Raw genomic sequence first — 113164 nt, 5'->3', positions numbered from 1 at the left:
AGCCGGCGCCGTTCTCGATCTTCTCCTATGGCGACGTCAACAAGGGCCACAACAAGGTCGCCATCGAGGTCCCCGGCGCGCTGTCCTTCCTGGCCAAGAACGACCTCGACGCCGAGCTGCCCGGGATCAACGACCTCCAGGAACAGTCGGTGGTCAAGTTCGGTCCCGGCGACTACCGGCCCAACATCTTCGTCACCTACTGGTCGTTCCGGCTGATGATCGGCGTCGGCATGGTCACCGCGGGCATCGGCCTGGTCGGCCTGTGGTTGACCCGGCGCAAGCGCGAGCTGCCGACCAACCCGTGGGTGTACCGGATCGGCCTGTGGACCATCGCGTTCCCGTTCGCGGCCAACTCGTTCGGCTGGATCTTCACCGAGATGGGCCGCCAGCCGTGGCTGGTGTTCGGCGTGCTCAAGACCGAGGCCGGGGTGTCGCCGAGTGTGTCCACCGGTGAGGTGCTGACCTCGCTGATCGTGTTCACGCTGCTGTACGGCGCGCTCGCGGTGGTCGAACTGGGCCTGATCCGGCGCTACGTCAAGGCCGGTCCCGAGCCGATCAAGGCGCCCGTGAGCAAGGACCCCGACGATCCGTCGGACGAGGGCGAGGACGCCGACCGTCCGCTCGCCTTCGCGTACTGAGGGGAGAGTGTCATGGGACTCAACGAATTCTGGTTCCTGCTGATCGCCGTCCTGTGGATCGGCTACTTCTTCCTCGAAGGCTTCGACTTCGGTGTCGGCATCCTGACCAGGGTGCTGGCCCGGAACGAGACCGAGCGCCGGGTGCTGATCAACACCATCGGCCCGGTGTGGGACGGCAACGAGGTCTGGCTGATCACCGCGGGCGGGGCCACCTTCGCCGCCTTTCCCGAGTGGTACGCCACCTTGTTCAGCGGCTTCTACCTGCCGCTGCTGCTGATCCTGGTGGCGCTGATCCTGCGCGGGGTCGCGTTCGAGTACCGGGCCAAGCGCGACGAGGACCGCTGGAAGCGCGGCTGGGAGCAGGCGATCTTCTGGGGCTCGCTGGTACCCGCCTTCATGTGGGGCGTCGCGTTCGCGAACATCACGCGCGGGGTGAAGATCGACGCGGACAAGGAGTACGTCGGCAACCTGCTCGACCTGCTCAACCCGTACGCGCTGCTCGGCGGCGTGGTCACCACGGTGCTCTTCACCTTCCACGGTGCGGTGTTCGTCGCGCTCAAGACCAACGGCGACATCCGGGTCCGGGCCAACGCGCTGGCCGGGAAGCTCGGCCTGGCCACCGCCGTGCTCGCGGCGGCGTTCCTGATCTGGACCCAGGCGCAACACGGCAACGGCCGCACCCTGGTCGCGCTGATCGTTGCGGTGGTGGCCCTGGTGGCCGCGCTGGCGATGAACCGGATCGGCCGCGAGGGCTGGGCGTTCGCCCTGTCCGGCGTGACAGTGATCGCCGCGGTGGCGATGCTGTTCCTGTCGCTGTTCCCGAACGTGATGCCCTCCAGCCTGGACTCGGCGTGGAACCTGACCATCCACAACGCGTCCTCGACGCCGTACACGCTCAAGATCATGACCTGGGTCGCCGGCTTCATGACCCCGATCGTGTTGTGCTACCAGGCCTGGACGTACTGGGTGTTCCGCAAGCGGATCAGCACCAAGAGCATCCCGGCCAAGCCGGCCTTCGGTGCCGCCGCGGCCGACCTGGTCGGCAAGTAGCGGACCCGGTGCCGACCCGGCGACGTTCACCCCGTCGCGGCGCCCGGCACCGGTCGCCGCGGAGGACCGCACCGACGACGCACCGACGAAAGAGCGGCTCGTGAAGCCTGTAGACCCGCGCCTGCTGACCCACGCCCGTGCCACCCGGGGCTTTCTGGCCCTGACCGTGGTGCTGGGCACGGCGGGCGCGGGTCTCGTGCTCGTCCAGGCGGGCCTGCTCGCCCGGGTGATCGTGGCGGCCTTCGAGGAGGGGGCCGCGGTCGGCGATCTGTGGCCGGAGCTCGGCCTGCTCGCCGCCGTGATCGCGGCCCGCTCGGCGATCTCCTGGCTCACCGAGGTGATCGCGCACCGCACCTCGGCGGCGGTGAAGTCGCAACTGCGGTCGCGACTGCTCGCACACGTGGTCCGGCTCGGCCCGGCCTGGTTGAACCACGAGCGCTCCGGCGAGCTGACCACGCTGGCCACCCGCGGCGTGGACGCGCTCGACGGCTACTTCGCCCGCTACCTGCCGCAGTTGATCCTGTCCGTCACCGTGCCGGTCGCGGTGCTCGCGCGCGTGGTGTTCGGCGACTGGATCTCGGCGGTGACGATCGTGGTCACGCTGCCGCTGATCCCGCTGTTCATGGCGCTGATCGGGATGGCCACACAGAAGTACATGGACCGGCAGTGGACGGTGCTCAACCGGCTGGCCGGGCACTTCCTGGACGTGGTCGCCGGACTGCCCACCCTCAAGGTGTTCGGCCGGGCCAAGGCACAGGCGACGTCGATCCGCACGATCACCGACGACTACCGCCGGGCCACACTCAAGACCTTGCGGATCGCGTTCCTGTCCTCGTTCGCGCTCGAACTGCTCGCCACCATCTCGGTCGCGCTGGTCGCGGTCGGCGTCGGCCTGCGCCTGGTCGACGGCGAGCTGAGCCTGGAGACCGCGCTCGTGGTGCTGATCCTGGCACCCGAGGCATATCTGCCGCTGCGTCAGGTCGGTGCCGAGTATCACGCCAGCGTCGAGGGGGTGAGCGCCGCGGACCGGGTCTTCGCCGTCCTGGAGACCACCCCGGACGCACCCGCCGGCACCGCGCCGGTGCCCGACCCGCGCTCGGCCGAGCTGGTGCTGACCGGCCTGACCGTGCGGCACGAGGGTCGGGCCGCCGCGGCGCCCGCCGAGCTGGACCTGACCGTACGACCGGGCGAGACGATCGCGCTGACCGGGCCCAGCGGGTGCGGCAAGTCCACCGTGCTCGCGGTATTGCTCGGCTTCACCCGGCCGACGGAGGGTCGGGTCACCGTGGGCGGCGTGGACCTGGCCGAGCTGGACCCCGACGCGTGGCGGGCCCGGATCGCGTGGGTCCCGCAGCGGCCCTACCTGTTCGCGGGCACCATCGGCGCCAACGTGCGCCTGGCCCGTCCGGACGCCGGCGACGCCGAGGTGCACGACGCGCTGGTCGCGGCCGGTGCGGCGGACTTCGTGGCGGCCGCGGGGGGCATGGATGCGCCGCTCGGTGAGGACGGCGCCGGCCTGTCCGCCGGACAGCGGCAACGCCTCGCGCTGGCCCGGGCGTTCCTGGCCGACCGGCCGATCCTGCTGCTGGACGAGCCGACCTCGAACCTGGACGGCGACGCCGAGGCGACCATTGTCGAGGCGGTCCGCCGGCTGGCGGTCGGCCGTACGGTCGTGCTGGTCGCACACCGGCCCGCGCTGCTGCCGTTGGCCGACCGGGTGGTGGCCGTGGGCGCGGGGTCGTCGGCGTCGGACCCGGCGGGCGCACACCCGGCGAGCGCGGTCCAGGCACCCGCACCGGAGGTCGAGGCCGCGCGGGCGGCGGACGACGTCCCGGCCGTGGAGCGGCCCTTCGAACAGCCCGTGGAGCAACCCTTCGAGCGTGCCCTCGCGGACCCGCCGGTCCTCGCCGGGGCCGGGCCCGGCCGCCGACTGCTCGCGCTGGCCCGGCCGTTGCGCGCCCGGCTCGCGCTCGCGGTGTTGTGCGGGGCGCTCGCGCTGGGCAGCTCGGTCGGCCTGATGGCCACCTCGGCGTGGCTGATCTCGCGTGCGTCCGAGCATCCGCCGGTACTGACCCTGATGGTCGCGGTCACCGGCGTGCGGGCCTTCGGCGTCTCCCGCGCGGTGTTCCGCTATGCAGAGCGGCTGATCGGGCACGACGCGGCGTTTCGGATCCTGGCCCGGTTGCGGGTGCGGGTGTACGAACGCCTGGAGCGGCTGGCGCCGGCCGGACTGCCCGCCTTCCGACGCGGTGACCTGCTCTCCCGGCTGGTCGCCGACGTGGACGCGGTACAGGACTTCTTCCTGCGCGCGCTGCTGCCCGCGTGTGTGGCGGCCGTGGTCGGCGCGGGCGCGGTGCTCACCGTCGCCCTGGTGCTGCCCGAGGCCGGCGCGGTCTTGCTGCTCGGTCTGCTCGCCGCCGGCGTGCTGGTGCCGTGGCTGGCCGGCCGGGTCGCCCGGCGGGCCGAACGCCGGGTCGCCGCGGTCCGCGGCGAACTCGCCGGTGCCGTGGTCGACCTGTTGCGCGGCACGCCCGAACTGATCGCGGCGGGCCGCGCGCCCGCCCGGCTGGCCGAGGTGGACGCGGTGGACGCGCGGTTGCGCGCGACCGAGGCGGGGCAGGCCCGGGGCGCGGGTGTCGGGGCCGGGCTGGCCGCACTGGTGTCCGGCGCGACGGTATGGGCGTCCGCCCTGGTGGGCGTCGCGGCGGTGCACGCCGACCGGTTGAGCGGTGTGCTGCTCGCGCTGGTGGTGCTCACCCCGCTCGCCGCATTCGAGGCCACCGTCGTGCTGCCCGCCGCCGGCCGGCACCTGGAGAGCTCGCGCCGGGCCGCGGCCCGGGTGTTCGAGGTGATCGACGCGCCCGAGCCGGTCCACGAGCCGGCCCCGCCGCGCGCCCTGCCCGCCGCACCGCGACCGTTGCTGGTGCGCGACCTGCACGCGCGCTGGACCCCGGACGGTCCGCCCGCCCTCGCCGGCGTCGACCTCGAACTCACCCCGGGCAAGCGGCTCGCGGTGGTCGGGGCGAGCGGGTCGGGCAAGACCACGCTGGCCAACGTGCTGCTGCGCTTCCTGGACCCGGCGGCGGGCGCGGTGACCCTGGCCGGCGTACCGATCACCGACCTCGCCGGGGACGACGTGCGGCGCGTGATCGGGCTGTGTGCGCAGGACGCGCACGTCTTCGACAGCTCGCTGCGGGAGAACCTGCGACTGGCCCGCCCGGGCTGCGACGAGGACGCGATGCGCGCGGCGCTGGCCCGGGCCCGGCTGCTGGACTGGGTGGACACGCTGCCCCAGGGGCTGGACACGATGGTCGGCGAACACGGCGCACGGCTGTCCGGCGGCCAGCGGCAACGGCTCGCGCTGGCCCGCGCGCTGCTCGCCGACTTCGAGATCCTGCTGCTCGACGAGCCCGCCGAACACCTCGATCTGCCCACGGCCGACGCGCTGACGGCCGACCTGCTGGACGCGACCCGGGGGCGGACCACGCTGCTGGTCACCCATCGGCTCACCGGATTGCATGCGGTGGACGAGATCGTCGTGCTGGCCGAGGGGCGGGTGCTGCAACGCGGGACGTGGGGGCGGTTGAGTACCGAGGCCGGGGCGTTTCGGGCGCTGCTCGACCGGGAGTCCGCAGTGGGGGCGGTCGCGGCGGGGGCGTGAGGCGGGCGCGCGGATCCGTACCGGTTTGCCCGGACGCGGGTCCGGGCGCTTCGGGTGCTTCGGGTGCGTGCCGTTCGGATGGGCGTACGGGGGCTCCGGGCACGCGCGGTCGGATGCGCGTGCATCCGCGTGTGCGGACCGGTACCCGTGATTCGTGGGCGGGGATCCGCATGCGTGTCCGGGATGTTTTGCCGCTTTCATCAGTATTTGCCCACGTAGGCTGCATCCATGGTGAACGCGACCGGCAGCAGTGCCGACGGCGCCGACGAGCCCGACGGGACGGATCGGTCCGACCGCACGCCCGAAGCGGCCGTGGCGGCCCGGGCCTCGCTCGGTCTGGAGGACCTGATGGCCGAGGTGGTCGAGCGGCTCGGCTCGGCGGCGGCGGCCGGGGATCGTCTCCAGGGCCTTCTCGAAGCGGTGATCGCGGTCGGCGCCGACCTGGACCTGCACACCACGCTGCGCCGGATCGTCGAGGCCGCCGCCGACCTGGTGGACGCGCGCTACGCCGCGCTCGGGGTGATCGGCACCGAGCACAACCTGTCCGACTTCATCACCGTCGGCATCGCCGAGGAGGACCGCGAGCGGATCGGCGAACTCCCGCACGGGCGGGGGATCCTGGGTCTGCTGATCGACCACCCCGAGCCGCTGCGGCTGGACGATCTGAGCCGGCACCCCGCGTCCTACGGCTTCCCGCCGAACCACCCCGCGATGCACTCGTTCCTGGGCGTGCCGATCCGGGTGCGCGACGAGGTGTTCGGCAATCTGTACCTGACCGAGAAGCGCGGCAGGCCGGACTTCAGCGTCGAGGACAAGCAGGTGGTCCGGGCGCTCGCGGCGGCGGCCGGGGTGGCCATCGAGAACGCGCGCCTGTTCGAGAGCGCGGCCCGCCGGGAGAAATGGATCATGGGCTCGGCGGACGTCACCACGGCGCTGCTGACCACGCAGGACCCGGACGAGGCACTCGCCGTGGTGGCCGAGCACGCCCGCAGCCTGGCCGAGGCGGACTTCGCCGCGATGTACCTGCCCCAGCCGGACGGCTCCTACCTGGTCGAGGTCACCTCCGGCGAGGACCTCGCGGGGCTGGGCGGCACGGTGGTCGCGCAGGGCAGCCCGATCGCGGAGGCGATCAACACCGGTCGCAGCATCTTCATCGCGGACATGAGCACCGATCCGAACGTGATGCTGGACCAGTCCCGCTGCTTCGGGCCGGGCCTGTTCGTGCCGCTGATCGCCAGCGACCGGATCCTGGGCGCGCTCGAGTTGGACAAGCGCATCGGCGCGGTCCCGTTCAACCGGACCGAGCGCTCGATGGCCCAGGCGTTCGGCGGTCAGGCGGCGATCGCATTGATGCTGGCGAGCGCACAGCGCGACCGGGAACGGCTGGCCGTGTTCGAGGACCGCGACCGGATCGCCCGGGACCTGCACGACCTGGTCATCCAGCGGCTGTTCGCGACCGGGATGATGCTCCAGGGCGCGGCCCGGTTGGCGCGGGTGCCGGCCGTGACCGTCCGGATCAACCAGGCCGTGGACGAACTCGACGCGACGATCCGCGAAGTGCGCAGCACCATCTTCGCGTTGCAGAATCCGCCGCGCGAGGGGCCGGTCGGGGTCCGCGGCCGGGTGCTGCGCGAGGCGAGCGCGTCGGCCGCCACGCTCGGCTTCGAGCCGACGGTCACCTTCGCGGGTCCGGTCGACGCGACCGTGCCGGACGAGATCGCCGAGCAACTCCTCGCCGCACTGCGCGAGGTCCTCTCCAACGCCGCGCGCCATGCGCACGCGTCCCGGGTCGAGGTGAACCTGGCGGTGGCCGGCGGCATGGTCGACCTGACGGTCACCGACGACGGCGTGGGCATCCCGCCCGGCGGTCGACGCAGCGGCCTGGCCAACCTGGCCGGTCGCGCCACGGAGTTGGGCGGCCGGGCGGAGTTCGGACCCGGTCCGCAGGGCCGCGGGACGACGGTGACCTGGTCGGTACCGCTCTGACCGGAGGTTCGTGCATCGATGCTTGACATGCTAATGGTACGCACTTACGTTAGAAGGCATAACAAACGCAATCACATGGAGTCGTGATGAATGCCATCGCCACCGAGACCGCCACCGACTCGGTCACCGAGATCGTGCTGCCGGGCATCGTCGAGCCCTCCGGCCTGGAAGTCCGGGTGCGCCCGGCGCCGGAGCCGGCGATCGGGGAGGTCCTGCTCGCGGTCGAGGCGTCGGGGGTTTCCTTCGCCGAGCAGCAGATGCGTCGCGGCAAGTACTACGACCAGCCGGCCTTCCCGTTCGTGCCCGGCTACGACCTGGTCGGCACGGTCCTGCGGGTCGGGCCCGGTGGCGATGCCGCGCTGGTCGGCCGCCGGTTCGCCGCGCTGACCAAGGTGGGCGGGTGGGCGAGCCTGACGGTGCTCCCGGCCGCCGACCTGGTCGAGGTGCCCGAGGGCATCGACCCGGCCGAGGCCGAGACGGTGGTCGTCAACGGGATCACCGCGTGGCAAATGTTGCACCGCCGGGCCGGAATCCGCCGGGGACAGACCATCCTGGTGCACGGCGCCAACGGCGGCGTGGGATCGACCCTGGTCCAGTTGGCCACGCAGGCCGGCGTCCGGGTCATCGGCACCGCCTCGCCGCGCCACCACGACGCGGTCCGTGCGCTGGGCGCGATCCCGCTGGACTACCGGGCCGCCGACCTGCCCGCGCAGGTCCGCGCGCACGCCCCGCACGGTGTCGACGCCGTCTTCGACCACGTCGGCGGCAAGGGGATCGTCGACTCGTTCGGGCTGCTCGCCCGCGGCGGCACCCTCGTCTCGTACGGGACGGCCGCCACCAAGAACGAGCCCGGCTCGTCCCGGCTGCCCGTGCTCAAGCTGATCGCCCGTCTCCTGTGGTGGCACCTGCTGCCCAACGGCCGGCGCACGCACTTCTACAACATCTGGGCCGGCAAGCGCCGCCCGGCGACCTTCCGGGCCCGCCTGCGCGCCGACCTGACCGAGGTCTTCGCCCTGCTCGGCGCCGGCACCATCACCGCCCAGGTCGCGGCCCGCATCCCGCTGAGCCGAGCCGCCGACGCACTCGCACTGGCCGAATCCGGCACGGTCACCGGCAAGGTGGTGCTGGTCCCGGACGCGGGCTGACGCACCACCATCCGACGCCGCGACCGCTCAAAGGACCCCGCCATGCACCTGAACCGCTCCCTCACCAACCCGTCGCACTGGGCAAGTACCGCCCTGATGACCGCCCTTGCCCTGGGCTCACCGGCACGCCCCACGCCCCGACCGCCCCGGCCGGCGACCCCCACACACCTGCCCCGAGCCGCCGGCACGACATCGACACGACCCCGACGGCACCCGTGACCACTCGGGATGGCACCCAGGGGCGTTGTCTCCCTGCCCGTGTCAGAGCCGTACGGAGAGCAAGCCTGGCTGCCGAGGTCGGTGGGCGACTTTCGACCAGGCTCAGTGCCCCTACCGCCGCTTCTCCGCCTTCTGCCGGGCCACATACGCAGCCGCCTGGGTGCGGCGTTCCATGCCCAGCTTCGCGAGCAGGCTGGAGACGTAGTTCTTGACCGTCTTCTCCGCCAGGTGCATCTCGGTGCCGATCTGGCGGTTCGTCATGCCCTCGCCGATCAGGTCGAGGATGCGGCGCTCCTGGTCGCTCAGGGCCGTCAGGCGCTCGTCGCCGTGGGTGCCGCCGCGCAGGCGTTCCAGGACGCGGGCGGTGGCGGCCGGGTCGAGCAGGGATTTGCCGGCGGCCACGTCGCGGACCGCGCCGACCAGGTCGGAGCCGCGGATGTCCTTCAGTACGTAGCCGGAGGCGCCCGCCATGATCGCGTCGAACAGCGCCTCGTCGTCGGAGAAGGACGTGAGCATCAGGCAGCGCACGTCGGGCAGTCGGGCCCGGATCTCGCGACACACCTCGACCCCGCTGCCGTCCGGCAGCCGCACGTCGAGCACCGCGACCTGCGGTCGGGTCGCCGCGATGCGCACCAGCGCCTCGGCGGCGGTGCCCGCCTCGCCGACCACGTCGATGTCGTCCTCGATCGACAACAACTCGTGGACGCCGCGACGGACCACCTCGTGGTCATCGAGGAGAAATACCCGGATACTTCCCTGATCGCTCACTTGTCCAGGTTCGCATGTACACCGTCCGGGTGCCCGGTTGGTGCCTCCGGAAGGGGCGGGGCGGGTCCGACACGCGGCCGTTTGTCGAGGAACGACAAACAGTGCCGCCACGTTCGGGCCGGTCGCCACTACGTGCCGGCGCGACTGGTGGGTAACGTTGCGGTGTGCGGTTTCCGAACCGCATGCCTGTGCGCAGGTGCCTCCCGGATTCACCCGGGAATTCCTAGGAAATCCTAGGAAGTACAGCCACCAATCGCCGTGTCTGCACTTCAAGGTAGCCGCGCACACCCCGCGCGGAACCGGGCCCGGCGATCCGGACCCGGTCCACGGCGACCCCGCGGACCGGACAGACGGAGGAGAGAACGTGGCAGTGGACAGTACGGACGGAACATTGTTTCCGCCCGATTCCGGAGCCGGTCCAGAACTGATCCAGTTGCTCACCCCCGAGGGCGAGCGGGTCGAGCATCCCGATTACTCGATCGACCTGTCCGATGACGAATACCTGAGTCTGTACCGCGACCTGGTTCTGGTGCGTCGCTTCGATGCCGAGGCCACCGCGCTGCAACGGCAGGGCGAACTGGGCCTGTGGGCCTCGCTGCTCGGCCAGGAAGCCGCGCAGATCGGGTCCGGACGGGCACTGAGTCCGGACGACTATGTGTTTCCCACCTATCGTGAACACGGCGTCGCCTGGTGTCGCGGCGTGGACCCGTTGAATCTGCTCGGGATGTTCCGCGGCGTCAACCACGGCGGTTGGGATCCGCGCGAGAACAATTTCCAGCTCTACACGATCGTCATCGGCGCCCAGACCCTGCACGGCGTCGGATACGCGATGGGCGTGCAACGCGACGGCGGCGACGGCGCGGTCGTCACGTATTTCGGTGACGGCGCCTCCAGCCAGGGCGATGTCAACGAGGCATTCACCTTCGCGGCGGTGTTCAACGCGCCCGTGGTGTTCTTCTGCCAGAACAATCAATGGGCCATCTCCGAACCCACCGAACGGCAGACGAAGGTGCCGCTGTATCGGCGCGCCGCCGGATTCGGCTTTCCCGGGGTTCGGGTGGACGGAAACGACGTGCTCGCGTGTCTCGCGGTGACCAGGGCGGCTTTGGCCCGGGCCCGGCGCGGCGAGGGCCCGATGCTGATCGAGGCGTTCACCTACCGAATGGGCGCGCACACCACTTCCGACGACCCGACCCGCTATCGGTTGAACGCGGAATTGGAGGAGTGGCGGCTCAAGGACCCGATCGAGCGGCTCAAGGCATACCTGCACAAGCAGGGCATCGGTACCCCCGAGTTCTTCGCGGCCCTGGAGGTCGAGAGCGAGGAATTGGGCAAGCGCGTACGCAACGGTGTGCGCACGATGCCGGACCCCGATCCGGTGTCGATGTTCGCGCACGTGTACGCCGATTCGCACACTCTCGTGGACCGGGAACGGGCCGAGTTCGAGGCTTACCACGCGTCCTTCGTCGACGCCGGGGAGGACGGGCACTGATGGCTGCCGCACAGGCGACGGGCACGACCCGTCCGATGTCGATGGTGCAGGCGCTCAACACGGGGCTGCGCAAGTCCCTGGAGAGCGACCCCAAGGTCTTGATCATGGGCGAGGACATCGGCAAGCTCGGCGGTGTCTTCCGGGTCACCGACGGTTTGCAGAAGGACTTCGGCGAGGACCGGGTGGTGGACACCCCGCTGGCCGAGTCCGGCATCGTCGGCACCGCGATCGGCCTGGCCCTCGCGGGCTACCGACCGGTCGTGGAGATCCAGTTCGACGGCTTCGTCTTCCCCGCCTTCGACCAGATCGTCACCCAACTGGCCAAGATGCACGCCCGTTCGCTCGGCTACGTCCGACTGCCGATCGTCATCCGCATTCCGTTCGGCGGCGGGATCGGCGCGGTCGAGCACCACAGCGAGTCGCCCGAGGCGTACTTCGCGCACACCGCCGGCCTGCGGGTGGTGTCGTGCTCGAACCCGGTGGACGCCTACTGGATGATCCAGCAGGCGATCGCCTCCGACGACCCGGTGATCTTCCTGGAGCCCAAGCGGCGCTACTGGACCAAGGCCGAGGTGGACACCGCCGCGACGCCGGGCCCGCTGTACGGCTCCCGCGTGGTGCGTCCGGGCGACGCCTGCACGCTGGTCGCCTACGGGCCGATGGTGGCGACCTGCCTGGAGGCCGCCGCGGCGGCGGCCGAGGAGGGGCGCGAGCTGGAGGTGATCGACCTGCGCTCGTTGTCCCCGCTGGACCTGGACGCGGTCGAGGAGTCGGTCGAGCGCACGGGTCACCTCGTCGTCGTGCACGAGGCCCCGTCGTTCCTGGGCATCGGCGCGGAGGTCTCGGCGACGATCACCGAGCGCTGCTTCTACCACCTGGAGGCGCCGGTGCTCCGGGTCGGCGGCTATCACACGCCGTATCCGCCGTCCCGGGTCGAGGAGGACTACCTCCCCGATCTGGACCGTGTGCTCGATGCCGTCGACCGTTCCCTGGCCTGGTGAGGAATCCCGTGTCCGACGTGAAGAAGTTCCTGATGCCCGACGTCGGCGAGGGGCTCGAAGAGGCCGACATCGTCGTATGGCACGTCAAGGTCGGCGACGAGGTGAGCGATGGCCAGGTCATGGTCGAGGTGGAGACGGCCAAGGCCCTGGTCGAGCTGCCGTGTCCGTTCGACGGGGTGGTGACCGAACTCCTGGCCGGCGAGGGCGACACGGTCGCGGTCGGCACTCCGATCATCGCGGTGGCGCCGAGTGGCACGCAGGTGCCCGCCGCCGCGGCCGAACCGGCCGACACCCGGGAAGAGGCCCTCGCCGCGGACCTCGTGCCCGAACCCGAGGCGCCCGAACCCGTCCCGGCCGCCGAGCCGGAGAAGAAGGACACCCGGACGGCGGTGCTGGTCGGGTACGGCGTGCGCACCACGTCCGGCCGGCGGCGGGCCCGCAAGACGGACACCGCCGCGCCCGCCCCGGTGGTCCGCGCGGCCAACGGCTCGGCGCACCCGGGTCCGTCGACGTCGGGCTCGCCCGCGGCCGGCTCGATCGCGCTCGCCAAGCCGCCGGTCCGCAAGCTGGCCCGGGACCTGGGCGTGGACCTCGCGTCGGTGCTCCCCTCGGGCCCCGGCGGAACGGTCACCCGCGAGGACGTACACGCGGCCGCCCGCCCCGCGCCGGCCGCCGCCCCGCCCGCCTTCGCGGCGACCGGACCCGGCGAGAGCATCGCGGGCGAGCGGCGCATCCCGGTCAAGGGGGTGCGCAAGGCGACCGCGCAGGCCATGGTGGCGAGCGCGTTCTCCGCGCCGCACGTCACCGAGTGGGTGACGGTGGACGTGACCCGCACGGTCAAACTCGTGCGCAAGCTGCGCGAGTTGCCCGATTTCGCGGACATCAAGGTGAGTCCGCTGCTCCTGGTCGCCCGGGCGCTGCTCGTGGCGATCGCCCGGCACCCGGAGATCAACGCGTCCTGGGACGAGCCGAACCAGGAGATCGTCGTCCACGATCGCATCAACCTGGGCATCGCCGCGGCGACGCCGCGCGGGTTGATCGTGCCGAACATCAAGGACGCGGGCGGCAAGAGCCTGACCGCGTTGGCCGGCGCACTCACCGAGCTGGTGGCCACCGCTCGGGACGGGCGCACCTCGCCCGCCGACATGGCCGGCGGCACGGTGACCATCACCAACGTGGGCGTGTTCGGGGTGGACGGCGGCACACCGATCCTCAACCCGGGCGAGGCCGCGATCCTGGCGGTGGGCGCGATCCGTGAGCAGCCGTGGGTGCACAGGGGCAAGGTCAAGCCCCGGCAGGTGACCACCCTCTCGCTGTCCTTCGACCACCGGATGGTGGACGGCGAGTTGGGCTCGCGGGTGCTGGCCGACGTGGCCCAGATGCTGGAGCGGCCGAAGTTGTTGTTCGTCCGCGGCTGACGCGTCCGGCGCGGGTCGCCCGCGCACGGCGGGTCGCCCACGGGCGTACGGCCGGGTCCCTTTTCGGGGCCCGGCCGTACGTATGTCCGAGGGCGTCCCCTAATGTGTATGTACTGTGAAACCATCTGCGGACACAGCCCCCTCCCGGCCCGGCGGCGGCATCGCGTGGATCATGTGGGCGGTCGCGGCTTCGGTATACGTCGTCGCGGTGTTCCACCGCAGCAGTCTCGGCGTGGCCGGGATCGACGCGCAGGAGCGGTTCGGCGTCTCCGCTTCGCAGCTCTCGCTGTTCCCGATGCTGCAACTGCTCGTCTACGCGGGCCTGCAGATACCCGTCGGCGCGCTGACCGACCGGCTCGGCGCCAAACGGGTGCTCAGCTGCGGGCTGGTGCTGATGACGGCGGGTCAGTTCACCTTCGCGTTCGCGCACGGCTTCACCGGCGCCGTACTCGCCCGGGTGCTGGTCGGCATGGGCGACGCGATGACGTTCGTCAGTGTGCTGCGGGTGGTGTCGGTGTGGTTCCCGGCGAACCGGGTCGCCGTGTTGACCCAGTTGACCGCACTGCTGGGGATGGCCGGCAACCTCGCCGGTGCCACGCCGCTGGCCGGCGCGCTGCACGCGTTCGGTTGGAGCCGGACCTTCGCGGTCTCCGCCGGGGTGGGGGTGGCGGTCCTGGTCGTGGTGCTGCTCGTGCTGCGTGACAACCCCGGTGCGAGAAGGCGGGTGCGGCCGGCCGGCGGCCCGGGCATGTGGTCCCAGGTGCGCGCGGCGTGGGCCGAACCCGGCACCCGGCTCGGCCTGTGGGCGCACTGGGCGTGCGGCTGCCTGCCGCAGGTCTTCCTGATGTTGTGGGGTTTTCCGTTCCTGGTCGAGGGCCAGGGCCTGGCCAAGGGCACCGCAAGCGCGCTGTTGACCGTGGCGATCGTGATCAACATGTTCGCGTGCCTGGTGGTCGGCCCGCTGGTGACCCGCCGGCCGGGCAGCAGGCTGATGTTGTGTGTGGGGCAGCCGATCCTGGCCCTGGTGTTGTGGGCCGCCGTGCTGATCCCGGCCGAGCCCTCGCCGCTGTGGCTGCTGGTCGTGCTCGCGCTGGTGATCGGCCCGGGCGGGGCGCTGTCCCTGGTCGGCATGGAGTTCGCCCGGGACGGCAATCCGGCGCAGCGCCTGGGCACGGTGTCGGGCATCGTCAACGTCGGCGGGTTCGCCGCCGCGACCCTGTGTCTGTTCGCGATCGGCCTGGTCCTGGACCTGGTCGAGCCGGGCGGCGGCGCGCACGGGCTGAATGCGTACCGCGTCGCGATGGCCGTCCAGGCCGTACCGCTGCTGCTCGGCGTCGTCCAGGTGCTGCGCTACGCCCGCAAGGTCGCGGGGCGGGGCCGCCGGGCCGAGCCGGTATGTGTGGTGGCGGCGGGGCGCGCATCGGAGCGGGAGAGCGTTCCCGACGCCGGCTGACGCCCCGCCGTCGGCGGCGTCAGGGCGTGACGGCCATGTTGTCCAGGATCCGCCGGGCGAGATCGGGGTCGCCCTCGACCTTGACGTCGGCCCGGGTGGCGGCGACCCGGCCGCACATCAGCCGGACGAACGTCTCCCAGTCGGTGGAGATCAGCACGAGCGGGCCCAGTGGAACCCGCCCGTCCAGCCGACCCCGGCCGTTCTCATCGACGGTGACCGTGCGCATGAACTCCACCGGCCCGTTCACGTCGAACACCACCGATGCACCGGCGGGCGCCTTGGCGTCCTTGGCCACCACCCGGGCCAGCCCGGTGAGCAGGAAGTCGCGGGTGATCAGCGCGGCGGGCGAGTCCAGGTTGCCGGGCACCCCGATCGCGCGCCGCACGTCCTGTTCGTGCACCCACACGTCGAACACCCGCTGGGTGAGCAGGAACCGGTACGGGACGCTGCGGCCCATGATGCCGCGCACCTCGTCGTCCGGCCCCCGATCGCTCTCGTCGAGCATCCGGCGCCGACGCAGGATCACGTACTCCAATTCGCCGGTCATCTCCGGCGACGTGTGGCAGCGCCGCACGTCCACGGGTATCTCGGTGTAGCGGCTGAATTCGTCGTGCACGTGTCGCAGATCACGCGGCAGCGTGTGGATCGGCCGCGGATCGCCGAGCAGTTCCAGCTCGATCCCGATCACGTGCGACACGATGTCGCGGACCGACCAGCCCGGACATTCGGTCGCGCTGCTCCACCGACCCTCGGTCAGGGTGGAGACCAGATCTTTGAGGGAGCGAATCGAGTGCTCCCAGGCGTCGGCGTGCGTTTTCAGGTCGTTGGTCACGAACTACCTCTTGTCGCTGCGTCACCGGTCGGGTGGGGGGGTGCGACCGTTGCTTTGACGTGGTCCCGGATCCTGGCAGGCACGTTACGCTGCAAAAGATCCTGCGGTCAGCCCGTTCGCGGGAAGCAAGCGGTGTAGGTGAGGGGAAAGTGCGCGTTTCGCTCGTACAACTCGACGTCGACCCGGCAGTGCCCGCCCGGGAGCGCCTGGCCGAGGTCTCCGCCCTGGTGCGCGGCCGGCGCGGCGACCACCTGGTGGTCCTGCCCGAGCTGTGGTTGCACACCGGTTGGGTCTACGACGGCTGGGAGTCGGATGCCGAGACCGTACGCGGACCGGTCGCCCAGACCATGGCCCGCGCGGCTCGCGACGCCGGGGTCTGGCTGCACGCCGGCAGCATCATCGAGCGCGGTGCGGATCAAAACCTCTACAACACCTCGCTGGTCTTCGACCCGGACGGCGCGCTGCGCGGCACCTACCGCAAGATCCACCGCTTCGGCTTCACCGGCGGCGAGGCCGCGCTGATCTCGCGCGGCACCGAGCTTGCCCAGGTGCGCATGCCGTGGGCCGCGGTGGGCCTGGCGACCTGCTACGACCTGCGCTTCCCGGAACTGTTCCGGCGGATCCTGGACGCGGGCGCGGAGGTGCTGGTGCTGCCCGCCGCGTGGCCGGCGCGACGGGTCGAGCACTGGCGGGTGTTGTCCCGCGCCCGCGCGATCGAGAACCAGATGTTCGTGCTCGCGTGCAACGCCACCGGCACTCAGGGCGGCGAGGCGATGGGTGGGCACAGCATGGTGATCGACCCGTGGGGCGAGATCGTCGCCGAGGCCGGCACCGAACAGACCGTGCTCACCGCCGAGATCGACCCGGCGCTGGTGGCCAAGACCCGCGAGGACTTCCCGGTCCTGCAGAACCGGGTTCTGTGAGCGCGCTCGGCCGGCCTACTGCTGGAACTGCTTGCGCGCCCGACCCTGGGCGTCGAACGCCGTGAGGGTGTAGGCGGGTACGGCCGAGCGGGCCACCACCACCAGCGCGTAGACGCGCGTGGTGGGGTCGATCTGCACGGGATGGATGATCACCGGCTTCGCCGCGCCCCTCCAGGTGACCTCCAGATGATCGATATTGGGAGACACCTCGGCCGTGAAGATCGCGGCGTACAAATCCTTGCTGCCCTCCACCTTGCCCAGCGATCCGCCACCGCGGAAGCGATCCTTCTCCGCGGCCTTGGCCGCGGCGGTGCGTCCCGGGATGACGCTGCATGCGTCGGGCTCGCTCGGCGGGCGGTCTCCCTTCTCGACGTCGCGGAAGCAGGTCCGCTCCGGGCCGTCGCTCCACGCCCGGTACTTCCAGGGCTTGCCGTTCAGCACGCCCGCACCGATGATGTCCGGGCTCGCCCCGGGCGGTCGGGTACCCGCGGTCACTTGCACGATGTCCGTGGAGTTGCCCTCCCCGTCCAGTACCGAGTCGGCGATCACCACGCCGCCCCCGCCGAGCGCCAGCGCGCCCGCCAGGACGGATGCCACGGTCGCCCCACGCCATCGGCGTTTGCGCGCTCGCTCGATCGCCGCGTCCGCCGTCGGCGCGGTCAGACCGGCCGCCTCGATCTCTGCCATGAAGGCCTCCCTCAGTGCGGTGCCGTCGTCGGCCATGGCCGCACCTCCGTGTCCGAAGTAGAGGGGGTGTCCGTCTGACGTGGGATCAGATCGGCCAGTTGAGGGTCCTTGCGGAGTTGGGCGAGTCCCCGGAACGTCTGACTGCGCACCGTACCGACCGTGCAGCCGAGGATCTGCGCGACCTCGGACTCCGACCGGTCCTCCCAGTAACGCAGCACCACCGCAGCCCGCCGCCCCGCCGGCAACCGTGCCAACGCGGCCATCAGCACGCTGCGTTCGGCCAGCACGCCGGTCGAATCGGGCCCGGCGCGGTCCGGCAGCCGGTCGGTGAGAAAGTGCGTCACCCGCCGGCGGCGTACCCGGGACAGATTGGTGTTCACCAGAATGCGGCGCACGTAGGCGTCCGGATTCTGCACTGCGGCCACGCGTGCCCAGGACGTGTACGTCTTGGTCAGCGTGGCCTGGGCCAGGTCCTCGGCCTCGTCGCGATCGCCGCACAGCAGGTACGCGGTGCGCACCAGGGCTGTTCGGCGGTTCTCGACGAAGGCCCGGAACTCGTCTTCCCCATGGGATCTCAACCGTGCCCCCTTCCACCCGAACAGACGTGTGGAAGGAGGTCGTTCTATGCCGCGCCGCGGCGATCGCCGACGGATCGGCGGCCGTTCAGTCGTCGTCCTCGCTCAACCGGTCCACGCACACCGCGATCGCGATGATCAGCGCATGATCCCACCCGGGTGCGATGTCGACGCCGTAGGTGTCGCGCACCCGCAGCCACTTGCGGGTGATCTGCGCGACCGGCCCGTTCGGCCCGGTGATGCCGTACTCGTGGTTGAACATGTCGCCGCGCACCGAGAGTTCGACGCCGACCGCGAGATCGACCTCGAATGCCTCGTGCAGCGGCGTGAACATCTTCTTGCGCACCGTGGCGACCGTCTCGCCGGTCGCGTCCTCGATCTTCATCGAGTGGTGGATGCTCATGATCTTCTTCTTCACGGTGGCCAACACCGTGCCGGCCGCGTCCTTGAGCTCCAGCCGGTCGTGCAGCGTCAGCGCCTTGCCGTCGACCAGATAGACCTTCTCGCCGGATTCGGTCGTGACCCAGAAGTCGTCGCCGATCGCGAACATCTTCTCGCGCACGAGATAGCGGCCGGGAGCGACTCCCGGATAGAGCTGCGCTCCGTCGTACTCGTCCCCGAACACTGCTGCCTCCACGATGACTACGCCTTGTCGGGCAGACTGCCCGAAATGCCGGCGTTCAGTCGTGCGGGCGCACGTGTGTGCGGCGCGCGGATACACCCGGTTGGGTGGGGTGCGGCCGGTACACGCGCCGGCCGGGGGTCGCCGGCCGACCCGGATGGTTCACTTCGGATCATGAGCAGCACCGCGCGCCGAGCCCGGATCCGGGCCCCCGAGTTGTCCGGTTCCGGCGGCTGGATCAACACCGACGGGCCCGGACCGACGCTGGCCGGGCTGCGCGGGCGGATCGTGCTGCTGGACTTCTGGACCTCGGCGTGCGTGAACTGCCACCACGTGCTGGCCGAACTGCGCCCGATCGAGGAGCGCCACCGCGATGTGCTGACCGTGATCGGCGTGCACTCGCCCAAGTTCGAGCACGAGGCGGACCACGGCACGGTGGTCTGCGCGGTGCAGCGACACGAGTTGCGGCATCCGGTCCTGGACGACCCCGAGCTGAGCACGTGGAAGCAGTACGCGGTGCACGCGTGGCCGACCCTGGTGGTCGTCGACCCCGAGGGCTACGTGGTCGCGCACCTGTCCGGCGAGGGCCACACGAGCGAGATCGAGGCGCTGATCGCCGACCTGGTGGTCGAGCACGAGGGCAAGGGCACGCTGCACCGGGTCACGGAGGACTTCGAGCGACCCGACGCGCCGCGCACCGACCTGCGCTTCCCGGGCCAGCTGCTGCGGTTGCCCTCCGGCGCGCTGCTGGTCGCGGACACCGGGCACCATTCGCTGGCCGAACTCTCCGACGACGGCCGTACGGTGCTGCGCCGGATCGGCACCGGGCGGCGCGGGCTGCTCGACGGCGGGCCCCGGCACGCGATGCTGGCCGAGCCGCACGGGATGGCCCTGCTGCCGCCCGAGGTGGCCGCACACGTGCGGTACGACGTCGTGGTCGCGGACACCGCCAATCACGCGTTGCGGGGCGTCTCGTTGGCCACCGGATCGATCCGCACGGTCGCGGGCACCGGACGAGCGCGCCGGCGCGGCGCGGACGACCACGGCGCGGCCCGCACGATCGACCTCTCCAGCCCGTGGGACGTCGCGTGGTTCGGCGGCCGGATCATCGTGGCGATGGCGGGTGTACACCAGCTGTGGGAGTTCGACCCGGTCGGCGAGGGCATGGGGGTGCTGGCCGGCACCACCGACGAGGGCATGGAGGACGGCCCGGTCGACACCGCCTGCTTCGCCCAGCCGTCCGGCCTGGCCGTGTCACCGGATCGGCACACGTTGTGGGTGGTGGACGCGGAGAGTTCGGCGCTGCGCCGCCTGGTGGACGGCCGGATCGAGACGGTGGTCGGCCGCGGGTTGTTCGACTTCGGCCTGCGCGACGGACCGGCCGAACACGCGTTGTTCCAGCACCCCTTGGGCGTGGACACGCTGCCGGACGGCTCGGTCGTGGTCGCGGACACCTACAACGGCGCACTGCGCCGCTACGACCCCTCGGACGGGTTCGTGTCCACCGTCCTGGGCGACCTCGCCGAACCGGCCGCCGTGGCGGTGGTCGCCGACCTGGACGAGGACCTCTACCTGACCGTGGTCGAGTCCGCGGCCCACCGGGTCCGCAAACTCCGCATGCCGCACACCTGAACACCTGAGACCGCGCGGGCGGCGACGATGCCGTGCGCCGGCCTGCCTCGCTCCCGGGCCCGGCCGCCCGGGCATGGCCCGCGACCACCCGCAACGGAAACGACCGCGGCTCCGGAGTGGGAGGGGGGAGGACTCCGGAGCCGCGGTCGTCAGGGGGTGGTGCCGAAATGGTCTGTCAGCGTCGGTAGTAGCGGCGCCTCGGCCGCTCCTCGACGATCTCTTCGACGGGCGGCTCGACGTAACCTCCCGTGGGCGGCGGCTGCACGTAGCCGGCCGGCGGCGGGTTCAGCACGGCGTCGCGGCGCCGCGGCCCCCACACCATCAGGAACAGTGCGATGCCCACGACTCCGGCGATCATCAGCACGACGCCGACCACGTCGATGTTGATGCCGGACACGCTCCAGTCGGTGGCGAAGGTCAGGATCGCGCCCACCGCGATCAACAGGATGCCCGCTCCGATGCCCATGAGTCCGTTCACTCCGATCCGCTGATGTGCGGCGGGTTTTCGCGGCGCCCGATCAACCGGACGCCCGATTGACTGTCGGCTCGCGCCTACCCGGAGTCCCGGAACCCATGCCCACGGATTCGCGGCGACGTTCAGCCCTCCAGGAACGCGGCGGCGGCCGAGGCGAGCAGAAACGGGTCGTCGGCGCCGCACAGTTCACGGGCGGAGTGCATGGACAGGCACGCGGTGCCCACGTCCACCGTCTCGATGCCCAGGCGCGTCGCGGTGATCGGGCCGATCGTGGAGCCGCACGGGATCGAGTTGATCCCGACGAAGATCTGCGCCGGCACCCCCGCGCGTTCGCACGCCGCGGTCCACACGGCCCGGCCGCGGGCGTCCGTCGCGTAGCGCTGGTTGGTGTTGACCTTCAGGATCGGGCCGCCGTTGGGCACCGGGTGGTGGCCCGGCTCGTGCCGGCCGACGTAGTTCGGGTGCACCGCGTGGCCGACGTCGCTGGAGAGGTGGAACGAGTCGGCGAACGCGCGGGCGCGGTCCTCCAGCGACCCGCCGCGGGCGCTGACGATCCGGGTCAGCACGGTCTCCAGGAGCGGACCGGCGGCGCCCGTGGTGGACTCGCTGCCGGTCTCCTCGTGATCGAACGCGCCGAACACCGGGATGTGCGTCACCTTGTCGTGCGCGGCGGCGAGCAGCGCGGCCAGGCCCGCGTGCACGGACAGCAGGTTGTCCAGCCGGGGCGAGGCGACCAGTTCGCGATCCCGGCCGAGGTAGCCGGGCTTCTGCACGTCGTGCACCATCAGGTCCCACCCGGTGACGTCGCCGGCGGCCACGCCGGTCTCCTCGGCGACGAACCGGATCAGCGCGCCCTCGTCCACCGTGCCCAGTCCCCAGATCGGGGTCATGTGCTGCTGCTTGTCCAGCTGTAGCCCCGCTTCGTTGACCGAGCGGTCGAGGTGGATGGCCAACTGCGGCACCCGCAGCACCGGCCGGTCCACGAACACCAGGTGCTCGCTGCCGTCGCGCAGCACGACCCGGCCGGACAGGCCGAGGTCGCGGTCGAGCCAGGAGTTCAACAGCGGCCCGCCGTACACCTCGACGGCCACCTGCCGCCACCCCGCCGCCCCGGTGTCCGGACGCGGCTTCACCCGCAGCGTCGGCGAGTCGGTGTGTGCTCCCAGGATCCGGAAGCCGCGCGTGCTCTCGGCGCCCTCAGGCACGTACCAGGCCACGATCGCGCCCCCACGCAGCACGTACCGCCCGCCCGCCCCGCCGTCCCACGCCGCCGTCTCCACCAGCCGCCGAAAGCCGGCCGCCTCCAGCCGCGCGGCCACATTCGCCGCCGCGTGGTAGGGGGAGGGGCAGGCGCCGATGAACTCGATCAGGTCGTCGGTGTGACTCCGGTCGAAGCGAGGCGAGGGCATACATACTCCAAGGGCCACGGCCGGCCGGCCGCGAAGATCGTCAGGGGCTCTCCGCCCACGAGACTACGCCCCGCCGAACCGCCGAGGCCGCCCCCACACCCCGAGCCGAAAGGGGTGGGGAACGGCCCCGAATACCCCCGCATCGGCGCCGCCGCTCCGGCCCGTCGTCGCCCGGATCCGTGCGCTCGGGCGACCGCCCGCACCGGGGCTGGGCGGGGCCGGGGCGCCGCCTTGGAACCTCGACCCTCGCCCCCGTGGCCGCGGTTGCGGCGGGTGGTACCCGGTCCGAGCCGGCCCGGACGTGTGTTCAGCCGAAGCTCACTCGTTTCAACCAGAAGTCCAGCAGTTCGGCGTCGCCGATGATCTCCACGTCGGCCTCGGCGGGGGTGCGTCGCTTGTAGGTGACCAGCAGCAGGTCGACCAGCGGGCCGCGGACGGCCACCGCGGCCTTCTCGTGCGCGCGCCGCCAGGTGATCTGCTCGCCGGTCAGGTCGACCACCCATTCCGCGCCGGCCGCGGGTGCGGTGTCGGTGGCGTGGAGGTGGATGGTGCGGTCGGGGCCGAGGAGTTCGCGCATCCGGGGGTGGACCTCGAAGTGGAAGGGGAGGGAGCCCAGTTCCATCCATTCGTCGAGGGCGTCGGCGGCCACCTCGTGATCGAGGGTGAACTTCGCGCCGAGTGCCAGGGTCGCGTCGGCGCGGTGGACGACCGTCTCGTGGGTGAAGCGGCGGGCGTAGAAGGCCGTGGTGCCGCCCGTGACGGGGGTCCAGATCTCGGCGTCGGGGCCGGCCGCGCGAAGGGTGTCGGCGAGGCGTTCGGCACCCTCGGCGAGCCAGGGGCCCAGGACGGCGGGGTCCTCGTGGGTGTAGGCGGACAGGTCCCGGAAGTGTTCGTCGGAGAGCGGTCCCGTCGCCCCGGTCCGCACCGTCTCCTCGGCCCAGCGCTGGCCGCCGCCGAGGTGCCGCAGCAACTGGCCGACGTTCCAGCCGGGACAGGAGGGAACCGGGACGGTCAGGTCCGCGCCCTCGATCGTGGCGCGGAGCAGGTCGATCTGGGCGACGATCTCGGAGCAGTGGCGGTCGTGGCTCAGGGAAGTCATGCGGTCACGGTAGAACGGCGCCCGGACAGGTGGGGCGTCCCTGGGCACGAGGCGCGCGTCGGACCGCCCACGCCGACGGGCGAGTCGGCGGCACGGCGGAGGCGGGCGGGTGCACGGACGGCCGCGCCGCGATCGGGCTGGCCGGTGGGTCAGGCCGGGTGGCGGGCCGGCTCCGGCGTTCGGGCCGGCTTGACGACCTTCTTCAGCGGGCCGGTCAGGGTCACCGCGAGCAGGGCCGCGTCGTCCTCGAGTTTGCCGCCCACGTGGGCGAGCAGGCCCTGCTCGACCGCGTCCAGCATCGCCGCGGCGTCGTTGTGCGCGTGGACGGTCAGGTGATGGGCCAGTGCGTAGAAGGTGCCGGAGGTGTTCCGGGCCTCGGTCACCCCGTCCGTGTGCAGCAGCAGCACGTCCCCGGGCCGAATGCGGACCTCCTCCACCGAGCGCGCCGTGGCCGCCGGCAGCAGGCCCATGCCCAGCGGCAGTCCCGCCTCGGCGATCACCTCGCCGACCGTGCCGCCGCGGACCAGCAACGGCGACGGATGGCCGCAGGCCAGGACCTGCATCGTGCCCTCGCCCGGACACAGCTCCACCATCACCGCGGTGACGAAGTCCTCGCTGCCGAGTTGCCGATTCAGGCTGCGATCCACCCGCATGCCGACCTCGCCCAGGGTCGGCGCGTCGTAGGCCGCCTCGCGGAAGGCGCCCAGCGTCCGGGCCGCCATGTCCACCGCCTCCAAGCCCTTGCCGCGCACGTCGCCGAGCAGCACCCGCACCCCGTACGGCGTCTCCAGCACCTCGTACAGATCGCCGCCGATGGACGCCTCCTCGGCCGCCGCCCGATAGCGCACCGCGAAGCCGAACCGGCCGATCGTGCGCGGCACCGGCCGCAGCAGCGCGCGCTGGGCCACCTCCGCCACCGACTGCACCCGGTGCAGCCGGGCGTCCTGGCGGCGCCGCTCCCAGCCGACCCAGCAACCGAACAGGGTGACGATCAGGATCGCCGCCGAGACGCCGGTGGAGTTCTTGTACTCACCGTAGTCACTGCTGTACATTTCCGGCCGCAACAACAGTCGGGTGATCAACGCCACGGCTCCGGCCACCGCCGTCATCCACGGTCGGTAGGCCATCGCCACGACCGCCGGCACGGCGATCAACACCGCGTGCATGTCCAGGTAGGGCGGAGCGAACACCCGACTCAGCAGCACTGCCACATACAAACCCGCTGCCACCGGAACGGCTCGGCCGGCGGGGAGGGCCATGGCAGGCATGAATCGGGACCTTTCGTTGACGCGCGGGGGGACGACCGACGACCGACTGCCCTCCATCGTCACGTGCGCCGTGGCACTCGGACAGGGGCGAAGGTCCCATTAGGTCCAAAACGTATCCAAACCTGGCCAAACAGGCACTTGACAGCACCGCCATTCGTGTCGGAACCCGGTCCTCACCCAGGCCATATGCTGCGCGCATGCCGCGTGACTCCGGCCCCACCAGGCGCCGTATCGTCGAGGCCGCCGAGCTTTTGTTCGCGCGGCACGGTCTCGACGTGCCGTTGCAGGACATCACCCGCGCGGCGGGACAGCGCAACGCCGGCGCGATCCACTACCACTTCGGCGGTCGCGAGGGGCTGCTGCGCGCGATCGTCGAACAGCACGTCCCGATCGTGTACGCACGCCGTCAGGCGCTGCTGGCCGAGGCCCGCGAGCAGCCGCACCTGTCCGGCTTCGCCCGTGCGATCGTGCTGCCGATCACCGAGTTGCTCAACGGTTCGCCCGCCGACCGGGCCTACCTCCAGATCTCGGTCGAGCTGCTGCGCGATGCGACCTCGCCGGTGACGCCGCTGCTGGGCGGCGAGGACGTACAGGACGTGGTGGACGCGGTCGCCGCGGCGCGGCCCGACCTGCATCCGACGGCGCTGCAGACGCGCACCTTCCTGGTCACCCAGATGGTCGGCATGCTGTGTGCGGCCCGCGCCGCGCGGCACAGCCGGCCGGCCCGCCCGGACGCGATCGTGCCCACCGGCCTGCTCGGCCCGGATGCCTTCGACGACCACCTGACCTCGATCGTCGCGGGCGCACTCGCGGGCGACTGAACCGACCGGGGGCCAAGCCGGCCGCCGCGCCCGCTGCCGACGCCGCCGCCCGTCCGCCGCCGCTCGTCCGCCGCCGACTGCCCCCGCTGCCGCTGCCGCTGTCCTTGCCGCAGCCACCGCCGGCTCCCGGCCCCCGCACCCGCCCCGGCCGCGCCCCGCCGATTCCGCGCCGAACACCCCGCTCCGGAAGCCCTTGACTCCTTCGACGCCTCGTATTAAACACACTCATTAATTCACTGAATCAAGGGCTCTGCCGAGGAAGGGACGCCATGGCGAACTACGACGTGGTCATCAAGGGCGGCATCGTCGTCGACGGTTCGGGAAACCCGCGTTTCCGGGGCGACATCGCGATCACCGACGGCGTGATCAGCCGGATCGGCCGGATCCCGGCGGCGGACGCGGACCGGGTGATCGACGCGAGCGGACTGATCGTCGCGCCCGGCTTCATCGACCTGCACACCCACTACGACGGCCAGGTCTTCTGGGACCCGTACCTGACCACGTCCGGCCCGCACGGGGTGACCTCGGTGGTCACCGGGAACTGCGGCTTCGGCTTCGCGCCGGTGCGCGAGGACATGCGCGAGCGCGCGATGTTGTCGATGACGGCCGTCGAGGACATCCCCACCGAGACCCTGCGCGAGGGCATGCCGTGGGACTGGGTCACCTTCCCCGACTACCTGGACAGCGTCGACCGCACCCCCAAGGCGGTCAACGTACTGCCGTACGTGCCGGTGAATCCGCTGCTGATCTGGGTGCTCGGCCTGGAGCGGGCGAAGGCCGGCGCCGAGCCCACCGACGCGGAACACGCCGAATTGGCCCGTCTGTTGGAGGAGGCGATGGACGCCGGCGCGTGCGGCTGGTCGGCCCAGTGTCTGGGCGAACCGGGCAACCCGAACGGCCGGCTGATGCAGGGCGACTTCGACGGCACGCCGATGCCCACCGACATCATGTGGCCACGGACCCGGCTCGCGCTGGCCGAGGCGCTGGGCCGACAGGGCCGCGGCTTCATGCAGGTCTCCGGGACACAGATCACCGAGGAGGAGTACGAGCACCTGGTCGAGGTCAGCGGCCGGCCGCTGATCTGGAACGCGGTGATCGCCAACTCGCGCAGCGGCGGGTTGTACAAGCGCAAGATCGAGTGGCTGCGGCGCTGCCAGGAACGCGGCATCCCGATCTACGGCCAGGCGATGACGACCGACGTCCCGGTGCCGTTCAGCTTCCTGTACGGCGGCGTGTCCACCCGGCCACCGGTGGCCGACATCTTCGCGGCCGAGACGGTCGAGGAGAAGATCGCGATGCTGAACGACCCGGCGGTGCGGGCCGAACTGCGCGAATTCGACCCGCTATTCTACCACCTGTACCCGGACATGAAGCTGCACCGCACCTTCACCGACGAGTACAAGCAGTACGAGGGCCTGTCGTTCAAGGAGATCGGCGCCCGGCTGGACCGGCACCCGGTGGACGTGCTCTGCGACGTGACCGTCGCGGACGGGCTGACCACGCAGGTGCACACCGGTCAGTTCAACGCGACCCTGGAGGGCCTGAAGGAACTCGTCGACTACGAGTACCTGTTGCCCGGTCTGTCCGACGGCGGCGCACACCTGAAGACGCTGAGCGCGGGCATGTACGGCACGGAGTATCTGGTCGAGTACGTCCGCAAGCACGCCTGGACCTCGCTGGAACAGGCCCACTGGCGACTCTCCGGCCTGCCCGCCCGCTGCGCGGGCTTCACCGACCGAGGCGTGCTCGCCGAGGGTGCCGCGGCCGACATCATCGTCTACGACTACGACGAACTCGCGTACGGCGAACCCGAATTCGTCCACGACCTGCCCGCCGGCCAACTCCGCACCGTGATCGACGCCAAGGGCTACCGCTACATCCTGGTCAACGGCCGGGTCACCATCGAGAACGACCAACCCACCGGCGTGCACAGCGGCGAACTCCTGCGCCACGGCCGCCGCTCCCGCTGAACCCGGCACCGCCGAATCGCGCGGATCGGGGCTTGGGCACGGGCCGACCCTGGGTAGGCATGCGGCACGACGACCAAGGGGGCGCGATGTCGAGGAAGACCCGCAAGCGCAAGTCCCGTCGCAAGAACAGAGCCAACCACGGCCATCGGCCGGCCTGATCCGGGCAACACCGTAATCCGACCACGAGCGCACCCCACCCGCCGAAAGCGGGCGCGGGTGCGCTCCTGCGCTCTGCGCGATTCCCGTCACCGCGGCGGCCTCGCCGGCCGCTGTCCAGCCGAACGACGGCCCGACCGGGCCGGCGCTCGATGTGACGGACGGCTCAGCCGTACATCCGGCGCATCGCGAAGGCGATCATCTGCTCTATGGCCTTCGCGTCGAACATCACCCGGTGCTCGCCGTCCAGGTCGAGCACGAAGCCGTAGCCGTTGGGCAGCAGGTCGAGCACCTCGGCCCCGGTGACGGTGAAGTGGCGCGACTCCTCGCCTGCGTACTTCTTGAGTTCGGCGAGCGAGCTGAACATCGGGATCACCGGCTCGGGGGTGTTGTGCAACGCCAGGAATCCCGGGCGTTCACCCCTCGGGCAGAAGACCTTCGACGCTATGAAGATGGACTGGAAGTCCTCGCCGTTCATGACGCCCGTGGCGAACGCGCGCACGGCGTCGGTGAGCGCCGGCGCCTCCGCGCGGGCCTGGGGTTCTTCCGTTGCGTAGCCGTACACACCACGAGGCTAGCGGGTCGAGAGCCCGGGTTTGAGCCCTCTGCCGAGACGGTCACATGTACCTGGTGGTAACCCGATGGGAACCTTGTGGGCATTGAAAAAGTTACCCATGGGTACGATCATTATGTTACTGACCAGTACACTGGGCTTCGGTTCAGTTCGGTCGATCGGTTCGGTGGATCGGTTCGGTCGATCGGTTCAGAGTTCAGTCAGCGCAGTCCACAGGACGCAACCACGGGCGGAGCCTGTCATGGGTCACTACAAGTCGAACCTCCGCGACCTGGAGTTCAACCTGTTCGAGGTCTTCGGACGCGAGCAGGTCTATGGCACGGGTCCGTTCGCGGAAATGGACGTCGACACCGCGAGGTCGATCCTGGCCGAGGTCGAGCGCCTCGCCGTGAACGACCTTGCCGATTCGTTCGCCGAGGGCGACCGCAACCCACCAGTGTTCGACCCCGCGACGCACTCGGCCACGCTGCCCGAGGCGTTCAAGAAGTCGTACAAGGCCTACATGGACTCGGAGTGGTGGCGCCTCGCGCTCCCCGAGAGCATGGGCGGCACCAACTGCCCGCGTTCGCTGCGCTGGTCGGTGGCCGAGCTGGTGCTCGGCGCCAACCCGGCGCTGTGGATGTACGCGGCCGGTCCCGACTTCGCCCAGGTGCTGCACACGCTCGGTACCGAGGAGCAGCGCAAGGTCGCCGGCTTCATGGTCGACCGCCAGTGGGGCTCCACCATGGTGCTGACCGAGCCCGACGCGGGCTCGGACGTGGGCGCGGGTCGGACCAAGGCGGTTCGGCAGGAGGACGGCACCTGGCACATCCAGGGCGTCAAGCGCTTCATCACCTCCGGTGACCAGGACATGACCGAGAACATCATCCACCTGGTGCTCGCGCGCCCGGAGGGTGCGGGGCCCGGCACCAAGGGCCTGTCGTTGTTCGTGGTCCCGAAGTTCCACTTCGACCCGGAGACCGGCGAACTCGGCGAGCGCAACGGTGCCTTCGTCACCAACGTCGAGCACAAGATGGGCCTCAAGGTCTCCACGACCTGCGAGCTCACCTTCGGCGAGCACGGCATCCCGGCCGTGGGCACCCTGGTCGGCGAGGTGCACAGCGGCATCGCGCAGATGTTCAAGATCATCGAGTACGCGCGGATGATGGTCGGCACGAAGGCCATCGCGACGCTGTCCACCGGCTACCTCAACGCGCTCGAGTACGCGAAGGAGCGCTACCAGGGCGCCGACCTCGCGCAGATGACGAACAAGGCCGCGCCGCGCGTGACCATCACCCACCACCCCGACGTGCGCCGCTCGCTGCTCACCCAGAAGGCATACGTCGAGGGCATGCGCGCGCTCGTGATGTACACGTCCTCGTGGCAGGACCGGATCGAGGGCGCCGCGCTCGCCGGCGAAAGCGACGAGACCGCGGACCGGGTCAACGACCTGCTCCTGCCGATCGTCAAGGGTTACGGCTCGGAGAAGTCCTACGAGCAGCTCGCGCAGTCGCTGCAGACCTTCGGCGGCTCGGGCTTCCTCCAGGAATACCCGATCGAGCAGTACATCCGGGACGCCAAGATCGACACCCTCTACGAGGGCACCACCGCGATCCAGGGTCAGGACTTCTTCTTCCGGAAGATCGTCCGCGACCAGGGCAAGGCGCTGACCGTGGTGGCGGGCGAGATCCAGGAGTTCATCGCCGCGCACACCGAGGGCGAACTGGCCGCCGAGGTCAAGCTGCTCGCGACCGCCGCCGAGGACGTCCAGGGCATGGTCGCGGCGATGATCAACCAACTGATGGCGTCCGAGCAGGAGATCGACTCGATCTACAAGGTCGGCCAGAACACCACCCGGCTCCTGATCGCCGCCGGCGACCTGGTGGTCTCCTGGCTGCTGCTGCGCCAGGCCGCCGTGGCGCTCACGAAGCTGGCCGGCACGCCCGGTCGGGACGAGGCGTTCTACCGGGGCAAGGTGGCCGCGGCGAAGCACTTCGCCCGCGAGATCCTGCCGCTGCTGACCCCGCAGCGCCTGATGGTCGAGCAGATCGACAACACGATCATGGACCTCCCGGAGGCGGCCTTCTAACCGGCCCCCGCCCCACCGGACCCCACGAGGCGCCGCCTCTCGCCCCCGACGAGAGACGGCGCCTCGCCGCGTTCGCGGAGGACAGGTCCACCCCCGGGGTTTCGCCGCCCGTGGCCAAGGTGCCGAGGCGTCCGGGGTCTAGCTGTTCCGTGTGACGTCCAAGAGCGCCTTCCAGGAACCGGGCGGCACAGTGATGTGACCCCGGTCGGGATCCTTGCTGTCGCGGACGGCAGTCACGGCGAGATTGAACGGCGCAACCTCGACGCACTCTGCGTTGGTGGCGCTGTAGGACGATGTACGCCACTGCAAGGAACGAAGGTCGGAGTTCATTTCGTACTCATCTCTGCGTGATGCTTGATTATCTGCATGGACTCGACGTAAGAAGCCGCCGCAGCCGAGATCGTGCGGAACTGTTCCTCGTAGATGGCGACTTCCGATGGATCCTCGATATACAGCGTGCCGCTCAGGCTGTCCACGTAGGCCACATCCGTTTCGGGTGGATCCAGGAAGCGCAACATCTGGAACGACCCGATCACCGCAGCGTGCATGCTGGAATCCTCGCGCAGAACCTGCACGTGTACGTTGGGCCTGCGCGCCATGTCAGCGAGGTGTTCCAACTGCGCACGCATGACCGCGGCACTGCCGACAATGTGACGCAAGGCCGATTCGGAGATCACGGACCATACTCTGAGCGGGTCAGGGCGAGTCAGGACCGATACACGTTCCTGGCGGACCTTCGTCAGTAGTTCGATTCGATGCGGTGCAGCATCGGGTCGCTGGATCTCCACCACGGCTCGGGTGTAGTCCTCGGTTTGCAGAAGTCCCGGAATCAGTATCGTTTCGACGCTGTACTGATCGGACGCGTCGGATTCCAAAGCGATGTACTCCGCGTGTGTACGCGTTAGTTCATATTGATCCCACCATCCACGCCTACGCCCGTTGCGCGCCAAGTCCTCCAAGTGGGCACGCTGTGCCGGGTCCTGCACGTTGTACGCGTCCAGCAGCAACCGGAGATCAACAAGTCGCACACCGGATTGCGCGCTCTCGATCCGGCTCACCTTGGCGTCGGAGCACGCCAGAATTTCCGCCGCTTGCAACAGCGTCATACCGGCGGCCGCGCGGTACTGCTTCAGCGTTCGGGCAAGTCTCCGCTGTCGCACGGTCGGGTTCTTGTTGACCGCCACCCCTCCCCCTTCTTCTGCGTGCCCCCGGTGGGCGCGGCACCGGTCAGTCTGCCTGCCGCCAGGTGCACCCGCCAACGAGGGGGAACCTAGCCTGTGCTGCCTTACAAGGTGAGGGACTTGCACCTAGTGGGCTTGCGGATGCACGCTACGTATTGCGATGACACCGGTACACGCTGGTGATCTTTGGAATTGCCGTGTCCTGACTTGCGGCCATTTCGTCGCGCTCTGAACCGCCCCGGCGTCGGTCTCGATCGCGCGTGGTCCCGGCGCCGGGGTGCCTGGTCTCGAAGGGAGTGGCATGACGCGCTCGATGCATCCGCCCAATGTGGTGCGGACGTTGAGCCCGGACCAGTACGCCATTCGGAGGTGGATCATCCTCCGTCTCCGTGCCCGGTATCCCCGCCTGGTTGTTCGGCGCGCTCCTCGTGAGCGTTTGCCGTGAGCCGCGAAGCGGGCTTCGTCGTCGGTGCGGACGGGGAAGCCGTTCCGATCGTCACCGCTCGTGAACTGCCCCCGCGTGAACCCCTCTTGCCCCTGCGCTACGTCCTCGGCGAATGGGTCGCCCCGCGTCCGGGGCTCGGCCACGACATGTACCCCGCCGGGCGGGTCGAACGAGCCGAGGACTGCACCGGGCTCGACAACGACCAGGTTGTCATGGTGCTTCCACCCGGTGGCACGCCGTACCTGCTGAAGGGCTCCGAGCTGTATCGGGTCAAGCCGCCGCGCTGACAGTTCCCGACATGGCGCGCGACATGCAACGCGGGTATTCGAGCATTCGTCACCGGCGCAACGGCGGAAGCGAACGCGCGGAACCTGCCCGACCAGGCCGAACGGTGGACCTCGCTACTCGCACGGTGACGGCTTGGCGGTGACCCACACATGAAGAAGCCCCGGCGACCGCTGGAACGGTCCCGGGATCGGCCGACAGCTTGAAGGAGCTGACGACGTGACCCACTTTATCGCTGCCATTTTCGGATGGCTCCACCAATTGCTCGCCCCGTCGACGCCGCCCGGGAGGCACGCCCGGCCCGCCGAACCGCAGCGCCCCCGACCGAGCCGCCCCGCCAACCCGCAGCCCCAAACCCACCCCCAATGGCGCGACTTCACCCCGCCCGCCCCCGCCGCCGACGCCCCGCCGATGCAGGATTCGGCAACCGTCGTCCCGCCCTACCTGATGACGCCCGAAGAACTCACCGCACGGCGCCGGCAGCGCGTCGAAGCCAAGGCAAGCGAAGGCCGGCAACAGGCCGAACGGCGAGCCGCACTCACCCACGCCGCTGCGCGACCCACCCATGACTGGACCGTGGCAGCACGCGCGGCGGGAGTGATGGCATGATTCCGGGCCCGCCTCAACACCGCTGCGCCCCGAGACACACAGTCCGCCCCCAGCCGGCAGCGGCACTTCACGAGTGCCGCCTGCCCGATCCCCGTTCACGCTGGCGGCCCGCCCCCGCCCTGGCTCACCGCCGTCACCCCTCCCCAAGGCACCTCGGCACTCCACGACTCGGGCCGCCCACGGTCACCGACGCGCCCACCCCAGGCGCGTCAGCGCCCCCGAAATCGGCCCACCCAAGTGATCGACGCGCGAAGCGCGGAGAGCGGCGGAGCCGCAAGTGTGGGCCGGGTGACCCGGAGCGAAGCGGAGGGGCACACGGCCCCGAGCGAGGGGCCGCTTTTCCGCGGAGGAGCGCAGCGGGGGAGCGGAAAAGTGGTGCCTCGCGAGCCGGCGCCGAAGGCGCCCAAAAAAAGAAGAGACCCGCTCTCCTCGCCGAAGAGCGGGTCCCTATTCGCGGTCTCCGCAGGTCGAACCCTCATACGACCTGCTCGTTCGTGGGCCGAACCCTCATACGGCCCACCATCCGCGGTCCGTGCCCCTGGCGCACCTCAGGGCAGAGCGCGCCAGGGGACGATCCATTACCCGCGTAGCCCCGAGGCTTCGCGAGCGAGCTTTTCCACCCGCGCCCAGTCGCGCGAGGCGACCGCGTCCGCGGGAAGCATCCAGGACCCACCGACGCACGCCACATTCGGCAGCGCCAGGTAGGTCGGGGCCGAAGCCGGGGTGATTCCGCCCGTCGGGCAGAACCGCACATCCGGCACCGGCGAGGCCAGCGACTTCAGGTACGGCGCACCGCCCGAGGCCTCGGCCGGGAAGAACTTCATCTCCCGCACCCCGAGTTCGCGCAGCCGCAGCACCTCGGACACCGTCGACGTCCCGGGCAGGAAGGACAGCCCGGTGTCCACCAGCGCGCCATACAGCGTCTCGGTGCAGCCCGGCGTGACCAGGAAACGCGCGCCGGCGTCGGCCGCCGCCTTCGCCTGATCCGGCGTCAGGACCGTACCGGCGCCCACGAACGCACCCTCGACCTCCGCCGCGATCCGCTCGATCGCGCCGAGCGCCGCCGGCGTCCGCAGGGTGACCTCGACGGCCGGCAGTCCGCCCGCCACCAGCGCACGCGCCAGCGGTACGGCCGACTCCACGTCGTCCACGATCACCACCGGGATCACCGGGGCCAGGTCCAGAGCGGACGTGCTCACGCCGCCACCTCCACGAGTCGAGTGCTGCGCGCGTCCAACCACGCGGACGCGCCGCGCAGGGCCGGATGCGGGGCCACCACGAGTGCGGTGGAGATGCGGTGCAGGTACGGCGCCATCGTCGGGTTGGTCTCGAAGCCCATCCGGAACTCGCTCTTGAGCAACATCTCCGTGATCCGGGGCAGAATGCCGCCGGCCAGGAAGACGCCACCGCGAGCGCCCATCGTCAGGGCCACCCCACCGGCGAACGTGCCGAGCAGTCGGCAGAACGTCTCCACCGTCGCGACGCACACCTCGTCCGAGCCGTCCAGCGCGCGGGCGGAGATGTCCGCCGGGCTGAGCGCCTCGGCCGGGACCCCCTGTACCGCTGCCGTGCAGCGGTGCAGGCGGCACAGCCCGGGGCCGGAGAGCACGTGCTCGGCGGTCACCGTGCCCAGGCCGCCGCGCTCGTCGCGCAGCACCTCCAGGGCCGCGGCGTCCGGGCCGTGTGCCGGGCGCAGCAGCACGTGGCCGCCCTCACCCGGCAGCGGCACCCAGCCGCCGCCCGGGATCGGCACCAAGCCGGCCACGCCGAGTCCGGTGCCGGGGCCGAGCACGGCCATCGGCAGCGTCGGGTCGGGCAGGCGGTCGCCGACCACGATCAGGTCGTCGCCCGCGAGGTGCGGCAGCGACAGCGCCAGCGCCTCGAAGTCGTTGATCAGGTGCAGGTCCGGGACGCCCAGCTTGACCCGGGTCTCCGCGATGGACAACACCCAGGCGCCGTTGGTCAGTCGGAACCGGTCGCCGTGCACGGGGCCGGCGACCGCCGCGCAGATCGCGCCCGGTCGGGCCGTGCCGGAACGGTCCAGGTAGTCCTCGATTGCGGCGGCCAGGTCCGCGTGGTCCTCGCTGCGCAGCCCGAGCACCCGTTCGGGCTGTCCACCCGGCTCGGTGACCACGGCGAAGCGCGCGTTGGTGCCGCCGATGTCGGCGACCAGCCACGGGCGGTCGGGGGTCGGCTGTGCCACGGTCGGGTTCATGCGCTCGCTCCGTCGAAAGCCACGGTCGCGACCGCGCCGAACACACCGGCGCCCAGGTCGGCCGGGCCGACTCCGGCGCGCAGTGCGGTGAACAGTTCGCGTCCCGTGCCGATCCACTCGGCGTCGGTCGGGGCCGCGCCGGTGACCTGGCGCCCGGTCAGATCGGCCTGCGTGGTCAGCGTGCCCGCGACCGCGTCCACGGTCACGATGTCGCCGTCGCGGACCTTGGCGATCGGGCCGCCGGCCGCCGCCTCGGGCGTGCAGTGGATCGCGGCGGGGATCTTGCCGGAGGCGCCGGAGAGCCGACCGTCGGTGACCAGCGCCACGTGGTGGCCCCGGTCCTGGAGCACGCCGAGCGCGGGGATCAGCTTGTGCAGCTCGGGCATGCCGTTCGCCCGCGGGCCCTGGTAGCGCAGCACCGCGACGAGGTCGTGGTCCAGCTCGTTGTTCTCGAACGCGGCCAGGAACTCGGCCTGTCCGTCGAACACGCGCGCCGGCGCGGTCACCACGTGGTGCGACGGGTCGACCGCGGACACCTTGATCACCGCGCGACCGAGGTCGCCGTGCAACATCCGCAGCCCGCCGTCGGGCGCGAACGGCTTGTCGTACGGTCGCAGCACGTCCAGGTCCAGGCTCTCGGTCGGGCCGTCCACCCAGACGATCGAGCCGTCCTCGGTGAGCTGCGGCTCGCGCCGGTAGCGGTTCAGCCCGTCGCCGGCGACCGTGCGCACGTCCTCGTTGAGCAGCCCGCCGTCGAGCAGCGTGCCGATCAGGAACGCGGTGCCGCCCGCGGCGTGGAAGTGGTTGATGTCCGCCGGACCGTTCGGATACATCCGGGTCAGCAGCGGGACCGCGGTGGACAGCTCGGCGAAGTCGTCCCAGGTGAGCGTGATCCCGGCGGCGGCGGCCATCGCGACCAAGTGCAGCGTGTGGTTGGTCGAGCCGCCGGTGGCCAAGAGCGCGACGACCGCGTTGACCCAGGCCTTCTCGTCGAGCACCTCGCCGATCGGCGTGTACTCGCGGACCAGCGACGTCGGGTCGCCGAGCGACGTGGTGGCCGCGACCCGGCGGCCCGCCTCGTCGGTCAGCGCCTTGCGCAGCGGCTGGTCCGGGTGCACGAAGCTGGCGCCCGGCAGGTGCAGCCCGAGCACCTCCATGACCAGCTGGTTCGTGTTCGCGGTGCCGTAGAAGGTGCAGGTCCCGATGCCGTGGTACGCGCCCGCTTCGGCGTCGAGCAGTTCCTCGCGGGAGACCTTGCCCTCGGCGAAGCGCTGCCGGACCCGGGCCTTCTCCTTGTTGGGCAGACCAGAGGACATCGGGCCGGCCGGCACGAAGATGGTCGGCAGGTGCCCGAAGGACAGGGCACCGATCACCAGGCCGGGGACGATCTTGTCGCACACGCCGAGCATGAGCGCGCCGTCGAACATGTCGTGGGCCAGCGCCACGGCCGCCGCCATCGCGACCACGTCGCGGCTGAACAGGGAGAGCTCCATGCCCGCGCGGCCCTGGGTGATCCCGTCGCACATGGCGGGCACGCCGCCGGCGAACTGGGCCACGCCGCCGGCCTCGGCGACCGCGGCCTTGAGCTGCTCGGGGTAGGTGCGCAGCGGCTGGTGCGCGGAGAGCATGTCGTTGTAGGAGGAGACGATCGCGACGTTCGGCTTGACCGGGCCCTGGGGGCCGGTGCCGCGCAGAGCGAGCTTCTCGCCGGGCGAGCAGGCGGCGAAGCCGTGGGCGAAGTTGGCGCAACCGAGCTGACCGCGTGCGGGAGCCTCGGAGGCCGCCGCCCGGATCCGCTCCAGGTAGGCCGTACGCGTGGCGGCACTGCGGCGCGCGATGCGCTCCGTCACTGCGGCCACCGTCGGGTGGATCCTCTGCTCGCTCACGATCTTCGTGCCCCTGCTGTCAGCGGCCTGCTCTGCCGGTTCGGGTACCAAACTAGGGGTACTTTTGCCTCTTGGCAAGCAAAAGAGTGACGCTCGGGTGTCGAAGTAGTGAACTTAGGGCTTTGACCGAGGGAAAGCCGCCCTGGTTCACTGGATGGCATGGCCCGACGCGCGAATCCCATCCCGCACAGCAGTGCAGGCGAGGTCCTTCGCCTCGTGCGTGACGGGGAAGCCGAGACCCGGGCCGACGTCGCCCGGCTGACCGGGCTGTCCCGATCCGCCGTGGCGGCTCGGATCGACGAGCTGGTCGACGCCGGCCTGCTCGCCGAGCGGGCCGACGGCGTGTCCACCGGCGGCCGACCGCCGATCCGCCTCGAACTCAATCCCGACGGCGGCCTGGTGCTGGCCGCCTCGCTCGGCAGCAGCCGCGGTCAGCTCGCGGTCTGCGACCTGACCGGCCGGGTGCTGGCCAGCCGGGAGACCCAGATGGCCGCCCAGGGTGGGCCGGACGCGGTGCTCACCGGACTGCCCGCCTGGATCGACACGATGCTCGCGGAAGAGGGCTTCGACCCGGCGCGGGTGCGCGGCGTCGGGGTGGCCGTGCCCGGGCCGGTCGAACTGGACACCGGTCGCGCGGCCGGCGCGCCGACGCTGCCCGGTTGGGACGGGGTGGCGATAGCGCCCACCCTGCAACGCCGGTTGCCGGTACCGGTGTACGTGGACAACGATGTGAACGTGATGGCCCTGGGCGAATACCGGGCCCGGGCCGACGCCGGCGACCTGGTATTCGTCAAGGCATCCACCGGCATCGGCGCGGGGATAGTCGCCGACGGCAAGGTGTACCGGGGCGCGCTCGGCGCGGCCGGCGAGATCGGCCACATCCCGGTCGCCGGCGGCACCGGTGTGCGGTGTTGGTGCGGGAACGTGGACTGCCTCGAAGTACTGGCCAGCGGGCGGCACTTGATCGAGACACTGGCCGCGCACGGGGCACGCTTCCCGGACGGCCGCGAGGTCTCCAGCGTGCGGGACGTGGTGGCGCTCGCGGCGGCCGGTCAGCCCGAGGCGGTTCGACTCGTGCGCGAGTCCGGGCGGATGCTCGGCGAGGTGCTGGCGAGCGTGGTCAACGTGCTCAACCCGGCGGTCGTGGTGCTGGGCGGCGACCTCGCCGACGCGGGCGATCCGCTGCTGGCGGGGGTGCGGGAGGTCGTGTACAAGCGGTCCACGGCCGTGGCCACGCGGGAGTTGCGGATCGTGCCGAGCGTGTTGGGGGAGGCCGCGGGGCTGACCGGCTGCGCCTTCATGGCCTTGGACCAGATTCTGTCGCCCGACTCGGTGGACACCACACTCGCGCGGCTCGCGGGTGGGCGCTCGTTGCCGAGCGTGAATCGGGCGCTCCCGGCCTGACGGCGGGCCGACTTCGGCCTCGAGCGCCGGCCGGGCCGGTCTGTTTTTCGTTCGGCGTTGGGCGTCGGTTGCCTTGGGCCGGCCTCAAACGCCGGCCGGGCTGAGTAATCGGGCCGAGTGGGCGGGCCGGGGGAGTTGTTGCTGCCCAAAAAAGGATTCTCCGGATTCTCCGCACAGGGAATGTTGAGCGAGCAACTATCGTTGGAGCGAGCAAGGCCCGGGAAAGCCGGGACCGCACTCGCATCCGAGGAGCAGGCCATGCCCGCCGTCACCGTTTCCAACCCGCTGGCCTTGCCGCGTCTGCCGGAACCCGGTCTCGACGCGCGGCCGCGTCCCGTACTCTCCGTCACCACCGCGCCGAGTGGTGTCGAAGGTGAGGGCTTCCCGGTTCGGCGTGCCTTCGCGGGTGTGAAGCAGACCTACCTCGACCCGTTCATCATGATGGATCAGATGGGCGAGGTGGAGTATCAGCCTGGGGAGCCGAAAGGGACCCCGTGGCACCCCCACCGGGGCTTCGAGACCGTCACGTACATCATCGACGGCATTTTCGACCACCAGGACTCCAACGGTGGTGGGGGCACCATCACCAACGGCGACACCCAGTGGATGACGGCCGGGTCCGGCCTGCTCCACATCGAGGCGCCGCCGGAGCACCTCGTCGTGTCCGGCGGACTCTTCCACGGGCTCCAACTGTGGGTGAACCTTCCGGCGAAGGACAAGATGATGCCCCCGCGCTACCAGGACATTCGCGGCGGCACCGTCCGGTTGCTGACGTCTCCGGATGGCGGTGCACTCCTACGCGTCATCGCCGGCGAGCTGGACGGCCACCAAGGACCGGGCATCACGCACACACCGATCACGATGATTCATGCGACGCTGGCGCCGGGCGCAGAGATCACGCTGCCGTGGCGCGAGGAGTTCAATGCCCTCGCGTACGTCCTCGCCGGGCGCGGCTCCGTCGGCGCGGAACGTCGACCGGTGCACCTGGGGCAGACGGCTGTGTTCGGCTCGGGCTCGTCGCTGACGGTGCGCGCGGACGAGAAGCAGGATTCGAATGCGCCGGATCTTGAGATCGTCCTTCTCGGCGGTCAGCCGATCCGGGAGCCGGTGGCGCAATACGGGCCGTTCGTGATGAACACCAGGGCGGAACTTCAGCAAGCGTTCGAGGACTTCCAGAAGGGGCGGCTGGGCACGATCCCGGCCGTGCATGGGATGTCCGAGGGCGGACTGTAAGGCTCGCTGGGACGCCACGCGACCGAGCCCCATCCGGACAATGGCCGGGGCTCGATCGCGCCGGCTGTCAGGGTCATGTAGGGCAACCCCGCGGCACCCGCGACGAGGCTTCCAGACGGTCACCGGTGCGGCTGATCGCCGGCTCGGTCGGCGGCTTCGACGGGCCCGGCATCACCCATGCGCCGATCACGTTGCTGCACGCCTCGGTCGATCCGGGGCGCGACTTTCGCTGCCGTGGCGCAAGGAGTACCACGCCCCGGTGTACGTGCTCGCGGGCTCCGGCACCCCAGGCGCTCATGATCGGCTCCGGCCACCCTGCGGCCGTTCGCTCGTTCAGGATCCGAGCTGCCACGAGTCGAGCGAAATGCTGGGGCCATCCTGGAGGTAGCTGAGAAGCGCCGTGCCTGTGGTGGATACGAACTCCTGCGGGATGGAGCCGGTGCTCACCCACGCAACCTCCGAGTGCTTCTCGGGCTCCCCGTTGCCGAGGATGCCCGACCATGAGTGCGCGGCGAACACCACGGTCAAGAAGCCGTTGGGGGCTTCGACGCCTCGGGCTCCGTGGATGACGTGCACCAAGCGCAGATCATCGGGCGACACGACGAGTCCGGTCTCCTCGTTGAGCTCGCGCACTGCGGTCTGCGTGATTGGTTCGCCGGGCTCGCTCTTGCCGACGGGAAGATCCCACATGCCTTGGGCGAACTTGGCTTTGGGGCCACGTCGAAGAAGGGCCACTCGCCGCGATTCGCGGTCGTGAACGATCACGGCGGCAACCAGCAGTGTCATCGACGCCGTGGCGGGCTTGAGCGCGGTGATCTGGTCGGCGTTTGTCTGGGCCACGTCGTTCGGTCCCTTCCGGCGCTGTGGCTGTTAGGTCGGTGCCTCGCGTGCGCGGCGTTCCAGGTCGCTGGCTCCTGGGACTCCGCGTCTACGGTAGATCGCCAACTGGGGGCGGATCGAGCTGATCGCCTTTCTCGTGCGGTTCGAGGTCATCCCCTCCATGAGGTCGAGCGCGCGCCCCCACGTGGCCACGGCCTCTTCCGCTCGGGCTTGAGCGGCCAGGCTGTCCCCGAGGTCGGCGTAGGTGAGGGCGTGAACCCGCTTGTACTTCTCGGCGTCCCAGCGGATCAGCGCGGCGCGGTGCTGCTGCTCGGTGCCCGCGTGGTCTTCGAGGTCCGTGAGGGTCCGGGCGGTGTGGCTGGCGACTGTGCCGGCCGCCGGGCCACTGACGAGTGAGAAAGTCGGCTGCGGACCATCGTGCCGAGTGAGGGCGTCCTCTGCGGCCAGGAGTGCTCTGGCTGCAGCGGGCTTGTCGCGGGTGGCGGCGAACGCCCTTGCGTGGGTGATGTGGAGAAGCGCCTCGGTCTGTCCGTCTACCCGACCGACGCTGCGTGCGAGTGCGTTCTCGATCAACGCCACACAATTGTGAGGCTGCTTGAGGCTGAGCGCCTGGTGGGCCAAGGCACGCATCATCCACCCCGCGTGGCCGTAGGGGTCTGTCTCGACGACGAGTTGATACCCGAGTTGGTAGTAGTGCTGGGCGGCGCCTTCTTGGCCGAGGTCGTGGTGTTTCCAGCCCGCCAAGTAGGCCAGTTCAGCTACGGCTCCGAAGGCTCGCCGTCGGGTGCTCTCGTCGGGGAATCGGCAGTGGAGCATAGGGGCTGCCGTGTCTGCGAGGTATGCGGTCACGGTGGTCAGTCCATGCCCTCCGCCAAGTCGCTCGTCCGCCGCGCTGAACACCGCGGTGATCTGTCGGACGACTTCGACCTCTCCGACGCCGACGCGGGCCGTGGTAGTTCGGGCTCGCATCAGGCGGGAGATCGGTTCGGGGTCGTAGCGCAGGGGCATGGCAACCCCTGCGGTCGTAAACGCCGCGACAGCCAGGAAGTTGCGACGCTCGACATCCGCGCGGCCCAAGATGGCGGCCGTTTCGACAGGGTCGCTACTGATTGCCAAGGACTCTTCGGGTGCGGCGAAGCCGATCTCTGCCAGGGTGATCCGGCGTCCGGCACGCCGGGAGAGCGCTTCGGCGATGTACTGGCCGACCTGGCCCGCCGGCTGTCTGCCATTGACCCAGTGGGCTACGGCGGACTTGTTGGTCAACAGAGTCTCGCCGTTCTCCGCGCCGATCCGCCGTACCGCGCCGGCCAGCGCCTCATAGGTCCAGCCAGTGCTTGAAATCGTCTCCCTCAGGCGGTTGTTGGCCTCCTTGCGTGTGTCCACAATCAACCCCCCGCCTGCTGCTGTAAACCGCTTAAACCACTCTACGCGCAGGTATGCGTACCGATTGTGATGTTCGCAGGGTTCACTGAGTGTCGGAACGGTGACGCCACCGAAGACGCCTCCTTGGCCATGTCGTAAGGGGCCACGGGGCGGCGTCACAGCTATCTGATTCGCTCGCAGACTGGAGGCCGCATGTCCGTCAGCGTCATCGCAACGCCCGCGGGCCCTTCGGGCACCGCGTACCTCGAGATCCCGGTAGTACGGCCTGACGACCTCGGCTGCTTCCTGGAGCTGCCCTGTCTCCCCGAATCCGCGAGGTCCGCCCGGAAGTTGGTGACCGCCGCTCTGACGGCTTGGTCCGCTGAGGAGTTGGGCGACGTGGCCGAGTTGCTCGTGAGTGAGCTGGTCGGCAACGCGGCCAAGCACACGGGCTGCACGCGGATCTCCGTTTCGGTGAACCGGCAGAAGGCGTCAGTGTGGGTAGGGGTCCAGGACTCCTCCGGCGCACTTCCGTGCCGCACGGACCCGAAGCGCGAGGCGGAGTCCGGCTACGGCCTGGGACTCGTGGAGTCCCTCTCCTCCCGCTGGGGCGTGACCTGGGCGCCGCTCGGAAAGTGGGTCTGGTTCGAGCTGAGGACGGGCACTTCATGACCGCCTGACCCACCACAACAAGGGGCCTTACCGCGGCGAGCACCGTGATCCGGCCGGAGTGGTACCAACCGGCGTCTGGGCGCTCGGGCACATGGTCACTCTGCTCCTCCTCGGTGTGTGCGCTGCACATCGGCTGGACTCCGACCGCCGAACGAGGAATGGAAAGAGCGCCTTCGTCGGCGGGCCGAACGAGGGGCGCTGAGCTACTGGCACCAGCGTGAGGAGCCGAACGTCGCCGAGAGTTGCCGAGTGTACCGGGCATTCGATCTCGTCAGTGTGGACGGCACCGACCGCACGCCGGAAGAGGTGGCCGGCGAGATCGCCGACAACGTCCGCTCGCGTGTCCCGAACCTCGCCTGAAAGGGCAACCGCACATGACCACGACTGAGTTCGAAGCGAAAATCCTCGGCATCGAGCCGGAGAAGATGCGTGCGCGTCTGGCTGAGGCCGGGGCGGAGCACCTCGGTGACCGGTCCCAGCGCCGCTACGTCTACGACATCCCCGGCCGGCCCGGCACGTGGGTTCGTCTGCGCGACACCGGCAGCAGCGTCACGCTGTGCGTCAAGGAAATTCACTCCGACGCGATCGACGGCGTGACCGAAACGGAGACGACCGTCGGCGACTTCGACACCACGAACACGCTCCTCGGCAAACTCGGCTACCGGCCGAAGGCATATCAGGAGAACCGCCGGTCTTCCTGGACGCTGGGCGGCGTGGCCATCGAGATCGACCACTGGCCGCTGATCCCTCCGTACCTGGAGATCGAGGGGGACAGCGCCGATCACGTCCACGCAATGGTGCTCGCCCTCGGGCTACCTCTGGATGAACTGACGAGCGAGAACACGACCAAGGTCTACCGCCGGTACGGGATCGACATCGAAGCGATCCCCCGGCTCACATTCGAGTGACAGGAGGCAACCCTTGTCTGTGACCCAACGCCCGGCGGTCCGGGTCGTGCGGGACGGGACCATCCGCGTCAAGGTGATCGACGAGTGCGGGTTGGCCTGCACCTTCTGCCACAACGAGGGAACGCCGGTCACGGCCGACAATAGGGGCCGCACGCTTTTGCCCTTCGTCTCGGGGCCGGGCAAGACCGGGCGCGTGTCGATCTACAGCGAGACGAACGGCGTCAACTTCCTCTCGGCGAAGATGGCCCCGGACATGGCCTTCCGGCGGGCGGTGCGGACCCGTGGCCAGGGCGTTCGACGCCGGCGAGGTTCACCTCACGGGAGGGGAGCCCACCCTTCACACGGAGGTGCCCTCACTGGTTTCGGCACTCACCGGAATGGGGCTGAGCGTCGGAATGACCAGCAACGGGGAGCGCGGTCGGCAGGTGATGCCGGAATGCTCGGCAGCCGGCCTCAACCGGGTCAACGTCTCGGTCTTCGGCACCACTGCCGAGGAACTCCGGGCCGTTCAGTCCGAGCGCTTCAAGTCGGCGGGCCTGGCCGACGCGAAGATTCGTGCCGCGGAGCAGACCATCCGCGCCGCCGTGTCCAACGGTGTGAAGGTCTCCGTGAACATCGTCGTTCCCGGAGTGGCCCACGTGGATCGGGTCGTCAACCTGGTCGAGTCGTACGGCCAGTTCGCGGATGTGCGGATGCTCACCAGCATCCAGGACGGGCCGGAGTCGATCGCGGCGATATCGGACGTGTTGGCCCGGGTCGGTGCTGAACCGGTGCTGCGGACGTTCACCGCCGGTACCTCCGACGAACGCACCCTCTACCGGGCACTCGGCGGCCGGGCCGTCTACGTCAAACGGCTGCTGCCGGTGCGGCTTCCGGACACCTGCGCGTCGTGCAGCTTCAACAACGACACGGACTGCCAAGAGGGCTACTACGGCGTCCGGCTGTACCTGACCGAGCAGGGGGAGTACATGGTCGGTGTCTGCATCCAGCGCATGGACCTCTGCGTGCCCGTGGCCGAACTGTCGAAGAGCGGGATCGTGGAAGAGGTGAAGGCGTTCAAGGACGCCGAACTCCGGCGGCTGACGAGCCAGTATGGCGACGTTGCCTGAGTGATGGGCGTGGCCGGGACGACTTCATGAGTACGTCGGACCATCCGTGACCTCGGCGGGGCGGGTGATCCGGCACGGCGGCGCCCTGGTGCGGTTGATCGCGGGCTCGGTCGGCGGCTTCGACGGGCCGGGCATCACGCACACCCCGATCACGTTGCTGCACGCCTCGGTCGATCCGGGGCGCGACTTTTCGCTGCCGTGGCGCAAGGAGTACCACGCCCCGGTGTACGTGCTCGCGGGCTCCGGCACCGTGGGGGTCGATCGTCGACCGATCGAAACCGGCCGGCTCGCGGTGTTCGAGGTCGGGGACACGATCGCCCTCCAGGGCGATGTGCGACAGGATTCGAACAAGCCGAACCTCGAGGTGATCGTTCCCGGTGGACAGCCGATCGGCGAGGAAGTCGCCTGGTATGGCCTGTTCGTGACGAACACGCACGCCGAACCGGCGCAGGCGCTCGACGACTTCGAGACGGGTCGGAGGGGAAGGGCTCCGGCGGACCGAATCTGACGGCCGGTCAACAGTGGCCGAAGATCATCGGCGGGGAATCTGACGGATCGTCAGAGCCCTTAGGGTGCAAGGGAATGCCTCACAGGGGCGAGCGCGTGGGCTACGCAACGGAGCCGACCGGTCGCCCCTTGACGCTGTCCCGCCCACTGGCCACACTGAACAAGGTCAAATGGAACGTACCGGTTTGCCGCGCTATGAGCGCGGCCTGCGGAAAGAGGAGTGGAGCCGTCACCTCACCACCGTGAGCTCCGCCGCCGGGCCGAAGTGGCCCCGGTCGACGGCGCGATGTGACACCGGACGAGAGGAGTCCGCGTATGTCCTGGCCCTCCCGGGTGGCACACGGCATCGGCGACGGTGACCGACGGCCGCCCCACGCTTCATATTTCGCCATCTCCCCGACCGGTTCGTGGGTGATCGGACCGGCTTCGACCGGTACGTCGCCCACGGGTTTTCCGTCGACCCGTGCGTGGCCCGGTGCGACCGGGCCCTGGGGGCCGTGATGGCCACCGACTGGCGCAAGAAGTTCGTGGAGAGCACGGTCAAGACCCGGGCCTCGTCCACGAACTGGATCGCGCTGAAGATCATCCACTCGAACGCGCTCACGATGCTCATCCTCGGCACCGCCGCGGTGTTCGCGGTGGTCCTGCACCTCAAAGGACGCGCGCGCGACGGTGAGTTGTTCGCGCTCGCGATCGCGGTGCCGTGGATACTGGCGGCATATCGGCACAGCCGTGCCTGCAAGCCGTGTCCACGTCAGTCGGGAGGGGGATAGGCGATGAGCGCGTACGAACCGCCACCGCCCCCCGAGGCACGCGGACTTCGGCTCGGCGACCTGGTCCGTCGTCGCCAACTCGCCGACCCCGACGAGGAGGAGCCGGCCTTCCCGGCGCCTCGCGCGGTGCGTGCGAGCAAGCCCTCGCGCGCGTCGAGCGCACCTCGGGACGACGAGGAGCCCTCCTGGCGGCGGGACTTGCGGGAGCGTCGGAAGCACGAGCGGGACGCGGCGGCCGCGGCCGAGACCCGGCGTACGACCGAGCGCGCGGTCGGTCCGCCCACGCGCCCCGGACGCGCCGCCGAGGACCGACGCGCCGAGGAGGCCCGCCGGGCCCAGGCGCAACGCGCCGAGCGCGGCACCGCCGCTGCGGCGGATCGGCCGGCGCGGCCCACGGTGCGGCACGTGATGAAACCCCGTGACCCGGGGCGCCACAACGCCCCCGCGACGCCCGTCGAAAGCGCGCGCAAGCTGCCGTGGCGCAAGTCGACCAAGGCGGCCGGCCCGGCCGCGGGCGCCGCCGCGGCGGGCCCCGCGGCCGACACCGCGGGCGGCTCGACCGCCTCCTCCGGGCTGAGCAGGTTCGTTCGCCGAGGTCCCGCGGCCGGCGCTGCGGACGATGCCGCCGGCGCCGCCGATTCCGGTACGCCGGGCGCGGGTTCGGGTACACCCAAGGTGCAGCCGCCGTTCGTGGGGGGTGCCGACGGGAGTGTCGGACCCACCCGTGGTCCGTTCGGCGGAACCGAGCTGATCATGCTGGTTCCCGCCGGATTCGCCGCCTACTACGGTGCGGGGCTCCTCGTGAGCTGCTCATCGGAGGCGAACTTCATGGCGGCCTTCTGCCTGTGGCTCATGATGGGCTTCTGGATCGTGATCGTCAGCGCGAAGTGGCCGCTGCTGCGGCTGATGCGCTGGGCCTGGGTGCTCGCCGGTCTGATGGCCGGCGCATCCATCCCCATCGGTGGCGGGTGACGGTGCGTGCGATGTGAGTAGCTTACGAACCGTCATATCACGGGTACGCCAAGGCAAACAGGGACCGGCGGACGACCGCAGGACCGGAGGGGAATCATGCACATGTCGCTGAGCGCCGTGGCCGCTGCCGCGCCCGACTCCATCGTCGAGCTCCAATCGGCGGTGACCACCGAGACGAGCAGCGTCGGTCGTGGGGTGACCGTCGGTGTCCCGATCCTGATCATCTTCATTCTCTTCTACCTGGTCACCCACAAGAACTACAAGATCGGTGGCCTGGTTCTGGCCTTCGTGGCCGGCGTGATGTTGTCCGGTACCCAGGTGGCGTCCTCGCTCTCGGAACTGGTCGACCACTTCGTCACGGCCGGCGTCAACGCGGTCAGCGACGTGTTCAGCTGAGCCGGGGCCGCACGGGCCGGGCCGCACCGCGGTCGGGCCCGGCGGCCGTGGCCCGAACGGGCGTGGTCGACGGGTGACGTCCGGCGTGCGGCGGTCGTCTCGGTGGTAGTCCCCAGGACATGAGCGATGGTCCCCGGGACATGAGCGGTCCGCTGCACGTGATGACGTTCAATCTGCGCGGCCCGGAGAACCCGGCGCCGAACTCGTGGCGGGAGCGCTTTCCGCTCGTGGTGGAGACGATCCGCCGCGAGCACCCGCACGTGCTCGGCACCCAGGAGGGGCGCTGGCATCAACTCCGGCCGCTGGCCCGCGAACTGCGGGCCGAGTACGACTGGATCGGCCTCGGGCGCGAGGGGGGCAGCGGGTCCGAGTTCGGTGCGGTCTTCTACGACGTCGAACGCCTGGAGCCGTTGGCCTTCGACCACGTGTGGTTGTCCGCGTTCCCGCGCCTGATCGGATCGCGCACGTGGGGCAATTGGCGGCATCCCCGGATGATGACCTGGGTCCGCTTCCGGGATCTGGACTCCGGCGGGGAGTTCGCCTTCGTGAACACGCACTGGGATCACGTCTCGGCCAACGCCCGGCGCAAGAGCGCGCACGCGCTGCGGGCGCTGCTGTCGCGCCGGTTCGCCGGTGAACCGGCCATCGTGGTGGGCGACTTCAACGTCGGCACCGACAGCGTTCCGTACGCGACCCTGACCGCGGGCGGGCTGCTGCGGGACGTGGACCCGGCCGGCACGACCCGGACCTACAACAACTGGGAACCACCGGTCGACGGCGAGCGGATCGACTGGATCCTGGCGACCGCCGATTTCGACGTGCTCGACGCACGCGCGCTGACCTGGACCAGGGACGGCCGCTGCCCGTCCGACCACTGGCCGGTCCAGGCGTGGCTGAGCCGGCGAACGACGGCGTCCTGAGCCGGAGTCGGCCGGCCCGCGCGCATCTCGTGGCCCGGGTGGTTACGCCGGATCGGCCAGCCAGTTGCCGTGGAACCCGAACGGCACCCGGCACGGCAGATGCACGGTGGCCACCGGGTCGGCGGTGAGGTCGTCCGCGTCCAGCACCACCAGGTCACTGGTGTCACTCGCCGCGTCGTACACGTAGGTGAGCAGCAGGCCGGGCCCGCCCGGCCGCTCGTCGGTGGGCACGAACGTGGCCTCCCCGGGCGTACGACCGGCGCCGAAGTCGTGCGCGAGGGCGGTCCCGTCGGTCAGGTCGTAGCGCAACACCGCCCGCTCGGTCACGGTGAAGCCGTGACGTGTGGACAACCCGGCGAATCGGTCGTCCACACGCGGGAACTCCGATGCCCGGTCGTCGAGTTGCTCCTCGCGCACGGTTCCACCGGCCAGGTCGATGGTCCACCGCCACAACGTGGCGGCGCCGTCCGGCGCATCCGTGCGGTACAGGTGCGAACGGCGCATGACGTACAGCACGATCCGGTCGGCGCCCTCGTCGTGCGCGTTCAGCGTGTGGAAGACGTAGCACGGGGCGATGTCGAACCAACGAACGGCACCGTACGGGTCGTCGCGCCGCAACACGCCCAGGCGGGCGCCGTAGCCGTCGTCCCACGCGTATGGCATGGTCCCCGCCCGGGCGCGGACCGGGTCGAAGACCACCGGCAGGTCCATGAAGACCACGTGCCGGGCGGTGAGGTTGAAGTCGTGCATCATCGTGTGGCCCGGGACGTCCAGGTCGCGGCTGACCACGAGTTCACCGGCGGCGTCGGCGCGGTGGTAGGTCACATACGGCGGGACGAACGATCCGTAGCCGAAGAAGTGCAGCTCGCCGGTGGTCGGGCAGGTCTTGGGGTGCGCGGTCATCGCGGTGCGCAGCCGGCCGGCGAAGTCGTACGGCCCGATCGTGTCCAGCGACTCGGTGAGCTCGTAGGGGTACGAGCTCTCGACGAGTGCGAAGGTGCGGCCGGCGTGTCGGACCACGTGCGTGTTGGCGACGCCGTTGGCCAGGTTGCGGGCGCCGTCGGCACGGCGGAGCGGGGCTTGGGTGTCGAAGTTGTTCGTACGCACGTAGCGGTTGCGGTACCACGCGGCCCGGCCGGCCGTCAGACGCACGCCGTGCACCATGCCGTCGCCGAGGAACCAGTGGCCGCTGGGGGTTCGCGGGTTGGGGCCGTTGCGCAGGTAGGAACCGGTGAGTTCGACGGGGAGTTCGCCGCTGACCCGCAGGGCGGTCTCGGTGCGCTCCTCGGTGACCGGGGCGTGGTTGCCGGTGAGGTGGAACGGCGTCATGATGCGGGCTCCTGGCGGGCGTGCGGGCGTGCGGGCGGCGGCCGTGCTCGGTGCGGGGTTACGGGGTGTGCGGGGCGCGGGTCACCCGGCGTGCCGGGCCTGGACGATCGCGGGGTAGCGGGCGGTGAAGATCGCCGGGACCACGAATCCGGCGGCCTGCACGGCGATCGCCACGCCGCCGGCGAGGTCGTCGGCCTTGACCAGGTAGAGCGCGAGCGCGGTGACCGTGAAGCTCGCCGCCCAGACCGCGGTGATCACCACGTTGACCCGCAGGAAGCCGGGCAGGCCCCAGATCTCGCGCGGGGTGGAGCGGCGGGCGATCACCAGGGTGAACGGGTTGCGCAGGGCCAGCGAGCCCCACGCGGTGATCGCGAGCCACGCGAACGAGGCGGCGCCGACGTAGCGGTGGAAGGCGGCGTCCGGCGCGGCGAACGCGATCGGGGTCAGCACCAGGAAGAAGGCCGCGCTGCTGTAGGCGAGCAGGTCGACCCCGCGGCCGGCCCGGTGGTCCTGGGCGGCCATCACCACGGTGACGACCAGGGCGGCCAGGGCGCCCCACTGCCAGTTCGTCGAGGGAATGGCGGCGAAGACGATCCACGGTGCGAAGTTGCGTACGTAGTTCACGGGATTCCCCTGGCTCGATCTGGCACTCGGCGCGACATTGCGCTGCTGACAGGTCAAGCATGGACGTTCCTATTTCGACATGTCAATGCTGAGTGGTAAAGTTGGGGTCATGAGCCTCCGTCATGCCCTCCTGGGACTCCTCGCCAATCGGTCGGCCAGCGGCTACGACCTGTTGAAGGCATTCGAAACCTCGCTGGCCAACGTGTGGCCCGCCACCCAGAGCCAGGTCTACGGCGAACTGGGCAAACTCTCCGCAGAGGGCCTGCTCGACGTGACCGCCGAGGGCCCGCGCGGCCGCAAGGAGTACTCGATCACCGCGAGCGGGCGGACCGAGCTGCGGCACTGGCTGGTCGAGGTCGAGCCGGAGCGGGTCCGGCGCAGCGGCATGCTGCTGCGGGTCTTCTTCCTGGACACGCTGGATCCGGCCGAGGCCCGGGACTATCTCGCCGCCCAGGCCGAGGCCGCGGCCGGGACCCATGCGGGACTGGAGGCGGTACAGGCGAACGTGGAGTGGGACGACGGCCCGCTGTCGGTGTACGGGCGGATCGCGCTGGAGTACGGGCTGCGGTTGTCGCAGGTACAGCGCGAGTGGGCGGAATGGGCGGCCGAGCAGGTGACGCCGCCGACGCAGTGAGCCGGCGCGACGGGCCTGCCCGCGCGGTGCGCGCCGCGCGGGCGGGCAGGGTCCGTCACTCGGGCGCGCGGCCGGCCGAACCCGGCCGCGCGCGGCTCAGCGGAACTCGTGCACGACCTCGATCGGGCCGACGATGTGCCGGTTGAACTCGGCCAACTCCTCGGCCGGCACCCACAGTTCGAGGATGGAGCGGCCACCTGCCCGCCGCACCGGGTAGCGGATCACAAACTCGGTCTCGATCCGAAAACGGGTCACGTAGCCGACCCCGGAGGCCGGCACGTTCCAATCGCGCGCGATCTTGATCGCGTAGTCCTCGTTCAGCACCGGATAGAAGATCGGCTGGTCGGGCAGCCTGGCCGGCCACGCGGTCCAGCCGGACTCGCGCACGAGCTCCAACTCGGCCGGTCCGGTCGGCCGCCAGAGCGTCGTGGTGGGGATGGCGTTCATGGCCACATGGTGCGTCCGCGCGGGGTCCGGGTGAAAGCGGATTTCGCAGGTCGGGGCGGTCGCCGGGGCTCGGCGGGGTGCCGCCGACGGGGTGACTTCCGCCTCGCTTCGAGTGGATCTGACGGACCGTCATAGAACTTGCCGGCATCCGCTGCTAGTTTCCGCGGCATGGAACACCGCATAGACCCCGAATTGCTCGCGGTCCTCCCGTACCTGCCGACCGTGGACATCGCCGACCCGGCGGCCTTCCGCGCGGCGCAGCGGGCCCGCACCCAGCCGGTGCAGCGTCCGGACGGCCTGCTGGTCGAGGACCGGATCGTGGCCGGGAACGTACCGGTGCGGATCTACACACCCAAGGACGCGGCCCGGGCGGCCGGTCCGGACGGCTCGCTCGGGGTGCTGGTGTGGTTCCACGGCGGCGGCTTCGTGTTCGGCGACATCGACAGCTCGGACGGCAGCTGCGTGGCGACCGCGCTGGAGGTCGGCTGCATCGTGGTGAGCGTCGAGTATCGGCTCGCGCCCGAGCACCCGTTCCCGGCCGGCTTCGAGGACGCGTGGGCGGCGCTGTGCTGGGTGGCCGAGCACGCGCCCTCGTTCGGCGCCGACCCGGCGCGGATCGCGGTAGGCGGGGTCAGCGCGGGTGGGTGTCTGGCCGCGGCGCTGGCGTTGCGGGCACGGGACGAGGGCGGGCCGACGCCGGTGCTCCAGGTGCTCGACACGGCCGTGCTGGACGACCGCCTGGACACCCCGTCGATGCGCGAGTTCGAGACGGCGCCGTTGTGGGACCGGCGGCAGGCGACGCTGAGTTGGCAGTACTACCTGGCCGGCGTCGAGCCCACCGCGTACGCGGCACCGGCCCGCGCCACGGACCTGACCAACCTGCCGCCGGCGTACATCACCGCCAACGAACTGGACCCGCTGCGCGACGAGGCGATCGAGTACGCCTCCCGACTGATCCGCGCCGGCGTCCGGGTCGAACTCCACCACCGCCCGGGCACCTTTCACGGCTCCAACGCCATCCCGACCGCCGATGTCTCGCGCCGTGCGATGGCCGACATCCGCCGGGCCCTGCGGGCGGCGTTCGAGGTCGCGTAGCGGACTCGGCCTAGGCTGGGGGCTTCGGTGTTAGGGCTGCGGAAGGTGTTGTCGTGATCGTCGCGTTCTCGGTGTCCCCGCTCGGTGTCGGTGAAGACGTCGGGGAGGCGGTCGCGGAGGCCGTCCGGGTGGTGCGGGCCAGCGGGCTGCCGAACCGGACCGATGCGATGTTCACCTCGATCGAGGGCGAGTGGGACGAGGTGATGGCCGTGGTGAAGGCGGCCGTCGAGGCGGTCAAGGCGCACTCGAACCGGGTCAGCCTGGTGCTCAAGGCGGACATCCGCGACGGGGTCGTGGACGGGCTGACGGCGAAGGTGGAGACGATCGAGCGGTACCTGGCGTAGGGCCGCGGAGGCCGAAGACGAGTGCGGGGGTTCGGCTTCGGCTTTGGCTCCGGGTTCGGGTTCGGCTCCGGATTCGGATCGGAGCCCGGAGTTTTGGGGTCCGGAGTCTTGGGGCCCGCAGTCTTGGAGCCCGGGTCGAGGCCCGAGTCGGGAGCGGCCTCGGTGTGGGTGCCGTCGTGGCCACGAGTCGGCGGACCGGGTTCGTGGCCACGACCGCATGTCCGCGGTGCTTCGGGTCAGATGGCGAGCACGTTGGCGGCGCTCGGGCCCTTCTGGCCGTCCTGGATCTCGAACTCGACCGACTGGCCATCGGCGAGCGTCTTGAAGCCGTTGCCCTGGATCGCACTGAAGTGCACGAAGACGTCCTTACTGCCGTCCTCCGGGCTGATGAAGCCAAAACCCTTGGCCTCGTTGAACCACTTCACGCTCCCCTTGATCTTGGCCATCTGGTCGCCTCTCCCGAACTCCGAAGTACCCCGTGGGTACGCGCGCATCGAGCCTGCCCAACGCGACGGGTAGCGGAAACCAGGAACCCGGTCGGGCGGCCTGTAACGGATCCTCGGATCCACCCCATTCCTCTGGTGACGTCGACGAATGGGGGACTTCGCATGCCCGGAGCGAGCGACGCGGACTTCCGGGAGTTCGCCGCAACGCACAGCCGCAGGCTGTCTCGCCCCGGCGACCTGTGCCGACACTGCCGAACCGGCACCGACCCCACGCCTCTCGACGGCGCCGCCCGAGCAAGACGCCTCGAACAACTCGCCGGCCGCCCCCTGTAGCCCGGCGCAGGGCCGCCACCGCTCGCGGCGACCCTCGTGGTGGGGTGGGGTGGCCCCGACGACTCGTCGAGCTCCCTCCCGGGCCGTCCCTCCGATGGGTGATCGGGGTTGTTCCGGATATTCTGGATGGGTAGCGTCCAGCATATGCACATGAGCGAAGGCGTGGAGTGGGCGCTGCACAGCTGCCTGAACCTGGCGTGGGCCGAATCGGGCACGGCCGTGACGGCCACGAAACTGGCCGCCTTCTACCGCCTGCCCGCCGCGTACCTGAACAAGCAGCTCCAGGCGCTCGCCCGGGCCGGCATCGTCACCTCGACCTCCGGCCCACGCGGCGGCTTCCGCCTCGCCCGCGCCCTCAAGGACATCACCCTGATGGACGTCGTCGTCGCGATCGAGGGCCCCGACCCCGCCTTCCGCTGCCAACAGATCCTGCACAACGGCCCCGACGCCGACCCCACAGCCGACTACCGCACCTCCTGCGCCATCGCCCAGGCCATGTCCCGAGCCGACCTCGCCTGGCGCCACGAACTGGCCGCCCAGACCCTCGCCGACCTCAGAGCCACGGTCGAGTCCCGCTCCCCGGACACTCCGGAACTCACACGCGCCCGCCTCGCGAAAAAGTAACCGCGGGGGCGGCTGGTGTGTCCTCGCCCGCCCCCCGGGCCCGTGTGCATTACGGACCGGTCGCCGAGGCGTCGCGTCCGCGGCCCCGGCCCCGGCCGGGCGTCCGTACCGAACCGGCGCCGGAGCTGCCGCCGTTGCGGCGGCCGGCGAGTTCTCGGACGACGGCGAGGAAGTTGTCCCGGACCCGAGTGGGCCGAGCCGGATCCCAGACCGCGCCGATCCGCCAGGACACCGCATCGGACACCGCATCGGATCTGCCGACCCGCCCACCGCCGACCCCGCCAAGCGATCCGCCGCCCGATCCGCCGTCGGATCCACGGCCGGACTCCCCGCCCGTCCCGCCGTCGAGCCCGCCACTCGACCCGCCGTCGGACTCGATCGGGGTCACCATGACCGTGGCCGCCGCGATGTCGGCGGCGCCGGCCGGCACCAGGGCCGCGCCCACCCCGGCCGCCACCAAGGCAAGCACCGTCTGCAGGTCGGACGCCTCCTGGACGAGCTCGGGCCGAGCCCCGAACTCGCCCTCGAACAGCTCGATCTGCCGTACCAACCCCGGCCCCTTCGCCCGCGTCAGCCGCACCACGGGCCGCCCGCGCAACCACGCGGCGACCCCGACCGCATCCGTCGGCGGCGGATCCCGGTCCCCGGGCGAGGCCACCGCCAGGGTGTCGGTCAGCACCACCAGCCGCCCCAGGTCGTCCGGCGCCGGCAGCCGTACGAAACCCACATCGAGATCGCCGGCCCGTACCGCCTCGACCTGTGCATCGGACGACATGTCCTCCAACGTGATCCCGACTCCCGGGAAGCGCCGCCGAAAGGCCGCCACGGCCTGCGGGGCCAGATCGATACCGGAGAGCCCGAACCCGACCGCCAGCGTCCCCGCCTCACCACGCCTGAACTGCGCGGCCCGGCGGCTCAGCACATCGACGCGCCGCACCAACTCCCGCGCATCCGGCAACAGCGCCAGCCCGAGCCGGGTCGGCTCGGCCCCTCGCCGTCCGCGCGTGAACAACGCGCCACCGACCTCGGCCTCCAGGGCCTGAATCTGCTTGGTCAACGCGGGCTGAGTGATCGACAAGCGCCCCGCCGCGACTCCGAACCCGCCGGAGTCCGCGACCGCGACCAAGGCTCGCAGCAGCCGCACGTCCATATTCGGAGTCTAGGCGGCGGTCCATTCCACCCGGTTATCGAAGCGACCCAAACATTCATTGGACCGCAGCCCGCCGCACCACTGTGATGGGGGAGGAGGTCGACCGAAAGCCCAACCACACGTATCCAGACGTATCCAGGTACCGAATACCGCGCACCGAACTCCAGATACTCGCCTACCGCCTACCGCCTACCGCCTACCGCCTACCGCCTACCGCCTACCGCCTACCGCCTACCGCCTACCGCCTACCGCCTACCGCCTACCGCCTACCGCCTACCGCCTACCGCCTACCGCCTACCGCCTACCGCCTACCGCCTACCGCCTACCGCCTACCGCCTACCGCCCACCGCCTACCGCCCACCGCCTACCGCCCACCGCCTACCGCCCACCGCCCACCGCCTACCGCCCACCGCCTACCGCCCACCGCCCAACGAACCCGAGAGCGGGAGCCACCAATGGACCAATTGTTGCGTTGCGCGTCGGTACAGTTCGAGCCCCGCCCGGACGACAAGGTCTACAACCTCGCCCGCGTCGAACACTTCGTCCGCGAAGCCGCCACCGACGGCGTCCGTCTGGTCGTACTCCCCGAGATGTGCCTCCTGGGCTACTGGCACCTCCGTCGCCACACCCCCGACCGCCTGCGCGAACTCGCCGAGCCGAGCACCGGCCCGTCCGTCACGCACGTGCGCCGGCTCGCCATGGAACTGGGCATCGCCACCGGCCTCGGCTTCCTCGAAATCGACGAGACCGACGGCCGCCTCTACAACTCGTACGCCGTCTGCCTCCCCGACGGCCGAGTCCACTGCCACCGCAAACTGCACGCCTTCGAACACGAGGCCATCTCCAGCGGCGACCACTACACCGTCTTCGACACCCCGTGGGGCGCCCGCGTCGGCATCCTCATCTGCTGGGACAACAACCTGGTCGAAAACGTCCGCGCCACCGCCCTCCTCGGCGCCTCGATCCTGGTGGCCCCGCATCAAACCGGCGGTACGGCCTCGCGCAGCCCGCACGCCATGCGTCCGATCCCGATGCCCCTGTGGGAAGCCCGACACCGCGACCCCGCCGCCATCGAAGCGGCCTTCCGCGGCGAAAGCGGCCGGGCCTGGCTGATGCGCTGGCTTCCCGCCCGAGCCCACGACAACGGCCTGGCCCTGATCTTCAGCAACGGCGTGGGTCGCGACGACGACGAGGTCCGCACGGGCAACGCGATGATCCTCGACCCCTACGGCCGCATCCTCACCGAAACCTCCGCCGCCGAAGACACCATGGTCACCGCCGACATCGACCTGTCCCTGATCCCGATGTCCACCGGCCGCCGCTGGCTCAAGGGCCGCCGCCCCGCCCTCTACGACATCCTCACCCACCACTTCGGCGACGAACGCCCACCCAGAACCGCCCGCTTCTCCACGGAGCCGCCCACCCTGGAACCCCTGCCCGCTCGGGGCGAGTCCGCCTCCACCTGATCCGGCCGCGCCCGATTCGCAGGCGTGAACGCGCCCTGCCCGGATCGTGAACGCCTTGAGCGTCGCCGCCCGCCATTCGGCCCAAGGGCCGCCGGCCTGCCTCCTACGGCCTTCGCACCCACCACTTCGGCGACCAACCCTCCGCGGAATCGCCCGCTCCTCCAGGGAATCGCCCGCTCCTCCACGGAGTCGGCCACTCTCGGACCAGGCCCCGGAACGCCCGATCCTCACTCTCGAACAGGTCTTCACCCTCGCGGACGGCGTCGGCCCTCACTACCGGGCCACCGTCCTCCTCGCCGCCTTCGGCTCCCTGCGCTGGGGCGCACTCGCCGCCCTCCGCCGCGACCACGTAGACCTCGACGCAGGCACGATCCGTATCGACGTGTCCGCCACTGAGATGAGCGACGGCCAACGCGTGATCGGCCCGCCCACGTCGGCCGCAGGCAAGCGCACCGTGACCATCCCCGCGCCGATCCTGCTCGACCTGCCCCGCCACGTGGAGTGGTTCGCCGAGAAGGAGCCTGGCGGCGCCTGCTCTTCGTCGGCCCGAGGGGCGCCGCTCTCCGCCGCTGCAACTTCCGCCGGGTTCGGCGCTGTGGTACCTGTCGCCTCGGCGTGAGCGACCTGCACTTTCACGACCTACGCCACACCGGCAACGTCCTGGGCGCCGAGACCGGCGCCACCCTTCGAGAACTCGTGGACCGCACCGGCCGCGGTCCACGTCCTTGGCAGCCCTGATCGACACGCTCGCGCCAGCCGGGACCAAGCCGTCGCCGACGCGATCGGGAAGCGGGTCAAGAAGGTCCAGCCCCAAGAGCAACGCGCATCTGGCACGGAGCCAGCACACGAGGCGTAGCGAGTCTGGAAACGGCGAAGGCCCAGGTTGCGGATCATGTCCGTGACCTGGGCCTTCACTTCCGGAGCGGGCGACGAGAATCGAACTCGCGTTCTAAGCTTGGGAAGCTCATGTTCTACCATTAAACTACGCCCGCATCAGGCGCCCCAAGGGGAACCCTGCACGGTCACTCTACCGGATGGTCGAGCGTGGTTGCAGCAACGTTTCGTGGTGGGGGCGGGTGGTGCGGAGCGTTTGGGTGGATCCGGGGGCCTGCGATTACCCTTTCCACGTGCTTCTATCGGACAAGGACATTCGCGCGGAGATCGACTGCGGTCGGGTTCGGATCGATCCCTACGAGCCGGCCATGGTTCAGCCGTCGAGTGTGGACGTTCGACTTGACCGGTTCTTTCGGGTCTTCGAGAACCACAAGTACCCGCACATCGACCCCGCCGTCGAGCAGCCGGATCTCACTCGCATGATCGAGCCGCCCGAGGGCGAGCCGTTCATTTTGCATCCCGGTGAGTTCGCGCTCGGCTCGACCTACGAGGTCGTGTCGTTGCCGGACGACGTGGCCTCCCGGTTGGAGGGGAAGAGTTCGCTCGGGCGGCTCGGGCTGTTGACGCACTCCACCGCCGGGTTCATCGACCCGGGCTTCTCGGGGCACGTGACGCTGGAGCTGTCCAATGTCGCGACGTTGCCGATCAAGTTGTGGCCGGGGATGAAGATCGGCCAGTTGTGCATGTTCCGGTTGTCGTCGCCGGCCGAGTTCCCGTACGGGTCCTCGGTGTACGGGTCGCGGTACCAGGGACAGCGCGGGCCGACTCCCTCCCGCTCGTTCAAGGACTTTCATCGGACGAACGTCCGCGACTAGATCGCGGCGAGGTGGTGATCCTGCCGATGCCGATGCCGATGCCGATGCCGATGCCGATGCCGATACCGATGCCGCGCCCGCGAGCACTGTTCATGACCGCGAGCGCCGATCATGATCACGAGCGCTGCTCATAACCGTGAGCGCTGCTCGCGAGCGTGAGCGCTGCTCTCGCAACCACCCAACCCGCCGCGACCACCACCTGCGGCCGATCCCGAAGCGAAGATGGGCATACCCGGACATGAGTGACGTGCGCGAAAACCTCACTTGGCCGCTCTTCGGCCAGGCCACGCGTGAGCTGGCGACGCAGGTCGCGGAGGACGGGTACGAGCCCGACATCATCCTGTCCATCGCCCGCGGTGGCGTGTTCGCGGCCGGTGCGCTCGCGTACGCGCTGGACGTGAAGAATCTGCACCTGGTCAACGTCGAGTTCTACACCGGCATCGGGACCACGCTGGACATGCCGGTCATGCTCGCGCCGGTGCCGGACGTGGTGGACTTCTCGAACAAGAAGGTGCTGATCGCGGACGACGTCGCGGACACCGGCAAGACGCTGCTGCTGGTCCGGGACTTCTGCGAGGGCAACGTCGCCGAGGTGCGCTGCGCCGTCGTCTACGAGAAGCCGCAGTCGCTGGTCAAGTGCGAGTACGTGTGGAAGCACACCGACGACTGGATCAACTTCCCGTGGTCCGTGCAGCCGCCGGTGGTCACCCGCCAGGGCCAGATCCTCGACGCCTGAGCCGGACCGGAGCCGGAGCAGGGATCGGCAGAGGAAGAGGGGCCGGAGCAGGAACAGGAGCCGGAGTACCGGCTGCGGCATGCGCCGCCGCCGGCGCTACCGCCCGCGCGCTACCGCCCCTGTGTGCTGAACCGCATCAACGCGCCCAGTACGTCCACCGCTCCCGGCAATCCCCGCTCGATCGGATCCGGGGGGACCGCCCAGCGGGTGCATTCGCCGCATGCGGTGGACGAGGGCGGGGCCGGTACGAAGTGGCCCACCGCGTGGTGGCGGACGTCGAACCGGGCCGTGTCGTTGTGGTCGACCGTGTACCAGTACATGTTGCGCGCGCCCGGGTCGACCAGGAACAACAGCCGCTCGCCCGGTAGATGCAGGACCGGCCCCAGCGGCATGCCGATCACCTCCAACTGGCGGATCGCCGCGTAGCCGACCTTCGCCGGGGCGTCCAGGACGTCGAACTCCAGCCCGCTCGCGAGCAGGACCGTGTACGGCTTCCCGCTCCACCATTCCCAGACGTCGTCGGTCGATCGGGTGGCCCGGGTCAGCCCGGGTTCCGCAGCGGGGTGGGCGCCCGGGTCCGGGCAATCGGTGTCGCCGCACGAACATCGACCGTCTTCGACGTAGGCACCGGGCAGGACGGGCCAACCGCGATCCACGACGTAGAAGAGAGCGGCGGCCTGGAGCGCAGCCCTGGTGCGTTGCCGCACAAGCATGTCGGTTCCGTTCCTCACAACCGCGATGACGACGAGATGTCGTACGCGGACAGGTGTACATCTACGAGTACACCGCCCGGAGCGGTTACCGAACAGATCCGCAACGCGGCCCGGCCGTGCCACTTGTGGTCCACCCGGTCCACTGCCGGCACGCTTCGCCGCCGGCCTGACTCGACGTCAGAACCGAGGTCGCACCCACACCCCCACCGCCGCCCACCTCACAACGCCACCAACACCCTGACGCCGTCCAGCCGTCCAGCCGCAAGGCCGCCCGGCTATCCGGCTGCCCGGCTGTCCCAGGGTCACGACCTCACGACGCCCAACGCCCAACGTCCCGCCGTCACGCCGCCACGCCTCACAGCGTCACGATCGCACAACGTCACGCCCTCGCGACCTCACGACGCCAACGGAAGCTTCAACACCAGCAACAACGCGATCAGCTCGACCGACACACACCCCAGCGCCCGAGGCCACGGCAACTCGTGCACCCGTGTCATCAACATCGTCAGCAGCCACGCGGTCAGCGCGAACGACGCGATGCCGATACCGGCCACGATCGGATTGTCGTCGGGTGCGAACAGCGCGACCACAAGCCGCGGTGCGTCCGCGATCCAGACCAGGATCATCGACAGCGTGATGAACGGTGTCGGCGACCCGTTCCCGCCGAACTGGGTCGCGAGCGCATGCGACACCAGCCCGAGCAGTGCGCAGAACGCCGGCACCATCACGATCACGATGCCGAGTGCGGGCACGCTCGTACTCATGGTCGAGTCGACGAGCTCCTTGCGGGACGCGTCGTTCGCGAACACCGCGAGTGCGCCACCGAGCGCGGACATGATCAGCGCCGGCCACCACACCGCCTGGTCACGGACCGCGTCCATGGTGCGCAACGGGCGCAGCACGAATCCGCTCAGCACCTCTTTCCAGTGCAGGGCCCGCGGCGGAGGACCGCTGTACTGCGGCGGCTGCGGGTACGGCTGCTGCTGCCGGGGCGACACCGCGGGCGTCACCGTCGTGTACTCCTCCGGCGGCGCGCCGTAGATGTACAGACTCGTCTCGTCGGGCAACGACAGGGGCCCGTAGTTCGGGTCGCCCGAGCCGCCCTGTCCACCCTGCGACGACGAAGGCGGAGGCGGCGGTGGCGGCGGAATCTGCTGCCCGTGGCCCTGCTGCCCATGGCCTTGTTGCCCGCCGTAGCCCTGCTGCCCGCCGTGGCCCGGTTGGCCGCCGTAGCCCTGCTGCCCATACCCCTGTTGGCCACCGTACTGATCGCCGTGAGCCCCGCCGTGCTGAGGTGGGTAACCCTGGCCGGCAGGCGGGGGCTGTTGCCGGTACGGGTCGTAGGGTCCATTGCCAGTCACATCAATGACGGTACCGGCAGTTCGACCCCCCGCGTCGTCCCGGGAAGGTCGTAATTCGGGCACAAAAACGCGATCGCCGTCGACCTCCCGCAGGAGAACCGACGGCGATCCCGTCACCTGTCACTCGTTATCAGCCGCCGACCGCCGACCGCCGACCGCCGACCGCCGACCGCCCGTCACCCGTCGCCCGTCACACAAGCCCTACAAGCCCTACAAGCCCTACCTGCCCTACTTGGCTCCCGCGTCCTCCAGGGCCCCCTCGGCCGCCGGTGGTTCGGGGAGTTGCACGGATTGCAGCAGGAGTTGTGCCACGTCGACGACGCGGAGGTCCTCCCTGGCCTCGCCGGCCTGCTTCTTGGCGTTGATCGAGTCGGTGAACATCACCAGGCAGAACGGGCAGGCGGTGGAGACGATGTCCGGCTTCAGCGCCAGGGCCTCGTCCATGCGCTCGTTGTTGATGCGCTTGCCGATGCGCTCCTCCATCCACATCCGCGCACCACCCGCACCACAACAGAAACCCCGCTCCCTGTGCCGGTGCATCTCCTCGTTCCGCAACCCCGGAACCCGCGCGATGATCTCCCGCGGCGGCGTGTACACCTTGTTGTGCCGACCCAGATAACACGGGTCGTGATACGTGACCAGCCCGTCCACCGGCTCCACCGGCGTCAGCCGACCCTCGTCCAACAGATGCTGCAACAACTGCGTGTGGTGGATCACCTCGAAGTGCCCCTCCAACTGCGGGTACTCGTTGGCCAACGTGTTGAAACAGTGCGGACACGTCGTGACGATCCGCTTGCGCGGCGCGTCCTCCAACGCCGCGTTCAACGTCGCCACGTTCTGCGCCGCCAACATCTGGAACACCACCTCGGACCCCAACCGGCGCGCCGAGTCACCCGTGCAGGACTCCTCCTTGCCCAGGATCCCGTACCGCACCCCGGCGATGTGCAACAGCTCCGCGAACGCCTTCGTGGTCTTCTTCGGACCGTCCGCCAACGCCCCCGCACACCCCACCCAGAACAGGTACTCCAACTCCGCCGGATCCACGTCCCGCCCCACGATCGGCACCTCGATGCCGGTCGCCTTCGCCAACTCCTTGACCCAGTCCAGACGGGCCTTGGTCGCCACACCCCACGGGTTGCCCTTGTTCTCCAACCCCTTGAGCATCGTCGCCGCCTCGGAGGGGAACGCACTCTCGATCAACACCTGATACCGGCGCATGTCCACGATGTGGTCCACGTGCTCGATGTCGACCGGACACTGCTCCACACACGCCCCGCACGTGGTGCACGACCACAACACGTCCGGATCGATCACCCCGTTCTCCGCCGCCGTCCCGATCAACGGCCGCTCCGCCTCGGCCAGCGCCGACGCCGGCACCTTCGCCAACTGCTCCGGCGTCGCCCGCTCGTTGCCCTCCTCGTCCTTCCCGCCCCCGGCCAGCAGGTAGGGCGCCTTCGCGAACGCGTGCTCGCGCAACGACATGATCAACAACTTCGGCGACAACGGCTTGCCCGTGTTCCACGCCGGACACTGCGACTGACACCGACCACACTCGGTACACGTGGAGAAGTCCAGCAGACCCTTCCAGGTGAAATGCTCCACCTGCGAGACCCCGAACACCGCATCGTCCGCCGGATCCTCGAAATCGATCACCTCACCACCCGAACGCATCGGCTGCAACGCACCCAACGCAACCCCACCATCCGCCTCACGCTTGAAGTAGATGTTGAAGAACGCCAGAAAACGATGCCACGCCACACCCATGCTCGGGTTCAGGCCGATCGTCACGGCCCAAGCGCCGGTGGCGGTGAGCTTGATCATCGCGGTCAGGTAGACCAGGTTCTCCAGCGTGGACTCGCTCAGGTCCTGGAACGCCAGGCTCAGCGGGTACGACGCGAAGAAGCCCGCCTCGTAGTGGTCCACCCCCAGCAGGGCGGCCTCCAGGGCGCGCAGTGTCAGGATCGCGAGGCCGATCACCAGGATCGTCCACTCGACGTAGTACGCCTGCCACGACACCGAGCCGGCGAACCGCGACTTGCGGCCCGGGCGCGAGGGCAGGCTCAGCTGCCGGATGACCATCAGCACCACGATGCCGACGAATGTGGCCAGTGCGATGAACTCGGTGAAGAGTTCGTACGGCAACCAGTCGCCGATGAGCGGGAACACCCAGTGGGCGTCGAAGAGTTGGACGATCGCGGTGACGATGGTCAGGCCGAGGGTCAGGAAGCCGACGGCCACGAACCAGTGGGCCACGCCGACGACGCCCCACTTGAGCATGCGGGTGTGGCCGAGGAACTCCCGGCCGAGGGTCGCGGTGCGCTGCGCGGGCTGTCCGGTTCGGCTGCCGTCCGGCTGACCGACCTGGACGAAACGGTAGATGTGCGCGACGGCGCGCGCCGCGAGCGCGGCGCCGACCACCAAGGTGACCAGCGAGATCACGATCGCTGCGAGCTGCATGGGTGTTCGGCTCCTCCGGTGGGACGTCCCTTCCGGGGCGTGTATCGGCCGACAGCGTACGGCCGTGCGGGCATCTTACCCACTGGTAACTTATCCACTGCTTCGATGATATCCGTCACGCTGGACGCTACCCGGTTCGCAGCTTTTGTCCGCTTCATCCGACCCTAGGTGATCTTGTCTTACCACTCGTGCCGCCCGACCACCACGCCGAAGCACCGAGCCCCAAGACACCGCACCGAGCCCCAAGGCACCGCACCGAAGCGCGAAACGCCAAGCACCCAAGCGCCACCGAGCCCCGAACCACCAAAGCGCCGGAACCCGCAACGGGTCCCGGCGCCATGACGTCGATCAGACGGTCTTCGCCGCCTCCGGCTTCCGCGGCTGCACGACCAGCGTGTCGCTCGCCCCGTCCAGGTCGACCAGGACCGTGTCCCCGTCGCCGACCTCGCCCGCGAGCAATGCCCGGGCCAGCTTGTCGCCGATCGCGGTCTGGATCAGCCGGCGCAGCGGCCGAGCGCCGTACGCCGGGTCGTACCCGGTCAGCGCGAGCCACTCGCGGGCCGCGTCGGTCACCGTCAGGGTGATCCGGCGGTCCTTGAGCCGGGCGCCGAGCCGGTCGACCTGGAGTCCGACGATGTGCGCGAGCTCCGCCGTGCCGAGTGCGTCGAAGAGCACGATGTCGTCGAGCCGGTTGAGGAACTCGGGCTTGAACGCGTTGCGCACGACGTCCATCACCATGTTCTGCTGCTGCTCGTGCGACAGCGCCGGGTCGACCAGGTACTGCGACCCCAGGTTCGAGGTCAGGATCAGCACCACGTTGCGGAAGTCCACCGTGCGGCCCTGGCCGTCGGTCAGCCGTCCGTCGTCGAGCACCTGGAGCAGGACGTCGAAGACCTCGGGGTGGGCCTTCTCCACCTCGTCCAGCAGCACGACCGAGTACGGCCGACGGCGCACCGCCTCGGTCAGCTGGCCGCCCTCCTCGTAGCCCACGTAGCCGGGCGGCGCACCGACCAGGCGGGCGACCGAGTGCTTCTCCGCGTACTCCGACATGTCGATCCGCACCATCGCGCGCTCGTCGTCGAAGAGGAAGTCGGCGAGCGACTTGGCCAGCTCGGTCTTGCCCACGCCGGTCGGGCCCAGGAACAGGAACGAGCCGGTCGGGCGGTCCGGGTCCGCGATGCCGGAGCGGGCCCGGCGCACCGCGTCGGACACCGTCGTCACGGCGGTCTTCTGGCCGATCAGTCGGCGACCCAGCTCGTCCTCCATCCGCAGCAGCTTGCCGCGCTCGCCTTCGAGCAGTCGGCCCGAGGGGATGCCGGTCCAGGACGAGACCACGTCGGCCACGTCGTCCGGGCCGACCTCCTCCTTGACCATCGCGGTGCCGTCCGTGCCCCGGTCCCCCTCGGTCGCCGCGGCCTCGGCCAACTCGCGCTCCAGGGTCGGGATCTGCCCGTACATCAGCTTGGAAGCGGTCTCGAAGTCGCCGTCCCGCTGGGCCCGCTCGGCCTCGCCGCGGGCGGCGTCCAGGCGCTCCTTGAGCTCACCGACCCGGTTCAGACCGGCCTTCTCCTGCTGCCACCGCGCGGTCAGGCCGCTGAGCTGCTCCTGCTTGTCCGCGAGGTCCTTGCGCAGCCGCTCCAGCCGATCCCGGCTGGCCGCGTCGGTCTCCTTGGCCAGCGCCATCTCCTCCATCCGCAGCCTGTCGACCGAGCGCTGCAGCTCGTCGATCTCGACGGGGGAGGAGTCGATCTCCATGCGCAGCCGCGAGGCCGCCTCGTCGACCAGGTCGATCGCCTTGTCGGGAAGGAAGCGCGCGGTGATGTAGCGGTCGGAGAGGGTGGCCGCGGCGACCAGGGCGGAGTCGGCGATCTGCACCTTGTGGTGTGCCTCGTACCGGCTCTTGAGTCCGCGCAGGATCGCGATGGTGTCCTCGACGCTGGGCTCGCCCACGAACACCTGCTGGAACCGGCGCTCCAGCGCGGGGTCCTTCTCGATGTGCTTGCGGTACTCGTCCAGCGTGGTCGCGCCGACCAGGCGCAGTTCGCCGCGCGCGAGCATCGGCTTGAGCATGTTGCCCGCGTCCATCGAACTGTCGCCGGTGGCACCGGCGCCCACCACGGTGTGCAGCTCGTCGATGAAGGTGACGACCTGGCCTTCGCTGGACTTGATCTCGTTCAGCACCGCCTTGAGCCGCTCCTCGAACTCGCCGCGGTACTTCGCGCCCGCGACCATCGCACCGAGGTCGAGCGCGATCAGTCGCTTGTCGCGCAGCGACTCGGGCACGTCGCCGGCCACGATCCGGCGGGCCAGGCCCTCCACGACGGCGGTCTTGCCCACGCCGGGTTCACCGATCAGTACCGGGTTGTTCTTGGTCCGGCGGGACAACACCTGGACCACCCGGCGGATCTCCGAGTCGCGGCCGATGACCGGGTCGAGCTTGCCGTTGCGGGCCTCCTCGGTCAGGTCGCGACCGTACTTCTCCAGTGCCTGGTAGGTGCTCTCCGGGTCCTGCGAGGTGACCCGGGCGCTGCCGCGCACCGCCTTGAAGGAGTCGAGCAGTGCCTGCGGGGTGGCCCCCGCCTCGCGCAGCGCGTCGGCGACCGGACCGGAGCGGCCGGAGGCGAGGCCGACCAGGACGTGCTCGGTGGACACGAAGGTGTCGCCGAGCTTGTCGGCCTGCTTCTCCGCCTCGTCCAGCGCGAGCATCGTCTCGCGGGCGAGCTGCGGCGCGGCCACCGTCGATCCGGACGCGCTCGGCAGGCGATCCGCGATCTGGCCCGCCGCGACCTTCAGGAGCGGCACGTCCACACCGGCCGCGCCGAGCAGCGGGACCGCGATCCCCTCGGGCTGTTCGAGCAGGGCGAGCAGCAGATGCGCGGGCTCCACCTGGGGGTGTCCCGCCGCGGAAGCCTTGCGGATGGCGACCGAAAGGGCCTCTTGGGCCTTGGTGGTCAGCTTGTCCAAAGTGCTCACTCTGCTACCTCCTACCGCGTGTGGTCCGCGGCGCTTGAGTCCTCAACCGTCCTGCCAGCACAACCGGTGCAGAGTTGAGTCTATTCCACTCAAGTTTGATGCGCCTGCGCCTCTTACGCGGCCTTCTTCTCCGCCCACGCGTCAGGCTCCCACACTGGATGCACAGTGACCGTGACCGAACGGTCGGGTTCGCGCCGGATCTCGACTCGTCGCGCGAGCTTGTGCAAGAGGGCGTTCTGCTCCTTGGCGGTCAAGGTCTTCCATTCGTCGAGCAGGCCGACCGCGATCGGGCGCAGCTCGTCGACCGACGGGAGCACTTCGACCTTGGGTTCGAGCGCGGTTACCACCGCATCCGCTTCGGCATGCTTGGCCTTCAACTTGTCGAGTGCATGGGCGTACGTGTCGCCCGGGTAGTTCTCCGGCGACAGCGCATGGTCGACGGTTAGACGCGTCAACGCGTCCTGTGCCCGCTTTCGGGCCGCCTGTGCCTCCTTGAGCTTCTGCTCTGTGCTCTTGCGAACCTGGCGAACCTCGACCGATTCGACAGGCGCGGCCGGCGCGCTGTCGATGCCTGCTGCAACCGTGCCGAGCCAGTCAACGACTCGTGCCTCGACCAACGGCCGGAGGATCCATATCCCTTGGCAGAGGGAACCGGCGCTCTTGCTGTTGTACGAGCAGCGGTAGACCCCGCCCCGAGTCCCTCGGTACGGGGATGCTGTCGCCCCCTGCCGACAGTTCCCGCACCTGCTGAGCCCGGACAGGGGGTAGGACCCGCGCCGGGCGCGCGGCGCGATACGGCGCACCTCCTTCACGGTTCCGAGGTACTCGTCCCACTCGCCGTCGAGCAGCATGGCCGCTTGCGCGCCCGGCATGTAGTAGTGGTTCGGGCACGTCCCAGACCGTTTCCCACAGGTGCACTCCTTGCTGTGCACGCGCAACAGGCCAGCGGCGAACCCGCTGATCATGTACCCGTTGACTGCCTGACCGGTCCACGGGCCGGCCCAGCTCGTCAGGTACCCGCATTCGTTGAGCCATGCGGCAATGCCGGGGTAGCCCGCCTCGCGCGCCGTGTACATGCGGTACATGGTCCGAACCACGGGTCGATGGTCGCGGATTGGCTCGTACCACTCCTGTTGGATGGTCCAGCCGCCGATCCCGTCGGGGATGCGCCGCGGGTGCCAGTGGTACCCGAACCGCTGCCGGCCCGTGGCGGGTAGGCCGAGGGCCCGACGGTGGTCGTGCGTCTCGCGCCACTGTTCGCCCGCGCGATCGGACTCGAACGCCGCGACCTCCAGAAGGACGCCGCGCTGAAATCGACCCGTTGCCGTGCGCGCGTCGACTTCTTCTGTGGCCGACTCCAGTTGTCCGCCGGCGCGCTCGACGCGCTCGATGTTGACGGCGTTGCCGTGCCTTGTGCGACCAAAGCGCGAGTACTTCCATACGGCTATCTCTCGCGCTTTGCCCTGCTCGACCGCCCCGATTGCTTGCATGATCTTGCGCTTGAAGTTGCGGCCGGACGCGTCGAGATCTTCGATCCAATCGACGATCACGCGACCGCGACGGCGTGCCCATTCCACGATCGCCGCGCGCTGAAGCTCTGGGCTGATCTTCTCTTCGTTCCACGTACTGACGCGTACGTACCCGATGGCGGGTATGAGCATCCCGCCGTCGATGGCTGGTTTCAATAGGTTCACCGTGCGGCCCTTCCGTGTCGAGGCCGCACCTCCTGTACGGCCTGGAGCGGGAACAGGTGGAGTGTGCCGGTCGGTTCGTGCTCGTCGTCGAGGTCGACGTGTTGAGCAGGCGCCGACAGTTCGCTGGCGCCCATGTGCTCGATTGCCGTCCGGTATCCCTCCGTGCGGAGTGCCGCGCATGCGTCGTCGCGGCGGACCTGGGCCATGCGCAGGCACGCGAGCATGGTTGCTGCGCCTCCGCTGACCATCAGGGCCACGCCTACGACTGCTGCGATGCGGTGCACAACCGGCGCCGCCAACGCAAGCACGACCACCGCAGCACCCCCTGCGTGCACTGCGATACCGGCCCCCGCGACCGCTTTCGGGATCTCCATCCGGCGCACTCTCCTCGGTAGTCCTATGTGCTTCGACGCCTCGTCGATGGGCGACGTTGCTCCTGCTCCTGCAACGTTTTGATCATTGAGATCAGCAGGTCGCGCCGTTCCTCGCTATGGATACCAAGTCGGTCTGCCGCTTCCTCCGGCGTGATCCGATCGGCCATAGGCACGGGCCGTGCCGCCCGTTGTAGCTGTGACTCGTCGACGACGCCGGCGCGTAGGAGTACCTCGCCGAGTGGGTCGCCGAGTCCGTCGGCGATCTTCTTCAGCACCGACGGATCTGGAATGGATTGACGAAGGAGAATCCGCGACACGGTCGACGGTGAGATCTTGGCGTCGGCCGCGAAGCGTGCCCGCCCGCCTCCCCTCGGGCTCACGTCGTACTTACGAGCGACGAGTCGTTCCTCGAACCAGTCGCCGAATCTGTTGATCTGCTCTTGGTCTGGCGTGCTCTCTTGGGTGGTCGTCCGCATACGGACAACCTACCTGCGCAGTAACTTGCCCATGGGCATACTCGCAGATCAGAGAGCTACCAACCTCCTGTCTCACTGCGTCGATCCACCATAGCGCGATCTCTCGAACAGGTGCTCGATTAGTCGATCGAGACACTCGGGGTCGCTAGCTCTCTTGCCAGAGAGGTAGTCGTATGACTACGTTCTCTCTCGCCAGGATGATCACTTCTCTTGGCAGAGAGGAACGCATGTCTTCCGTGATCCCGCGCGCTGACGCCTTCCGAGCTGCTCGCGCCGTTCTCGACGCTGCCCGCGCCCGCCGTGACGCCTTGCCCGTCCGGGTGGCCGCCGAGCAGGCCGCCGTCGGCAGTACGCGCTCGGTCGACGAGATCGAGGCGTTGCTGCTCGTCCTGCGGGCCCGCAGCACGCACGCCGCGCCGGCCATGCCCGCGGCTGCCTGACCCCCACACATGCAACCGGGCCCGTCGGATGCGACCCGACGAGCCCGGACAACCACACCCCGAAGGACAGGTCTGTATGCAGTCCAAGCGTATCCAACTCGCGCTTACCGATCCGCTCGTCGAGCCGTTTGTCGAGGCTCTCAACGAGTTGCCGGCCGACGAGCGCGTGCAGTTCATGAACAGCTTCGTCAAGGGTCTCGCCGCCGCGCTGCCCCGGGTGTCCTCGCACAACGACCACCCGACCGACGTCGACGCCTACAGCGAGGGTGCGCACGTCGCGCGGTCGCTGATCGCCGGCGGTGTGCTGTGACGATCGCACCCGAGCGGCCGAGTCTGTTCTCGTCGGCCGCGCTGATCGCGCCGGTTGATCTCGCCGAGACCGATCGGACGGCGTGGCTCGACGCTCGCCGCGGCGGCATCGGCGGGTCGGACGTCGCCGCCGCGCTCGGCATGAGCAAGTACACGTCGTCGTACGAGCTGTACCTCGACAAGCGCGGCGAGCTTCCCGAGATCCCGCGCTCGCCGCGGCTCGTCGAGGCTGCCCGCTGGGGGGTCCTGTTCGAGCCGGTCATCGCCGACGAGTGGGCGCTGCGCAACGGCGTACACGTCGAGCGGGTCGGGATGCTTGCGCACCTCGACCGCCCATGGATGCGGGTGAACCTCGACCGCACGGTGCACGGCTGTCCCGATGGGCCGTGCTTCCTGGAGGTCAAGACGCGTTCGGCCTACCAGCTCGACGAGTGGGTCGACGAGGTGCCCGACGGGCCCGCGCTGCAAACGCACTGGGGACTCGGCGTGACCGGGTTCGGGCATGCGCACGTCGCGGCGCTGATCGGCGGGAACGTCCCCATGTTCCACCGCATCGACCGCGACGACGCGCTGATCGAGCATCTCGTCTCGATCGTCGGTCGCTTCTGGCAGGGCGTGCTCGACGGCACTCCGCCGGCCATCGACGGCACCGAAGCAACCGCCAAGCTGCTCGGCCACCTGTACACCGCCGACCCGACCGCGGTCGAGATCGTCAGTCCCGCGGACGTGCGGCCCCTGCTCGACGAGCGGGTCACGCTCAAGCAGCGTGTGAAGGACACGGCCGACAAACTGCAACTCGTCGAGAACAAGCTCGCCGCGCTCGCCGGCGACGCCGAGACCGTCAAGGCGCCCGACGACGAAGTCGTTTTCACGTACAAGGCCAACGGGACGTTCGCGGCCAAGCGGTTCGCCGAAGAACACCCCGAACTCGCCGCCGACTACATGCAGCCGTCGACCACGCTCGACACGAAGAGTCTCGCCGCGGATCACCCCGACATCTATCGCCGGTTCCGCGCGCGCGTTCTCCGCGTGCCTGCGGTCAAGAAGGGCAAGGCATGACGACGAACACTCTCGCGCAGCGGGTCGCCACCCGCGCGAACAACGCCGGCGCCGTCGAGCAGGCCGCGCCGCCGCAGCAGCAGACGCTCGCGCAGTTCGTCGTCGGCAAGCGCGCCGAACTCGTTCACGCCCTGCCCGCGCACATGAACGGTGCGGCCGACCGGATCATGCGTATCGTCCTGACCGACCTTGCGCGTGTGCCGGACCTTGCGCGGTCGACGCAAAGCTCGTTCATGGGCGCGTTGATGACGTGCACGCAGCTCGGTCTCGAACCGGGTGGTGTCTCCGGTGAGGCGTACCTGCTCCCGTTCTGGAACAAGCACATCGGGCAGCACGAGGTGCAGCTCGTCATCGGGTATCAGGGCATGGTCAAGCTGTTTTGGCAGCACCCTCTCGCGGGCGGCTTGGACACGCACGCCGTGCGCGAAAACGACGAGTTCGACTACGAGTACGGGTTGAATCCGCGGCTCAAGCACAAGCCGGCGCGTACCAACAGGGGCGACGTGACGGAGTACTACGCCGTCGCACGGATGATCAACGGTGGGTCTGCGTTCGTCGTGCTGTCGGTCGATGCCGTGCAGGCAGTGCGGGCACGGTCCAAGGCGCGCAACGGCGGCCCCTGGTTGACCGACTTCGACGCCATGGCCAAGAAGACGTGCATTCGCAGGCTGTTCAAGCTGCTGCCCAAGAGCGCCGAACTCGCCCGCGCGGTCGCACACGACGAGTCCGTTCGGCGCGACGACTCGGTCGAGGGCCTCGACGTCGTACCGGACTACATCGACGGCGAACTCGCCGACGACGCGACCCCCGACGGCGGCGCGCAATGACCCTGCCCGTACTCAACCCCGCCCCGGCTTCGGCCGGGGCGGGCCCCCTCACCATCGGGTCGTTGTGCAGCGGATACGGCGGCCTCGACCTGGGCGTGCGGCACGTGCTCGGCGGCCGGATTGCGTGGCACGCCGAGATTGACGACGCCGCGGTGCGCATCCTCGCGCACCACTGGCCCGGCGTGCCCAACCTGGGCGACATCACCCGCGTGCAGTGGCCCGACGTCGAGCGCGTCGACGTGCTGCTCGGCGGGTACCCGTGTCAGCCGTTCAGCACCGCCGGCAAGCGGAAGGGGGCAGCAGATGCCCGTCACCTCTGGCCCTACATCGCCGACGCCATTCGCGTTCTTCGACCGCGCCTCTGTCTCTTTGAGAACGTCGCAGGCCACATTTCCTTGGGACTTGCCGACGTCGTCACCGACCTTGCCGCGCTCGGGTGGGATGCGGAGTGGTGCTGTGTTCGCGCGTCGGAGATCGGCGCTCCGCACGCCCGAGATCGGGTGTTCCTGCTTGCGTGGCCGGCTGCTGCCGACCCCGACGACAAGCGAGGGAACCGGTTCCAAACACGCGCCGGCGAAGTCGGGTGGCCGGTCCCTCCGGAGCGTGGTCGCGTTGTTGTCGACCGCGACGTCGAGTGGGGCGACTACTGGCCCGCCGTTGACCGGTGGGAGCGCACCGCCGGACCGGTGCCCCGGCCAACTGACGATCACGGGCGACTGACCGCCGAGTTCGTCGAGTGGACCATGGGGATCCGCGGGCACGTGACGGAGGTCCCCGGTCTGACCCGTTCCGCGATGCTGCGCGTACTCGGCGCCGGCGTCGTACCCATGCAGGCCGCGGCGGCGCTGCGGCTGCTGCTCGACCGGGCCGACGTCGAGGTGCTGCCGTGAGCCACGCTGCACGCGATTGGGTGTGGACACGGTCACGCGCCCGCGGAACCGAGCGGCTCGTGCTGCTCGCGGTCGCTGAACACGTCGTCGGCGCCGACGGCGTCGCGTACGCCGGCACGACGCGACTCGTGCAGTACACCGGCGCCGCCCGTTCGACCGTGCGCGCCGCTGTCGACAGCGCGCTCGCGTCGGGCGAACTCGTCGTCGTCGAGGGCCGGATCGGGCCGCGCGGCGAGACGGTCTATCTGCTGCCGCACGCCGTCGGTCACGTCCCGGGCATGTCCGAGTCGCCCCTGTCTGACAGGGCCGGAAACCGGCCCGGACCGGAATCCGACCCGGACCGGGAACCGACCCCCGGGGGAGCGGAAACCGGCCCGGCAGGGGACCGGAAACCGGCCCGGGGGGTACCGGAATCCGGCCCCCAGAACAGAGAGCACGAGAAAGAAGAGAAGAAGCAGAGCAGCGTCGCCGAGCTGCGCCCGCTCGCCGAGCGGCTCGCCGCCGACGGCATGGCCGTTACGTGGACGCTCACCGCGGCCGAACGCGGCGACCTGCTCGCGCTCGTCGAGCAGCACGGCGTGCCCGCGCTCGTCGAGCACGTGCGCGACAGGTGGAACCCCGCATCTCCGCCGCGCACCGCGCGCTACCTGCTGCGGATGTGGTCCGACATCGGCGCCGCTTCCGCACCGCCCCAACCGGCCGGCGCCGCCGTCGTGCCCCTGCACGGCTCCCGACCCGCTCGCGCCTCACACACCGACGTACTGACCGGCGCGCTTCGCATCCTCGAACAGGAGGGACTCGCGTGAACACGCGTGAAATCGCCGCCCTACTGAACTGGGCCGCCAAACTCGACCCCCGCGTAAAGCGCGACCTGGGCGACGAGCGCGCCGCCGCGCAGCTCATCGCCACGTGGGCCGAGGTGCTCGTTGACGTGCCCACAGAGGCCCCGGTCGTTCACTGGGCAGTCTCGGCCGCCGTCACGCAGTACTACGAGAAGAACGACGAAGCGCGGTTCTGGGCAATCCACCCGCGGAACATCCTCGCCGCGTGGGCGCCGTACCGGCGGGCGCTCCTCACGCTGCACACCGACCCGTTGCCGGCCGCCGAGTCGCCCGACTCGTTCGACGCGCCCGGCTACCGCGAACAGCTCCTCGCACACCGGCGCGCCGTCACCACGGGTCACGCGCCGCCGGTCGAGTACCACGCACCCGCCATCGACGGCGCCGGACAGCGCCGGCTCGTCGCGATGATCGGCAGCGGTACCGGCCGGCCCGCCGAGTACGAACGCACCCGCTCGACCGTACGCAACACGACCGCGCCGAGCCTGGCCACCAATCCCGAGTTCGCCGTGCGCTGCCCCGACCCGGATTGCCGCGCACGTGAGCTGAACCAGTGCCGATACCCGAACCACAGGCGCATGGGCAACCGCACCCACGCGGTACGCCAAGAGGCGTACGACGTGTACGTCGAGTCGCAGAAAGGCGTACTCGCATGAGCCGCCCGACGCGCACCGGGCCGCGGTACATGGTCACCGCCTCATGGGAGGTCGGCCGAACCGCTGCGCCGTTCACGTCGAACGACCGCGCCGCCGTACGCCGAGTCGCCCGCGAACACGCCGACCGCGGCGCACAGGTCACCATCGCCGAGTACCGCAGCGGCACATGGCGCACCGTCGACGTGCTCGACCGCGCCGCCGAGCAGCCCGTCGCCCAGGTCGAGCCCGACCTCGACGACGTCGCCGACCGACTCGTCGACGAGCAGCTCGTCGAGCAAGCCGAGCACGAGCTGCGCCTGCTCGACCGCCTCATGCGCGAGCGTCCCGTCATGCGGCCGAGCCGCGCCCGGCACACCGCCGGCGGACGACGCGCCGCATAGGCACGAAGCCGCGCCGCCCCGGACCCACAACCCGGGGCGGCGCCGACACCCCCAAAAGATCCACACAAGCCCCGCACAGCCGCTAACGTGCTCTCCAGAGAGCACGAGTACCAACCGAGAGAGATAGGCGCTCACGTGGCCGCAGAGACCATCTTGACCATCGAGGGCAACCTCACCGCCGACCCCGAGCTGAGGTTCGCCGCCAGCGGCGCCGCCGTTGCGAGCTTCACCGTTGCCTCGACCCCCCGCACGTTCGACCGCCAGGCCAACGAATGGCGCGACGGCGAACCCCTGTTCATGAGGTGCGCCGCTTGGCGTCAGCTCGGCGAGAACGTCGCCGAGTGCCTCAACAAGGGCAACGCCGTGATCGTGACCGGCCGACTCAAGCAGCGCACCTACGAGACCAGCACCGGCGAGAAGCGCACCGTGATCGAACTCGAAGCGGACAACATCGGCCCGTCGCTCAAGTTCGCAACCGCCCGCCCGGTCAAGGCCAACCGGCAGCAGCCCACGCAGCAGCGACAGCAGCCGTCCGGCGACGCATGGCAGACCCCCCAGCAGCCCAACCCCCCGTTCTGACGACCGACCGCGCGACCGGTCGCACCCGGCGCCGCGCGCGAGCAGCCTCTCGACCCCCGGCTCGACCCCCCTCGGAGCACCCCTTGACTGACCCGTTCGCCGCCCCGTCCGACGTGCTCGACCTCGACCCCTCGACGTGGCCCTGCGTCGCCGCGAACGACACGGCGTGGCTCGACCCGTCCGCCCTCGTACAGCTCGACGCCGCGGCGCGGTGTGCCGGCTGCCCCGTCCTGCTCGCCTGTCGCGACCGTGGCCGACACGGTCCGCACGGCGACCCCGAATGGGGTGTGTGGGGCGGCGAGACGACGGAGCAGCGGCGCGTCGCCACCGGCCGGAGCATCGTCAAGTGAGCGCCGTCGAACAGCGCGACCTCGACCGCCTCGACGTCCTGCTCGGCCGCGCCGACCGCGGCGTGCTCCTGGTCGACGAGGCGCGCGTGCTGCGCTCCCTCGTGTACCAGCTCGTCAACCGGGCCGACGAGAACCGCAGGAGCTACCTGCACGCGCGCGCCGGCGAAATCCAATGGTGGGGTCGGTGGGTTGAGACGTCGCGCCGCTCGCGTCTGCGCCTGCGTGCGCTGCGCCGTGCGCTCGACCGCGCCCACCGGGCCCGCGCCGTCGAGGCCGCGCTCGCCGAACGGCTCGACGTGGCCGAGCAGCTCGCCGACGCGCTGACCGATCACGCACTCGGCGACGACGCGCTGCTGCTCGCCGACACCATCCGCCGACTGTGCGCCGGCGACATCACACCGCACCGCGCACTCGCCGACACAACCGACTGAGGAGCAGCACCCATGACGTACACCGACACCGTGCGGACCGCGGTCGACGCGCTGCGCACCATCCGCGGCGAGTGGGGCGCGCTGCTCGTCGCGGTCGAGCAGCCGCCGGCCGACGAGTGGCCCCCGCGCGAGTACCGCGGCGGCCTGTTCGCCGGCGTCGACAGCGGCGACCCGCTGCTCGTCGTCGACCGCGCGCCGCTCACCCTGCGCCCGTACTCGGCGCCGGCCAACCTCGACGCGCTCGACGCCGGCGTGTTCGTCGAGCGCGCGCTGTTCGATCTCGCCGACACGATCGCCGCCGCGGCGCAGCGACCCATCACCCGCGCCCAGGTCGCGCCGCTGCGCTGGGAGCAGGACGACGCCGACGCCGCCGACCCGCGCCGCTGGGCCTACCCGAGTCCCACCTCACCCGGCAGCCGCGCCCACGGCACCGAGTTCGCCGCCCTGTGGATCGAGGGCAGGGTGCTCGACGACGACCTCGACGACGAGCTGCTGCCCGACGGCCGGCGCGGGCCCGCGCTGTTCCTGCCTCTGCCCGAGCACCTGCTGCACGAGGCGCACCGGGTCGCCCGTCGCTGTGCCGAGCGCATCCGGCGTGCCCTGCTGATGGAGGAGCGGCCGGCCCCGGGCACCGCGGCGTGCCCCTGGTGCGGCGGCGAGCTGACCCTGCACACGCGCCGCGGCGAACCCGAGCGCATCACGTGCGCGACCGGCGCGGCATGCCGGGCCCCGGCGTCGGTTGACGACGCCGGCCGGCGCACCTGGGCGGGCGACTCCCTGCTCGCGCTCGTGACCGATCTCGCCGGCGCCGCCGCGGCGTAGGGCACCGGACCGGGCCCGGCGTAACTTCCGGGCCCGGCTTGCCCGTTGCCTCTTGTGTACTCAGTACTGAACTGAGTACAGTACGAGGTGTCGGGCTCCACACCGACAACTCACTCACCACAACCACGGGAGCTACCCCCATGACCAAGCGATACGCGACCAGCACTCTCAAGAGCGTCGTTCTGCACTCCCAGGGCATCAACAGCAAGCGCGCCGACTGTGGCCGCATGGCCGAGCACGTCGTCGATGCCGACGCCGCATCGTTCGGTCTGGCCACGCAGACCATGCGTCACTGCAAGTCCTGTGTGAACACCCGCACCGCCCGCCGGCACGTCGAGCTGTCGCTCGACGCTGGCGTGATGGTCGTCGAGACCGCGGCCCCCAAGAAGCGCACTCCGGCCGCCGTCGAGGTCGAGCTGCCCCTGCTCGACGAGCCGGCCGTCGCGACCGAGCCGACCACGGCCGACGAGCCGTCGGACACGTGGACGATCACGAACCGCGCCGGCGAGGAAATCGCCCGCGTCGAGGGAGCCACCAGCCACGACGCCACCCGCGCCGCCGACGCCCTGCCCACGGTGCAGGTCACCAGCCGGCGTGAGGGTGGGTTCAGTCAGCGCCGCCTGCGCACGTCCGAGCTGTTGCCCGTGGTCGCCGCCGAGCAGCCCGCGGCGCCGGCCGCTCCCCGTGCGGACGATGCCGAGTTCTGGAAGGTGCTCAACCTCCGCTTTGCGCTCGTCGGCCGCGGCCGGCTCGTGCACTGCTCGCCGGGCAACGACGAGACCCTTTGCGGCCGGCCGATCACGCGATACATCTCGCTGATCGACTCTGCCGACTACGACCTGTGCCGCCGTTGCTCCACGCGCGGCGACACCCTCGCGCCCGCGGCGCGTGCCGAGCAGGCCGCCCTCGCTCTTGGGATTGAGCGGATGCGTAACGCCTTCACCATCGAAGATGCGGCCGACGCCGCCCGCAGGGTCGGGACGCTCGTCGATTCGGCGTCGTACGCCACCCGGCGCGGTATCCCTGCCGACCTCCGGAGGGTGCTCGACTCGATCACCGCAACCAACAACACGGCTTCCCTGTCCGACCTGGCACGACGCGCCGTCGAACTCTGGGATGCGGCGCACGGCGTCGACACCACACCGGACGTGATCGAGGGTGTGATCATGGAACACGACGGCACGGCGCAGGGCAGCGCGCCTCGTCACGCTTCACACCCCGACGTCATCGCCGCTCGTGAGGTGCTCAACCATCTTGCCGTGGCCACGCTCACCAATCACACGGACCTCACGCCCTACGCAGAGGAGGTCGACACCGACATGCGGGGTTACGTCGTCGAGCCCTGCGGAGGCGGCCGAGTTGCCGCCTACTGGATCGAAGCCGGCCAACTCGTTACCCGCGACGACATTTGGTCGCTGGTCTCACTCGCCGTGCTGCGCCAGACCTTCGAGAAGGCAGGTTGGCGAACCGAGCCGCAGGGTTACTCGTGCGTGTACGCGTGGCGCCCGATCGAGCAGGAACCGCGGACCGCCGTAGCGCCCACAAGGGATGACGTGAGCACGTGTCCGACCCCGCCGATTGACTAGACCGTTCGGCCCGCCCCGGCCCCTCCGGGGCGGGCCCTACCAGGAGGAGCCGAGCACATGAACGAGGCGCGGAACGCACGCAAGCACCCTCGGTCGTTGGACGAAGTGGAGCAGCGCAGCGCGGCCGAGCGGTACGCCGCCGAGGTCCTGCGCTTGTCCCTGGACTACGAGCAGCAGACCCGGCAGGCACGCGGCGACGCCGAGTTGAACCAAGCCGCGCAAGTGCTCGCCGACGCGCGCCAGGTACAGCCGCACATCCCGCGCATCGTGTATGAGGCCCTCGACCGCGGACACTCCGCCGCGCATGTGGCCCGGCTGCTTGGCTTGACCGAGTCCTACGTGTACCGGCTGCGCCGAGAACACCGCCAATTCGCGTGGCGCATCGACGTGCAGCAGGACGACGGCACGTACGCCGAAACCGACGACGGCGCCAGCGTGGTACCGCGCGCCACCACCGACGCTCAGCTCGCCGAGCAACTCCTCGCCGACTACATCACCGCTCACGGCGACGAGGGTCCGCCGCCGAACCGGGTTCGTGTCCTGATCTGGCCGGACGAGCAGGACGCCGACGACGCTGCGTACGTCGCCAACGGTGTACCCGGCGAACACCAGGACTGAGACACAGGCCGGCCCCGGGGCGCGGACTCCACTCCGGCACCGGGGCCTACATCACACGGGAGCTACCCCCGCATGACGTACGTTCACCCTACTGTCGCCCGCCCACGTGCCGCCGGCCGTGCCCAATGGGTCGCGCCGCTCGCGTCCGGTGCCATCACGGCGGCATTCGCGTATCTCGCGTTCCGCCTCTCGTTCGAGTCGTTGACGGCGCTCGCCGTCGAGCACGGAACGCCGCCCGACATCGTGTGGATGTTCGCCGCGCTCGTCGACGGGGGCGCGGTCGTCGGTACCGCCGGCGTCGTCATGGCGCAGTACACCGGCCGCGCCGTCTGGCCATACTGGCTCGTCGTGTTCGCGTTCGCCGCGACGTCACTCGGGTTCAACGTCGCCCACTCCGACCGCACCGCGGCCGGCGTCGCCATTGCCGTTACGCCGCCGCTTGCGCAACTCGTCGCCGTCGAGCTGCTCGTGCGCCTGCTGCCGGCGCCGTCCGCCACGACCGGCGCCGCCGTACCCGACACGTTCGCCGCCACCGCCGCCGCCGCACCTGTCGCCATCCGCCGGCAACCCGCCACACCGGCGCCGCCTCGACCCCCGGTGGTACCGCGCGGTGCGCGCCTGCTCCCCCTGGTGGCGCCGCCGCTCGACGACGGCGGCGAGCAGCTCGTCGTCGACGTCGCCGCACTTGCCGCCGCCGTGGCGCCGCGCCCGCCGCAGGCCGCCGTCGAGACGCCGCTCGTTGCGTTCGTGGCGCCGCCGCTCGACGACCGGGTCGACGAGGACCAGGAGCACGACAACGTCGACGAGCCGGCCGCCGCGCCGATCCGCCGGCCGAGCGACGAGCAACTCGACGCGTACGAGCGGCTGCTCGAACAGCACGGCCGGCGCCCGACCGCGCCCGAACTCGGCGAGCTGCTCGGCGTCAAGCGCAGCCGCGGGCAGACCGTGCGCGCCGCGGTCGAGGCGTGGCGCGCGGGCAGGGTTTGAAATCCGGCGCGACCGGGTGCAGCATTGGAGCCGTCCCCGGCGTGCCCGGAGATGGTCAATCCGCTGCGAACAGCCCGTCACCCCTTACCGGTGACGGGCTGTTTCGCGTGCCAGCACACCTGGGGGTGTTGTGTCCGACCCGATCACCGACGACGACCGGCACCGGGTGCGGCTGCTCCACGCCGCCGGGAAGTCGCGCAACGACATTGCGAGAGAACTCGGCCGCTCCGGCTCGACCGTCTCGAAGATCGCGCAGAGCGAAGGACTGACCTTCGACCGCGCCGCGACCGTGGCCCCCGCCGTCGAGGCACGCCGCGCCGATCTCGCCGCCGTTCGCCTTGATCTACAACACCGGCTGTACGCCCGCGCATCCGCCGTGCTCGCCCGGGTCGAGGCGCCCACCTACGTACGTACCGAGATGCTCATGTCCGGGCAGACCGTCGAGGTGCTGTCCGACGACCCGCCGGCGCAGGACGAGCGCCATCTCGCGCAGGCAGTCGCCTCCCTGCTCGCTTCGGCGCAGCGACTCGCCGACGTAGACGCCGGCACCGGTTCGACTGAGGTTCGGTCGATGCTGACTGACCTTGCCCGCGGCATCCGGGATGCGTTCGCCGACGAGGAGGTCGACGAGGAGGCGTAACACGTGCCCCTCGACGACCTGCCTCTCTCGCGGAAACAGCTCCGGTCGGTGGCGCAGTCCACCGCACGCATCAACTTGTGGCATGGCGCCGTTCGGTCCGGCAAAACGGTGTCTTCGCTACTTGCGTGGGTGCTTGCGGTAGCCGACGCGCCACCGACCGGCCTCATCGTGGTTGTCGGCAGAAGCTTGCAGACGATCGAGCGGAACGTGTTCGAGCCGCTCCAAGACCCGAGCCTGTTCGGTCCGCTCGCCGCCGAGATCAGGCACACCCGCGGCGCGTCCGTGGCCACCGTGCTCGGTCGCACCGTCCACCTGATCGGTGCTTCCGACGCGCGAGCAGAGGGTCGGCTGCGTGGCCTCACGGCGTCGCTCGCGTACGTCGACGAGGCGACGCTGCTCCCGGAAGCATTTTGGACTCAGCTACTCGCGCGCCTGTCCGTTCCCGGCGCCCGGCTGTTCGGCACGACCAACCCGGACAGTCCGCGGCACTGGCTCAAAGTGCGGTACCTCGACCGGCAGCGCGAACTCGACATGAGGTCATGGCACTTCAAGCTCGCCGACAACCCGAGCTTGTCGCGCGCGTACGTCGACGCGCTCGCCGCCGAGTACGTCGGCCTGTGGCGCCGGCGGATGATCGACGGCGCGTGGTGCGTCGCCGAAGGCGCGATATACGAATCGTGGGACGAACAGCAGCACGTCGTCGACGAGTTGCCCGAGATCCGCCGTTGGTGGATGGGCCTCGACTACGGCACGACAAACGCAACCTCCGCGGTGCTGCTCGGCCTGGGCGCCGACGACCGGCTGTACGCCGCGGCCGAGTGGCGCCACGACTCGCGCGTCGCTCGCCGGCAGATGACCGACGCGCAGTACAGCCGCGCGATACGCGCATGGCTCGACGGACTCGACATTGCGCCCGAGTGGTCGTTCATCGACCCGTCGGCCGCCTCCTTCATTCAACAGCTCTGGACCGACGGATACCCGGGCATCGCGCGGGCCCGGAACGAGGTCGTCGACGGCATCCGATCCGTGGCGACCGCGATCGAGTCGGGCCTGCTGTTCGTACACCGCTCATGCGAAGGACTGCTTGCCGAACTCCCGGGCTACGCCTGGGACCCCAAGGCGTCCGACGAAGGCCAGGACCGGCCCTTGAAGCGCGACGACCACAGCGTCGATGCGCTTCGCTACGCCGTCCATTCGACGGCGCACGAGTGGCGCCACCTGATACCCGCACTCGTCGACGAGGAGGTGACCCGTGCCGCTGCCTGAGAACGGGGCCGCGTGGCCACCGCCACAGTGGGCGGGCATCTACGGCGAGATGCAGGTCGACGACGCGTGGTACAGCGGTGATCGGAAGCGACTCGCCAAGCTGTACCAGGGGCAGCACCGGCGCGCGGACGGGCGCCGCCGGCTGTGGGCGCGCCACCGTGCCCAACAGCCCGGCCAACGTGACGGGCGCCTGCACATCCCGTTGCCGTCGGACATCGCCACCACGAGCGCCGACATGCTGTTCAGTGAGCCGCCCGTGTTCACCGTCGACGCCGCGGCGCAGGATCGGCTCGACGAGTTGGTCGAGTCGGGTGGCGTGGCGAACACGCTGCTTGAGGCGGCCGAGATCGCCGCGGCACTGGGCGGGGTGTACCTGCGCGCGACGTGGGATCGGTCCCTGGTGAATCGCCCGCTGCTCACCGCGGTTCACCCCGATGCCGCGCTGCCCGAGTTCGTGTTCGGTGTGCTGGTTGCCGTGGCGTTCTGGCGCGAGTTGCCGTCCCGTTCGGCCGCGGTGTGGCGTCACGTCGAGCGGCACGTGCGCGGTCGGATCGAGCACGCGCTCTACCAGGGGACGGCTGACCGGATCGGTACGCGCGTGCCGCTGACCGAACACCCGGAAACGGCGCCGCTCGTCGAGGCTCTCGGCATCGAGGGCGACAGCATCCCGACCGGTATCGACCTGCTGACCGCGGTCTACGTGCCCAACATCCGGCCGAACCGCCTGCACCGCGGGTCGCCGCTCGGCCGCTCCGATTTTCAGGGCAGCGTGCACGACCTGTTCGACGCGCTCGACGAAACGTGGTCGAGCTGGATCCGAGACATTCGCCTTGCCCGCGCGCGGCTGATCGTTCCCGATGGGTACCTGCGCGATCACGGTCCCGGCAAGGGCGCGAGCTTCGACGACGACCGGGAGATCTGGCAGACGCTCGCGATCCCCCCGACCGAACAGAGCGGCAGCGGGATCACGCTGTCTCAGTTCGCGATCCGGGTCGAAGAACACAGCCGCACGTGCGATGCGATCGTGCGCCAGGCCGTGCAGTCGGCCGGCTACGCGCCGCAGACGTTCGGACTTGGCGTGTCGACCGCGCTCACCGCAACGCAGATCGTCGCGGAGGAGCGCCGGAGCATGATCACCCGGAAGAAGAAGGCACGCTATTGGGCGCCGGCGATTGCCGACATCCTGCACGCGCTGCTCGCGCTCGACCGCACGCTCGGGTGGTCCGGCATCACACCGGAGCGACCGCGTATCGCGTTCGGGCCGGCAGTGTCGGAAGACCCGCAGAGCACCGCACAGACGCTCGCGCTTCTCAACCAGGCGCAGGCCGCATCGGTCGACACGCGCGTGCGGATCCTTCACCCGGATTGGTCCGACGAGCAGGTGCGCGCCGAGGTCGAGGCGATCCTCGTCGAGACCGGGCAGGCCGTGCCCGACCCAATGCAGCTCGGCGACGTCGCGTAGACGGGGGGATTGACGTGCCGGTTGATCCGTCCATGGTTGACGATCTGTCGATCGGCACGCGCGACCTGTACGCCGACGCCGAGACACGCCTGCTCGGCATGATCGCGCGACAGCTCGCCGCCGGTATGGAAGGCCCGGGGTGGGCCGAGCGCAAGCTCGCCGACCTACAGCAGCTCAGGCGCGCGGCGCAGGCCGTCGTCGACGGACTCGCCACGACCGCCGGCGCCGAGATCCGCGGCGCGGTCGCCTACGCCTACAACGTGGGTGGCCGGGCCGCGCTCGACGAACTCGGCGCGCTCGGCCGCGACGACGCGCGTCGGATCGCCGAGACCACGCCGAACGCGCGGTCGGTCGACCGGCTCGCCGCCGAGACCATCGACACCGTCACCGCGACCCACCGCGGGATCCTGCGCGGCGTCGAGGACGGATACCGACAGGTCGTCTCGGAGGTGTCCGCCACGCCGCTACTCGGCGTCGAGACCCGCCGACAGGCCACCCAAGCAGCCATGTCCCGGTTCGCCGACCGCGGCGTGCAGTCGTTCGTCGACCGGTCCGGCCGCGCGTGGCAGATGACGTCCTATGCCGAGATGGCGGTACGCACGTCCACCGGCCGCGCCGCGGTCGAGGCGCACGCCGACCGACTGCGCGATGCCGGTCTCGAACTGGTCATCGTGAGCAACGCCCCGCACGAGTGCCCGCTGTGCAAGCCGTTCGAGGGCAAGGTATTGAGCCTCGACGGGCCCGGCGGCGCCCGCACAATCGAGGTCGAGCACGCGGTCGAGGACGATCGGACCGTGCGCGTGCAGATCGTCGGCAGCGTCGACGAGGCACGCCGGGCCGGCTTCCAACACCCGAACTGCCGGCACAGCCTGAGCGCCTACCTGCCCGGCGTGACCACCGCGCCGGTAGAGCACTCGACCGACCCGGACGGCTACAAGGCCACACAGGAGCAGCGGCGCAACGAGCGCATGATCCGGCAGTGGAAGAACCGCGCGGCCGGATCCGTGACGCCGGAAGCGCGCCGTGCCGCCGAAGCGAAGGTTCGGGATTGGCAGCGTCGGCAGCGTGAGCACCTGGCCCGGCATCCCGAGTTGCGCCGCAAGCGCGAGCGGGAACAGCCCGGCGCGAGCAACCTGCCCGACCGTCGGCCGGCGCCGCCGCAGTCCGCGGTCGAGGCCGCGCGCGTGCGGTCCGGCGACGCGCACACGCTGCGGGAGATGACCGACGAGCAGCTCGTCGACGCGACGAACGCCGGCATCCTCGACCCGCGCGGCATGGGTCGGGTCGTCGGCGAGTTCGAGCGGCGCGACCTGGTCGACCGCGTGCGGCCGAATGGCCGGCTTGTCGACGACCTGGCCGTCGTCGACGACGGCGAACTCGCGCGCATCCTCCCCGAGCTGGACCCGGAGCAGGCTCGGCGCGTCGGTGCCGAGATCAACCGCAGGCCGCCCGGGAGTCCGCTCCCGGACGTGGCGCCCGAGCTGCTCGACTGGACCGACGAGCAGCTCGGCCACGCGCTCACCCGCGCGAGCACCGACGACCTGCCCCGACTCGCCGCGGAGGCACACCGCCGGGAGCTGCTCGCCGAGCTGTTCCCCGACGGCGCGCTCGCTGCGGACCTGGGCGGCGCAAGCGACGACGCACTCATGTGGGCCCTGCGGTACGGCAGCCCCGACGACGGCGCCCGGCTCATGGCCGAACTCGACCGCCGATACCCCGATCCCCCGGCGCCCGCCGTCGAGGGAGGCAGCATCGACGCGTGGGAGGCGAACCGGGCCGCGCTCGACGACGCCGTGCCCCACCTCAACGACGTGCCCCCGCGGCGCGACGACGAGTGGGGAGCATGGGCCGACGACCTGCCCGACGATCCCACCGCTGGCATGTCCGCCACCGAACGATGGGTGTACGAGCGCGAACTCGCCGAGCAAGGCGCACGGTCGCAGTTCACCCGCGAGCAGATACGCGAGATGTACCGGGAGCACGTCTACACACAGTGGCTCGACGCCGAAGGCGTGTGCCGCGGGAACCTGCTGTCGCGGGAAGCCGAAGCGGCTGGCATCGACCCCGAGTCGCTGTTCAGCGGCCCGTCGCACGTGGCCTACGCGCGAGCGTCGGAAGACCTGATCCGCTACTGGGCAGACAACCCGCGCGTGACTCTGGGAGAGTTCGAGGAACGGATCACAGGCAGGCAGACAGGCGCGACGGATCGCGCCCGCCAAGCCAGGGACGATCAGAACCGACGTCAGTAAGGACGGCACCGATGGGGTTCCGCGAAAGCGCGCTCGCCGCCGCGCAGGCCGGCGAACAGGCCGGCCGCGCGGGCGACCGTCCGACAGTGTGCCCCCACCCGCGCGAGTCCCTCCTGCGTACGGCATGGCTGCGCGGCTACACCCGCGGCCGACGAACCGTCGAGGTCGAGCCCGCCGGGTAGCCGTCCACCCGAGCATCACCCACACCCCTATATAGGGCCCGCCCACCGGCGGGCCCTTTTTGCTGTCCGCACCCGCCCCGGAGGGCCGATCACCCATGCCCGAAAACACCCCGCCCGCACCGTCGGACAACGCCCCGACCGGCACCCCGGACCCGGCCGCGCCGCCCGCCCCGGTCGACCCCGGCACGCTGCCAGGCCCGGACCCGGCCGCCGAGCAGCAGCTCGTCGAGGCGCAGCAGCAGGCGACCGAAGCGGCCGAGCGTGCCGAGCGGTTGCAGGCCGCGCTCGACGCCGTGAATCAGGCACTCAACCCGGACGCGCCCGCCGGTGAGCAGGACCCGACCGCACTCGCCGCCGCGGTCGCCGAACGCGACACGCAGATCACCGACCTGACGGCGCAGCTTCGCACGGCGCAGGTCGAACTCGCCGCGTACCAGGCCGCCGGCAAGGAAGGTGCGCGCGCCGACCGCCTGCTGAACAGCCGCGCGTTCATCGCCGCCGTGTCCGCGCTCGACCCGGCCGACGCCAAGTTCGCCGAGCAGCTCACGGCAGCGATCAAAACCACGGTCGAGGCCGACCCGGACCTGTACCGCGCCGCGCCCGCCGCGCCGGTCCGCGGCGGCGCCGAGTTCAACGGGCCGGCCGCCGGCGAACGTCGCCCCGCCTCCCTGCAAGACGCAATCGCCGCCCGCCTGGGCGGCTGAACCTAGGAGTTCCCCCACATGGCGATCACTCTTGCCGACGCCAAGCTGAACACGCAGGACGACGTCGATCTGCAAGTGATCGACGAGTTCCGCAAGAACAGTTGGCTGCTCGACAATCTGCCGTTCGATCAGGCCGTCAACCCGTCGGGTGGCGGCGCCGTCCTCACGTACGGATACACCCGCGTCGTGACCGAGCGCGGCGCCGGCTTCCGCAAGCTCAACACGGAGTACCCCAAGGCGCAGGCCAAGCGTCAGCGGTACAACGTCGACCTTGCCCCGTTGGGCGGCTCGTTCGAGATCGACCGCACCATCGCCGAACTCGGGCCGGCCGCGTCCAACGAGGTCGCGTTCCAGATGAACCAGACCATCAAGGCGGCATCGGCCTTCTTCTGCGATCAGGTCATCAACGGCGAGCGCGTCACCACGCTCGGCCAGGAAGCCGGCTTCGACGGACTCGACAAGGCACTCGCCGGCAGCACCACCGAGATGGGCGCGGCGACGTCGGTCGACTGGACCGGGCCCACGCTCGGCGAGAGCCGCGCCAAGGCAAACGACGCGCTCGACCTGCTCGACGAGTTCCTCGCGCTGCTCGACGGCACGCCGTCGGCGCTGCTGGGCAACAAGAAGACCATTGCCCGCGTGCGGTCGCTCGCGCGCCGGGCCGGCTTCTACGAGCGGACCCCGAACGCGTTCGGGACGAACGTCGAGACGTACAACGGAATCCCGTTCGTCGACCTGGGCGCGGTCGCCGGCAGTGAGGCGCCCGTGATCCCGATCGAGTCGCGCGACGTCGACGGCGCCGGCTCCGGGACGGCGATCTCTGGCCTGTCCGACCTGTACGCCGTGCGCCTGGGCACCGACGGGTTCCACGGCATCACGACCATGAGCGGGAACCTCGTCAAGCAGTGGTTGCCCGACTTCACGACCGCCGGCGCCGTCAAGCCCGGAGAGGTCGAACTCGGCCCGGTCGCGGTCGTGCTCAAGGCGACGAAGGCCGCCGCGGTCCTGCGGAACATCAAGGTGCAGTAATGGCCATCCGCTACGCACTCACCGCGCCGAACGAGCGATACAACGGCATGGTCGGCGACGTGCAGATCACCGCCGGCCGCGGCATCGCGACCGACCCGCGCCCCGGCGTCCTGCTCTACTTCCGGCGCCGCGGCTACGTGGTCGAGCAGCTCGTCGACGACCCACCGGAAGCCGAGCACACGACCGACCCGAACGGGCCGCAGGCACCCACGCCGGCGGCCCGTTCCCGTTCCCGCAAGGGGTAGCATGGGTCGGACGTACGCCACACCGGAGCAGCTCAGCGCGTGGACCGGGCAGCCGGCACCGGCGGACGCCGACCGGCTGCTCGCCCGCGCAAGCGAGGATCTCGACTCGGCCCTGCTGACCGCGGTCTACCGGGTCGACGACGACGGCGACCCGACCGACCCGCGCATCGTGGCCGCACTCGCCGACGCCGCGTGCGCACAGGTCGAGTACCAGCTCGCCACCGGCGATGACGGCACGGGCGCGGTCGCCCGATGGGACTCCGTATCCATCGGCCCCGTGTCCCTGTCCGGCCGCAACGCCCAACGCAGCGGCGGGGGCGTCGAGTTGGCGCCTCGCGCCGACCGCGTGCTGCGCCGAGCAGGACTCACACCCGGCCGCGTGATCGCATGGTGAGCCGCGTCCCCGCGTGGCTGCTGCGCCACCGGATCACGGTCGAGCCCTACCGCGGCGAAAGCGCATACGGGAAGGTCTACGGTCCGCCCGTCGCCGACGTGCCCGCCCTGGTCGACGAGACCGTGCGCGTCGTGCGCGCGCCGAACGGCCGACAGGTCACCAGCTCGGCGCAGATCATCGCCGGCCCCGGCCTGGACTGCCCGGCCGAATCCCGCGTGACCCTGCCCGACGGCCGAATCACGACCGCGATCACCAGCGCCCAGCACACCGCGCCGGGCCTGCCCGTGCCTGCGTCAAGCGAGGTGAACGTCGAGTGACCCGCGCCCGCCTCAACTGGACCGGCGCCGCCGCTCTCGCCGGCACCCGAGAGGGAGCCGCGCGCGGCCTGCGCCTGGCCGCCGAGCACGTGCTCGGCGAGTCGCGAAAGCTCGTGCCCCTCGACGAGGGCACCCTCGAACGCTCCGGGGCCGCGGTCGTCGACGACACCGAACTGACGGCCGCAGTCAGCTACGACACCCCGTACGCCGTCCGCGTCCACGAGGACATGACGGCGCGTCACGCGCCCGGCCGGCAAGCGAAGTACCTCGAAACCGCGCTCGCCGAGTCGGCGCCCGTTGTCGCCGCCCTGATCGCCGCGGAGGTCCGGAGGTCGCTCCGGTGACCTACACAACCGACCTGCTCGACGGACTCGCGCGGCTGCTCGCCGCGGCCGGCGTCGCGACCTACCGACCCGACGGCGTGTACACGGCCGGCGAGACAGCGATCACCATTGGCACCGCGGCGCCAGCGCCCGACCGGCTGCTCGTGCTCGCCGCCTACCCGATCACCGACGATCCGTGGCTCACGGACACCGTGACCGGCGTGCAGGTGCGCGCCCGCGCGGGCCCGGACCCACGCGACGTCGAGCAGCTCGCCGACGACGCGTACGACGTCCTGCACGGCGCCGGCCCGTTGCTGCTCGGCGCCGTCCGTGTGCAGCTCATCACCCGCACATCCGGTGCCCAGATCGGCGCCGATGCGTCCGGCCGCATGGAACGGACCGACAACTACCGCGCCCGAACGCACCGGGCATCACCACGCCTCGAATAGGGGGACAGCATGAGCACACCGACGCCACCTGTCGAGACCGTGACCGCGCTCGCGCGCCGGTACCGCCTCGACGTCGACACCGGCACCAGCTCGGCGGCGACGTGGTCGCCGCTCATCGGCATCACGGAATTCGTTCCGAAGGTCGAGCCGACGCAGCAGGACGTGACCACCTACGACGCCGAGGGCTGGGTCGAACAGGCAGTCACCATGTACGCGTGGTCGGTCGAGGTGACCATCGCGCACCGCGCGCACCCGACCACCGGCGCGTTCAACCCCGTACAGGAGAAGCTTCGCAAGGCCGGCATGAAGTTCGGCGCAGCGTCGTACGTGCGCATCCGGTACTACGACCGCAACGGGGTTCCGGACGACGCATACCAGGGAACCGCGCTGGTCACCTGGGAGCCGGACGGCGGAGGCCCCGACGAGGTCGACACCGTCAAGGTGACCTTGACCGGTTCCGGCCCGCTCGTCGAGATCGCGAACCCGGTCACACCGGAGACGCCCGGCCTGCGCGTCGCCAAGTCGCCGGACGCTGCCTGATGGGGTTCAAGGCTCTCGGCGAACTGCTCGACGAGACACTGCCGTTGCCAATCGGCGACCGCGTGTACGTCGTGCCCGCCCCGTCGGCCGAGATCGGCCTGCGCACCCAAGCATTGATCCACGCCGCCGCGGTCGCCGCCGACGGCGGACAGATCGACGAGGAGGTGCTCGGCGACGCTGCCGAGCGTGACCTGTACCGAGAGGTACTCGGCGCCGCTCACGACGAGATGCTCGCCGCCGGCGTCTCGTGGCCGGCGCTCAAGCACGCCGCGATCACCGCCATGGTGTGGATCGCGCAGGATCGGACCGCGGCCGAGACGTATTGGAACTCGGTCGGCGACCCTTCCCGCTTGGCCCCGAACCGAGCAGCTCGCAGGGCCCAATCGGGTGCGGCGAGCAAGACCCGGTCTCGGGGCTCTACGAGTGGTACGAGTACCCGGAAGGCCGGCGCCCGCGGCAAGGCAAAGAAGCCGCGCGCCTAGCCAACGTCACATGGGCCCGGATCCTCGACGAGTGGCTGCTCGTCGAAGCCGACTTGCACGAGCACTACGGCGTCGACGTCGGCGAGCCCGGCCTGTTGCGCGCCCGCTCGTGGCGATGGATGCGCGTTCGCGTCCTGGGCCTGCTCTCGATTGAAGCGTCGCGACTCGCGCGCCTGTTCAACCCTCCTGACAACGCACCGCCCCCGCGCGGCCCGACTGCCCGGAGGTGATCACGTGGCGCTCACCGTCGGCGAGTTGGCCGGGACGATCACCCTCGACGCGAGCGGCGCAGAAGCCGGCGCCGCGCGGGCAGAGAGCGCCATGCGTGGCGCGGCAAGCACCGCAGATACGGCGGGCGACGCGATCGAGCGGGAACTCGGCGAGGGCGGGCAGGCCGGCGGCGAAGCAGCCGCGGCCGGCGTCGAACGCGGCATGGGCAAGCTCAAGCTTGCTGCGCTCGCCGGCGGCGCCGCGGCCGGCGTCGCGCTCACGGCGGGGCTCACCGAAGCCATGTCCCAGGACAAGGCCGGCGACCTCCTGACGGCGCAGCTCGGCGCCACGTCGAAGAACGCCAAAGCATACGGCGACGTCGCCGGCAAATTGTTCACGAGCGCGGTGGTCGATGATTTCGCAGAGGGTACCGAAGTCATCAAGAACATCATGCAGAAAGGCATCTTGCCGCCGGAGGCGTCGAATGCCCAGCTTGAATCAATCTCGACCAAGATCTACGACACGTCCAAGATCATGGGCGAGGATCTCGGGAAAACGACGAGCGCAGTCTCGACGATCCTCAAGAACGGGCTTGCACCCAATGCCGAGGCTGCCCTCGACATCCTCGTAAAGGGGACGCAGAACGGCGTCAACAAGCAAGAGGATTTGCTCGATACTTTCACGGAATACCCGACCGTATTCAAAGGTTTGGGTCTCGATGCACAGACGGCAATGGGCCTTCTACAGCAGGGCCTACAAGGCGGCGCGCGGGACTCCGACTTCCTCGCCGACGCCTTGAAGGAATTCGGCATTCGGGCGATCGACGGCTCGAAGTCGAGCGCCGAAGCGTTCAAGTCGCTTGGCCTCGACGCCGAGAAAATGACTGCTCAGATAGCCAAGGGCGGTCCGGAAGCGTCCGCCGGCTTGCAGACGGTACTCGATCGCCTGCGCGCTATGAAGGACCCGGTAGAGCGGAATACGGCGGCTGTCGGCCTTTTCGGCACGAAAGCCGAAGACCTGGGAGCCTCCCTATATTCGCTCGACCCCAAAACGGCGGTGGCCGCGCTCGGCGACGTGTCCGGCGCAGCGGCCAAAGCGGGCGACACAATGCGCGACAACGCGTCGACGCAGATCGAGCAATTCAAGCGCGCCGTGTCGCAGGCATTCGTCGATTTCCTGGGCGCTAAGGCGCTGCCGGTAATCAAGGAAGTAGCCGTCTTCCTGCGTGACCACTTCGGGCCGACCGTTTCGGCGATTGCCGGATGGGTGCGGGGCGATTTGGTGCCCGCGATGCGCGACTCGGCGAAATGGATCGGCGACAATAAGGTGCCGATTCTCGCCGTCGGAACGGCAATCATGCTGTTCCTGTTGCCTGCCATGATTGCGGCGGCAATCGGCGCGACCACGAGCGCGGCGACACAGGTCGTGGCGTGGGTCCTCACCCGAACGACCGCCACGACGAGCGCGGCAACCTCGGTCGCCGCGCACTGGGCGACCATCGGCGGTTGGATCGCCGCCGCGGCGCAGGCGGTCATCTCGGCCGCGGTGATCGTCGGTGGGTGGGCACTCATGGGCGCGCAAGCGATGATCCGCGGCGCCCAAATGGCTGCCGCGTGGATTCTGGCCATGGGCCCGGTCGCGTGGGTGATCGCCGCCATCGTGCTCGTCGCCGGTCTTGTGATCTATTACTGGGACGAGATCTCGGGCGCGACCAAGCGTGTGTGGGGTTGGATCGTCCGCACCGTCTCGGGAGCCTGGGACGCGATCAAGAGCGGCTCGATAGAGAAGGCCTGGGCCCTCTTTGCCTGGGTCAGCGGCCTGCCCGGGTCGATCCTCAGCTCGCTCGGCGACTTGGGTCGACTGCTGCTGTCGGCCGGCGGTGACCTCGTGCGCGGCCTGTGGGCCGGCATCGAGGGCATGGGCGGGTGGCTGGTCAGCAAACTTTCGAGTTGGGTATCGGACAAGATTCCGGGACCGATCAGGAAAGCCTTGGGGATCAACTCGCCGTCGCGCGTGATGCGTGATCAGGTCGGCCGCTGGATCCCGCAGGGCATCGTCGACGGCATCGACGCCGGCGCGCCCGCAGTCACCCGCAGCATGCAGCGACTCGTCGCAATCCCGAACCGGACCACGCTCGACGCGCTCACGACCTCGGCCGCTGTGCCGAACCGCGGCGCGTTCGCGGCGAGCAGCAGCTCGTCGAACGGCGTGCACATCGAGAACTGGTTCGCCGGCGACGCGTCGGCCGACGAGATGGCGCTCGCGCTCGCGTGGCGCGCCAAAGCCGGGGGGTGACCATGGCCGGAGAGCAGGTCACCCGCCCGGGACACGTGCAGTTCGGCGACCTGCTGCTCGGCCCCGGTACCCCGTTCGGGTGGCGCGAGTTGTCCGGGTGGGAGGAGCTTCCGGCGCTCGACTCGGGCACGGTCGCCCGCGCGGACGCGCACGGCGCCCACCCGGGCAGCCTCCTGGCGCAGCCGCGGACAATCACGCTCGACGGCGTGGTGATCCGTACGGAGCCGGGCGCCGTAGGCGCAGCAACCGCCCTGCTCCGGCGGGCGACCGCGGTCCGCGACGACGAGGTGCCGCTCGTGATCGCCCTCGACGACGAGCCGCCGCTGATGGTGTGGGCCCGCTGTCTGCGCCGCATGATCCCGGTCGGCGTCGGCGGGTACGCCGTCGGCGTCGTCACCGGCGGCGCGCTCCAGTTCGAGGCGACCGACCCCCGGCGCTACGAACTGACCGAGCACCAGGTCGTCACCGGCCTGCCCGCGGCCGAGCCGGGCCTCGATTGGCACCTGCCCGTCGAAGGGCTGCTCTGGCCGCTCGACTTCGGCGCCGCCGGGTCGACCGGCGCCATGCTCGCCACCAACAGGGGCGACGCACCCGCACACCCGCTCGTCGAGATCCGCGGGCCCGTGGCGCTGCCCTCGATCACCAACGTGTCGACCGGCGACACGATCGAGTACGACATCGAACTCGCCGCCGACGACCTGCTCGTCGTCGACACCGGCACCGGCACGGTCACCCTGAACGGCGCTGCCTCCCGCCTCTACACCGCGACGCACCGCAGCGTTCCGGAAGGGCTGTTCACCCTCTCCCCCGGGACGCACAGCTTCCTGTTCCGCGCTGCACCCGACTCGACCGACCCCCGCGCGTCCGCTGCTCTGCGGTGGCGCTCCGCCTACTGGTAGGAGGCAACCCCCATGACCGTGCGTAGCGCGTGGCTGCTGCCCCAGGGGCAGACCCGAGCGGACACCCGCGCCGTCCCGGTGGGAACCATGACCCCCGCCGGCCCCATCACCAGCCGACCCGGCGTCATTGCCGGCGGACCCGCACTCGCCCTCACGAGCACCGGCACGATGTCGTGTCAGATCGGCATCGGCCGCGCGGTCGTTCAGGGCACGGCCCTCCAGGGCGCCTACCCGGTGGCGATCACCAGCCCCGAGACCCTCACCGTGACCGACGGACACGCACAGTGGACCCGCATCGACACCGTCGTCGTCCGCGTGTACGACGCGCTGTACGACCTCGACGGGCAGACCCTCGCAACCGTCGAGATCAAGAGCGGCGAACCGGCTGCCGGGCCGACCCCGCCGAACCTTCCACCGTCGGCGCTCCCGCTCTGGGACATCACCGTCCCGGCCGGCACCTCCGCGGGCACGGGCGGCATCGCGTGGTCGACCGCCGTCACCGACCGCCGGCAGTACACCGCGGCCTACGGCGGTATCGCACCCCGCGGCGCCGGACAGTCCGACCCGGGCGCCTACGCCGGCCAGTACCGCGACAACGGAACGGGCCTCGAACGGTGGGACGGCGCCGCATGGCAGCCGTACCCGGCGACAGCGGCCCCGGCGTGGCAACCGCTCGCGCTCAGCGGCGGATACGTCGGCCAGGGCGACACACCGCGCTGCCGACTGAACGGCGCCACGATCGAGATTCGCGGCGCCGTCCGCAAGAACAGCGGCAACGTCACCGCCGAGAAGGTCGCCACCCTCCCCGGGGGGCTGCGCCCGGCGACCGGGCAGAGCGTGCCGATCGGTACGCAGTGGACGAGCATCCAGGCGTCGCGCCTCGACATCGACGGGGACGGCGGTATCCGTTACTACGGGCCCGACGTCGGGTGGATCAGTCTGAACTGCCGGGCCTATGTCGACTAGCCCCTACCGCGTGATCGTGTGTGACCTGCGCACCGATCAGCTTCTCGACGTGCTGCCCATCGGGTCGGTGTCGATCGAGGACTACATCGGGAAGCCGGGCAGCCTGCGCGGCTCGATCCCGATCCCGAACGCATCGGTAGCCGGCCGTGTGCGTGCCGCGCTGCTGCCCGGTCGAACCGCGGTGTGGGTCGAGCGCGGTCGCGACATTTGGTGGGGCGGCATCGTGTGGACGGCGAGCGTCGCCAGTGACGACCGCGGGCGGCTGTCGGTGGACGTGCAGGCCGGCACCTGGGATACCTACCTGGGCCGTCGGGTCCTGCACCACACACAGCAGGCCGTGCAGACGGAGCAGTTCGATATCGCCCGCGGCCTCGTCGAGTACGCGCAAAGCATGCCCGGCGGCGACATCGGGATCGAGTACGGCAGCGAGGTGTCGGGCATCCTGCGCGACCGCACGTACAGCCGGTACGACGTCCCCCGGATCCGAGACCTGATCGACCAACTCGCCGCGGTCGAGGACGGATTCGAGTGGCGCATCGCCTCGTTTCGCGACCCGAGCACCGGCCGCCGAATCAAGCGGCTCATCCTCGGTCACCCGGTCATCAGGGCCGGCTCGACCGACGTCGTCCTCGACCACCCGGGCCCGATCCGCTCCTACACCTGGGCCACCGACGCCAGTGGACTCGCGATCACGTGGCAGAGCAGAGGGTCGTCGACCAACAACAACCAAGCCCAAGCGAGCACGCCGCTCCTGTCCGCCGAACTCGTCGACGACGCGTCGATCGAGCAGGGGTGGCCGCGGCTCGACGGCACGTCGGATCACACCACGGTCGAGCAGCAGGCCACCCTCGACGCGCATGCACGCGCCGACCACGCACGCGCGCTCAACCCGGTGACCATCCCCGACGTAACCGTGCTCGTCGACGGCAGCCTGACACCCGCGTTGCTCGGCTCCACCGTCCGCATCCGCGTGCGTGACCTGTGGTGGCCGCAGGGCCTCGACGCGCGGTACCGGGTCGTCGGCATGGCCATCACGCCGCCCGCCCGCGGCACTCCCGAGACAGCAAAGCTCTACCTGGAGGCACCGTAGTGGCTGCGATTCCGCTCGACCTGCTCGACCGCATCCGCGAACTCGAACGTCAGGTGCGCGAGTTGACCGGCCGAGCGCAGATGCGGCCGGCGATGAACGAGGTTGTGCACGGCGACGTGCGGATCGGGGAGGGCGGGACGCTCGCCGTCTATCCGCCCGGATCGTCGAAGCCCGTGTTCCGGGCCGGCCAGTGGTCCGACGGCACGTGGGGTGTCCACATGGCCCGCCAGGACGGCACGCCCGCCCTTCAACTCGAAGGGTCCGGTCTCGGTGGCGGCCTGGCGAACGGCATGCTGCGCATGTGGGCCCGGTCGCCCGGCGACGGCGACGTGCTGCTGATGGACGACGCCTTGAGCGACCGCCATCTCGGCCGCCCGTGGATCCCGATCATCATTCACCCGACCATCCGCATGCAGACCGCCGACCGCACGTGGGCACAGGCATGGTGGGGAGGCGGACCCGTACAGCACGCCGTGACGCACATGGAACTCGCCTCGTACGTCGGCGGTCCGGCCGGCGGGCGGGTGCGCGTGCGCTGCACCCTCGACGGCGGCGACTCGACCACGGTCGACGAGTGGGACGTGCCCGGCAATGCGTGGGGTTACCGAACCATCAACTACCCCATGCACGGATCGAGGTTCCTTCAGTTCGCCGACTGGACCGTCGAGCACTTCGTCAACGGCAGCGGCTACCAGATCGAAACCCGGGTCTACACGGCGTACGGACGCAACACGATCAACGTCGACGAGGAACCGCGGCCCCCGTCCGGCGTTGCCCGCGCCGCAGCGCCCAGCCCGGCCGACGTGCCCGACGACGCACCGACCCCACCGCCCGGCCTGCGCCGGGTCGACGAGTAGGAGGCCGACATGTTGCCCACCGGCCTTCCCACCGTCACGGTGACCGGCCGCTACCTCAGCCCCGACGGCACCCCCCTTTCGGGCGCCGTGATCTTCCGCGCGCCGGCAATGCTGACCTTCGGCACTCACGACGTCATACTCGGCGGCCCCGTCCGCGTGAACCTCGACGCGCAGGGGCAGATCTCGGTCGCGCTGCCCGCGACCGACGCGCCCGGCATGGAGCCGACCGGATGGTCGTACACCGTCGCCGAGCAGCTCGCCGGAGTGGCCGAACAGCGGTCGTACCAACTGCTGTTGCCGGGCGCCGAACCGCGCGTCGACCTGGCCGACGTCGCACCGCGCGACCCCACCAAACCCAACTACCTACCCGTAGTCGGGCCACCGGGCCCACGCGGCGAGCAGGGCCCGGAAGGCGAGCGCGGTCCCATCGGGCCGCAGGGCGACCGCGGCGAGCAGGGCCCGCGCGGCGCCGACGGACTCGTGCGCAGCGTCAACGGCAAGAGCCTGGCCGACATCGTGCTCGGCGCGGCCGACGTCGGCGCAGTCCCCTCGACCGCGGTCGGCGCAGCGTCCGGCGTGGCGCAGCTCGGCGCCGACGGACGCGTGCCCGCGGCGCAGTTGCCCCCGGTCGCCAGTGCGGTTGCATCGGTCAACGGCAGGACGGGCGCGGTAGTGCTCGACGCCGCCGCGGTCGGCGCGCTCGACCTGGGCGCCGGCGACGCCCGGTACGTCCGGTCGACCGCGGTTGGCGCAGCGTCCGGCGTCGCCGCCCTCGACGCCGCGGGCACCGTGCCCGTGACCCAACTGCCGGATACCGGCGAGTGGGGAGCGGTCGACTCCGGGTTCCTCGCGTGGGCATTCGACCCGGCGCTCGCGAGTCAGTTCCCGGGCAGCCCCGGCTCGACGCCGGCGATACCGGGCGACGGGCAGACGCCGGCCGCCGGCCGCGTGTACACGGTCGCCGTCAAGCTCCACCGGGCGGCAACCGTCAACCGCGTGCATGCGTTCGCAATCGGGTTCGCAGGCACCGGCCTCACGGCCAACGCGTGTTGGGCCGGCCTGTACGACGCATCCGGCGCGCGCGTTGCCCAAACGGCATCGCTGCATGCGTCATGGGTCGCCTACGGAAACGCGTTCGCGTTGACGACCCCGTACGCCGCAGCGCCCGGCGTGTATTACGTCGCGTTCCTGCTGAACGGCACACCGGCTCAGTTCCCGATCCTGGCCAGGGGCGCGAGCTTCGGCGTACAGCCGGCCGGCGGCGCGCGCTGGGGATCTGGACCCATCCGGTTCGGCGCGCCCATCACGAGCGGCGCCACGACCCTGCCCGCCTCGTTCAGTCCGGCCGCCCTGGTGCCGGACTCCAACGCCATTTGGGCCGCCATCTCGTAACTCGGCCCGCAACCCCTCACGCCCCGTGGCAGCAGCCCGGGGCGTTCTTCATGTCTGGAGTCACATCGTGGCAACCCCCCTGACTGCCGACCGCATGGTCGCCGCGCTCCGAGCCGAGGGTGTCGACGTCGTCGAGCATCGCTCGTGGCGCACCCACAACCGCAACCACAAGGGAGCGTGGGGCCCGGTCAACGGGCTCATCATCCACCACACGGCCGGCGTCGGGTCCGGCATGGTCGACTACTGCTATGACGGCGACGCCTCCCTGCCGGGCCCGGTCTGCCATGCAGTCGCAGCGCGCGACGCCCGTATCTACCTCGTCGGCAACGGCCGGGCCAACCACGCCGGTAAGGGCTCGGCGCGCGTTCTCGACCGCGTGATCGCCGAGTCGGGCGCGCCGTACGCACCGGGCCCCGACGAAGTCGACGGGAACGTGCGGCTGTACGGGATCGAGGTCGAGCACTGGGGAGACGCCCGCCCCTACCCGGCCAAGCAGTACGAGCAGGTTGTGCGTTGGGCCGCGGGCATCTGCCGCGCCCATGGTTGGTCGGCGAACTCGATCATCGGCCACAAGGAGTGGACGCGCCGGAAGCCGGATCCCAGCTTCAGCATGGACCGCTTCCGGGCCGACGTCGCCGCCCGACTCGGCGACTCGACGCCGACCACGCCGACGCCGTCGACCGACGTGTCGCTGTCCCGACTGATCACCGCGGCCCGCAGCAACCCGGCGGCGAACGGCACACCCGTCACCTACGGGCCGGTACGGCTGGTCGAGTCCGCGCTCGCCGCCGAGGGCCTGCTCGACTGGGAACTCGTCGACGGCCATTTCGGTACCGCCACGGTGACGGCGTACGCCGAATGGCAGCGTCGGCTCGGCTACCACGGGACCGATGCCGACGGGATCCCGGGCGACACGTCGCTGCGCCGGCTTGCCGACGGGCACGGCTTCAAGGTCGTGGCCTGATGACCGACGACACTCGCCGCACCATCCGCACTGTCGTGCAGGCCGTGCTCGGCTTGGCCGCTGGCCTACCCCTGATCATCAGCGCGTCCGGCATTCCGGAGACCGCGGCCGGCGTCGGCGTCGTCCTGGCCGTAGCCGGCGGCGCCACCCGTGTGATGGCGCTGCCGGTCGTACAGCGGCTTCTGCCGTCGTGGCTGCGGACCGATCCCATCCCGAACGGTGACCTTCGCGCGCTGCTGCGCAAGCACCCCGACAGCGGAGACAGCTCGTGACCCCATCCCCCAACGACCCGGCCGCGGTCACGCTCGAACTCGAACGGCTCCGCGGCGCCGTCGAGGTCGGATTCGCCCGCACCGACGGATCGCTCGCGCTGCTCGTTCAGCGGTCCGACCAGACCGACGCACGGATCGCCGACCACGAATCGCGCCTCGACTCGATCGAGCGGTCCCGGTGGCCACTCCCTTCTATCGCCGCGCTGATCGCCGCGGCATCGCTTGCCGTCACCCTCTGGCAGTCGACCGGCCGCTGAACACAAATGCCCCCACTGCCCTCACGGGCGGTGGGGGCTTCTTTGTCGTTCCTGGCCCACCGTGCGCTTCACCCACCGCCCGGAGCGGGGGCACACTGGCCGTAGCCGGGCCATGACGCACACGATGGGATGCCTATGGACGAGCAGGAACAGCAGGACGGACGGGAGCCGGACGGGCGTACGTGGCGCACATGGGTAACCGGTGAGCTAATCGAACTCCCGGCCACGATCGCCGGCATCCGTGATGCGCTGCCCGCGGACCAGCGCGACGAGTTCACGAAGTCGATCGAGGACACGCCAGCGCGGGATCTGCTCTTGACCCTCAACAGGTGGGCGCGTCGAACCCGCCCGGACGTCGAAGAGGCGATCGAGCGGACACACGATTGGGTCGAAGGGATCCACGACGAAGCGGATGCAATGACGATCATGGGGGAGGACCGGAGTGTCGTACTCGGTCGCGTACAGTCCCGCCTGCGAGAGGGCCCGCCTGAATCTGCCGGCTGACAAGCGCCGGGACCTGGACAACGGCATGTCGCGTATCGCCCAGGATCCCTACGGGTGCGGCTCGTCGGCGACGTACCACAAGGACAGGCGCGAGGCGACGTGCGGCAGCGTGATCGTGGTCTACCAGATCACGAACAACTCGCTGCTAGTCACCGTCGTGGAACTCATGGGATAGCAGCGCAAGGAAGCCCCGACCCGGTGAGGGGTCGGGGCTTCCGGTTTTGGAGCTACCGGCCAGGCGGGCGCGGCACGTGGTGCACCTCGTGTTCCCACCGAAACCAGGGGACCGTATGGCCGGGAGGCTTCACGGTCACGCAACGACCGGGCGGAAACTCGTCGGTCTCGATCACCTCCCCGTCCGGCTGCCCGGCGCGCTCGTTCTCCGCGTTGATCCGGACCCAATCGCCTTTCACCACACGGCGCGTCGTGCGGCGCGGCGGCTCGTCGTCCTGGCGGCGCGCAACCACTGCGGGCAGCACCTCGCAGCGGACGGACGGACTACCAACCGGCGGCGCCGCAAACCGGCGATAGGGCCGATCTTCATTCACGTCTCGTCCCGGTCACGCTGCGGCCTCGTCCACCTGGCGCTTGGCCAGGTCTTTGAGGGACACACCTGTCCGGGCGCCCGTCATGAGACGCGCGTCTCGCGTGGCCACGGGACCAAGCTCAACAGCCTTGCGCACCAACGGCGGCAACAGCGCGGCGCGTTCGGTGTCCAGCGCGAGGAAGCGCAGCGGCGCGGACCACTGCGGCTCGTGACTGGCGTGCGGCTGCACATACGCGGTGGTGCCCTCTACTCGAACGAGTACCCCGCGCGGGCGGCCGGTCTCGTTCTCGACGTAGCGCACGGGGTCACCCTTCGCTACCGCGGCGTTGACCGGGCGGAACGTCCGCCATTCGCTGTACTCGACCACGTCAAACACCTCCGGTGTCACTCGCCGTCGCGCCGCAACGAGAGCACGTCACCGTGCCGTCGCCCTGCGGGTTGGCTGCATGCGAGTTGTAGTTCTGCAAGCAGTCCCGTTCCGACATGTTGTAACCGGACCGGACCTTCGTAGGGTTGTGTGCCATGTGTCCTCGTTCGGTTGCTGCTGAATAGGGGAGAGGCGGCCACGCGGTGCAGATCGAGTGGCCGCCTCTCGTCCGGCGCTTCCGGTGTGCCGGACTCTCCCTGCCGACCGGACCATGGGGAGGCAGGGAGGGACTAGCGCCGTGCCGCCGGTAGCCACGACCAAATGGGTTCGGCGGCACGGCAGATCAGGGACGTGGCGGCGGCTTCACACCGACGAGTGTCTGTTCACCACAGTCGCGGCACAGCTTGCGAGTTACGTTGTCGGGCAGCGACTCGACCTGTTCCGCCCACCAATGCCCGCCGTCGATCCGGACGCAGGCAGCCGGTGAAATGCGGTACAGGCTTCCGTCTGGCTTGCTGCGGCGCTCCGTGCGCGAGTGATTGTCCGTCACGCCGCATCCTCCGGCGGCTCGATCGAGCGCACACTGCCGGACGGCATAACCCAGACAGGCGACCCGTCGAACGGGCGGACCGTGAGCTTCTGCCCGTTGTTGGGAAGGGTCTGCATCATGACGATCTCGCCGGGGTGACGCACCGCGCGGTGTGCCTCATCTGCTGGCTCGACGTGGTCACCCTTGTGGTACATCACTGCCCCCTGCCGTGCGCCGACATGGGACGTCATTGGTCATGGCACCGCCGGCGAGCATGATCTCGAACGCGCTGTGCAGTGCTTCGACATCACGGCCGTCGAGCACGAGAGTTACGTCGGCGATGAACTCGCCGTCGCGCGACAGCCACACCGGAACAGCCAACCGGCCGGCTTGAGTGCGATAGGGAGGCTTGTCGGACGCGCGAGCAACTCGCCACCCCTGCACGGGATTCGCGGTCACGTCGCCCCCTAGGGTCGAGTTCGCGATTGTCACCATGTCGCAGACCGTAGGGTGGACGTAACAGAGCGACCCGGAAGATTCCTCCGGGTCGCTCCTGGTTCCGGGTTTCTGTCTTGGAGCGGGCTACTCCAGAACCCCGACCTTCGCAGCGAGTTCCCGCAGCTCAGACCTATATGTCGGGCGCTGACGCTTCAGCAAATCGCGCACAGCATCACGAACGAGCGGGAAGAACTTCACCTCTTCGGGCGACTCGGCGGCAATCTGCTGCAAGACGAACAGGGTTCCGAGGTCATCGCGCTTGAGCCTGTGCGCTGCCATCACCTCGACCCGGTATCGAGTCCGCCGCTCTAGCGGGAGAAGCGGATTCACCTCGACATGGTCGGCAAGTCGAAGGGCTTCCGCTGCATCCCCTTCTTCGGCTGCCAGGTGCACGCCGTGCATTGCTACGTTGGTCGGCCCGAAGCTCGTACGCCAATCGTTCCGATCCGCACGGTTCCGGCGCGCCACCTCGTCCGCGGCCCGTAGGTAGTCCCACGCTGCTGGCGCATTCCCGCCGCGAACGGCGGCAATAACTGCGGCCAGGTGCAGAGCGCCGTAGACGGAGACGTGTTCTGGAGTTGCGTTACTACCGGGTGCGTATGTGTCCATGGCTGAGCGAGCCAGGTCAAGGGACTCGGTTACATGTCCCCGCACCGTAAGCACGGTGCATAGGTTCCACGCGCTAGCTGCGCTCAGCACAGGATCGCCGGTCGACTCGGCAAGCATGAGCGCGCGGTCCGCAGCGACGCGCGAGAGTTCGACCTCACCCACGCGACGCAGGTAGACCTGTAGCAAGTGATAGAGCGACACGAGCGCGATCACTGCCTGCGTTTCCTCGTCGCCGCTCGATAGGCGCAGGGTGAGATTTGCCTCGTGCAGCAACCCGGGTAGGACAGGCCCGACGAGAGCGTATCTGTCGATCTCGCGTTCGTAGGTCGTCCACACCTCGTCAACTCGGTCAGCAAGTTGCCGGGCCGTCAGGGGTTCGCCCGGGAGGTCCCGGCCGAGCAGCGACGGAAGCGTGTTCATTGCTGCCCGGATCGCAGGCACCGACGAATGTTCCAGGGTGCCATTCGGGGCCAGAGCAAGGGCCCGACCCGTCAGGTCGGTCAGGTCACGAAGGCCCAGCACGCGCATGATCTCAAGCAGGAGCGACAACCGGTCGATCGGGAGCACCCCGCGCTCGACGCGCGATACCCAATCCTCGGAACGGCCGATCAAACCGCCGAGCGCGGCTTGCGAAATTCCTTTACGAGTGCGGTAGATGCGGATGCGGTCACCAATGGTCAGCTCTGCGCCGATCTCCATTTTGGCCCCCGGGTTCGACGTGTAGGCAGCTTCAGGGTAAGCGCAACCCGGGAGGATCGGGCTACGCATGTTGCGCCTCTTGCCCAGAGCATCGACCTGCCCGAGGTGTCCGCGGGTACGGAAAGGCCCCGTCCGTTAGCGAACGGGGCCTAGGTGCAGGTCAGAGTGTGTGCTCAATGGATGCGCTGACGGTGGTGAGCTTCTGTGCATCCATGTGAGGTGTGCGACTCCTTCGCTTCGGGCACGCGCTGTCACGGCCATCATCCCGTCCGTGCCGCGTGTGTACCGCACCCGAACGGTTCTTTGACTGTGAGAACCACAACTAAGTTGAGTCTATTCCACTCAACCGTGTGTCGCCGGGGATGCCTAGACTGCGGACATGCCAGATGTGTCCGGTGCCCTCGAAACGCTCGACGCGCTTGCGGATGCGGCGGTACGGCTGATTCCGGCGGCGCCCGACGCCGACCGTGTCGTGCTCGGCCTCGCCGGTCCACCGGGCGCCGGGAAGTCCACCCTCGCCGGTCGCCTGGTGCGCGCGATCGAGCAGCGGGTCGGCGCCGGCACCGCCGCCTACATGCCACTCGACGGCTTCCACCTGTCGAACCTGCAGCTCAAGCGGGTCGGCCGGTTGCACCGCAAGGGCGCGGTGGACACCTTCGACGTGTGGGGCTACGCGAGCACGCTGGCGCGCGTGGTGCACGAGGTGGACCGGGACGTGTACGTGCCGGACTACGACCGCACGCTGCACGAACCGGTGGCCGCACGGCACGTGGTCCGACCCGGCACCCGGATCGTGGTGACCGAGGGCAACTACCTTGCGCTGGACGCCCCCGGCTGGACCGACGCCTACTGCCTGATGACCGAGGTCTGGTACGTGCACGCCTCGGACCGGGTCCGCGACGAGCGGTTGACCAGGCGCCAGCGCCGGGGCGGGCGCAGCCCCGGCGAGGCGATGGCCTGGGTCGCGGGCAGCGACCGGCCCAACGGCGAACTGGTCAAGCGCTCCAAATCCCGCTGCGCGCGGGTGGTGACGGTGGTGTGGTGACTCCGCACCCGCACCGGCCGGCTGGGTGCGACGGCCCGGCCGGCCGACCGCGGCGCCCGGGCCGGACACGGCCTAGGTGAGCCACGCCGGCGTCGGCACCAGCAGTTCCACGTTGCGGTCCTCCAGTCGACCGCGGCGGCCGTCCACCTTGGGGTCGGGGCGGTCGCGCTCCTGCCAGTCGTTGCCCGCGAGTTCGCGGGCGAGTGCGGCCAGGGCGACCGGGTCGTCCAGCTTGCCGCCGTTGGACTCCGGCCCGGCGGAGTCGACGATGGTGCCGTAGATGGAGAGCGTGCCGTTCTTGTTGTCGCCGATCTCCACGATCCGCGCCTGCGAGGGCCAGTCGATGTGCGAGGCGGTGTTGATCTCCCAGAAGCCGCCGGGGACGGCGCTGCCGGCCGGTCGCGGGTAGGGCTTCACGTTGTTGTCGTGGGTGTGCCCGTTGACCCACAGCACCACGTTCGGGAAGCGCAGCAGCAGCGCCAGCACCTGCGGGCCCAGGATCCGCGCGGGTTGCCCCGAGGGCACCGTCTTGTTCACCAGCGTGTCGATCGTGTGGTGGCTGAACAGCACGAACAGCATGTCCTTGCCGGTGCCCTGGACCACCTTGCCCTGCTCGTCCAGGTAGCTGGAACTGCCCTTGACCAGGTGGTCCTGGAGCCAGGCGAACTGGGTCGGGTCCAGGCAGCCGGAGTCCAGGCCGTACTGGTTCACCGTGTCCAGGACCAGGCAGCGCACCCGACCCTGGTCGAAGCTGTAGTACGCGGTCTTGGCGTCCAGGTTCGCCTGGGTGAAGCCGTGGCCCTTGGGCAGGCCGGTGGTGTTGAAGTGCTCCTTGATCGTCTCCGCGCGGTCGATCAGCCGGCGGTCCGGGTCGGGGGTGACCTTGCGCTTGGGGCCGGCCAGCAGTGCGGCGAGGGCGTCCGGCTTGCCGTTCTGCAGCCCGAGCGCGAGCGAGACGATGGTCTGGCCCGGGGATATGTCGAGCACCTTCTCGTCGCCGACCGCGACCTTGGCCAGCAACTCGGTGACCGGCAGGTTGCCCTGGACCAGACCGTCGTGGTTGCCGTACGCGGTGTACCAGGGGGTCTTCAGGCCGGTCGCCTCGAACGGACGCCGGCATGCGTCGAGCAGGCCCGGCACGGTGGGGAAGCCGTAGTCGCGCCGGGGCACGTCGTCCTTCTGCCCGGCCGGCGTGCCGTCCGGGTGCCAGTAGCGCTCGTGGTACGCGACCGCGTCCATCGGGCCCTCGTACTTGTTCCGGTCGCCCGAGTCCGGGGTCACCTTCTTGCCGCCGTCCAGCACGTCGATGTACCAGCGCAGCTCGTTGAACTGGATGTTGTCGGTGTTGTCGCCCGTGCAGATGGTGAAGGCCAGCGGTTGGCCGAGGGCCGGGCCCTTGCCGATCCGGTTCAGCGACCGCACCATCGCCTCGGCGATCTGTGCGGTCAGCACCTCCTGCGGGCGGTGCGACGACTGGAACGGCAGCAGTTTCGCGAACGGCTGGTCCTTGTCGCTGTGCCGGTCCAGGAAGTCCACCCGCGCGGTCGACTGCGAGTCCTGGATATGTATGTCCGTCAACTGGGTGAAGGCGACCAGCGGTTGGCTTTTGGCCTTGATGCCGGGCCCGGCACCGGGGGCCAACTCGGTGCGCAGCAGGTGCGGTTCGCCGGGACCGGCGACCACCTTGCGGTAGCCGCCCGCGCCGGGCGGGCCGAGCACCAGGGTGCGTTCCAGCGTGGTGCCGGCCGGGGCGGCCGAGCCGCCCGGGGTCGGGGCGCCGGACTTGGGCGCATCGCTCGACTTCTTGTCCGGCTCGTCCTTGGCGTCGGTGCACGCCGCCGCTCCGAGCAGTGCCGCACTCGCGGCCGAGTACTTCAGGACGTCCCGACGATTCGGCTTCATGCGGCGACCCTACTGACGCGTATCGAACGGCATCAAGGAATGCCCGCGAGCCGGCCGCAGCCCGCCGCCGCACGAACGAGGGGCGCGGCCGAAGCCACGCCCTCGGTGTATCCCATGGCCGGCCGATTCCGCCGGCCCGTCGGTCAGTCGGTACGCCCGCGCCTGGGCTTCCAGACCACGAGCGCGGTGCCCGCCTGCGGCCGGACCGGGACCAGGTCGCGCCGGTAGGACGCATGAACGGCCGCCTCGCGGCGGGCGCTCGCGTCCGTCGCCTCGTGCAGCGCGTGCTCCAACTCGGCCACGCGCATGCGCAGCGCGAGCACCTGGTTCTCCAGCTCCAGGATGCGCTTGATCCCGGCGAGGTTGATGCCGGCCTCCTGGGAGAGCCGCTGCACCTCGCGCAACTGCATGATGTCGCGGGCGGAGTAGCGCCGCCCGCGACCGGCCGTGCGGTCCGGCGAGACCAGGCCGAGTCGGTCGTATTGGCGCAGCGTCTGCGGATGCAGGCCGGACAGTTGTGCGGCCACCGAGATCACGTAGACCGGAGAGGTCTCGTCGATCTCGTAGCCACGCCGCCCGCCGATGCCGCCGTCGCCGCCCAAGCCGCCCGGTCGCATGTCATGCCCCCTTCGCCGCGTCCAACAGATCGGCTCGGGGATCGTGCGCGACGGTCGCCTCGCGGAACGCCTCCAGCGCCTCGCGCGCCTTGTCGTTCAGCTGCTGCGGGACCGTCACCTCGATGGTGACCAGGAGGTCGCCCCGAGTGCCGTCCTTGCGTGCCGCACCACGCCCGCGGACGCGCAGTGTCCGGCCGTTGCCCGTGCCCGCGGGGAGCTTGAGCGTGACCGGGACGCCGCCCAGGGTGGGCACGGTGACCTCCGCCCCGAGAGCGGCCTCCGGGAAGGTGACCGGCACGGTGACGGTGAGGTTGTCGCCCTTGCGACCGAATACGGCGTGCGCCTTGACGTGCACCACGACGTAGAGGTCGCCGGAGGGGCCGCCGCGCTCGCCGGGAGCCCCCTTGCCCTTGAGCCGGATCCGCTGGCCGTCCTGGACCCCGGCCGGGATCCGCACCTGCATCGTGCGCGAACTCTTGGCCCGGCCACTGCCGTTGCACACGATGCACGGGTCGTCCACCAGCAGTCCGCGACCCTTGCAGTCGCGGCACGGCTCGGAGAAGCCGAAGCCGCCCTGCGGTCGACTCACGTTGCCGGAGCCCGCGCAGGTCGGGCACATCCGCGGGGTGGTGCCCGCGGCCGCGCCCGTGCCGTTGCAGTGCCGACACGCCTCGGAGCTGGTCAGTCGGATCGGCACGGTCGCACCGTCGACCGCGTCCGCGAAGCCGAGGGTGACCTCGGACTCCACGTCCGAGCCGCGCCGCGGCTGCTGGCGCCCGGTCTGGCGACCGCCGCCGAACAAGCCGCCGAAGATGTCGCCCAGGCCGCCGGTGCCGCCCGCACCGCCCTGCTGCTGGCCGCCGAAGATGTCGCCGAGGTCGAAGGGGAAGCCGCCGGCGCCGCCCGGCCCGCCGCCGGGGCCGCGGAAGCCGCCCCCGCTGCCGAACAGGGTCCGCGCCTCGTCGTACTCCTTGCGCCGCTTCTCGTCGGCGAGCACGTCGTAGGCTTCCGAGATCTCCTTGAACCGTTCCTCGGCCCTGGTGTCACCCTTGTTCTTGTCCGGGTGGAACTCGACGGCGAGCTTGCGGTAGGCCTTCTTGATCTCGGCGGTGCCGGCGTCCTTGGGGACGCCGAGCACCTTGTAGTAGTCCTTCTCCAGGTAGTCCTTCGTACTCATGCGCCCCTCGCCGATCGGGTCGGGGTGCCCTCGTGCTCCGAGCGCCCGTTTCCGGATTCACTCCACCCGCGCATCGGCGTCCCTCCTCTCCGCTTCTCGTCGTCTGGTTCCCGGTGACGGTTCAGCTGCCGGCCACTTCGCCCGACTCCTCCGGACCGCCTTCGGCGTCCGCCGTGGGCTCCGCGACCGCCACCCGCGCCGGGCGGATGATCCGTTCGCCGACCTGGTAGCCGGGCTGCAGGATCTCCACGCACGTGGGCTCGGTGACATCGGTCGCGTACGAGTGCAGCAGCGCCTCGTGCACCGTGGGGTCGAACGGGTCGCCCTTGGAACCGAAGCTCTGCAGCCCCATCTTGGCCACGATCGACTCCAGCGACTCGGCGACCGACTTGAAGCCGCCCGCCAGTTCGCCGTGGTCCCGGGCCCGGCCGATGTCGTCGAGCACCGGGAGCAGTTCGCTCAGCACCTTGATGGCGGCCAGTTCGCCCGCCACGTTGCGGTCCCGCTCGACGCGCTTGCGGTAGTTCGCGTACTCGGCCTGGAGCCGCTGCAGGTCGGCCGTGCGCTCGCCGAGCTGGTTGCGCAGCTCGGCGGCCTCGGCCGCCCCGGGGGCCGGGGCCGCCGCCGAGGCGGCGGTCCCGGTTTCCGGCTTCGGCTCTGTCTCTTGGGCGTCGCCCGGGACGGCGCCGTGGTTCGAGCCGGTCCCTTCGGTCACGCAGCACCGCCCTTACGGTCCTCGTCGACGATCTCGGCGTCCACGACGTCGTCGTCGGCAGTGTTGCCCGCGGCGTCGCCGGTCGAACCGGCCGCACCCTCGGCGCCGGGCTGGGAGTTCGCGTACATCGCGGTGCCCAGCTTCTGGCTCGTGGTGCTGACCTTCTCCGCGGCGTCGCGGATCGCGGCCAGGTCCTCGCCCTTGAGGGCGTCCTTCAGCTCGGTGAGCGAGGTCTCCACCTCGGTCTTCACGTCGGCCGGGACCTTGTCGCTGTTGTCCTTGATGAACTTCTCGGTGGTGTACACCAGTTGCTCGGCCTGGTTGCGGGTCTCCGCAGCCTCGCGGCGCTGGTGGTCCTCCTCCGCGTGCGCCTCCGCCTCGCGCATCATCCGGTCGATGTCGTCCTTCGGCAGGCCGGAGCCGCCGGTGATGGTCATCGACTGCTCCTTGCCCGTGCCCAGGTCCTTGGCGGACACGTGCACGATGCCGTTGGCGTCGATGTCGAAGGTGACCTCGATCTGCGGCAGCCCGCGCGGGGCCGGCGGCAGGCCGGTCAGCTCGAACATGCCGAGCTTCTTGTTGTAGGCGGCGATCTCGCGCTCGCCCTGGAACACCTGGATCTGCACCGACGGCTGGTTGTCCTCGGCCGTGGTGAAGATCTCCGAACGCTTGGTCGGGATCGTGGTGTTGCGCTCGATCAGCTTGGTCATGATGCCGCCCTTGGTCTCGATACCGAGAGACAGCGGCGTCACGTCCAGCAGCAGGACGTCCTTGACCTCACCCTTGAGCACACCGGCCTGGAGCGCGGCGCCGACGGCCACGACCTCGTCCGGGTTGACGCCCTTGTTGGGCTCCTTGCCGCCGGTGAGCTCGCGCACCACGTCGGCCACGGCCGGCATCCGGGTCGAGCCGCCGACCAGGACGATGTGGTCGATCGCCGAGAGCGGGATGCCCGCGTCCTCGATGACCTTCTGGAACGGCACCTTGGTGCGGTCGAGCAGGTCCTGCGTCAGCTGCTGGAACTGGGCGCGGGTGAGCTTCTCGTCCAGGTGCAGCGGGCCTTCGGCCGAGGCCGTGATGTAGGGCAGGTTGATCGAGGTCTCCATCGAGGAGGACAGCTCGATCTTGGCCTTCTCCGCCGCCTCGCGCAGACGCTGGAGGGCCATCTTGTCCTTGGACAGGTCCACGCCGTGCGCGTTCTGGAACTGCTTGACCAGGTGGTCCATGACCCGCTGGTCCCAGTCGTCGCCGCCGAGGTGGTTGTCACCGTTGGTGGCCTTGACCTCGACCACGCCGTCGCCGATCTCCAGGAGCGACACGTCGAACGTGCCGCCGCCGAGGTCGAAGACGAGGATGGTCTGCTCGTCGGCCTTGTCCAGGCCGTACGCCAGCGCCGCCGCGGTGGGCTCGTTGACGATGCGCAGCACGTTCAGACCGGCGATCTCGCCGGCCTCCTTGGTGGACTGCCGCTCGGCGTCGTTGAAGTACGCCGGCACGGTGATGACCGCGTCGGTGACCTTCTCGCCGAGGTAGGCCTCGGCGTCGCGCTTGAGCTTCATCAGGATGCGGGAGCTGATCTCCTGCGCGGTGTACTTCTTGTCGTCGATCGCCACGGACCACGTGGTCCCCATGTGGCGCTTGACGGACCGGATGGTCCGGTCGACGTTGGTGACGGCCTGACGCTTGGCCACCTCGCCGACCAGCACCTCACCGTTCTTCGCGAAGGCAACCACGGACGGTGTGGTCCGCGACCCCTCCGCGTTGGTGATGACGGTCGACTCGCCGCCTTCCAGAACGCTGACGACGGAGTTCGTCGTACCGAGGTCGATACCGACCGCACGTGCCATGATTCGCTTCCTCCACGGAAAGAGTTGAGTGGTTGTCGCTCAAGGATGAGCCGTCGGGTGCAACCGGTCAAATCGCTTGAGTATTCCTGACTCAACTTTAGTGCCTCGCGCGCTGTGAGGGGCGGTTTTCCGGCGGTGGCGACCCGGCGGTCGGGACGCATGGCGTCATCGAAACGTTGTGCGCCCCCGGAGACTTATTCAGGTGAATGTCGCCACAAACGACACCCTTGACCTCTGCGGTCCCTCCAGGCGCATGGCAGCATGTCTCCGCGCCTGATGCCTGCAAGCACACGCCAGGCGAAAGCCGAGATCCGAGGGGGACCTCCCGATGAGCGATGGTCAGGGCTATCCGCCTGTGCCGCCGATGCCACCCGGCCCGCCGGGACAACCGGGACAGCAGGGACAGCCGGGCCCGCCGCAGGGTGGCTATCCGCAGCAGGGTGGGTACCCACAGCCCGGCGGCTTTCCGCAGCAGCAACAACAACAGCAGCAGCAGGGCGGCTTCCAGGAGCCCGCCGGCTATCCGTACCCGCAGTACAGCCAGTACGGGCACTACCAGCAGTACGGGCAGAACCCGATCCAGCTGGACCCGAACGGCCGGCCGCCGCGCGGGGGCCGCAGCAAGAAGGTGATCGGCACCTGGATCGTCGGTGTCACCGGCGCGATCGTCGCATCCGTCGTGGTCGCGCTGGTCGGCTTCGACGACCCGACCGACAAGAAGGACCCGGCCGCGCAGAAGACCACGGCCGCGCCGATCGTCACCGGCAAGTCCGCCGCCCCGCAGAACACCGCCGCGACCGGGCCCAAGAAGGCCGACATCACCAACACGCTGAAGATCCCGGACACGCTGCCCGCGATCACCGGGCCCAAGTTCGCCAACCTCTCGGTCGACCCGAAGACCTGGCCCAAGGCCTGTGACCTGCTGACCGACGAAGAGATCAAGACGGTCATCCCCGAAGCCACGATCCGCGAGCGCAAGAGCTACATGGGTCGGTACTCGAACATGTTCGGCAAGGCCGTCAACGACAACGAGTGCGACATCCTGCTCGACCTGCCGAACCTGCAGTCCTCGGACTATCCCGCGAAGATCAACGTCACCACCTACGGCTTCAAGCCGTTGGCCGACGAGAAGACCTCCTTCGCCAAGGAGAAGACGCAGGCGGAGACGGCCACCAAGGCATACCCCGACCAGTACGACGACATCCCGGCCGCCAAGCTCGGCGTGGACGGGGCGTTCCGCGACAACCGTACGGTGCAGATCTCCAAGAACGGCTTCCGGGTCTGGGTCACCGTGGACGCCCAGATCGAGGACTCGCAGGGCAACCCGCTCAAGGGGAACACCATGGCGCGTCAGTACGGTCCGACCGTGGCCGCAGTCGTCGGGCAGAAGCTGTGAGCGGGGGTTGGCCGCAGGGCCCCGGGCAGCACGGCGGCGGCCACGGCCAACCCGGGCAGTACCCGCAACACCCGCCGCAGCAGCCGGCCTTCCCGCAGCAGCAGGGCCATCCGCAGCAACAGGGCTATCCGCCGCAGCAGCCCGGCTACCCGCCGCCGGGTCCGTACGGACCGCCCGGCCACCCGTACGGGCAGCCCACGCCGCCGCGCCGGAACAACCGGTTCGCGCTGTGGGCCGCGGTCGCGGTCGTCCTGATCGGAGCGGGCGTCGGCGGCTTCGTGCTGCTGAACAAGGACGACGACGCGGACACCGCCAAGCCCGGCCCGACCTCGGTCGGCCCCGCGGCGCCGGGGGCCTCCGGCGGCGGCAAGAGCGGCCCGCCCGGCGAGAGCGCGGCGCCGGCCGATCGCCCGATGGTTTTCCCCGCAGCGCCGCCGGCCGACGCCGGGCCAAAATTCAACGCGACCAACGACGGCAAGACCTGGCCGAAGGCGTGCGACATGTTCTCGGACGCGCAGCTCGGCAAGGTCGTCAAGGGCGCCACGGTCAAGACCAGGAAGCCGGACACGACCGTCTCGGTCAAGTACGACTTCCCGGGCGCGGCCGACAACCAGTGCAGGTTCGACCTCGATGTACCCGACCCGAACAATCCGAAGTATCCGACGTACGCCAAGATCGAGCTCACACTCCACGAGGTGAGCACGCCGGCGATCGCGAAGGGCCACTACGGCGACACCAAGAAGAACCACGGACGCAAGCCGTTCGGCACGTTCGAGGAGTTGGGCACGAAGCTGGGCACCGACGACGCGTTCCGCGACGACTCCTACATCTACTTCCACAAGGGCCCGTACTTCGTGGAGTTGTACATGTCCAGCGGAGTGGACGGTCCGGGTGGGGCGAGGCTGCCGAGCGACGACGCCGTCAAGCAGTACGGGCCGACGCTCATCGGCTACCTCGTGGCACGGATGTAACCCGCGGTACGCGCGGTAGGGCAGCAACGGCGACAGCGCATCGGAACAGCGCATCGGATCAGGCATCAGGAGGGGTACGGGGATGGTACGAATCGGGAACCCAGGGGGGAACCACTACGGCGGGCCGCACCAGCAGCAGCCGCCGTACGGTCAGCCCGGGATGTACCAACAGCCGTACCCCGGCGGACCGATGCCGCCCCACGAGCCGCCGCGCCGGAGCAAGCTGAAGCCGATCCTGGGCTGGCTCGGCGTGGTGATCGGCGGCGTGCTGGCCACGGTCGCGGCCTCGTACATCGTCGACGAGATCAACAAGAAGAACGACAAGGGTGACAAGCCGGTCGCGGAGAACGGCGTCGCGTTCCCCGACGGATACACCCCGCCGCCCGGTGTGGCGTTCACCGACGGCGCCAAGTTCCGGGCGTCCGGGGACACCGGCACGTGGCCGGACGCGTGCACGATGCTCTCCGACAAGGAGATCCAGAACGCGGTCCCGGACGCGAGCATCGTGGGCTCGCGGCAGGGCCGCAAGGGCGCGAAGGCGCCCCGGAACACCGAGTGCACCGTGCAGATCAAGCTGCCCAACCTCCAGGACGCCGCGACGCCGGGCAAGCTCACCATGACCATCAAGGCGATCGGCGATGCCGCGCCGGTCAAGGACGTGTACGAGAAGGCCAAGGCGGACGCGGCCCCGTACTCCGGCTTCGAGGACCTCGCGAACAAGCTGTTCGTCCAGGACGCGTTCCGCCAGAACGGCAAGCTGAACCTGTACAAGCAGGGCGCCAAGCCGGACTCGCCCGGCTACTACGTGGTCCTCGAGGTCAGCGCGAAGACCAAGGACTC

117 protein-coding genes, 1 tRNA gene and 1 pseudogene (2 of these 119 only partly in view) are annotated in these 113164 nt (G+C 70.1%); 78 read left to right on the top strand and 41 right to left on the bottom strand.

Features of this window, described 5'->3' with window-relative positions:
• The 5 genes from ACZOOI_RS13870 to ACZOOI_RS13850 all read left to right on the top strand — a co-directional run.
• On the top strand, positions 1 to 638 hold the end of the coding sequence (locus tag ACZOOI_RS13870; protein WP_465280945.1) for a cytochrome ubiquinol oxidase subunit I. It extends 799 nt beyond the left edge of the window; 638 of the gene's 1437 nt are visible here — the last part of the coding sequence; the start codon falls outside the window, past its left edge; it ends in the stop codon at positions 636 to 638.
• A 12-nt stretch (positions 639 to 650) separates the two neighbouring features.
• Positions 651 to 1688, top strand: coding sequence for a cytochrome d ubiquinol oxidase subunit II (gene cydB / locus ACZOOI_RS13865; protein ID WP_465280944.1), 1038 nt, complete (start codon positions 651 to 653; stop codon positions 1686 to 1688).
• Between the two features lie 100 nt (positions 1689 to 1788).
• Positions 1789 to 5349, top strand: a complete 3561-nt coding sequence (gene cydD / locus ACZOOI_RS13860; protein ID WP_465280943.1) for a thiol reductant ABC exporter subunit CydD — start codon at positions 1789 to 1791, stop codon at positions 5347 to 5349.
• Between the two features lie 228 nt (positions 5350 to 5577).
• Positions 5578 to 7335 carry a sensor histidine kinase gene (locus ACZOOI_RS13855; RefSeq protein ID WP_465280942.1) on the top strand — a complete coding sequence of 586 codons (1758 nt, stop codon included), beginning with the start codon at positions 5578 to 5580 and terminating at the stop codon, positions 7333 to 7335.
• A gap of 86 nt (positions 7336 to 7421) precedes the next feature.
• The gene (locus ACZOOI_RS13850) at positions 7422 to 8480 is read left to right on the top strand and encodes a medium chain dehydrogenase/reductase family protein (RefSeq protein ID WP_465280941.1); all 1059 of its coding nucleotides are present in this window, start codon (positions 7422 to 7424) and stop codon (positions 8478 to 8480) included.
• 330 nt (positions 8481 to 8810) lie between these two features.
• Here ACZOOI_RS13850 and ACZOOI_RS13845 read toward each other — a convergent pair whose 3' ends face one another.
• The gene (locus ACZOOI_RS13845) at positions 8811 to 9467 is read right to left on the bottom strand and encodes a response regulator (protein WP_465280940.1); all 657 of its coding nucleotides are present in this window, start codon (positions 9465 to 9467) and stop codon (positions 8811 to 8813) included.
• A 364-nt stretch (positions 9468 to 9831) separates the two neighbouring features.
• On the opposite strand from ACZOOI_RS13845, the gene pdhA reads away from it, so the two are divergent.
• The 4 genes from pdhA (at position 9832) to ACZOOI_RS13825 (ending at position 14831) form a co-directional block, all read left to right on the top strand.
• Positions 9832 to 10959, top strand: a complete 1128-nt coding sequence (pdhA, locus tag ACZOOI_RS13840) for a pyruvate dehydrogenase (acetyl-transferring) E1 component subunit alpha (RefSeq protein WP_465280939.1) — start codon at positions 9832 to 9834, stop codon at positions 10957 to 10959.
• Positions 10960 to 10994: 35 nt separating this feature from the next.
• A complete protein-coding gene (locus ACZOOI_RS13835) occupies positions 10995 to 11960 on the top strand; it encodes an alpha-ketoacid dehydrogenase subunit beta (RefSeq protein ID WP_465281183.1) in 966 nt (321 codons plus the stop codon).
• Between the two features lie 32 nt (positions 11961 to 11992).
• Complete coding sequence (locus tag ACZOOI_RS13830) at positions 11993 to 13378, top strand: dihydrolipoamide acetyltransferase family protein (RefSeq protein ID WP_465281182.1); 1386 nt, start codon at positions 11993 to 11995, stop codon at positions 13376 to 13378.
• Between the two features lie 172 nt (positions 13379 to 13550).
• Positions 13551 to 14831 carry an MFS transporter gene (locus tag ACZOOI_RS13825; RefSeq protein WP_465281181.1) on the top strand — a complete coding sequence of 427 codons (1281 nt, stop codon included), beginning with the start codon at positions 13551 to 13553 and terminating at the stop codon, positions 14829 to 14831.
• A 19-nt stretch (positions 14832 to 14850) separates the two neighbouring features.
• Here the strand turns inward: ACZOOI_RS13825 and ACZOOI_RS13820 are convergent, their stop codons facing one another.
• Complete coding sequence (locus ACZOOI_RS13820) at positions 14851 to 15663, bottom strand: maleylpyruvate isomerase family mycothiol-dependent enzyme (RefSeq protein WP_465280938.1); 813 nt, start codon at positions 15661 to 15663, stop codon at positions 14851 to 14853.
• A gap of 149 nt (positions 15664 to 15812) precedes the next feature.
• Between ACZOOI_RS13820 and ACZOOI_RS13815 the strand changes: the two genes are divergently transcribed.
• Positions 15813 to 16586, top strand: a complete 774-nt coding sequence (locus ACZOOI_RS13815; protein WP_465280937.1) for a carbon-nitrogen family hydrolase — start codon at positions 15813 to 15815, stop codon at positions 16584 to 16586.
• Between the two features lie 15 nt (positions 16587 to 16601).
• On the opposite strand, the gene ACZOOI_RS13810 is transcribed toward ACZOOI_RS13815, so the two are convergent.
• The 3 genes from ACZOOI_RS13810 to ACZOOI_RS13800 all read right to left on the bottom strand — a co-directional run bounded on the left by ACZOOI_RS13810 (position 16602) and on the right by ACZOOI_RS13800 (position 18485).
• Positions 16602 to 17273, bottom strand: a complete 672-nt coding sequence (locus tag ACZOOI_RS13810; protein WP_465280936.1) for a hypothetical protein — start codon at positions 17271 to 17273, stop codon at positions 16602 to 16604.
• Positions 17274 to 17284: 11 nt separating this feature from the next.
• Positions 17285 to 17851 (bottom strand): SigE family RNA polymerase sigma factor, encoded by a 567-nt coding sequence (locus ACZOOI_RS13805; protein WP_465280935.1) that lies wholly within the window; start codon positions 17849 to 17851, stop codon positions 17285 to 17287.
• Between the two features lie 85 nt (positions 17852 to 17936).
• Complete coding sequence (locus ACZOOI_RS13800) at positions 17937 to 18485, bottom strand: LURP-one-related/scramblase family protein (RefSeq protein ID WP_465280934.1); 549 nt, start codon at positions 18483 to 18485, stop codon at positions 17937 to 17939.
• A 159-nt stretch (positions 18486 to 18644) separates the two neighbouring features.
• Here ACZOOI_RS13800 and ACZOOI_RS13795 point away from each other — a divergent pair.
• Positions 18645 to 20093, top strand: a pseudogene (locus ACZOOI_RS13795) (thioredoxin-like domain-containing protein); the annotation flags it as partial.
• Positions 20094 to 20277: 184 nt separating this feature from the next.
• On the opposite strand, the gene ACZOOI_RS13790 reads toward ACZOOI_RS13795, so the two are convergent.
• The 4 genes from ACZOOI_RS13790 to ACZOOI_RS13775 form a co-directional block, all read right to left on the bottom strand.
• The gene (locus tag ACZOOI_RS13790; protein ID WP_465280933.1) at positions 20278 to 20568 is read right to left on the bottom strand and encodes a hypothetical protein; all 291 of its coding nucleotides are present in this window, start codon (positions 20566 to 20568) and stop codon (positions 20278 to 20280) included.
• A gap of 131 nt (positions 20569 to 20699) precedes the next feature.
• Positions 20700 to 21986, bottom strand: coding sequence for a M18 family aminopeptidase (locus tag ACZOOI_RS13785; RefSeq protein ID WP_465280932.1), 1287 nt, complete (start codon positions 21984 to 21986; stop codon positions 20700 to 20702).
• Between the two features lie 307 nt (positions 21987 to 22293).
• Positions 22294 to 23085 carry a maleylpyruvate isomerase family mycothiol-dependent enzyme gene (locus ACZOOI_RS13780; protein WP_465280931.1) on the bottom strand — a complete coding sequence of 264 codons (792 nt, stop codon included), beginning with the start codon at positions 23083 to 23085 and terminating at the stop codon, positions 22294 to 22296.
• Between the two features lie 149 nt (positions 23086 to 23234).
• Positions 23235 to 24296 carry a PP2C family protein-serine/threonine phosphatase gene (locus ACZOOI_RS13775; protein WP_465280930.1) on the bottom strand — a complete coding sequence of 354 codons (1062 nt, stop codon included), beginning with the start codon at positions 24294 to 24296 and terminating at the stop codon, positions 23235 to 23237.
• A gap of 254 nt (positions 24297 to 24550) precedes the next feature.
• On the opposite strand from ACZOOI_RS13775, the gene ACZOOI_RS13770 reads away from it, so the two are divergent.
• Both ACZOOI_RS13770 and ACZOOI_RS13765 read left to right on the top strand, forming a co-directional pair.
• Complete coding sequence (locus ACZOOI_RS13770) at positions 24551 to 25174, top strand: TetR/AcrR family transcriptional regulator (protein ID WP_465280929.1); 624 nt, start codon at positions 24551 to 24553, stop codon at positions 25172 to 25174.
• Positions 25175 to 25443: 269 nt separating this feature from the next.
• On the top strand, positions 25444 to 27144 hold the full coding sequence (locus ACZOOI_RS13765; protein ID WP_465280928.1) for an N-acyl-D-amino-acid deacylase family protein: 1701 nt from the start codon (positions 25444 to 25446) through the stop codon (positions 27142 to 27144).
• 322 nt (positions 27145 to 27466) lie between these two features.
• Here the strand turns inward: ACZOOI_RS13765 and ACZOOI_RS13760 are convergent, their stop codons facing one another.
• Positions 27467 to 27865, bottom strand: a complete 399-nt coding sequence (locus ACZOOI_RS13760; RefSeq protein ID WP_465280927.1) for an SseB family protein — start codon at positions 27863 to 27865, stop codon at positions 27467 to 27469.
• Positions 27866 to 28115: 250 nt separating this feature from the next.
• On the opposite strand from ACZOOI_RS13760, the gene ACZOOI_RS13755 reads away from it, so the two are divergent.
• On the top strand, positions 28116 to 29942 hold the full coding sequence (locus ACZOOI_RS13755) for an acyl-CoA dehydrogenase (protein ID WP_465280926.1): 1827 nt from the start codon (positions 28116 to 28118) through the stop codon (positions 29940 to 29942).
• A 138-nt stretch (positions 29943 to 30080) separates the two neighbouring features.
• On the opposite strand, the gene ACZOOI_RS13750 is transcribed toward ACZOOI_RS13755, so the two are convergent.
• Together ACZOOI_RS13750 and ACZOOI_RS13745 are read right to left on the bottom strand one after the other, a co-directional pair.
• On the bottom strand, positions 30081 to 30272 hold the full coding sequence (locus ACZOOI_RS13750) for a DUF397 domain-containing protein (protein WP_465280925.1): 192 nt from the start codon (positions 30270 to 30272) through the stop codon (positions 30081 to 30083).
• Positions 30269 to 31126 carry a helix-turn-helix domain-containing protein gene (locus ACZOOI_RS13745; RefSeq protein ID WP_465280924.1) on the bottom strand — a complete coding sequence of 286 codons (858 nt, stop codon included), beginning with the start codon at positions 31124 to 31126 and terminating at the stop codon, positions 30269 to 30271. Before ACZOOI_RS13745 ends, ACZOOI_RS13750 begins: the two co-directional genes overlap by 4 nt.
• A gap of 438 nt (positions 31127 to 31564) precedes the next feature.
• On the opposite strand from ACZOOI_RS13745, the gene ACZOOI_RS13740 reads away from it, so the two are divergent.
• The gene (locus ACZOOI_RS13740; protein ID WP_465280923.1) at positions 31565 to 31855 is read left to right on the top strand and encodes a hypothetical protein; all 291 of its coding nucleotides are present in this window, start codon (positions 31565 to 31567) and stop codon (positions 31853 to 31855) included.
• Positions 31856 to 32072: 217 nt separating this feature from the next.
• Complete coding sequence (locus tag ACZOOI_RS13735) at positions 32073 to 32462, top strand: hypothetical protein (RefSeq protein WP_465280922.1); 390 nt, start codon at positions 32073 to 32075, stop codon at positions 32460 to 32462.
• Positions 32463 to 33040: 578 nt separating this feature from the next.
• Here the strand turns inward: ACZOOI_RS13735 and eda are convergent.
• From eda to edd, 3 genes are read right to left on the bottom strand one after another with little or no spacing between them, the layout of a single operon-like run.
• Positions 33041 to 33661, bottom strand: a complete 621-nt coding sequence (gene eda, locus ACZOOI_RS13730; protein ID WP_465280921.1) for a bifunctional 4-hydroxy-2-oxoglutarate aldolase/2-dehydro-3-deoxy-phosphogluconate aldolase — start codon at positions 33659 to 33661, stop codon at positions 33041 to 33043.
• On the bottom strand, positions 33658 to 34677 hold the full coding sequence (gene glk / locus ACZOOI_RS13725) for a glucokinase (RefSeq protein WP_465280920.1): 1020 nt from the start codon (positions 34675 to 34677) through the stop codon (positions 33658 to 33660). The genes eda and glk overlap by 4 nt, the downstream gene beginning before the upstream one ends.
• Positions 34674 to 36563, bottom strand: coding sequence for a phosphogluconate dehydratase (gene edd / locus ACZOOI_RS13720; RefSeq protein WP_465280919.1), 1890 nt, complete (start codon positions 36561 to 36563; stop codon positions 34674 to 34676). The genes glk and edd overlap by 4 nt, the downstream gene beginning before the upstream one ends.
• A gap of 216 nt (positions 36564 to 36779) precedes the next feature.
• Between edd and ACZOOI_RS13715 the strand changes: the two genes are divergently transcribed.
• The gene (locus ACZOOI_RS13715; protein WP_391587182.1) at positions 36780 to 37967 is read left to right on the top strand and encodes an ROK family transcriptional regulator; all 1188 of its coding nucleotides are present in this window, start codon (positions 36780 to 36782) and stop codon (positions 37965 to 37967) included.
• A gap of 258 nt (positions 37968 to 38225) precedes the next feature.
• On the top strand, positions 38226 to 39200 hold the full coding sequence (locus ACZOOI_RS13710) for a pirin family protein (protein WP_465280918.1): 975 nt from the start codon (positions 38226 to 38228) through the stop codon (positions 39198 to 39200).
• A gap of 333 nt (positions 39201 to 39533) precedes the next feature.
• Here ACZOOI_RS13710 and ACZOOI_RS13705 read toward each other — a convergent pair whose 3' ends face one another.
• Positions 39534 to 40040: an NUDIX domain-containing protein gene (locus ACZOOI_RS13705; RefSeq protein ID WP_465280917.1), complete on the bottom strand. Its 507-nt coding sequence runs from the start codon at positions 40038 to 40040 to the stop codon at positions 39534 to 39536.
• Between the two features lie 30 nt (positions 40041 to 40070).
• Complete coding sequence (locus tag ACZOOI_RS13700; protein WP_465280916.1) at positions 40071 to 41423, bottom strand: tetratricopeptide repeat protein; 1353 nt, start codon at positions 41421 to 41423, stop codon at positions 40071 to 40073.
• A 192-nt stretch (positions 41424 to 41615) separates the two neighbouring features.
• Here ACZOOI_RS13700 and ACZOOI_RS13695 point away from each other — a divergent pair, with 192 nt between their 5' ends.
• From ACZOOI_RS13695 to ACZOOI_RS13660, 8 genes are all read left to right on the top strand, one after another.
• Positions 41616 to 42074: an ATP-binding protein gene (locus ACZOOI_RS13695; RefSeq protein ID WP_465280915.1), complete on the top strand. Its 459-nt coding sequence runs from the start codon at positions 41616 to 41618 to the stop codon at positions 42072 to 42074.
• 374 nt (positions 42075 to 42448) lie between these two features.
• A complete protein-coding gene (locus ACZOOI_RS13690) occupies positions 42449 to 42982 on the top strand; it encodes a class IV adenylate cyclase (protein ID WP_465280914.1) in 534 nt (177 codons plus the stop codon).
• 281 nt (positions 42983 to 43263) lie between these two features.
• Complete coding sequence (locus ACZOOI_RS13685) at positions 43264 to 44091, top strand: radical SAM protein (protein ID WP_465280913.1); 828 nt, start codon at positions 43264 to 43266, stop codon at positions 44089 to 44091.
• A gap of 46 nt (positions 44092 to 44137) precedes the next feature.
• Positions 44138 to 44599, top strand: coding sequence for a pirin-like C-terminal cupin domain-containing protein (locus ACZOOI_RS13680; RefSeq protein ID WP_465280912.1), 462 nt, complete (start codon positions 44138 to 44140; stop codon positions 44597 to 44599).
• 406 nt (positions 44600 to 45005) lie between these two features.
• Complete coding sequence (locus ACZOOI_RS13675; protein WP_465280911.1) at positions 45006 to 45371, top strand: hypothetical protein; 366 nt, start codon at positions 45006 to 45008, stop codon at positions 45369 to 45371.
• A gap of 3 nt (positions 45372 to 45374) precedes the next feature.
• Complete coding sequence (locus tag ACZOOI_RS13670; RefSeq protein WP_465280910.1) at positions 45375 to 46343, top strand: hypothetical protein; 969 nt, start codon at positions 45375 to 45377, stop codon at positions 46341 to 46343.
• Between the two features lie 96 nt (positions 46344 to 46439).
• A complete protein-coding gene (locus ACZOOI_RS13665; RefSeq protein WP_355544859.1) occupies positions 46440 to 46739 on the top strand; it encodes a hypothetical protein in 300 nt (99 codons plus the stop codon).
• Between the two features lie 119 nt (positions 46740 to 46858).
• Positions 46859 to 47659, top strand: coding sequence for an endonuclease/exonuclease/phosphatase family protein (locus ACZOOI_RS13660; RefSeq protein ID WP_465280909.1), 801 nt, complete (start codon positions 46859 to 46861; stop codon positions 47657 to 47659).
• Between the two features lie 42 nt (positions 47660 to 47701).
• On the opposite strand, the gene ACZOOI_RS13655 is transcribed toward ACZOOI_RS13660, so the two are convergent.
• Together ACZOOI_RS13655 and ACZOOI_RS13650 are read right to left on the bottom strand one after the other, a co-directional pair.
• Positions 47702 to 48988: a carotenoid oxygenase family protein gene (locus ACZOOI_RS13655; protein WP_465280908.1), complete on the bottom strand. Its 1287-nt coding sequence runs from the start codon at positions 48986 to 48988 to the stop codon at positions 47702 to 47704.
• Between the two features lie 81 nt (positions 48989 to 49069).
• Positions 49070 to 49612: a hypothetical protein gene (locus ACZOOI_RS13650; protein WP_465280907.1), complete on the bottom strand. Its 543-nt coding sequence runs from the start codon at positions 49610 to 49612 to the stop codon at positions 49070 to 49072.
• A gap of 109 nt (positions 49613 to 49721) precedes the next feature.
• Between ACZOOI_RS13650 and ACZOOI_RS13645 the strand changes: the two genes are divergently transcribed.
• A complete protein-coding gene (locus tag ACZOOI_RS13645) occupies positions 49722 to 50246 on the top strand; it encodes a PadR family transcriptional regulator (RefSeq protein WP_465280906.1) in 525 nt (174 codons plus the stop codon).
• 96 nt (positions 50247 to 50342) lie between these two features.
• On the opposite strand, the gene ACZOOI_RS13640 is transcribed toward ACZOOI_RS13645, so the two are convergent.
• Entirely contained in the window at positions 50343 to 50693 is a 351-nt protein-coding gene (locus tag ACZOOI_RS13640) for a hypothetical protein (protein ID WP_465280905.1), read from the bottom strand.
• 168 nt (positions 50694 to 50861) lie between these two features.
• Between ACZOOI_RS13640 and ACZOOI_RS13635 the strand changes: the two genes are divergently transcribed.
• Positions 50862 to 51788: an alpha/beta hydrolase gene (locus ACZOOI_RS13635; protein ID WP_465280904.1), complete on the top strand. Its 927-nt coding sequence runs from the start codon at positions 50862 to 50864 to the stop codon at positions 51786 to 51788.
• Positions 51789 to 51841: 53 nt separating this feature from the next.
• On the top strand, positions 51842 to 52132 hold the full coding sequence (locus ACZOOI_RS13630; RefSeq protein WP_391587171.1) for an MTH1187 family thiamine-binding protein: 291 nt from the start codon (positions 51842 to 51844) through the stop codon (positions 52130 to 52132).
• 236 nt (positions 52133 to 52368) lie between these two features.
• On the opposite strand, the gene cspE is transcribed toward ACZOOI_RS13630, so the two are convergent.
• Complete coding sequence (gene cspE, locus ACZOOI_RS13625; protein ID WP_465280903.1) at positions 52369 to 52578, bottom strand: transcription antiterminator/RNA stability regulator CspE; 210 nt, start codon at positions 52576 to 52578, stop codon at positions 52369 to 52371.
• Positions 52579 to 53055: 477 nt separating this feature from the next.
• Here cspE and ACZOOI_RS13620 point away from each other — a divergent pair, with 477 nt between their 5' ends.
• Entirely contained in the window at positions 53056 to 53535 is a 480-nt protein-coding gene (locus ACZOOI_RS13620) for an RrF2 family transcriptional regulator (RefSeq protein ID WP_465280902.1), read from the top strand.
• 49 nt (positions 53536 to 53584) lie between these two features.
• Here ACZOOI_RS13620 and ACZOOI_RS13615 read toward each other — a convergent pair whose 3' ends face one another.
• On the bottom strand, positions 53585 to 54685 hold the full coding sequence (locus tag ACZOOI_RS13615; RefSeq protein WP_465280901.1) for a LysR family transcriptional regulator: 1101 nt from the start codon (positions 54683 to 54685) through the stop codon (positions 53585 to 53587).
• A gap of 455 nt (positions 54686 to 55140) precedes the next feature.
• On the opposite strand from ACZOOI_RS13615, the gene ACZOOI_RS13610 reads away from it, so the two are divergent.
• Both ACZOOI_RS13610 and ACZOOI_RS13605 read left to right on the top strand, forming a co-directional pair.
• The gene (locus tag ACZOOI_RS13610; RefSeq protein ID WP_465280900.1) at positions 55141 to 56151 is read left to right on the top strand and encodes a nitrilase family protein; all 1011 of its coding nucleotides are present in this window, start codon (positions 55141 to 55143) and stop codon (positions 56149 to 56151) included.
• Positions 56152 to 56533: 382 nt separating this feature from the next.
• Entirely contained in the window at positions 56534 to 56770 is a 237-nt protein-coding gene (locus ACZOOI_RS13605) for a hypothetical protein (protein ID WP_465280899.1), read from the top strand.
• 302 nt (positions 56771 to 57072) lie between these two features.
• Here ACZOOI_RS13605 and ACZOOI_RS13600 read toward each other — a convergent pair.
• Positions 57073 to 57143 (bottom strand) — tRNA-Gly (locus ACZOOI_RS13600).
• A gap of 135 nt (positions 57144 to 57278) precedes the next feature.
• Here ACZOOI_RS13600 and dcd point away from each other — a divergent pair.
• Together dcd and ACZOOI_RS13590 are read left to right on the top strand one after the other, a co-directional pair.
• On the top strand, positions 57279 to 57860 hold the full coding sequence (gene dcd, locus ACZOOI_RS13595) for a dCTP deaminase (RefSeq protein ID WP_020557430.1): 582 nt from the start codon (positions 57279 to 57281) through the stop codon (positions 57858 to 57860).
• 238 nt (positions 57861 to 58098) lie between these two features.
• Entirely contained in the window at positions 58099 to 58596 is a 498-nt protein-coding gene (locus ACZOOI_RS13590) for a phosphoribosyltransferase (protein ID WP_360323835.1), read from the top strand.
• Between the two features lie 110 nt (positions 58597 to 58706).
• Here the strand turns inward: ACZOOI_RS13590 and ACZOOI_RS13585 are convergent, their stop codons facing one another.
• The 7 genes from ACZOOI_RS13585 to ACZOOI_RS13555 all read right to left on the bottom strand — a co-directional run bounded on the left by ACZOOI_RS13585 (position 58707) and on the right by ACZOOI_RS13555 (position 68644).
• Positions 58707 to 59309, bottom strand: coding sequence for a bifunctional DNA primase/polymerase (locus ACZOOI_RS13585; RefSeq protein WP_465280898.1), 603 nt, complete (start codon positions 59307 to 59309; stop codon positions 58707 to 58709).
• Positions 59310 to 59704: 395 nt separating this feature from the next.
• Positions 59705 to 60670, bottom strand: coding sequence for a Yip1 family protein (locus ACZOOI_RS13580; protein ID WP_465280897.1), 966 nt, complete (start codon positions 60668 to 60670; stop codon positions 59705 to 59707).
• 228 nt (positions 60671 to 60898) lie between these two features.
• The gene (locus tag ACZOOI_RS13575) at positions 60899 to 63127 is read right to left on the bottom strand and encodes a (Fe-S)-binding protein (protein WP_465280896.1); all 2229 of its coding nucleotides are present in this window, start codon (positions 63125 to 63127) and stop codon (positions 60899 to 60901) included.
• Positions 63128 to 63475: 348 nt separating this feature from the next.
• A complete protein-coding gene (gene clpB, locus ACZOOI_RS13570) occupies positions 63476 to 66100 on the bottom strand; it encodes an ATP-dependent chaperone ClpB (RefSeq protein WP_465280895.1) in 2625 nt (874 codons plus the stop codon).
• Positions 66101 to 66213: 113 nt separating this feature from the next.
• The gene (locus ACZOOI_RS13565; protein ID WP_465280894.1) at positions 66214 to 67794 is read right to left on the bottom strand and encodes a recombinase family protein; all 1581 of its coding nucleotides are present in this window, start codon (positions 67792 to 67794) and stop codon (positions 66214 to 66216) included.
• Complete coding sequence (locus ACZOOI_RS13560; protein ID WP_465280893.1) at positions 67791 to 68168, bottom strand: hypothetical protein; 378 nt, start codon at positions 68166 to 68168, stop codon at positions 67791 to 67793. Before ACZOOI_RS13560 ends, ACZOOI_RS13565 begins: the two co-directional genes overlap by 4 nt.
• Before the next feature lie 23 nt (positions 68169 to 68191).
• Positions 68192 to 68644 carry a helix-turn-helix domain-containing protein gene (locus ACZOOI_RS13555; protein ID WP_465280892.1) on the bottom strand — a complete coding sequence of 151 codons (453 nt, stop codon included), beginning with the start codon at positions 68642 to 68644 and terminating at the stop codon, positions 68192 to 68194.
• Positions 68645 to 68871: 227 nt separating this feature from the next.
• Between ACZOOI_RS13555 and ACZOOI_RS13550 the strand changes: the two genes are divergently transcribed.
• The 40 genes from ACZOOI_RS13550 (at position 68872) to ACZOOI_RS13355 (ending at position 99580) form a co-directional block, all read left to right on the top strand.
• Positions 68872 to 69084, top strand: coding sequence for a hypothetical protein (locus tag ACZOOI_RS13550; protein WP_465280891.1), 213 nt, complete (start codon positions 68872 to 68874; stop codon positions 69082 to 69084).
• A gap of 76 nt (positions 69085 to 69160) precedes the next feature.
• Entirely contained in the window at positions 69161 to 69394 is a 234-nt protein-coding gene (locus ACZOOI_RS13545) for a hypothetical protein (protein WP_465280890.1), read from the top strand.
• Positions 69391 to 70452 (top strand): YqaJ viral recombinase family nuclease, encoded by a 1062-nt coding sequence (locus ACZOOI_RS13540; protein ID WP_465280889.1) that lies wholly within the window; start codon positions 69391 to 69393, stop codon positions 70450 to 70452. Before ACZOOI_RS13545 ends, ACZOOI_RS13540 begins: the two co-directional genes overlap by 4 nt.
• The gene (locus ACZOOI_RS13535) at positions 70449 to 71279 is read left to right on the top strand and encodes a recombinase RecT (protein ID WP_465280888.1); all 831 of its coding nucleotides are present in this window, start codon (positions 70449 to 70451) and stop codon (positions 71277 to 71279) included. Before ACZOOI_RS13540 ends, ACZOOI_RS13535 begins: the two co-directional genes overlap by 4 nt.
• Positions 71276 to 72169 carry a DNA cytosine methyltransferase gene (locus tag ACZOOI_RS13530; RefSeq protein ID WP_465280887.1) on the top strand — a complete coding sequence of 298 codons (894 nt, stop codon included), beginning with the start codon at positions 71276 to 71278 and terminating at the stop codon, positions 72167 to 72169. Before ACZOOI_RS13535 ends, ACZOOI_RS13530 begins: the two co-directional genes overlap by 4 nt.
• Positions 72166 to 72975, top strand: coding sequence for a hypothetical protein (locus ACZOOI_RS13525; RefSeq protein ID WP_465280886.1), 810 nt, complete (start codon positions 72166 to 72168; stop codon positions 72973 to 72975). The genes ACZOOI_RS13530 and ACZOOI_RS13525 overlap by 4 nt, the downstream gene beginning before the upstream one ends.
• Complete coding sequence (locus ACZOOI_RS13520; protein ID WP_465280885.1) at positions 72972 to 73664, top strand: zinc finger domain-containing protein; 693 nt, start codon at positions 72972 to 72974, stop codon at positions 73662 to 73664. Before ACZOOI_RS13525 ends, ACZOOI_RS13520 begins: the two co-directional genes overlap by 4 nt.
• On the top strand, positions 73661 to 74044 hold the full coding sequence (locus ACZOOI_RS13515; RefSeq protein ID WP_465280884.1) for a hypothetical protein: 384 nt from the start codon (positions 73661 to 73663) through the stop codon (positions 74042 to 74044). Before ACZOOI_RS13520 ends, ACZOOI_RS13515 begins: the two co-directional genes overlap by 4 nt.
• Positions 74045 to 74179: 135 nt before the next feature.
• Positions 74180 to 74623, top strand: coding sequence for a single-stranded DNA-binding protein (locus ACZOOI_RS13510; protein ID WP_465280883.1), 444 nt, complete (start codon positions 74180 to 74182; stop codon positions 74621 to 74623).
• An 83-nt stretch (positions 74624 to 74706) separates the two neighbouring features.
• Positions 74707 to 74973 (top strand): WhiB family transcriptional regulator, encoded by a 267-nt coding sequence (locus ACZOOI_RS13505; RefSeq protein WP_465280882.1) that lies wholly within the window; start codon positions 74707 to 74709, stop codon positions 74971 to 74973.
• Entirely contained in the window at positions 74970 to 75404 is a 435-nt protein-coding gene (locus ACZOOI_RS13500) for a hypothetical protein (RefSeq protein ID WP_465280881.1), read from the top strand. Before ACZOOI_RS13505 ends, ACZOOI_RS13500 begins: the two co-directional genes overlap by 4 nt.
• Positions 75405 to 75416: 12 nt before the next feature.
• Positions 75417 to 76226 carry a hypothetical protein gene (locus tag ACZOOI_RS13495; protein ID WP_465280880.1) on the top strand — a complete coding sequence of 270 codons (810 nt, stop codon included), beginning with the start codon at positions 75417 to 75419 and terminating at the stop codon, positions 76224 to 76226.
• A 140-nt stretch (positions 76227 to 76366) separates the two neighbouring features.
• Complete coding sequence (locus ACZOOI_RS13490; protein WP_465280879.1) at positions 76367 to 77812, top strand: hypothetical protein; 1446 nt, start codon at positions 76367 to 76369, stop codon at positions 77810 to 77812.
• 57 nt (positions 77813 to 77869) lie between these two features.
• The gene (locus ACZOOI_RS13485) at positions 77870 to 78430 is read left to right on the top strand and encodes a hypothetical protein (protein WP_465280878.1); all 561 of its coding nucleotides are present in this window, start codon (positions 77870 to 77872) and stop codon (positions 78428 to 78430) included.
• Positions 78431 to 78502: 72 nt separating this feature from the next.
• Complete coding sequence (locus ACZOOI_RS13480; protein ID WP_465280877.1) at positions 78503 to 79417, top strand: DUF2637 domain-containing protein; 915 nt, start codon at positions 78503 to 78505, stop codon at positions 79415 to 79417.
• 130 nt (positions 79418 to 79547) lie between these two features.
• Complete coding sequence (locus ACZOOI_RS13475) at positions 79548 to 80057, top strand: helix-turn-helix domain-containing protein (protein ID WP_465280876.1); 510 nt, start codon at positions 79548 to 79550, stop codon at positions 80055 to 80057.
• 3 nt (positions 80058 to 80060) lie between these two features.
• On the top strand, positions 80061 to 81323 hold the full coding sequence (locus ACZOOI_RS13470) for a PBSX family phage terminase large subunit (RefSeq protein ID WP_465280875.1): 1263 nt from the start codon (positions 80061 to 80063) through the stop codon (positions 81321 to 81323).
• A complete protein-coding gene (locus tag ACZOOI_RS13465) occupies positions 81310 to 82785 on the top strand; it encodes a phage portal protein (protein WP_465280874.1) in 1476 nt (491 codons plus the stop codon). The genes ACZOOI_RS13470 and ACZOOI_RS13465 overlap by 14 nt, the downstream gene beginning before the upstream one ends.
• A gap of 32 nt (positions 82786 to 82817) precedes the next feature.
• Positions 82818 to 85034, top strand: a complete 2217-nt coding sequence (locus tag ACZOOI_RS13460; RefSeq protein ID WP_465280873.1) for a phage minor capsid protein — start codon at positions 82818 to 82820, stop codon at positions 85032 to 85034.
• Between the two features lie 11 nt (positions 85035 to 85045).
• The gene (locus ACZOOI_RS13455; protein ID WP_465280872.1) at positions 85046 to 85216 is read left to right on the top strand and encodes an Rmf/CrpP fold protein; all 171 of its coding nucleotides are present in this window, start codon (positions 85046 to 85048) and stop codon (positions 85214 to 85216) included.
• A 95-nt stretch (positions 85217 to 85311) separates the two neighbouring features.
• A complete protein-coding gene (locus ACZOOI_RS13450) occupies positions 85312 to 85920 on the top strand; it encodes a hypothetical protein (RefSeq protein WP_465280871.1) in 609 nt (202 codons plus the stop codon).
• An 18-nt stretch (positions 85921 to 85938) separates the two neighbouring features.
• A complete protein-coding gene (locus ACZOOI_RS13445) occupies positions 85939 to 86949 on the top strand; it encodes a major capsid protein (protein WP_465280870.1) in 1011 nt (336 codons plus the stop codon).
• On the top strand, positions 86949 to 87194 hold the full coding sequence (locus ACZOOI_RS13440) for a hypothetical protein (RefSeq protein WP_465280869.1): 246 nt from the start codon (positions 86949 to 86951) through the stop codon (positions 87192 to 87194). Before ACZOOI_RS13445 ends, ACZOOI_RS13440 begins: the two co-directional genes overlap by 1 nt.
• Before the next feature lies 1 nt (position 87195).
• A complete protein-coding gene (locus ACZOOI_RS13435; RefSeq protein ID WP_465280868.1) occupies positions 87196 to 87588 on the top strand; it encodes a hypothetical protein in 393 nt (130 codons plus the stop codon).
• Positions 87582 to 87905, top strand: a complete 324-nt coding sequence (locus tag ACZOOI_RS13430) for a hypothetical protein (protein ID WP_465280867.1) — start codon at positions 87582 to 87584, stop codon at positions 87903 to 87905. Before ACZOOI_RS13435 ends, ACZOOI_RS13430 begins: the two co-directional genes overlap by 7 nt.
• Complete coding sequence (locus tag ACZOOI_RS13425) at positions 87902 to 88249, top strand: hypothetical protein (RefSeq protein ID WP_465280866.1); 348 nt, start codon at positions 87902 to 87904, stop codon at positions 88247 to 88249. Before ACZOOI_RS13430 ends, ACZOOI_RS13425 begins: the two co-directional genes overlap by 4 nt.
• Entirely contained in the window at positions 88246 to 88677 is a 432-nt protein-coding gene (locus ACZOOI_RS13420; RefSeq protein ID WP_465280865.1) for a minor capsid protein, read from the top strand. Before ACZOOI_RS13425 ends, ACZOOI_RS13420 begins: the two co-directional genes overlap by 4 nt.
• A gap of 9 nt (positions 88678 to 88686) precedes the next feature.
• Positions 88687 to 89217: a phage tail tube protein gene (locus ACZOOI_RS13415; protein ID WP_465280864.1), complete on the top strand. Its 531-nt coding sequence runs from the start codon at positions 88687 to 88689 to the stop codon at positions 89215 to 89217.
• Positions 89217 to 89699, top strand: a complete 483-nt coding sequence (locus tag ACZOOI_RS13410) for a DUF7426 family protein (RefSeq protein ID WP_465280863.1) — start codon at positions 89217 to 89219, stop codon at positions 89697 to 89699. The genes ACZOOI_RS13415 and ACZOOI_RS13410 overlap by 1 nt, the downstream gene beginning before the upstream one ends.
• A 234-nt stretch (positions 89700 to 89933) precedes the next feature.
• Positions 89934 to 92204, top strand: a complete 2271-nt coding sequence (locus ACZOOI_RS13405) for a phage tail tape measure protein (RefSeq protein ID WP_465280862.1) — start codon at positions 89934 to 89936, stop codon at positions 92202 to 92204.
• Between the two features lie 2 nt (positions 92205 to 92206).
• Positions 92207 to 93103, top strand: coding sequence for a phage distal tail protein (locus ACZOOI_RS13400; RefSeq protein ID WP_465281180.1), 897 nt, complete (start codon positions 92207 to 92209; stop codon positions 93101 to 93103).
• Between the two features lie 12 nt (positions 93104 to 93115).
• Complete coding sequence (locus ACZOOI_RS13395) at positions 93116 to 94069, top strand: hypothetical protein (protein WP_465280861.1); 954 nt, start codon at positions 93116 to 93118, stop codon at positions 94067 to 94069.
• Positions 94070 to 94079: 10 nt separating this feature from the next.
• Positions 94080 to 95159 carry a hypothetical protein gene (locus tag ACZOOI_RS13390; RefSeq protein ID WP_465280860.1) on the top strand — a complete coding sequence of 360 codons (1080 nt, stop codon included), beginning with the start codon at positions 94080 to 94082 and terminating at the stop codon, positions 95157 to 95159.
• Positions 95159 to 96016, top strand: coding sequence for a hypothetical protein (locus ACZOOI_RS13385; RefSeq protein WP_465280859.1), 858 nt, complete (start codon positions 95159 to 95161; stop codon positions 96014 to 96016). Before ACZOOI_RS13390 ends, ACZOOI_RS13385 begins: the two co-directional genes overlap by 1 nt.
• Before the next feature lie 9 nt (positions 96017 to 96025).
• Positions 96026 to 97408, top strand: coding sequence for a phage tail protein (locus ACZOOI_RS13380; RefSeq protein ID WP_465280858.1), 1383 nt, complete (start codon positions 96026 to 96028; stop codon positions 97406 to 97408).
• Positions 97409 to 97475: 67 nt separating this feature from the next.
• Positions 97476 to 98372 carry an N-acetylmuramoyl-L-alanine amidase gene (locus ACZOOI_RS13375; RefSeq protein WP_465280857.1) on the top strand — a complete coding sequence of 299 codons (897 nt, stop codon included), beginning with the start codon at positions 97476 to 97478 and terminating at the stop codon, positions 98370 to 98372.
• Positions 98372 to 98644 (top strand): hypothetical protein, encoded by a 273-nt coding sequence (locus ACZOOI_RS13370; protein ID WP_465280856.1) that lies wholly within the window; start codon positions 98372 to 98374, stop codon positions 98642 to 98644. The genes ACZOOI_RS13375 and ACZOOI_RS13370 overlap by 1 nt, the downstream gene beginning before the upstream one ends.
• Positions 98641 to 98901 carry a hypothetical protein gene (locus ACZOOI_RS13365; protein WP_465280855.1) on the top strand — a complete coding sequence of 87 codons (261 nt, stop codon included), beginning with the start codon at positions 98641 to 98643 and terminating at the stop codon, positions 98899 to 98901. Before ACZOOI_RS13370 ends, ACZOOI_RS13365 begins: the two co-directional genes overlap by 4 nt.
• Positions 98902 to 99036: 135 nt before the next feature.
• Entirely contained in the window at positions 99037 to 99405 is a 369-nt protein-coding gene (locus ACZOOI_RS13360) for a hypothetical protein (RefSeq protein ID WP_465280854.1), read from the top strand.
• Positions 99406 to 99430: 25 nt separating this feature from the next.
• On the top strand, positions 99431 to 99580 hold the full coding sequence (locus tag ACZOOI_RS13355; protein ID WP_465280853.1) for a hypothetical protein: 150 nt from the start codon (positions 99431 to 99433) through the stop codon (positions 99578 to 99580).
• Between the two features lie 52 nt (positions 99581 to 99632).
• Here ACZOOI_RS13355 and ACZOOI_RS13350 read toward each other — a convergent pair whose 3' ends face one another.
• The 6 genes from ACZOOI_RS13350 to ACZOOI_RS13325 form a co-directional block, all read right to left on the bottom strand.
• Complete coding sequence (locus ACZOOI_RS13350; RefSeq protein WP_465280852.1) at positions 99633 to 99953, bottom strand: hypothetical protein; 321 nt, start codon at positions 99951 to 99953, stop codon at positions 99633 to 99635.
• 12 nt (positions 99954 to 99965) lie between these two features.
• Positions 99966 to 100319, bottom strand: a complete 354-nt coding sequence (locus ACZOOI_RS13345; protein WP_465280851.1) for a hypothetical protein — start codon at positions 100317 to 100319, stop codon at positions 99966 to 99968.
• Between the two features lie 343 nt (positions 100320 to 100662).
• Positions 100663 to 100869 carry a hypothetical protein gene (locus tag ACZOOI_RS13340; RefSeq protein ID WP_465280850.1) on the bottom strand — a complete coding sequence of 69 codons (207 nt, stop codon included), beginning with the start codon at positions 100867 to 100869 and terminating at the stop codon, positions 100663 to 100665.
• The gene (locus tag ACZOOI_RS13335; protein ID WP_465280849.1) at positions 100866 to 101063 is read right to left on the bottom strand and encodes a hypothetical protein; all 198 of its coding nucleotides are present in this window, start codon (positions 101061 to 101063) and stop codon (positions 100866 to 100868) included. Before ACZOOI_RS13335 ends, ACZOOI_RS13340 begins: the two co-directional genes overlap by 4 nt.
• On the bottom strand, positions 101047 to 101343 hold the full coding sequence (locus ACZOOI_RS13330) for a hypothetical protein (protein WP_465280848.1): 297 nt from the start codon (positions 101341 to 101343) through the stop codon (positions 101047 to 101049). The genes ACZOOI_RS13335 and ACZOOI_RS13330 overlap by 17 nt, the downstream gene beginning before the upstream one ends.
• Before the next feature lie 87 nt (positions 101344 to 101430).
• Entirely contained in the window at positions 101431 to 102654 is a 1224-nt protein-coding gene (locus ACZOOI_RS13325; RefSeq protein WP_465280847.1) for a helix-turn-helix domain-containing protein, read from the bottom strand.
• A gap of 379 nt (positions 102655 to 103033) precedes the next feature.
• Between ACZOOI_RS13325 and ACZOOI_RS13320 the strand changes: the two genes are divergently transcribed.
• Positions 103034 to 103699, top strand: a complete 666-nt coding sequence (locus tag ACZOOI_RS13320) for a nucleoside/nucleotide kinase family protein (RefSeq protein ID WP_465280846.1) — start codon at positions 103034 to 103036, stop codon at positions 103697 to 103699.
• A gap of 72 nt (positions 103700 to 103771) precedes the next feature.
• Here the strand turns inward: ACZOOI_RS13320 and ACZOOI_RS13315 are convergent, their stop codons facing one another.
• The 5 genes from ACZOOI_RS13315 to dnaK all read right to left on the bottom strand — a co-directional run bounded on the left by ACZOOI_RS13315 (position 103772) and on the right by dnaK (position 109957).
• Entirely contained in the window at positions 103772 to 105601 is a 1830-nt protein-coding gene (locus ACZOOI_RS13315) for a TIGR03767 family metallophosphoesterase (protein ID WP_465280845.1), read from the bottom strand.
• 143 nt (positions 105602 to 105744) lie between these two features.
• Positions 105745 to 106218: a heat shock protein transcriptional repressor HspR gene (locus tag ACZOOI_RS13310; RefSeq protein ID WP_465280844.1), complete on the bottom strand. Its 474-nt coding sequence runs from the start codon at positions 106216 to 106218 to the stop codon at positions 105745 to 105747.
• A 1-nt stretch (position 106219) separates the two neighbouring features.
• Positions 106220 to 107395: a molecular chaperone DnaJ gene (dnaJ, locus tag ACZOOI_RS13305; protein ID WP_391589216.1), complete on the bottom strand. Its 1176-nt coding sequence runs from the start codon at positions 107393 to 107395 to the stop codon at positions 106220 to 106222.
• 121 nt (positions 107396 to 107516) lie between these two features.
• On the bottom strand, positions 107517 to 108110 hold the full coding sequence (gene grpE / locus ACZOOI_RS13300; protein ID WP_465280843.1) for a nucleotide exchange factor GrpE: 594 nt from the start codon (positions 108108 to 108110) through the stop codon (positions 107517 to 107519).
• Positions 108107 to 109957 carry a molecular chaperone DnaK gene (dnaK, locus tag ACZOOI_RS13295; protein WP_391589214.1) on the bottom strand — a complete coding sequence of 617 codons (1851 nt, stop codon included), beginning with the start codon at positions 109955 to 109957 and terminating at the stop codon, positions 108107 to 108109. The genes grpE and dnaK overlap by 4 nt, the downstream gene beginning before the upstream one ends.
• Positions 109958 to 110285: 328 nt before the next feature.
• Between dnaK and ACZOOI_RS13290 the strand changes: the two genes are divergently transcribed.
• The 3 genes from ACZOOI_RS13290 to ACZOOI_RS13280 form a co-directional block, all read left to right on the top strand.
• A complete protein-coding gene (locus ACZOOI_RS13290) occupies positions 110286 to 111353 on the top strand; it encodes a hypothetical protein (RefSeq protein ID WP_465280842.1) in 1068 nt (355 codons plus the stop codon).
• The gene (locus ACZOOI_RS13285; RefSeq protein WP_465280841.1) at positions 111350 to 112324 is read left to right on the top strand and encodes a hypothetical protein; all 975 of its coding nucleotides are present in this window, start codon (positions 111350 to 111352) and stop codon (positions 112322 to 112324) included. The genes ACZOOI_RS13290 and ACZOOI_RS13285 overlap by 4 nt, the downstream gene beginning before the upstream one ends.
• An 82-nt stretch (positions 112325 to 112406) precedes the next feature.
• Positions 112407 to 113164, top strand: the 5' portion of a protein-coding gene (locus tag ACZOOI_RS13280; protein ID WP_396011499.1) for a hypothetical protein. Its footprint extends 91 nt past the window's final position; the window shows 758 of its 849 coding nt (coding positions 1–758); it begins with the start codon at positions 112407 to 112409; its stop codon lies beyond the right edge, outside the window.

The sequence above is a fragment of the Embleya sp. L77 genome (assembly GCF_055557415.1).
Note: the sequence above shows the minus strand (reverse complement) of the source record. Positions and strands in the feature narration are given on the sequence as shown.

Bases quoted from the DNA above. Each gene is read 5' to 3' on its own strand.
- cydB (WP_465280944.1), top strand. From the start codon at position 651: ATGGGACTCAACGAATTCTGGTTCCTGCTGATCGCCGTCCTGTGGATC.
- ACZOOI_RS13855 (WP_465280942.1), top strand. From the start codon at position 5,578: ATGGTGAACGCGACCGGCAGCAGTGCCGACGGCGCCGACGAGCCCGAC.
- ACZOOI_RS13850 (WP_465280941.1), top strand. From the start codon at position 7,422: ATGAATGCCATCGCCACCGAGACCGCCACCGACTCGGTCACCGAGATC.
- ACZOOI_RS13835 (WP_465281183.1), top strand. From the start codon at position 10,995: ATGTCGATGGTGCAGGCGCTCAACACGGGGCTGCGCAAGTCCCTGGAG.
- ACZOOI_RS13830 (WP_465281182.1), top strand. From the start codon at position 11,993: ATGCCCGACGTCGGCGAGGGGCTCGAAGAGGCCGACATCGTCGTATGG.
- ACZOOI_RS13825 (WP_465281181.1), top strand. From the start codon at position 13,551: ATGTGGGCGGTCGCGGCTTCGGTATACGTCGTCGCGGTGTTCCACCGC.
- ACZOOI_RS13810 (WP_465280936.1), bottom strand. From the start codon at position 17,273: ATGGCAGAGATCGAGGCGGCCGGTCTGACCGCGCCGACGGCGGACGCG.
- ACZOOI_RS13790 (WP_465280933.1), bottom strand. From the start codon at position 20,568: ATGGGCATCGGAGCGGGCATCCTGTTGATCGCGGTGGGCGCGATCCTG.
- ACZOOI_RS13785 (WP_465280932.1), bottom strand. From the start codon at position 21,986: ATGCCCTCGCCTCGCTTCGACCGGAGTCACACCGACGACCTGATCGAG.
- ACZOOI_RS13780 (WP_465280931.1), bottom strand. From the start codon at position 23,085: ATGACTTCCCTGAGCCACGACCGCCACTGCTCCGAGATCGTCGCCCAG.
- ACZOOI_RS13770 (WP_465280929.1), top strand. From the start codon at position 24,551: ATGCCGCGTGACTCCGGCCCCACCAGGCGCCGTATCGTCGAGGCCGCC.
- ACZOOI_RS13765 (WP_465280928.1), top strand. From the start codon at position 25,444: ATGGCGAACTACGACGTGGTCATCAAGGGCGGCATCGTCGTCGACGGT.
- ACZOOI_RS13755 (WP_465280926.1), top strand. From the start codon at position 28,116: ATGGGTCACTACAAGTCGAACCTCCGCGACCTGGAGTTCAACCTGTTC.
- ACZOOI_RS13750 (WP_465280925.1), bottom strand. From the start codon at position 30,272: ATGAACTCCGACCTTCGTTCCTTGCAGTGGCGTACATCGTCCTACAGC.
- glk (WP_465280920.1), bottom strand. From the start codon at position 34,677: ATGAACCCGACCGTGGCACAGCCGACCCCCGACCGCCCGTGGCTGGTC.
- ACZOOI_RS13710 (WP_465280918.1), top strand. From the start codon at position 38,226: ATGCCCGCCGTCACCGTTTCCAACCCGCTGGCCTTGCCGCGTCTGCCG.
- ACZOOI_RS13695 (WP_465280915.1), top strand. From the start codon at position 41,616: ATGTCCGTCAGCGTCATCGCAACGCCCGCGGGCCCTTCGGGCACCGCG.
- ACZOOI_RS13690 (WP_465280914.1), top strand. From the start codon at position 42,449: ATGACCACGACTGAGTTCGAAGCGAAAATCCTCGGCATCGAGCCGGAG.
- ACZOOI_RS13670 (WP_465280910.1), top strand. From the start codon at position 45,375: ATGAGCGCGTACGAACCGCCACCGCCCCCCGAGGCACGCGGACTTCGG.
- ACZOOI_RS13665 (WP_355544859.1), top strand. From the start codon at position 46,440: ATGCACATGTCGCTGAGCGCCGTGGCCGCTGCCGCGCCCGACTCCATC.
- ACZOOI_RS13660 (WP_465280909.1), top strand. From the start codon at position 46,859: ATGAGCGATGGTCCCCGGGACATGAGCGGTCCGCTGCACGTGATGACG.
- ACZOOI_RS13655 (WP_465280908.1), bottom strand. From the start codon at position 48,988: ATGACGCCGTTCCACCTCACCGGCAACCACGCCCCGGTCACCGAGGAG.
- ACZOOI_RS13645 (WP_465280906.1), top strand. From the start codon at position 49,722: ATGAGCCTCCGTCATGCCCTCCTGGGACTCCTCGCCAATCGGTCGGCC.
- ACZOOI_RS13640 (WP_465280905.1), bottom strand. From the start codon at position 50,693: ATGAACGCCATCCCCACCACGACGCTCTGGCGGCCGACCGGACCGGCC.
- ACZOOI_RS13635 (WP_465280904.1), top strand. From the start codon at position 50,862: ATGGAACACCGCATAGACCCCGAATTGCTCGCGGTCCTCCCGTACCTG.
- cspE (WP_465280903.1), bottom strand. From the start codon at position 52,578: ATGGCCAAGATCAAGGGGAGCGTGAAGTGGTTCAACGAGGCCAAGGGT.
- ACZOOI_RS13620 (WP_465280902.1), top strand. From the start codon at position 53,056: ATGCACATGAGCGAAGGCGTGGAGTGGGCGCTGCACAGCTGCCTGAAC.
- ACZOOI_RS13615 (WP_465280901.1), bottom strand. From the start codon at position 54,685: ATGGACGTGCGGCTGCTGCGAGCCTTGGTCGCGGTCGCGGACTCCGGC.
- ACZOOI_RS13610 (WP_465280900.1), top strand. From the start codon at position 55,141: ATGGACCAATTGTTGCGTTGCGCGTCGGTACAGTTCGAGCCCCGCCCG.
- ACZOOI_RS13590 (WP_360323835.1), top strand. From the start codon at position 58,099: ATGAGTGACGTGCGCGAAAACCTCACTTGGCCGCTCTTCGGCCAGGCC.
- ACZOOI_RS13585 (WP_465280898.1), bottom strand. From the start codon at position 59,309: ATGCTTGTGCGGCAACGCACCAGGGCTGCGCTCCAGGCCGCCGCTCTC.
- ACZOOI_RS13575 (WP_465280896.1), bottom strand. From the start codon at position 63,127: ATGCAGCTCGCAGCGATCGTGATCTCGCTGGTCACCTTGGTGGTCGGC.
- ACZOOI_RS13560 (WP_465280893.1), bottom strand. From the start codon at position 68,168: ATGGAGATCCCGAAAGCGGTCGCGGGGGCCGGTATCGCAGTGCACGCA.
- ACZOOI_RS13555 (WP_465280892.1), bottom strand. From the start codon at position 68,644: ATGCGGACGACCACCCAAGAGAGCACGCCAGACCAAGAGCAGATCAAC.
- ACZOOI_RS13550 (WP_465280891.1), top strand. From the start codon at position 68,872: ATGTCTTCCGTGATCCCGCGCGCTGACGCCTTCCGAGCTGCTCGCGCC.
- ACZOOI_RS13545 (WP_465280890.1), top strand. From the start codon at position 69,161: ATGCAGTCCAAGCGTATCCAACTCGCGCTTACCGATCCGCTCGTCGAG.
- ACZOOI_RS13535 (WP_465280888.1), top strand. From the start codon at position 70,449: ATGACGACGAACACTCTCGCGCAGCGGGTCGCCACCCGCGCGAACAAC.
- ACZOOI_RS13530 (WP_465280887.1), top strand. From the start codon at position 71,276: ATGACCCTGCCCGTACTCAACCCCGCCCCGGCTTCGGCCGGGGCGGGC.
- ACZOOI_RS13515 (WP_465280884.1), top strand. From the start codon at position 73,661: ATGAGCCGCCCGACGCGCACCGGGCCGCGGTACATGGTCACCGCCTCA.
- ACZOOI_RS13495 (WP_465280880.1), top strand. From the start codon at position 75,417: ATGACGTACACCGACACCGTGCGGACCGCGGTCGACGCGCTGCGCACC.
- ACZOOI_RS13490 (WP_465280879.1), top strand. From the start codon at position 76,367: ATGACCAAGCGATACGCGACCAGCACTCTCAAGAGCGTCGTTCTGCAC.
- ACZOOI_RS13485 (WP_465280878.1), top strand. From the start codon at position 77,870: ATGAACGAGGCGCGGAACGCACGCAAGCACCCTCGGTCGTTGGACGAA.
- ACZOOI_RS13480 (WP_465280877.1), top strand. From the start codon at position 78,503: ATGACGTACGTTCACCCTACTGTCGCCCGCCCACGTGCCGCCGGCCGT.
- ACZOOI_RS13460 (WP_465280873.1), top strand. From the start codon at position 82,818: ATGGTTGACGATCTGTCGATCGGCACGCGCGACCTGTACGCCGACGCC.
- ACZOOI_RS13455 (WP_465280872.1), top strand. From the start codon at position 85,046: ATGGGGTTCCGCGAAAGCGCGCTCGCCGCCGCGCAGGCCGGCGAACAG.
- ACZOOI_RS13450 (WP_465280871.1), top strand. From the start codon at position 85,312: ATGCCCGAAAACACCCCGCCCGCACCGTCGGACAACGCCCCGACCGGC.
- ACZOOI_RS13445 (WP_465280870.1), top strand. From the start codon at position 85,939: ATGGCGATCACTCTTGCCGACGCCAAGCTGAACACGCAGGACGACGTC.
- ACZOOI_RS13440 (WP_465280869.1), top strand. From the start codon at position 86,949: ATGGCCATCCGCTACGCACTCACCGCGCCGAACGAGCGATACAACGGC.
- ACZOOI_RS13435 (WP_465280868.1), top strand. From the start codon at position 87,196: ATGGGTCGGACGTACGCCACACCGGAGCAGCTCAGCGCGTGGACCGGG.
- ACZOOI_RS13430 (WP_465280867.1), top strand. From the start codon at position 87,582: ATGGTGAGCCGCGTCCCCGCGTGGCTGCTGCGCCACCGGATCACGGTC.
- ACZOOI_RS13415 (WP_465280864.1), top strand. From the start codon at position 88,687: ATGAGCACACCGACGCCACCTGTCGAGACCGTGACCGCGCTCGCGCGC.
- ACZOOI_RS13410 (WP_465280863.1), top strand. From the start codon at position 89,217: ATGGGGTTCAAGGCTCTCGGCGAACTGCTCGACGAGACACTGCCGTTG.
- ACZOOI_RS13400 (WP_465281180.1), top strand. From the start codon at position 92,207: ATGGCCGGAGAGCAGGTCACCCGCCCGGGACACGTGCAGTTCGGCGAC.
- ACZOOI_RS13395 (WP_465280861.1), top strand. From the start codon at position 93,116: ATGACCGTGCGTAGCGCGTGGCTGCTGCCCCAGGGGCAGACCCGAGCG.
- ACZOOI_RS13380 (WP_465280858.1), top strand. From the start codon at position 96,026: ATGTTGCCCACCGGCCTTCCCACCGTCACGGTGACCGGCCGCTACCTC.
- ACZOOI_RS13370 (WP_465280856.1), top strand. From the start codon at position 98,372: ATGACCGACGACACTCGCCGCACCATCCGCACTGTCGTGCAGGCCGTG.
- ACZOOI_RS13360 (WP_465280854.1), top strand. From the start codon at position 99,037: ATGGACGAGCAGGAACAGCAGGACGGACGGGAGCCGGACGGGCGTACG.
- ACZOOI_RS13355 (WP_465280853.1), top strand. From the start codon at position 99,431: ATGTCGCGTATCGCCCAGGATCCCTACGGGTGCGGCTCGTCGGCGACG.
- ACZOOI_RS13335 (WP_465280849.1), bottom strand. From the start codon at position 101,063: ATGTACCACAAGGGTGACCACGTCGAGCCAGCAGATGAGGCACACCGC.
- ACZOOI_RS13330 (WP_465280848.1), bottom strand. From the start codon at position 101,343: ATGGTGACAATCGCGAACTCGACCCTAGGGGGCGACGTGACCGCGAAT.
- ACZOOI_RS13325 (WP_465280847.1), bottom strand. From the start codon at position 102,654: ATGGAGATCGGCGCAGAGCTGACCATTGGTGACCGCATCCGCATCTAC.
- ACZOOI_RS13320 (WP_465280846.1), top strand. From the start codon at position 103,034: ATGCCAGATGTGTCCGGTGCCCTCGAAACGCTCGACGCGCTTGCGGAT.
- ACZOOI_RS13315 (WP_465280845.1), bottom strand. From the start codon at position 105,601: ATGAAGCCGAATCGTCGGGACGTCCTGAAGTACTCGGCCGCGAGTGCG.
- ACZOOI_RS13310 (WP_465280844.1), bottom strand. From the start codon at position 106,218: ATGCGACCGGGCGGCTTGGGCGGCGACGGCGGCATCGGCGGGCGGCGT.
- dnaJ (WP_391589216.1), bottom strand. From the start codon at position 107,395: ATGAGTACGAAGGACTACCTGGAGAAGGACTACTACAAGGTGCTCGGC.
- dnaK (WP_391589214.1), bottom strand. From the start codon at position 109,957: ATGGCACGTGCGGTCGGTATCGACCTCGGTACGACGAACTCCGTCGTC.
- ACZOOI_RS13290 (WP_465280842.1), top strand. From the start codon at position 110,286: ATGAGCGATGGTCAGGGCTATCCGCCTGTGCCGCCGATGCCACCCGGC.